Annotated in this window: 100 protein-coding genes and 1 pseudogene (2 of these 101 only partly in view); 40 read left to right on the top strand and 61 right to left on the bottom strand. The window is 61.6% G+C overall.

Going from position 1 to position 115,343, the window contains the following annotated elements; genetic code table 11:
* Window positions 1–799 carry the 3' portion of a metal-dependent hydrolase gene (locus tag M0D65_RS16765; protein ID WP_266253679.1) on the top strand. 104 nt of this gene lie to the left of the window's left edge, so only the last 799 of its 903 coding nucleotides appear in the window; the start codon falls outside the window, past its left edge; the stop codon is at window positions 797–799.
* A gap of 4 nt (window positions 800–803) precedes the next feature.
* On the opposite strand, the gene M0D65_RS16760 is transcribed toward M0D65_RS16765, so the two are convergent.
* A complete protein-coding gene (locus M0D65_RS16760; RefSeq protein WP_266253678.1) occupies window positions 804–1,337 on the bottom strand; it encodes a hypothetical protein in 534 nt (177 codons plus the stop codon).
* A 711-nt stretch (window positions 1,338–2,048) separates the two neighbouring features.
* The gene (locus M0D65_RS16755; RefSeq protein WP_266253677.1) at window positions 2,049–2,978 is read right to left on the bottom strand and encodes a LysR family transcriptional regulator; all 930 of its coding nucleotides are present in this window, start codon (window positions 2,976–2,978) and stop codon (window positions 2,049–2,051) included.
* A gap of 124 nt (window positions 2,979–3,102) precedes the next feature.
* On the opposite strand from M0D65_RS16755, the gene M0D65_RS16750 reads away from it, so the two are divergent.
* Window positions 3,103–4,197 (top strand): tartrate dehydrogenase, encoded by a 1,095-nt coding sequence (locus M0D65_RS16750; protein WP_266253676.1) that lies wholly within the window; start codon window positions 3,103–3,105, stop codon window positions 4,195–4,197.
* 103 nt (window positions 4,198–4,300) lie between these two features.
* Entirely contained in the window at window positions 4,301–5,596 is a 1,296-nt protein-coding gene (locus M0D65_RS16745) for an MFS transporter (RefSeq protein ID WP_266253675.1), read from the top strand.
* A 143-nt stretch (window positions 5,597–5,739) separates the two neighbouring features.
* Here M0D65_RS16745 and M0D65_RS16740 read toward each other — a convergent pair whose 3' ends face one another.
* Window positions 5,740–5,991 carry a hypothetical protein gene (locus M0D65_RS16740; RefSeq protein ID WP_266253674.1) on the bottom strand — a complete coding sequence of 84 codons (252 nt, stop codon included), beginning with the start codon at window positions 5,989–5,991 and terminating at the stop codon, window positions 5,740–5,742.
* Window positions 5,992–6,084: 93 nt separating this feature from the next.
* Here M0D65_RS16740 and M0D65_RS16735 point away from each other — a divergent pair, with 93 nt between their 5' ends.
* Window positions 6,085–6,924 (top strand): helix-turn-helix domain-containing protein, encoded by an 840-nt coding sequence (locus tag M0D65_RS16735; protein WP_266253673.1) that lies wholly within the window; start codon window positions 6,085–6,087, stop codon window positions 6,922–6,924.
* A 71-nt stretch (window positions 6,925–6,995) separates the two neighbouring features.
* Here the strand turns inward: M0D65_RS16735 and M0D65_RS16730 are convergent, their stop codons facing one another.
* From M0D65_RS16730 to M0D65_RS16685, 10 genes are all read right to left on the bottom strand, one after another.
* Window positions 6,996–9,056, bottom strand: a complete 2,061-nt coding sequence (locus M0D65_RS16730; protein WP_266253672.1) for a family 2A encapsulin nanocompartment cargo protein cysteine desulfurase — start codon at window positions 9,054–9,056, stop codon at window positions 6,996–6,998.
* Window positions 9,031–9,963 carry a family 2A encapsulin nanocompartment shell protein gene (locus M0D65_RS16725; protein WP_091015567.1) on the bottom strand — a complete coding sequence of 311 codons (933 nt, stop codon included), beginning with the start codon at window positions 9,961–9,963 and terminating at the stop codon, window positions 9,031–9,033. Before M0D65_RS16725 ends, M0D65_RS16730 begins: the two co-directional genes overlap by 26 nt.
* 95 nt (window positions 9,964–10,058) lie before the next feature.
* Window positions 10,059–10,382 carry a helix-turn-helix domain-containing protein gene (locus M0D65_RS16720; protein WP_266253671.1) on the bottom strand — a complete coding sequence of 108 codons (324 nt, stop codon included), beginning with the start codon at window positions 10,380–10,382 and terminating at the stop codon, window positions 10,059–10,061.
* Window positions 10,379–11,356, bottom strand: coding sequence for a serine O-acetyltransferase EpsC (gene epsC, locus M0D65_RS16715; protein WP_266253670.1), 978 nt, complete (start codon window positions 11,354–11,356; stop codon window positions 10,379–10,381). The genes M0D65_RS16720 and epsC overlap by 4 nt, the downstream gene beginning before the upstream one ends.
* Window positions 11,357–11,392: 36 nt before the next feature.
* Window positions 11,393–11,869 (bottom strand): rhodanese-like domain-containing protein, encoded by a 477-nt coding sequence (locus M0D65_RS16710; protein WP_091015559.1) that lies wholly within the window; start codon window positions 11,867–11,869, stop codon window positions 11,393–11,395.
* 217 nt (window positions 11,870–12,086) lie between these two features.
* On the bottom strand, window positions 12,087–12,290 hold the full coding sequence (locus M0D65_RS16705; RefSeq protein WP_091015557.1) for a cold-shock protein: 204 nt from the start codon (window positions 12,288–12,290) through the stop codon (window positions 12,087–12,089).
* A gap of 196 nt (window positions 12,291–12,486) precedes the next feature.
* A complete protein-coding gene (locus M0D65_RS16700) occupies window positions 12,487–13,254 on the bottom strand; it encodes an ABC transporter permease (protein WP_091015554.1) in 768 nt (255 codons plus the stop codon).
* Window positions 13,251–14,189, bottom strand: coding sequence for an ABC transporter ATP-binding protein (locus M0D65_RS16695; protein ID WP_091015551.1), 939 nt, complete (start codon window positions 14,187–14,189; stop codon window positions 13,251–13,253). Before M0D65_RS16695 ends, M0D65_RS16700 begins: the two co-directional genes overlap by 4 nt.
* Window positions 14,186–15,340: an ABC transporter permease gene (locus M0D65_RS16690; protein WP_245811628.1), complete on the bottom strand. Its 1,155-nt coding sequence runs from the start codon at window positions 15,338–15,340 to the stop codon at window positions 14,186–14,188. Before M0D65_RS16690 ends, M0D65_RS16695 begins: the two co-directional genes overlap by 4 nt.
* 80 nt (window positions 15,341–15,420) lie before the next feature.
* Window positions 15,421–16,338 carry an ABC transporter substrate-binding protein gene (locus M0D65_RS16685; protein WP_091015544.1) on the bottom strand — a complete coding sequence of 306 codons (918 nt, stop codon included), beginning with the start codon at window positions 16,336–16,338 and terminating at the stop codon, window positions 15,421–15,423.
* Between the two features lie 333 nt (window positions 16,339–16,671).
* Between M0D65_RS16685 and M0D65_RS16680 the strand changes: the two genes are divergently transcribed.
* Window positions 16,672–17,778, top strand: a complete 1,107-nt coding sequence (locus M0D65_RS16680) for a porin (RefSeq protein ID WP_091015541.1) — start codon at window positions 16,672–16,674, stop codon at window positions 17,776–17,778.
* Between the two features lie 23 nt (window positions 17,779–17,801).
* On the opposite strand, the gene M0D65_RS16675 is transcribed toward M0D65_RS16680, so the two are convergent.
* Window positions 17,802–18,695, bottom strand: a complete 894-nt coding sequence (locus M0D65_RS16675) for a LysR family transcriptional regulator (protein ID WP_266253669.1) — start codon at window positions 18,693–18,695, stop codon at window positions 17,802–17,804.
* 145 nt (window positions 18,696–18,840) lie between these two features.
* On the opposite strand from M0D65_RS16675, the gene M0D65_RS16670 reads away from it, so the two are divergent.
* The 4 genes from M0D65_RS16670 to M0D65_RS16655 all read left to right on the top strand — a co-directional run bounded on the left by M0D65_RS16670 (window position 18,841) and on the right by M0D65_RS16655 (window position 25,237).
* Window positions 18,841–20,133, top strand: a complete 1,293-nt coding sequence (locus tag M0D65_RS16670) for an MFS transporter (RefSeq protein ID WP_266253668.1) — start codon at window positions 18,841–18,843, stop codon at window positions 20,131–20,133.
* Window positions 20,134–20,164: 31 nt separating this feature from the next.
* Window positions 20,165–21,070 carry an amidohydrolase gene (locus tag M0D65_RS16665; RefSeq protein WP_266253667.1) on the top strand — a complete coding sequence of 302 codons (906 nt, stop codon included), beginning with the start codon at window positions 20,165–20,167 and terminating at the stop codon, window positions 21,068–21,070.
* A 66-nt stretch (window positions 21,071–21,136) separates the two neighbouring features.
* The gene (locus M0D65_RS16660; RefSeq protein WP_266253666.1) at window positions 21,137–22,453 is read left to right on the top strand and encodes an MFS transporter; all 1,317 of its coding nucleotides are present in this window, start codon (window positions 21,137–21,139) and stop codon (window positions 22,451–22,453) included.
* An 831-nt stretch (window positions 22,454–23,284) separates the two neighbouring features.
* On the top strand, window positions 23,285–25,237 hold the full coding sequence (locus M0D65_RS16655) for a protease pro-enzyme activation domain-containing protein (RefSeq protein ID WP_266253665.1): 1,953 nt from the start codon (window positions 23,285–23,287) through the stop codon (window positions 25,235–25,237).
* A 133-nt stretch (window positions 25,238–25,370) separates the two neighbouring features.
* Here the strand turns inward: M0D65_RS16655 and ftrA are convergent, their stop codons facing one another.
* Entirely contained in the window at window positions 25,371–26,333 is a 963-nt protein-coding gene (ftrA, locus tag M0D65_RS16650; protein ID WP_266253664.1) for a transcriptional regulator FtrA, read from the bottom strand.
* A 97-nt stretch (window positions 26,334–26,430) separates the two neighbouring features.
* Between ftrA and M0D65_RS16645 the strand changes: the two genes are divergently transcribed.
* A complete protein-coding gene (locus tag M0D65_RS16645) occupies window positions 26,431–26,847 on the top strand; it encodes a rhodanese-like domain-containing protein (RefSeq protein ID WP_266253663.1) in 417 nt (138 codons plus the stop codon).
* Between the two features lie 40 nt (window positions 26,848–26,887).
* On the opposite strand, the gene dapA is transcribed toward M0D65_RS16645, so the two are convergent.
* Window positions 26,888–27,751, bottom strand: coding sequence for a 4-hydroxy-tetrahydrodipicolinate synthase (gene dapA / locus M0D65_RS16640; protein ID WP_266253662.1), 864 nt, complete (start codon window positions 27,749–27,751; stop codon window positions 26,888–26,890).
* Between the two features lie 358 nt (window positions 27,752–28,109).
* Between dapA and M0D65_RS16635 the strand changes: the two genes are divergently transcribed.
* Window positions 28,110–29,402, top strand: coding sequence for an aspartate carbamoyltransferase (locus M0D65_RS16635; RefSeq protein ID WP_091015522.1), 1,293 nt, complete (start codon window positions 28,110–28,112; stop codon window positions 29,400–29,402).
* 47 nt (window positions 29,403–29,449) lie between these two features.
* Here the strand turns inward: M0D65_RS16635 and M0D65_RS16630 are convergent, their stop codons facing one another.
* Together M0D65_RS16630 and M0D65_RS16625 are read right to left on the bottom strand one after the other, a co-directional pair.
* Window positions 29,450–30,211 (bottom strand): substrate-binding domain-containing protein, encoded by a 762-nt coding sequence (locus M0D65_RS16630; protein ID WP_266253796.1) that lies wholly within the window; start codon window positions 30,209–30,211, stop codon window positions 29,450–29,452.
* A 128-nt stretch (window positions 30,212–30,339) separates the two neighbouring features.
* The gene (locus M0D65_RS16625) at window positions 30,340–31,422 is read right to left on the bottom strand and encodes a zinc-binding dehydrogenase (RefSeq protein WP_266253661.1); all 1,083 of its coding nucleotides are present in this window, start codon (window positions 31,420–31,422) and stop codon (window positions 30,340–30,342) included.
* A 101-nt stretch (window positions 31,423–31,523) separates the two neighbouring features.
* Here M0D65_RS16625 and M0D65_RS16620 point away from each other — a divergent pair, with 101 nt between their 5' ends.
* From M0D65_RS16620 to M0D65_RS16595, 6 genes are all read left to right on the top strand, one after another.
* Window positions 31,524–32,468 carry a LysR family transcriptional regulator gene (locus tag M0D65_RS16620; protein WP_266253660.1) on the top strand — a complete coding sequence of 315 codons (945 nt, stop codon included), beginning with the start codon at window positions 31,524–31,526 and terminating at the stop codon, window positions 32,466–32,468.
* Between the two features lie 203 nt (window positions 32,469–32,671).
* Window positions 32,672–33,424, top strand: a complete 753-nt coding sequence (locus tag M0D65_RS16615; RefSeq protein WP_266253659.1) for a 2Fe-2S iron-sulfur cluster-binding protein — start codon at window positions 32,672–32,674, stop codon at window positions 33,422–33,424.
* Between the two features lie 11 nt (window positions 33,425–33,435).
* Complete coding sequence (locus tag M0D65_RS16610; protein WP_266253658.1) at window positions 33,436–34,437, top strand: xanthine dehydrogenase family protein subunit M; 1,002 nt, start codon at window positions 33,436–33,438, stop codon at window positions 34,435–34,437.
* Window positions 34,434–36,659 carry a xanthine dehydrogenase family protein molybdopterin-binding subunit gene (locus tag M0D65_RS16605; RefSeq protein WP_266253657.1) on the top strand — a complete coding sequence of 742 codons (2,226 nt, stop codon included), beginning with the start codon at window positions 34,434–34,436 and terminating at the stop codon, window positions 36,657–36,659. Before M0D65_RS16610 ends, M0D65_RS16605 begins: the two co-directional genes overlap by 4 nt.
* A gap of 107 nt (window positions 36,660–36,766) precedes the next feature.
* Window positions 36,767–37,369, top strand: a complete 603-nt coding sequence (locus M0D65_RS16600) for an NTP transferase domain-containing protein (protein ID WP_266253656.1) — start codon at window positions 36,767–36,769, stop codon at window positions 37,367–37,369.
* Between the two features lie 34 nt (window positions 37,370–37,403).
* Window positions 37,404–38,120 (top strand): PIG-L family deacetylase, encoded by a 717-nt coding sequence (locus M0D65_RS16595; RefSeq protein ID WP_266253655.1) that lies wholly within the window; start codon window positions 37,404–37,406, stop codon window positions 38,118–38,120.
* Between the two features lie 194 nt (window positions 38,121–38,314).
* Here the strand turns inward: M0D65_RS16595 and M0D65_RS16590 are convergent, their stop codons facing one another.
* From M0D65_RS16590 to aepX, 4 genes are all read right to left on the bottom strand, one after another.
* Window positions 38,315–39,982, bottom strand: coding sequence for a DUF2957 domain-containing protein (locus tag M0D65_RS16590; protein WP_266253654.1), 1,668 nt, complete (start codon window positions 39,980–39,982; stop codon window positions 38,315–38,317).
* A 639-nt stretch (window positions 39,983–40,621) separates the two neighbouring features.
* Complete coding sequence (locus M0D65_RS16585; RefSeq protein ID WP_096725925.1) at window positions 40,622–41,689, bottom strand: 2-aminoethylphosphonate aminotransferase; 1,068 nt, start codon at window positions 41,687–41,689, stop codon at window positions 40,622–40,624.
* Complete coding sequence (aepY, locus tag M0D65_RS16580; protein ID WP_266253653.1) at window positions 41,689–42,912, bottom strand: phosphonopyruvate decarboxylase; 1,224 nt, start codon at window positions 42,910–42,912, stop codon at window positions 41,689–41,691. Before aepY ends, M0D65_RS16585 begins: the two co-directional genes overlap by 1 nt.
* The gene (gene aepX / locus M0D65_RS16575; protein WP_266253652.1) at window positions 42,909–44,612 is read right to left on the bottom strand and encodes a phosphoenolpyruvate mutase; all 1,704 of its coding nucleotides are present in this window, start codon (window positions 44,610–44,612) and stop codon (window positions 42,909–42,911) included. The genes aepY and aepX overlap by 4 nt, the downstream gene beginning before the upstream one ends.
* Window positions 44,613–45,339: 727 nt before the next feature.
* Here aepX and M0D65_RS16570 point away from each other — a divergent pair.
* The 3 genes from M0D65_RS16570 (at window position 45,340) to M0D65_RS16560 (ending at window position 48,327) form a co-directional block, all read left to right on the top strand.
* The gene (locus tag M0D65_RS16570) at window positions 45,340–47,064 is read left to right on the top strand and encodes a penicillin-binding protein 2 (protein WP_266253651.1); all 1,725 of its coding nucleotides are present in this window, start codon (window positions 45,340–45,342) and stop codon (window positions 47,062–47,064) included.
* 203 nt (window positions 47,065–47,267) lie between these two features.
* On the top strand, window positions 47,268–47,528 hold the full coding sequence (locus tag M0D65_RS16565; protein ID WP_091015492.1) for a DUF2866 domain-containing protein: 261 nt from the start codon (window positions 47,268–47,270) through the stop codon (window positions 47,526–47,528).
* A gap of 325 nt (window positions 47,529–47,853) precedes the next feature.
* On the top strand, window positions 47,854–48,327 hold the full coding sequence (locus tag M0D65_RS16560) for a nuclear transport factor 2 family protein (RefSeq protein ID WP_266253650.1): 474 nt from the start codon (window positions 47,854–47,856) through the stop codon (window positions 48,325–48,327).
* Window positions 48,328–48,342: 15 nt separating this feature from the next.
* Here the strand turns inward: M0D65_RS16560 and M0D65_RS16555 are convergent, their stop codons facing one another.
* Window positions 48,343–49,302 (bottom strand): acyltransferase family protein, encoded by a 960-nt coding sequence (locus M0D65_RS16555; protein WP_266253649.1) that lies wholly within the window; start codon window positions 49,300–49,302, stop codon window positions 48,343–48,345.
* Between the two features lie 167 nt (window positions 49,303–49,469).
* Here M0D65_RS16555 and M0D65_RS16550 point away from each other — a divergent pair, with 167 nt between their 5' ends.
* A complete protein-coding gene (locus M0D65_RS16550; protein WP_266253795.1) occupies window positions 49,470–50,381 on the top strand; it encodes a LysR substrate-binding domain-containing protein in 912 nt (303 codons plus the stop codon).
* 13 nt (window positions 50,382–50,394) lie between these two features.
* On the opposite strand, the gene M0D65_RS16545 is transcribed toward M0D65_RS16550, so the two are convergent.
* The 10 genes from M0D65_RS16545 to M0D65_RS16500 form a co-directional block, all read right to left on the bottom strand.
* Complete coding sequence (locus tag M0D65_RS16545; RefSeq protein WP_266253648.1) at window positions 50,395–51,033, bottom strand: 2-hydroxychromene-2-carboxylate isomerase; 639 nt, start codon at window positions 51,031–51,033, stop codon at window positions 50,395–50,397.
* Window positions 51,030–51,872 carry a CmcJ/NvfI family oxidoreductase gene (locus M0D65_RS16540; protein ID WP_266253647.1) on the bottom strand — a complete coding sequence of 281 codons (843 nt, stop codon included), beginning with the start codon at window positions 51,870–51,872 and terminating at the stop codon, window positions 51,030–51,032. The genes M0D65_RS16545 and M0D65_RS16540 overlap by 4 nt, the downstream gene beginning before the upstream one ends.
* 432 nt (window positions 51,873–52,304) lie before the next feature.
* Window positions 52,305–52,706, bottom strand: coding sequence for a cupin domain-containing protein (locus M0D65_RS16535; protein ID WP_266253646.1), 402 nt, complete (start codon window positions 52,704–52,706; stop codon window positions 52,305–52,307).
* Window positions 52,707–52,723: 17 nt separating this feature from the next.
* Entirely contained in the window at window positions 52,724–53,896 is a 1,173-nt protein-coding gene (gene ampC / locus M0D65_RS16530; protein WP_266253645.1) for a class C beta-lactamase, read from the bottom strand.
* Window positions 53,897–54,099: 203 nt separating this feature from the next.
* Entirely contained in the window at window positions 54,100–54,678 is a 579-nt protein-coding gene (locus tag M0D65_RS16525; protein WP_266253644.1) for a hypothetical protein, read from the bottom strand.
* A 44-nt stretch (window positions 54,679–54,722) separates the two neighbouring features.
* The gene (locus tag M0D65_RS16520) at window positions 54,723–57,167 is read right to left on the bottom strand and encodes a fimbrial biogenesis usher protein (RefSeq protein WP_266253643.1); all 2,445 of its coding nucleotides are present in this window, start codon (window positions 57,165–57,167) and stop codon (window positions 54,723–54,725) included.
* 5 nt (window positions 57,168–57,172) lie between these two features.
* Window positions 57,173–57,892 (bottom strand): fimbria/pilus chaperone family protein, encoded by a 720-nt coding sequence (locus tag M0D65_RS16515; protein ID WP_266253642.1) that lies wholly within the window; start codon window positions 57,890–57,892, stop codon window positions 57,173–57,175.
* A 238-nt stretch (window positions 57,893–58,130) separates the two neighbouring features.
* Window positions 58,131–58,814: a DUF1120 domain-containing protein gene (locus M0D65_RS16510; RefSeq protein WP_266253641.1), complete on the bottom strand. Its 684-nt coding sequence runs from the start codon at window positions 58,812–58,814 to the stop codon at window positions 58,131–58,133.
* Between the two features lie 184 nt (window positions 58,815–58,998).
* The gene (locus M0D65_RS16505) at window positions 58,999–59,685 is read right to left on the bottom strand and encodes a DUF1120 domain-containing protein (protein WP_266253640.1); all 687 of its coding nucleotides are present in this window, start codon (window positions 59,683–59,685) and stop codon (window positions 58,999–59,001) included.
* A gap of 225 nt (window positions 59,686–59,910) precedes the next feature.
* Window positions 59,911–60,594, bottom strand: coding sequence for a DUF1120 domain-containing protein (locus M0D65_RS16500; RefSeq protein WP_266253639.1), 684 nt, complete (start codon window positions 60,592–60,594; stop codon window positions 59,911–59,913).
* A 406-nt stretch (window positions 60,595–61,000) separates the two neighbouring features.
* On the opposite strand from M0D65_RS16500, the gene M0D65_RS16495 reads away from it, so the two are divergent.
* Complete coding sequence (locus M0D65_RS16495) at window positions 61,001–61,585, top strand: YigZ family protein (RefSeq protein ID WP_266253638.1); 585 nt, start codon at window positions 61,001–61,003, stop codon at window positions 61,583–61,585.
* A gap of 9 nt (window positions 61,586–61,594) precedes the next feature.
* Here M0D65_RS16495 and M0D65_RS16490 read toward each other — a convergent pair whose 3' ends face one another.
* From M0D65_RS16490 to M0D65_RS16455, 8 genes are all read right to left on the bottom strand, one after another.
* Window positions 61,595–62,536 carry a TauD/TfdA family dioxygenase gene (locus M0D65_RS16490; protein ID WP_266253637.1) on the bottom strand — a complete coding sequence of 314 codons (942 nt, stop codon included), beginning with the start codon at window positions 62,534–62,536 and terminating at the stop codon, window positions 61,595–61,597.
* A gap of 275 nt (window positions 62,537–62,811) precedes the next feature.
* A complete protein-coding gene (locus M0D65_RS16485) occupies window positions 62,812–64,473 on the bottom strand; it encodes a GMC family oxidoreductase (protein ID WP_266253636.1) in 1,662 nt (553 codons plus the stop codon).
* Between the two features lie 9 nt (window positions 64,474–64,482).
* The gene (locus tag M0D65_RS16480; protein WP_266253635.1) at window positions 64,483–65,700 is read right to left on the bottom strand and encodes a mandelate racemase/muconate lactonizing enzyme family protein; all 1,218 of its coding nucleotides are present in this window, start codon (window positions 65,698–65,700) and stop codon (window positions 64,483–64,485) included.
* Window positions 65,697–67,019: a nitrate/nitrite transporter gene (locus tag M0D65_RS16475; RefSeq protein WP_266253794.1), complete on the bottom strand. Its 1,323-nt coding sequence runs from the start codon at window positions 67,017–67,019 to the stop codon at window positions 65,697–65,699. Before M0D65_RS16475 ends, M0D65_RS16480 begins: the two co-directional genes overlap by 4 nt.
* A 146-nt stretch (window positions 67,020–67,165) precedes the next feature.
* Entirely contained in the window at window positions 67,166–68,590 is a 1,425-nt protein-coding gene (aldA, locus tag M0D65_RS16470; RefSeq protein WP_266253634.1) for an aldehyde dehydrogenase, read from the bottom strand.
* A gap of 202 nt (window positions 68,591–68,792) precedes the next feature.
* Window positions 68,793–71,453, bottom strand: coding sequence for a GH92 family glycosyl hydrolase (locus M0D65_RS16465; RefSeq protein WP_266253633.1), 2,661 nt, complete (start codon window positions 71,451–71,453; stop codon window positions 68,793–68,795).
* A gap of 340 nt (window positions 71,454–71,793) precedes the next feature.
* Window positions 71,794–74,745: a GH92 family glycosyl hydrolase gene (locus M0D65_RS16460; protein ID WP_266253632.1), complete on the bottom strand. Its 2,952-nt coding sequence runs from the start codon at window positions 74,743–74,745 to the stop codon at window positions 71,794–71,796.
* A 586-nt stretch (window positions 74,746–75,331) separates the two neighbouring features.
* Window positions 75,332–75,817 carry a GNAT family N-acetyltransferase gene (locus M0D65_RS16455; protein ID WP_091015463.1) on the bottom strand — a complete coding sequence of 162 codons (486 nt, stop codon included), beginning with the start codon at window positions 75,815–75,817 and terminating at the stop codon, window positions 75,332–75,334.
* 318 nt (window positions 75,818–76,135) lie between these two features.
* Between M0D65_RS16455 and M0D65_RS16450 the strand changes: the two genes are divergently transcribed.
* The 3 genes from M0D65_RS16450 (at window position 76,136) to M0D65_RS16440 (ending at window position 78,694) form a co-directional block, all read left to right on the top strand.
* Window positions 76,136–76,798, top strand: a complete 663-nt coding sequence (locus M0D65_RS16450) for a GntR family transcriptional regulator (protein WP_091015905.1) — start codon at window positions 76,136–76,138, stop codon at window positions 76,796–76,798.
* Window positions 76,782–78,050 carry a dicarboxylate/amino acid:cation symporter gene (locus M0D65_RS16445; RefSeq protein WP_266253631.1) on the top strand — a complete coding sequence of 423 codons (1,269 nt, stop codon included), beginning with the start codon at window positions 76,782–76,784 and terminating at the stop codon, window positions 78,048–78,050. The genes M0D65_RS16450 and M0D65_RS16445 overlap by 17 nt, the downstream gene beginning before the upstream one ends.
* Before the next feature lie 107 nt (window positions 78,051–78,157).
* A complete protein-coding gene (locus M0D65_RS16440) occupies window positions 78,158–78,694 on the top strand; it encodes a hypothetical protein (protein WP_266253630.1) in 537 nt (178 codons plus the stop codon).
* 5 nt (window positions 78,695–78,699) lie between these two features.
* On the opposite strand, the gene M0D65_RS16435 is transcribed toward M0D65_RS16440, so the two are convergent.
* Window positions 78,700–79,908, bottom strand: coding sequence for an MFS transporter (locus M0D65_RS16435; RefSeq protein WP_266253629.1), 1,209 nt, complete (start codon window positions 79,906–79,908; stop codon window positions 78,700–78,702).
* A 163-nt stretch (window positions 79,909–80,071) separates the two neighbouring features.
* Between M0D65_RS16435 and M0D65_RS16430 the strand changes: the two genes are divergently transcribed.
* Both M0D65_RS16430 and M0D65_RS16425 read left to right on the top strand, forming a co-directional pair.
* A complete protein-coding gene (locus M0D65_RS16430; RefSeq protein ID WP_266253628.1) occupies window positions 80,072–81,082 on the top strand; it encodes an AraC family transcriptional regulator in 1,011 nt (336 codons plus the stop codon).
* Window positions 81,083–81,118: 36 nt separating this feature from the next.
* Window positions 81,119–82,402, top strand: coding sequence for a cystathionine gamma-synthase family protein (locus M0D65_RS16425; RefSeq protein WP_091015455.1), 1,284 nt, complete (start codon window positions 81,119–81,121; stop codon window positions 82,400–82,402).
* 134 nt (window positions 82,403–82,536) lie between these two features.
* On the opposite strand, the gene M0D65_RS16420 is transcribed toward M0D65_RS16425, so the two are convergent.
* Both M0D65_RS16420 and M0D65_RS16415 read right to left on the bottom strand, forming a co-directional pair.
* Entirely contained in the window at window positions 82,537–83,295 is a 759-nt protein-coding gene (locus tag M0D65_RS16420; RefSeq protein ID WP_266253627.1) for a dimethylarginine dimethylaminohydrolase family protein, read from the bottom strand.
* Window positions 83,296–83,324: 29 nt separating this feature from the next.
* Entirely contained in the window at window positions 83,325–83,756 is a 432-nt protein-coding gene (locus M0D65_RS16415) for an Lrp/AsnC family transcriptional regulator (protein ID WP_091015450.1), read from the bottom strand.
* A 357-nt stretch (window positions 83,757–84,113) separates the two neighbouring features.
* On the opposite strand from M0D65_RS16415, the gene argG reads away from it, so the two are divergent.
* The 4 genes from argG (at window position 84,114) to M0D65_RS16395 (ending at window position 87,847) form a co-directional block, all read left to right on the top strand.
* Window positions 84,114–85,448: an argininosuccinate synthase gene (argG, locus tag M0D65_RS16410; protein ID WP_266253626.1), complete on the top strand. Its 1,335-nt coding sequence runs from the start codon at window positions 84,114–84,116 to the stop codon at window positions 85,446–85,448.
* 37 nt (window positions 85,449–85,485) lie between these two features.
* A complete protein-coding gene (locus M0D65_RS16405; RefSeq protein ID WP_266253793.1) occupies window positions 85,486–86,280 on the top strand; it encodes a hypothetical protein in 795 nt (264 codons plus the stop codon).
* Window positions 86,281–86,342: 62 nt separating this feature from the next.
* On the top strand, window positions 86,343–87,086 hold the full coding sequence (locus tag M0D65_RS16400; RefSeq protein WP_266253625.1) for an SDR family NAD(P)-dependent oxidoreductase: 744 nt from the start codon (window positions 86,343–86,345) through the stop codon (window positions 87,084–87,086).
* A 119-nt stretch (window positions 87,087–87,205) separates the two neighbouring features.
* The gene (locus M0D65_RS16395) at window positions 87,206–87,847 is read left to right on the top strand and encodes a DsbA family oxidoreductase (RefSeq protein ID WP_266253624.1); all 642 of its coding nucleotides are present in this window, start codon (window positions 87,206–87,208) and stop codon (window positions 87,845–87,847) included.
* On the opposite strand, the gene M0D65_RS16390 is transcribed toward M0D65_RS16395, so the two are convergent.
* Entirely contained in the window at window positions 87,819–88,367 is a 549-nt protein-coding gene (locus tag M0D65_RS16390) for a DinB family protein (protein WP_266253623.1), read from the bottom strand. The genes M0D65_RS16395 and M0D65_RS16390 overlap by 29 nt on opposite strands.
* A 565-nt stretch (window positions 88,368–88,932) precedes the next feature.
* Here M0D65_RS16390 and M0D65_RS16385 point away from each other — a divergent pair.
* Entirely contained in the window at window positions 88,933–91,197 is a 2,265-nt protein-coding gene (locus tag M0D65_RS16385) for a hypothetical protein (RefSeq protein ID WP_266253622.1), read from the top strand.
* Window positions 91,198–91,235: 38 nt separating this feature from the next.
* On the opposite strand, the gene M0D65_RS16380 is transcribed toward M0D65_RS16385, so the two are convergent.
* A complete protein-coding gene (locus M0D65_RS16380) occupies window positions 91,236–92,399 on the bottom strand; it encodes a C45 family peptidase (RefSeq protein WP_266253621.1) in 1,164 nt (387 codons plus the stop codon).
* Between the two features lie 130 nt (window positions 92,400–92,529).
* Here M0D65_RS16380 and M0D65_RS16375 point away from each other — a divergent pair, with 130 nt between their 5' ends.
* Window positions 92,530–93,411, top strand: coding sequence for a LysR family transcriptional regulator (locus tag M0D65_RS16375; RefSeq protein ID WP_266253620.1), 882 nt, complete (start codon window positions 92,530–92,532; stop codon window positions 93,409–93,411).
* 3 nt (window positions 93,412–93,414) lie between these two features.
* Here M0D65_RS16375 and M0D65_RS16370 read toward each other — a convergent pair whose 3' ends face one another.
* Entirely contained in the window at window positions 93,415–94,371 is a 957-nt protein-coding gene (locus M0D65_RS16370) for an AraC family transcriptional regulator (protein WP_266253619.1), read from the bottom strand.
* Between the two features lie 138 nt (window positions 94,372–94,509).
* Here M0D65_RS16370 and M0D65_RS16365 point away from each other — a divergent pair, with 138 nt between their 5' ends.
* From M0D65_RS16365 to M0D65_RS16350, 4 genes are read left to right on the top strand one after another with little or no spacing between them, the layout of a single operon-like run.
* Window positions 94,510–95,589, top strand: a complete 1,080-nt coding sequence (locus tag M0D65_RS16365; protein WP_266253618.1) for a zinc-binding dehydrogenase — start codon at window positions 94,510–94,512, stop codon at window positions 95,587–95,589.
* A gap of 4 nt (window positions 95,590–95,593) precedes the next feature.
* Window positions 95,594–95,962, top strand: coding sequence for a VOC family protein (locus M0D65_RS16360; RefSeq protein WP_266253617.1), 369 nt, complete (start codon window positions 95,594–95,596; stop codon window positions 95,960–95,962).
* Between the two features lie 41 nt (window positions 95,963–96,003).
* A complete protein-coding gene (locus M0D65_RS16355) occupies window positions 96,004–96,972 on the top strand; it encodes an oxidoreductase (RefSeq protein WP_266253616.1) in 969 nt (322 codons plus the stop codon).
* 40 nt (window positions 96,973–97,012) lie between these two features.
* Window positions 97,013–97,201, top strand: a complete 189-nt coding sequence (locus M0D65_RS16350; protein WP_266253615.1) for a hypothetical protein — start codon at window positions 97,013–97,015, stop codon at window positions 97,199–97,201.
* Between the two features lie 69 nt (window positions 97,202–97,270).
* Here M0D65_RS16350 and M0D65_RS16345 read toward each other — a convergent pair whose 3' ends face one another.
* The 10 genes and pseudogenes from M0D65_RS16345 to M0D65_RS16300 form a co-directional block, all read right to left on the bottom strand.
* Entirely contained in the window at window positions 97,271–97,849 is a 579-nt protein-coding gene (locus M0D65_RS16345; protein WP_266253792.1) for a GNAT family N-acetyltransferase, read from the bottom strand.
* 107 nt (window positions 97,850–97,956) lie between these two features.
* Window positions 97,957–98,655 (bottom strand): MBL fold metallo-hydrolase, encoded by a 699-nt coding sequence (locus tag M0D65_RS16340; RefSeq protein ID WP_266253614.1) that lies wholly within the window; start codon window positions 98,653–98,655, stop codon window positions 97,957–97,959.
* A gap of 56 nt (window positions 98,656–98,711) precedes the next feature.
* Window positions 98,712–99,848: pseudogene (locus M0D65_RS16335) on the bottom strand (cysteine desulfurase family protein); the annotation flags it as partial.
* 207 nt (window positions 99,849–100,055) lie between these two features.
* On the bottom strand, window positions 100,056–100,784 hold the full coding sequence (locus M0D65_RS16330) for a hypothetical protein (RefSeq protein ID WP_266253613.1): 729 nt from the start codon (window positions 100,782–100,784) through the stop codon (window positions 100,056–100,058).
* Entirely contained in the window at window positions 100,781–100,906 is a 126-nt protein-coding gene (locus M0D65_RS16325; RefSeq protein ID WP_133116979.1) for an entericidin A/B family lipoprotein, read from the bottom strand. The genes M0D65_RS16330 and M0D65_RS16325 overlap by 4 nt, the downstream gene beginning before the upstream one ends.
* A 48-nt stretch (window positions 100,907–100,954) precedes the next feature.
* Complete coding sequence (locus M0D65_RS16320) at window positions 100,955–101,656, bottom strand: AIM24 family protein (protein ID WP_266253612.1); 702 nt, start codon at window positions 101,654–101,656, stop codon at window positions 100,955–100,957.
* Window positions 101,657–102,604 carry a prolyl aminopeptidase gene (gene pip / locus M0D65_RS16315; RefSeq protein ID WP_266253611.1) on the bottom strand — a complete coding sequence of 316 codons (948 nt, stop codon included), beginning with the start codon at window positions 102,602–102,604 and terminating at the stop codon, window positions 101,657–101,659. It abuts the gene before it with no gap.
* Window positions 102,605–102,739: 135 nt separating this feature from the next.
* Window positions 102,740–105,082, bottom strand: a complete 2,343-nt coding sequence (locus tag M0D65_RS16310; RefSeq protein WP_266253610.1) for a cytochrome P450/oxidoreductase — start codon at window positions 105,080–105,082, stop codon at window positions 102,740–102,742.
* Window positions 105,083–105,235: 153 nt separating this feature from the next.
* On the bottom strand, window positions 105,236–105,583 hold the full coding sequence (locus M0D65_RS16305) for a VOC family protein (protein ID WP_266253609.1): 348 nt from the start codon (window positions 105,581–105,583) through the stop codon (window positions 105,236–105,238).
* A gap of 211 nt (window positions 105,584–105,794) precedes the next feature.
* Window positions 105,795–107,207, bottom strand: a complete 1,413-nt coding sequence (locus M0D65_RS16300; RefSeq protein WP_266253608.1) for a mercuric reductase — start codon at window positions 107,205–107,207, stop codon at window positions 105,795–105,797.
* A gap of 169 nt (window positions 107,208–107,376) precedes the next feature.
* On the opposite strand from M0D65_RS16300, the gene M0D65_RS16295 reads away from it, so the two are divergent.
* On the top strand, window positions 107,377–108,336 hold the full coding sequence (locus M0D65_RS16295; protein WP_266253607.1) for an AraC family transcriptional regulator: 960 nt from the start codon (window positions 107,377–107,379) through the stop codon (window positions 108,334–108,336).
* A 12-nt stretch (window positions 108,337–108,348) separates the two neighbouring features.
* On the opposite strand, the gene M0D65_RS16290 is transcribed toward M0D65_RS16295, so the two are convergent.
* Together M0D65_RS16290 and M0D65_RS16285 are read right to left on the bottom strand one after the other, a co-directional pair.
* On the bottom strand, window positions 108,349–109,212 hold the full coding sequence (locus M0D65_RS16290; RefSeq protein WP_266253606.1) for a metal-dependent hydrolase: 864 nt from the start codon (window positions 109,210–109,212) through the stop codon (window positions 108,349–108,351).
* Window positions 109,213–109,238: 26 nt separating this feature from the next.
* Window positions 109,239–110,768, bottom strand: coding sequence for an NAD(P)/FAD-dependent oxidoreductase (locus tag M0D65_RS16285; protein ID WP_266253605.1), 1,530 nt, complete (start codon window positions 110,766–110,768; stop codon window positions 109,239–109,241).
* A gap of 121 nt (window positions 110,769–110,889) precedes the next feature.
* Between M0D65_RS16285 and M0D65_RS16280 the strand changes: the two genes are divergently transcribed.
* Complete coding sequence (locus M0D65_RS16280; protein ID WP_266253604.1) at window positions 110,890–112,155, top strand: CdaR family transcriptional regulator; 1,266 nt, start codon at window positions 110,890–110,892, stop codon at window positions 112,153–112,155.
* Window positions 112,156–112,323: 168 nt separating this feature from the next.
* Entirely contained in the window at window positions 112,324–113,568 is a 1,245-nt protein-coding gene (locus tag M0D65_RS16275; protein ID WP_266253603.1) for a trans-acting enoyl reductase family protein, read from the top strand.
* 49 nt (window positions 113,569–113,617) lie between these two features.
* Here the strand turns inward: M0D65_RS16275 and M0D65_RS16270 are convergent, their stop codons facing one another.
* Both M0D65_RS16270 and M0D65_RS16265 read right to left on the bottom strand, forming a co-directional pair.
* Window positions 113,618–114,949 (bottom strand): RICIN domain-containing protein, encoded by a 1,332-nt coding sequence (locus M0D65_RS16270; RefSeq protein WP_266253602.1) that lies wholly within the window; start codon window positions 114,947–114,949, stop codon window positions 113,618–113,620.
* A 337-nt stretch (window positions 114,950–115,286) separates the two neighbouring features.
* Window positions 115,287–115,343, bottom strand: partial view of a carboxylesterase/lipase family protein gene (locus tag M0D65_RS16265; protein WP_266253601.1) — the end only. The gene runs 1,635 nt beyond the window's last position; 57 of the gene's 1,692 nt are visible here — the last part of the coding sequence; the start codon falls outside the window, past its right edge; its stop codon occupies window positions 115,287–115,289.

The raw sequence follows: 115,343 nt of genomic DNA, 5'->3' as shown, positions 1-115,343 counted from the left end.
CATTATCAACGTGCTGAACCTGCTGTTTCCGGCGGGTGAGCTATGGTTCTGCCGCGTCTACAACAAGACGCTGCCGCTCATCACCGACCCGCGGCTGCGCGAAGATGCAGAAGGTTTCCTGCGCCAGGAGGCCGTACATTCGCGCTCGCACGCCGGCGTGCTCACGCACTACTACAAGGTTCACGGCATCGACACGCAGCCGTTCACCAAAGAACTCGACTGGATGTTCGGCAAAGTGCTCGGTGAAGCACCGCTCGGACTGAAGATCGGCCACACGCGGTTCTGGCTGCGTCAGCAGCTCGGCATCATCGCGGCGCTGGAACACTTCTTCGGTTATCTCGGCAACTGGGTGCTCAACGCCAGGGGGCTAGACGATGCGCACGCCGACCCGACGATGCTCGATCTGCTGCGCTGGCACGGCGCGGAAGAAGTCGAGCACCGCACGGTCGCATTCGATATTTTCCGGCACATGGGCGGCAGCTATCTGGAGCGCTGCTTCCATATGTTTACGACCATCGTGCTGCTGTTGCGCTTCTTGATGCGTGGTGCGCGCTTCATGCACCGGCGCGATCCCGATGCCGGCAAGTACCGCGGTTTTGCCCTTGCATGGCGCGACGGCGCGCGCCGTAACTGTCTGCCGTCATTCTGGAAAATGCTTGCCGCTGCGCTGCGCTATTTCAAACCGGGTTATACGCCGCATCGCGAGGGCTCGACCGAACAGGCACTCGCCTATCTCGCCACCTCGCCGGCGGCACAGGTCGCTGCGCACGGCGGCGCGTGGGTGCGCGACGCTACGTGAGAGGCTACGAGCCGGGCGGATCTTCGCCTTGCTCCGGCGCCGGTGCGGACGGACCCTCGCTTTGCTCCGGCGCAGGCGCCGGTGAACGGCGCGCCCACGGAAAACGCCACTCGCCTACCGCGAGCCGCTTCAAGCGCTTGTGAGCGCCTTCCATCACGTACATCGGCGCAGTGGAGAACTGGCGATCGTAGATCGTAACGAGTCTACCCAGCGCCACGCCGTCGGGCTCGTCGACCTGCCACGGCTCGTCGGTCGAACAACGCTCGACGCAGCGCTCGAGTGCGCCCTGCACCTCGCCGTACAACGTGTCGGGGCCGAACGCGAACCCCGCCTCGCGCAGGAAGTAACTCAGGCAGGCAATCGCAAACAATTCACGGAGCAACGCCCGGTTTCCGTTGCCGCTCCGGCACGCTGCCACCGCAAGGTGATTGCGCAGCGAAAGCTCGCGCGCCGATGCGGCGGTGGGCGGCAGCAACTGGGCTTTGGTCAGCGGTGCGCCCCCGATGCGATACGCGTCCAGCTTCTTTGGTCCATTCATTGCCGGTCGCCCCGAGGTGGGCGGCGACCTTCGCGTGGCGCGCTCATCGTTTGGTTCATTTGTTCATCGACGCGAGTTGATTCACGCATCGTCTCCGTCGGTTACCTTCCGGTCCCTGACATCAATATTAAAAACATCCGGATAATCAACAGCCTGCGGGACATGCCCTCGATAGACAAGTAACGCTGTCAGAAACGAATATCTGTCCGCGCGTTTCAACGAGTCTGTGCGAAATAGTTTCACGAAGTCTTTCCGCGCGTCTTCTGTCCGGCACTCACGTTACCTACCGAAGAAGTGGCGCAATCCCGTTAGCTGACGCGGCTTGCCGCCCGGCCCCCCGATACCGCCAGTATCTGCTTGATCCACCAGGATTCCCCATCGATTGGCGCCATTCCATAGCGTATGGCCGACCTCGATATATCGCTCCGGATTCGGCATGCTCGCCTGCTTACATTTAACATTTTGCAGTTTGAAAGCAGCTGATCCACAGGCCGCCGCCAGTATATAACGCGAGTACATAAATCCTGGCAGTCGGGCCGTGGTTTTTTAAATCCACGAACCCTCTCCATATCTACCCGCCTCCACAACAGGCGTTATCCCCACCGATAAACGATGAGGATGAATAGATTATTAAAGACAGATAACGATTTCACTAAGACATCGCGCGTCGATCTGCACTTATTACTCGACTGTCGATTTTCCGGGTCACAATTACCGGATTAAATCAGACGCAGGTTCGTGCAGCGTATGCACCAGAAAATCGACAAACGCTTTCACGCGCGCGGTCATCTGCAGATGCTGTGGGTACACCGCATAGATATCGGCGCCCGGCGTCCGGTAGTCGGGCAGCACATGCACGAGGCGACCGTCGCGCAGATAGTCTGCGATGTCCCACTCCGCCCGCATCAGGATGCCGTGGCCATCGAGCGCCCACTTCACCGCGATCTCGCCGTCGTTGGTCGTCAGGTTGCCGCGCACCCGCACGGTCTCGGTCTTTTCCGTGGCACCGCGGCCGCTCGTCAGACGCCAGAGGCCATAGCCGTCGTCGCCCTGGCGAATGCCGATGCAGTTGTGCCGCGTTAGCTCATGCGGATTTTTCGGCGGCGTGCGGCCGACGAAATACGCAGGCGCCGCGCACAGCAACCGCCGGTTCGGCGCCACGCGCCGCGCGACCACACGCGCATCGGGCGGCTCGCCGAAACGGATGCACACGTCGAACGCATCCTCGCTCAACGCAGGGGGATCGACGGATAGCTGCAACTGCACGTCGACCTCCGGATAGCGTCGCACGAACTGCGAGATTGCCGGCGCGATATGACTGCGCCCGAAGCCGAGCGTCGCGTTGACTCGCAACAGCCCGCTCGGCGCCGCGCGCGATCCGCTGAGCAGTTGCCCCAGCTCGTCCATGTCGGCGAGGATCCGCCGTGCGCGCGTCACGTACAGCTCGCCTTCGGGCGTGAGACTCATCCGGCGGGTGGTGCGGTTCACGAGCGCGACGCCCGCGCGCGACTCCATCTGCGACAGATGCTTGCTGACCGCCGCGGTGCTCAGGCCAAGTTCGCGCGCAGCGGCCGTCAGACTGCCGCTTGCGGCCAGCACCGAGAAAAAACGCAGATCGTCAGGCTGGATCGAAGAGGCCATTGCAGAGCCCTGATTGCAACACTGATTGTCAACCTGAGGTTAAGGATGGTTTAAGTCTAGCAACGTTCGTCGCGACGTCGCGCGCTCTAGCATGGCCGGACACTCATTAGGAGACGCTCCGCTCATGAAGACCTATCGCATCGCAACCATCCCCGGCGACGGCATCGGCAAGGAAGTCGTGCCGGCCGGACAGCAGGTGCTCGAAGCACTCACCGCGCAAGGCGCGGCGTTTCGCTTCGAATTCGAGCACTTCGACTGGGGCGGCGACTATTACCGTCAGCACGGCGTCATGATGCCGGCCGATGGGCTCGACGCGCTGCGCGGCAAGGACGCAATCCTGTTTGGCTCCGCGGGCGATCCGCAGATTCCCGATCACATCACGTTGTGGGGCCTGCGTCTGAAGATCTGCCAGGGCTTCGATCAATACGCGAACGTGCGCCCGACGCGGATTCTGCCCGGCATCGATGCGCCGCTCAAACGGTGCGGGCCGAACGATCTGGACTGGGTGATCGTGCGCGAAAACTCGGAGGGCGAATATGCCGGTGTCGGCGGCCGTGCGCACCAGGGGCATCCGCTCGAAGTGGCCACCGACGTTTCGATGATGACGCGCGTGGGTGTCGAGCGCATTCTGCGGTTCGCCTTCCGGCTCGCCCAGTCGCGTCCGCGCAAGCTGCTCACCGTAGTGACCAAGAGCAACGCGCAGCGTCACGCGATGGTGATGTGGGATGAGATCGCCGTGCAGGTATCGAAGGAATTTCCGGACGTTACGTGGGACAAGGAACTCGTCGATGCCGCGACCGCGCGCATGGTCAATCGCCCGGCGAGCCTCGACACGCTGGTCGCGACGAACCTGCACGCGGACATTCTCAGCGATCTGGCCGCCGCGCTCGCCGGCAGTCTCGGCATCGCGCCCACTGCGAACCTCGACCCCGAGCGCCGCTATCCGTCGATGTTCGAACCGATCCACGGTTCGGCCTTCGACATCATGGGCCAGGGCCTCGCGAATCCGGTCGGCACGTTCTGGTCGGTCGTGATGATGCTCGAGCATCTCGGCGAAAGCGCTGCTGCGCGCGCAGTGATGTCTGCGATCGAACAGGTCACTGCGAACCCTGCGCTGCACACCCGCGACCTCGGCGGCACGGCAACCACCGCGCAGGTTACGCAGGCGGTCTGCTCGCTGCTTGCCGCTCATCCGGCGCTCGCGTCGCAGGCGGCCTGAGTCGCGCGCAAGCGAAACCGCGCGTACATCGTGCGGCGCGTGCGGATAACACACCTATAAACGCCCGGACGAATCCGTCACGGGCGCATCGATGGAGACGAGCATGACCAACGATCTGCAAACGCAGGTCATCCGCAAGCTGACGCGGCGCATCCTGCCGTTCGTGATGCTGCTTTACTTCGTCAGCTTTCTCGACCGCGTGAACGTCGGCTTCGCGGCCATTACGATGAACCGCGAGCTCGGCCTGACACCGGCGATGTTCGGCCTCGGCGGCGGCATTTTCTTTCTCGGCTATTTTCTGTTCGAGGTGCCGTCGAACCTGATTCTCAACCGCGTCGGCGCGCGCCTGTGGATAGCCCGTGTGATGGTGACCTGGGGGCTGCTCTCGGCCGCTTCGGCGTTCGTGGTCGGGCCGCATTCGTTCTACGCGCTGCGCTTCCTGCTCGGTGTGGCGGAAGCAGGTTTCTTCCCGGGCATCATCCTGTATCTGAGCCAGTGGTTTCCCGCGCGGCAGCGTGCGATGGCCGCTGCGGCATTCATGGCGGCGGCACCGCTGTCTACCGCGATCGGTTCGCCGATCTCCGGCGCGCTGATGCAGATGTCTGCGTTCGGCGGCCTGCACAACTGGCAGTGGCTTTTCATCATCGAGGCGATTCCGGCGGTCGTGCTCGGCATCGCCGTGCTGCGCCTGCTGACCGATTCGCCGGACAAGGCAAAGTGGCTCACGCGTGACGAGAAAGCGTGGCTCATCGCCGTGCTGCGTGAGGAAAGCCTGCAACGGCATGCGCAGCCCGGTCATACCGGCCACGCGCTCGGTGCGCTGCGCGATTCGCGCGTGTGGGTGATGTCGTTGATCTACTTCGGCACGTCCGCGGGGCTCTATACGCTGGGACTGTGGGCGCCGCTCATCATCCGCCAGTTTGGTTTCAGCGCGTTCGGCACGGGCGCGCTGAACGCGATTCCGAGCGTGCTGGCCGTCGTCGCGATGGTGCTGTGGGCGCGCCATTCGGATCGGACCGGCGAGCGTACGTGGCATATCGTCGTGCCTTGCGTGCTCGCTGCCGTCGGTCTGGTCTGGGCCGGCTTTGCGCAGTCGGCCACCGGTGTCGTGCTGGCGCTCGTTGCGGTCAACGTCGGTATCAGCGCGGCGAAAGCACCACTGTGGGCGATGTCGAGCACGTTCATGTCGGGTGCGGGCGCTGCGGCGGGCATTGCGATGATCAACTCGATCGGTAACCTGGGCGGCTTTGCCGGTCCCTTTGCGATCGGCTGGTTGAAGTCTGCGACCGGTGGTTATGCAGCGGGACTCTTTGCTGTGGCCGGGAGTCTCGCTGTCTCCGCGATGCTGACGCTGATGATCGGGCGGCGTGGGTATCGGGTGGCGTCGGCTGTGCATTGAGGGAAGCAGCGCCGCGAACTCTGCCGCGCTGGTCCTCGTGCTCTCGCTCTGCAACGCTACGTGACATGCTCATCGCCACACCGTTGCGTCATGCGACGTGGGCGACACGGCGACGGTGTCTGGCGAGACCAAACGCAGATCATCTACTGCGCGTCGACAAACGCGCGCAGTTCGTTGTCGCGAATCTCGAGCACATCGAACAGCCCCAGCGCACGTAGTGCCGGTAACGCGTCGACGATATCGCGTTGCGCGGTCGCGCGTGCTTCTTCTGTAGCGCTCGCGTCGCGCCAGATCCGCGCATTGGCAAGAAAGGCGCCGACTGTGCCCTTGCGGACCGGCACGCCATTGAATTCGCCCTGGTTGAGGTGATCGGGAAGCAGTTCTTCGGCACGCATCGCGTACTCCTGTGGTGGTTGAGGCTTCCCACTGTAGATTGGCGCACGCGGATCGGCTGCGGTATAAAGGCCATTCGATACGTCATTCGCGCCATGTCCGCTCCCCTGCTCCCTCTTGTTCAACTCGAAGCAACCGACGGCCCACGGATCTACGCGGTCGAGCTGACGGGCGACGACGCTCGCGTGACTACTGCGCATCGTCACGCGCGCGGACAACTGTTCGGCGCGATAAGCGGACTGCTGTCGGTGGGTACCGAGCATAGCCAGTGGGTCGTGCCCGCCACGCATGCGGTGTGGATTCCGCCGGAGCTTGCACACTCGGTGCAATCGCACGGGCCGTTCTCGGGGTGGAGCGTGTACGTCGCAGCGGCTGCGTGCAGGGCGCTGCCGGACGAGCCCTGCACCCTCCCGATGTCGCTCCTGTTGCGCGCCGCGATCAGCCGCGCGGCCACCTGGAACGACGACCCGCTCGACGATGCACAGACACGCATCGCCGGTGTGATCATCGATGAAATCCGTTCGCTACCGCGCGAGCAGTTCGGCCTGCCGATGCCTCGCGACGCGCGGCTCATCCGCATTGCCAATGCGCTTGCGAAAAATCTGGCCGACAACCGCCGCCTCGAAGAATGGGCGCAGTGGGCCGCAATCGCACCACGCACGCTGTCGCGGCGTTTCATCACGGAAACGGGTTTTAGTTTTGCCGAATGGCGGCAGCGCGCACGCCTGATGCGTGCGCTCGAAATGCTGGCTGCTGGCGACGCGGTGACGCGCGTTGCCATCGATCTGGGTTACGACAATGTCAGCGCATTCATCGCGATGTTTCGTCGCGCGCTCGGTGTGACGCCGGCGCGCTATTTCGCGGCTCAAACGTCCGGCGATGAACCTGATGCGATGACCGAAGCGACCCGCAAGAACAATCACGACGCACAATAAAAAAGCGCCGCGCGAACAGACCGAAATCCGTTCGCGCGACGCCTACGCTTCCTGCTTCCCGATACCTGCCGTCAGTAGCGCCGCGAAGCGAGCTTCTTCACCACCGACACCATCCGGTCGACTTCATCGCACGTGTTGTAGAACGCGAGCGAAGGCCGCACGGTCGCTTCAACACCGAAGCGCCGCAGGATAGGTTGCGCACAGTGATGACCCGAGCGCACCGCGATGCCCTCTTCGTTCAACGCGCTGCCAACCTCTTCCGTCTCGTAGCCCTTCAGCACGAACGACAGCACACTCGCCTTGTCGCGCGCGGTGCCGATCAGTCGCACACCTGGCACGGGCGCCAGCACGCTCGTTGCGTATGCAAGCAGATCGTGTTCGTAGCGCGCGATATTTTCGATACCCACGCGCGTCACGTAATCGATTGCCGCACCGAGGCCGACTGCATCCGCGATATTGCCGGTGCCGGCCTCAAAGCGTCCGGGCGGCGGCTGGAACACCGTACGCTCGAACGTCACGTCCGCGATCATGTTGCCGCCGCCTTGCCACGGCGGCATGTCTTCGAGAATCGCGCGCTTGCCGTAGACCACACCGATACCGGTCGGCCCAAACACCTTGTGGCCGGAGAACACGAAGAAGTCCGCATCGATGGCCTGCACATCGACCCGCATATGCGACACCGACTGCGCCCCGTCGACCAGCGCCTTCGCGCCCGCGCGATGCGCGAGTTCGACGATCTCCTTGACCGGCACCACCGTACCGAGCGCATTCGATACCTGCGTCACCGACACGATCTTCGTACGATCGCTAAGCAGACGCCGATATTCTTCGAGCAGCACCTGGCCGGTGTCGTCGACGGGAATCACGCGCAAGGTCGCACCGGTTTGTGCGGCAAGTTGCTGCCACGGCACGATGTTCGCGTGATGCTCGAGATGCGACACGATGATCTCGTCGCCTTCGCCAACGTGCTTCACGCCCCACGTCTTGGCGATCAGGTTGATCGCCTCGGTGGTGCCGCGCACGAAGATGATCTCGTCCGGCGACGACGCGCCGATGAAGCGTTGCACCTTGCTGCGCGCCGCCTCGTAGGCATCCGTCGCGCGACCTGCCAGTGCGTGTGCCGCGCGATGGATGTTGGAGTTCTCGTGGGCGTAGAAGTACGCGAGCCGGTCGATCACCGACTGCGGCTTGTGCGTCGTCGCGGCGTTGTCGAACCACACGAGCTGACGTCCGTTGACGCGCTCCTGCAGGATCGGAAAATCGCGTCGTACGGCGTTGACATCGAACGGCGGATGGCTCGACGGGCCGACAGCCGGAATGGCACCGCCGGCTTTCGTGGGTTGTCCGGAAGCCGGCACCTGCCCCGCATCGTCGATGAAGTAGCGCGAAGCGGTACCGCTCGATGCACCCGCAGAGCCAACGTCGTACGGGAAACGCGATGCGGACAGAGGTTCATCCGCACCGGGCAACCCAAACGATTGCGCCGTCACGCTAGTCCAGCCCGGCACGACGATGTCAGGCGTCGCACCAACCGCGGACCGGTGATCGTTCGAACCGTCGAGAAAGTAATACGGCGATGGAGCCGATGGCGAAGACGGAACAGAGGCCCCACCCGCCGACGGACGCTGCGCCCCCACACCTTCCGGCACGCCCAGCGCAGCACCGCCAAACCGCGGATCGAGCGCAGGCGCCACCGTCACCACGTTATCGGGCAAACCATTCTGCGCAGCGGCATGCGGTGCAAGCGCCGGCGCCCGATGACCGAGCGACAGCACATGAGTCGGCGCAGCAGGCAGCAGGTTCGAGCCCGCCACCTGCCCTTGCGGAATCGCGGCACCAGGCACGCCGGTACCGGCGCCGCCAGGACCCGCGAGCGGCGAGCCGGCCGGCACCGGGTTGCTCGCTTCGGCGAGTACAGGAGCCGCGAGCGGCAACGCGCCCGCCGTACTCGGCACACCACTCACGGCACCGCTGCGCGCCACCGGCAATGCCTCACCAGGCAATGCCGAGAAGAACGCGTTGGCAAGTTGCGCGAGTGCCGACGGATCGGGCAAGCCCGGCGGTGGACCAGCAGGCACATCGAGCGGCAGGGCGCTGTCCATGTGCTTACTTGTAGGTGTCGGTGTAGTCATGGTACTTGCCGATCTCCACGTCATCGAGAACCGCCAGCGCGTCCGGCGAATGCACGGCCAGCGAGCAGTACAGCGAGATCAGATACGACGCGATCGCATGATTGTTGATGCCCATGAAGCGCACCGACAGACCCGGTCCCTGTTCGCCGGCGACGCCCGGCTGGAACAGGCCGACCACGCCCTGGCGCTTGTCGCCCACGCGCAGCAGCAGGATCTTCGTCTTGCCGTCCGCGACCGGCACCTTGTCCGACGGAATCAGCGGGATGCCGCGCCAGGTCAGGAACTGCGAACCGAACAGGCTCGTCGTGGGCGGCGGCACACCGCGGCGCGTGCATTCACGACCGAACGCAGCGATCGCGAGCGGGTGCGTCAGGAAGAATGCCGGCTCTTTCCAGACCTTTGTCAGCAGTTCGTCGAGGTCGTCGGGGGTCGGCGCGCCCGTCAGAGGAAACACGCGCTGTTCTTCGGCGACGTTGGCAAGCAGGCCGTAATCGGGGTTGTTGATCAGCTGGCTTTCCTGCAGCTCCTTGATCGTTTCGATCGTGAGGCGCAGCTGTTCCTTGATCTGGTCGTGCGGGCTGCTATACAGATCGGAGATGCGCGTATGCACATCGAGTACGGTACTCACCGCGTTCAGGAAATACTCGCGCGGTTCTTCTTCGTAAGGAACGAACGTGCGCGGCAGCAGGCTTTCGTCTTCGCGCGCGGTACAGGCCGCGACCACTGCTTCCGGATTCTTCACCTGGTTCAGCCGGTAGATACCCGCTTCGACCGGCAGCCATTGCAGCAGATGGGTGAGCCAGCGCGGCGAAATCGTCGAGAGCTGGGGAACGGTCTTGGTGGCATTGGCTAGTTGCCGTGCTGCGGTATCGCCGAGCGCCGTCAGGCCGCCCACTGTTGCTGTCATGTGTCGCTCCGGGGTCTATAGAAGAAAAACTGGAATGCTTATGAGCAAACGTGATTATGGAAACGGCGCCGCAGCCGCTCAACATGCTATAGACGTCAGGCGGGTACGTTTGGGGAAGTGGGAGTACTCGATGCGGGTGACGCAGTGGCTTTGGCGGAACTTACAGGCACCGCCACTGCGGTCGCGGTTCGCGAAGAATCCAACGATGGCAATGCGCATAACAGCGCCGCGATCGTTGCATCGAGCGCCTGGGCAAGCTTCTCGACGGTAACGATCGACGCGATCACCGAGCCGCGCTCGATCTCGCCGACATACGAACGGTTCAGACCCGCATGCTCGGCCAGTTGCTCCTGCGACCAGCCGCGTGCTTCGCGCAGACGCCGCACCGTGACACCGAGGTCTCGTACGATCATCGTCACGATGTGACTCCGGCTACTGCAGCTGATTGCGGCGCCGGGTTAGCGTGTGCCACACCCGCACCCGCATTCGAATTCGTCGCTTCGTTGCGCGACACCGCCTGAGTGACATGCGAGCCAGGCGCGACATCCTGCGTAAGCCAGACGTTGCCGCCGATCACCGCACCGCGCCCCAGCGTCACGCGCCCAAGTATCGTCGCACCGGCATAGATCACGACGTCATCCTCGACGATCGGATGGCGCGGCAAACCTTTTTCGAGGTGCCCCTGAGCGTCACGCGGAAACCTCTTCGCCCCGAGCGTAACCGCCTGATAAACACGCACCCGTTGCCCGATCACCGAGGTCTCGCCGATCACGACACCGGTGCCGTGATCGATGAAGAAGCTCGCGCCGATCTGCGCCCCCGGATGAATATCGATGCCGGTTTCGCCATGCGCCAGCTCGGCGACGATACGCGCAAGCAACGGCAAACCAAGCCCATATAGCGCATGCGCGAAACGATGATGGATCATCGCCAGCACGCCGGGATAGCACAGCAGCACCTCGTCGACGCTACCTGCCGCGGGGTCGCCGTGAAATGCAGCGAGCACATCGCTGTCGAGCAGCGTGCGGATCTCCGGCAGCTTTGCCGCAAACGCCCTGACAGCCGCGCCGGCTTGCGCTTCGATTTCGTCGGCGGAACGTGGGTGGTGGCGGGTCCGGTAATGCAATTCGAGTCGCGCCTGCGCGAGTAACGCATGCAGCGCGGTATCGAGCGCATGCCCGACATAGAAGTTTTCACTTTCCTGACGCAGATCGGCTGGCCCAAGCCGCATCGGAAACAACACGCCCTTGAGCGTATCGACGATCTCCGCGAGTGCTTCGCGAGCCGGCAATTCGCGCCCGCCCGGCTCGAGCGAGCGCTTCTGTACTTCGCGCCATTGCTGGCGAGCCGTCTGCAGTGCTTCTACGATGTCGTCGATATCGAAAACTGCCACAGCGGCTCCCGGCTGAAAGTGTGTAAGTGAAAAGCGCTAGTCCTGCACCCAGGGCAGCCCGCGAAAGCGCCACCCGTTACTGCCGCCGCGCCGTTGCGCCGCATCGAGTTCGCCTTCAAAGCCTTCCAGAACATTGAAGACCTGGCTGAAACCGCCCTTCGTCGCAGCTTCGGCGGCGAGCGCCGAACGATTGCCGCTACGGCACAGCAGCAGCACGAGCGCATCCTTGCCGGTCTTCGCTTCCAGTTCGCGCACGAAGCGCGGATTGCGTGTCAGGCTCGTGCCCGTCGCCCATGCGACGTGCAGGCTCTCCGGCACATGCCCGACGAATTTCCGTTCTTCCGCGCTGCGCACGTCGACCAGCAGCGCCTTGCCTGCCGACACCAGCGCCCACGCGTCCTGCGGCGCGATGCCGCCTGCATAGGGCAAACCTGCTTCTACCGCAGCCAATCGCGCCGCTTCAAGCACATCGAGTGCCGCGTGCACAGGCCGCTCTTCGACTTCAACCGTCATGACATCTCCTTGCCGAATATCCGCGCGCGTCAGTGCGGCGGGGGCTGGCGAGGCGGTAAAAAACCGTCTATAGCCATCACGAGACACTATGAAATAACCCGGCCGGAAGGCGAACCAATTAATTGTGCTTTCTAAAGAAGCAGCGGTTTGGTCGCCACATGGGCATGCATGGGCATTCGTCAGAAGATAGTGGTTGAAGGCGACAAACGCGTGGCGGTTACACCGGCTTGATGTCGGCGGCCTGCTTGCCCTTCGGGCCTTGTTTCACTTCGAAGCTGACCTTCTGGTTTTCCTGCAGCGACTTGAAGCCGTCCGCGCGGATTTCCGAGAAATGCGCGAACAGATCGTCGCCGCCGTCGTCCGGCGTGATGAAGCCGAATCCTTTTGCATCGTTGAACCACTTCACCGTACCCGTTGCCATCGTCGTTCCTTGCTATGCGAGACCCGTGCGTGTAGACAGAGCGCCGAACCCGCCGGGATCAGTTCGTTCGACGCCGGCTGAACGATACGGGAAGCCCACCGCATCGGGAACAAACGAATTCTTCGATGTTTATCAGCGCGGCTGACAAATCGCGCGCGGCGAGTGAGGTAAGCGAGGAAAGTGAGGTAAGCGCCGTTCAGCGCTCGAGGCGCGGTAACGCGAGCGTCGCGCCCGAGTCGCGTTGTGTGAGCGCACGCGCAACGACGCCGAGCGCGTCGTAGGCAAGCACGGCCAGCAGCCCGACGATCATCCCGCCTTGCAGGATGAACGCCGTGTTCGAGGTTTGCAGACCCGCGATGATCACATCGCCGAGTCCTTTCGCTGCCACCGTCGAACCGAGCGTCGCGGTGCCGAGATTGATCACCACCGACAGACGGATGCCCGACAGGATCACCGGCAGCGCGAGCGGCAGTTCGATCGACAGCAACTGGCGCAGCGGACCCATGCCCATGCCACGTGCGGCTTCGACGGTTGCAGCCGGAATGTCCTTGAGACCGGTAATCGTGCTCTCGAACACCGGCAGCAATCCGTACAGGATCAGCGCAATCAGCGTCGGCTTCACACCGAAACCGACCGCGGGCACCGCGAGCGCCAGCACCGCAACCGGCGGAAAAGTCTGGCCGATATTGACGATGCTGCGCGCAAGCGGCAGAAATTCGGCGCCCGCTTCACGCGTGACGAAGATCCCGGCGAGCAGCGCGATCACGGTCCCCACGAGACTCGCGCCGCCGACCAGCGCAAGATGCGCAAGCGTCAATCCAAGCAGGCTCGAGCGATCGTAGATCACAGGTGCGCCGTTCTCGGCGAGCGGCGCGAAGAGCGGCGCAAACCATTGCGGGCGAACCAGTAACGCGAGCAGTATCGCGAGCGCGAGCAGGCGCGAGGTCCGTGCGACGAGTTTCATCTCGGCCGCCCGGCGCGCGCGAGAATCGACGCGAGCGATACGCGGGTTCGCACGCTGCCGTCGGCCTGTGCTACCGGCAGGCTCTGCGTACCGCGCCACAGCAGTTCCGACAGCGCATCGCGCAGGTTCTGCGTACCGGCGATCGGCGCGCCATCGGCGGTACCGGGTTCGGCGATTTCATCGACCTGGGTCAGCGACAGCAAACGCAGCGGCCGGTCGGTACCGGCCACGAGTTTCTCGACGAAGCCAGGTGCGGGACGTGCGAGCAATTCGGCGGGCGTGGCAGCCTGTAGCACGCGGCCGCCGTCCATCACCACGATGCGATCGCCGAGGAGCAATGCCTCTTCCATATCGTGCGTGACGATCACCACCGTGATGCCGAGTCGCCGCTGCAGCGCGAGCAGATCCTCCTGCGCCTGGCCGCGGATGATCGGATCGAGCGCGCCGAACGGTTCGTCCATCAGCAGGATCGCGGGTTGCGCAGCCAGTGCACGCGCTACACCCACCCGCTGCTGCTGACCGCCGGACAACTGATGCGGAAACTTCGTACCGTACGTATCGGGATCGAGCTTGAAGAGCTCAAGCAGTTCGCGCACGCGTGCGTCGATGCGTGCCGTCTCCCAGCCGAGCAGACGCGGCACGGTCGCGATATTGCGAGCGACGCTCCAGTGCGGAAACAGCCCGTGCCCCTGGATCACATAACCGATGCCGCGCCGCAACTCTTCAGCGGGCACGCCGGACGTATCGCGTCCATCGATGCGGATCGTGCCGCTCGTCGGCGCGATCAACCGGTTGATCATGCGCAGCAGCGTCGACTTGCCGCTGCCCGATGTGCCGACGAGCGCGGTGATCGTGCCGCTGCCGATCACGAGCGAAACGTCGTCGACAGCGACGACATCGCCGAAGCGTCGACTGATCTTGTCGATTTCAATCATGCGCGATGTCCCTTGATGAATTCGGTCGCGGCGTCGAAGACAACGGCCGCGCTCAGTGCAAGCCCGATAGTCGGGGCGGCGCCGAGCAGCACGAGATCGATGGCCGACTGGCCGATGCCCTGAAACACGAAGGTGCCGAAGCCGCCACCGCCGATCAGCGCGGCGACGGTTGCGAGTCCGATGTTCTGAACCAGCACGATGCGCACGCCGGTCAGCACGACCGGCAACGCGAGCGGCAGTTCGACCGAGCGCAGACGCTGACCCGGTGTCATACCCATCGCGACGGCGGCTTCCGCCGTCTGCGGCGGAATCTGCCCGAGACCGACGACGACACTCGCCGTCACCGGCAGCAGCGAATAGAGAAACAGCGCGATCAACGCAGGCGCAACGCCGATACCGCGAATACCGAGTGCGGCGGCAAGCGGCACGTGGGCGGCGAGCAGCCCGAGCGGCACCATCATCAGCCCGTACATCGCGATGCTCGGAATGGTCTGGACAATGTTCAGCACCGGCAATGCGACCGCACGCAGCGCAGGCAGTTTCACGCACGCGATACCAAGCGGCACGCCAAACGCGACAGCCGCCGCAACGGAGCCCACAACCAGCTCGATGTGGCGCGCAGCTTCCTGCCAGAAGTTGTCCGCGTGCACCGCGTATTCCTGCATCACCGACAGGCCGTCCCATCGGCCGCTACCGAACAGCGCAGCGAGCGCGAGCCATGCGAGCGCGAGCACCGCGAGACGCGGTGCGGGACCGGGCGACAGTTTCGCGAGCGCGTCGGTGACCAGCATCGAGAACGCGAACGTGAGGATCCAGAAGCCGCCTGACGGCGACACACGGGCGAGCGGATGTTCGTCGGTGACGAGATGCGCGGGCGCGTATCCGACCAGCAAGGCGAGCCCTGCCAGCAGCGCGATGCCGACCACGAGCCGTAACGCGGCACGGCTACGCAGCAGCGCGAACAACGCGGCAGCCGCGAGCACCGCAACCGCAACCCTCGCCTCGCCGACGCTAAAGGTGTCGAGCAGACTGAGCCCTTTGCCCGACACGATCCGGTTCGCGCGAAACGTGACGAACGGTTCGAACGCGAGCGCTGCGGCGATCAGTATCGCGATCAGCGCACCGACCCGATCGACCTTGTCGACCAGCAGCGTGCCGCCAGTGGTACGTCGCCCGGCAAACGCAAGCGCCTGCGATTTATGCGTCTGCACGTTGCCTCCCGGGCCCGCCATTACTTGACGAAGCCTTTCGCTTTCAGATAGCTCGCCGCCACCGCCGCGGCCGGTTCGCCGTTCACCTGGATACGGCCATTCAGCGTTTGCAGCGTCTTCAGGTCGAGGCTCGCGAACACCGGCTTCAGATACCCGGCGATCTCCGGATGCGCCTTCAGCACCGCCTCGCGGATCAGCGGTGCGGGGGCGTAGACGGGTTGCACATGACGGTTGTCGTCGAGTACCACGAGACCGGCTGCTTCGATCGCGCCGTCCGTGCCGTAGACCATTGCCGCGTTAACCTTGTCGGTCTGTTCGGCGGCCGCCTTGATCGTTGCCGACGTGTCGCCGCCCGACAGCACGAGCAGTTGATCCGGTTTCAGCGTGAAACCGTAGGTCTTCTCGAACGACGGCAACGCGCCCACGCTGTTCACGAATTCAGCCGATGCCGCGAGCTTCACCTGACCGCCCGCCGACACCCATTTGCCAAAGTCGCTAAACGTATGAATATTGTTGGCCTTCGCTACGGTGCCGAGCAGCGCAACCGCCCACGTGTTGTTCGCCGGCGCCGGCGCAAGCCAGACGATGTGATTGGCCGCGTAATCGAGCTTCGCCGCTTCTTCATAACCCTTCGCAGCGTTTTTCCACAGCGGATCGTCGCCCTTGTTGAAGAAGAACGCCGCGTTGCCCGTGTACTCCGGATAGATATCGATCTCGCCGGTCGTGATGGCCTTGCGCACGATCGGCGTAGTGCCTAGGCCGATCTTGTCGGTGACGGCGATGCCGTGCGACTTCAGCACCTGCGCGATCAGATTGCCTAACAGATTGCCTTCGGTATCGATCTTCGATGCGACCGTGACAGTGTCGGCGGCATGCGCCCCGATCGAGGCCAGTAGAAGCAGCGCTGCAACGCCCTTGAGGGTGGGGGTGTATTTCATCGGTACCGTCGCTCCAGCGAGTGGAAGTTTCGTATGGGCAGCCGGTGCCTGCGATGCAGCGACGACCCGGGGACAACGGGCGCGCGCACTGTCCACGCGACAGACAATCGGCTGCAGTAGCTGCGCAGAATAGCGAGGGTGGGATGCGGCGCAAACCAACAAATTCAGATTTCCAAATGGTTGCGGCTGCAAACGGTACCCATCGATCTACCCGGCGTAAAACTAGAAAGCATTTCAGATCTATGTGGTTTGCAAGTCAAATTGGTGCCACGATAATCCGCCGAGGTCAAGAACAACCCTAGAACAACCACAAACAATCACAACGGATTATCGATGAAAAAGACACTCGCCGTCGCGGCCCCGTTCCTCGTTGCCGCATGCGCGGCGCATGCCCAAAGCGCCGTCACACTGTACGGCATCGTGGAGGACGGTGTGGATTTTGCCAGCAATGTCAATGGCAGCCATCTGGTCCAGACGGCCTCGGGCGTCACCGCGGGCAGCCGCTGGGGCGTACGCGGCACCGAAGATCTGGGCGGCGGGCTCAGCACGATCTTTCGCCTCGAAAGCGGCTTCGACATCAATTCGGGGCGCCTCGGCAGCGGCCTCGCGTTTTCGCGTAATGCGTACGTCGGTATCCAGAGCGAACAGGTCGGTACTGTGACGCTCGGGCGTCAGTGGGATTCGATCGTCGACTATGTCGAGCCGTATACGCTGAACGGCAACATCGGCGGCTATTACTTCGCGCACCCGAACGACATGGACAACACCGATAACGGCTTCCCGATATCGAGTGCGATCAAGTACCGCAGCCCGACCATCGCGGGCTTCACGTTCGGCGGACTGTATGCGCCGGGCGGCATCGCCGGCCAGTTCTCGAACAACGCGGTGTACAGCGCGGGCGGCACGTACTCGATCGGTGCGTTCAGCGCGGGGATCGGCTATCTGCGCATCAACGATCCGGAAGTGTCGACCCAGGGCTATCAGAACTACCCGGGGTTCACCAACGCGGTGTACGGCAATTTCCTCGCCAATGCGCGTGCGCAGAAGGTGTTCGGCGTCGGCGCGTCGTACCGTGTCCTGACTTCCCTGCGTCTGCTCGCCGATTTCACGAACACGATCTTCCAGCAGGGCAGCGCCGGTCACGATGCGACGTTCCAGAACTACGAACTGTCGGGAATCTACAACCCGACATCGGCGGTGACGATCGGCGCGGGCTATACGTACACAACCGGCCGCGACCACGCGAGCGACGGCGAGCCGAAATACAGCCAGTTCAACCTCACGGTCGAATACGCGCTATCGAAGCGCACGTCGGTGTACGCGCTGGGCGTGTTCCAGAAAGCAGCCGGCGATGCGACCGTTGCGCAGATCGCCGGGTTCAATCCGTCTTCGAGCCAGAAGCAGGCTGTCGGACGGGTCGGGATTCGTAGTATTTTCTGAGCGGCCTGCACGACGAGCCCTTCTTAATCGAGCCCACGCGGCTCGATCAACCCCGCGAAGCGGTCGGCCAGCGCCGGCCGCGAGCGATGCGGCCAGATCGCGCTCAACTCGAAGCGCGGCAGCGTCGCGCCGTCGCTGACCTCGCACAGCCGCACGCCGTTGAACTGCAGCGTGCGCACCGAATACGGCAGCAACGACACACCGCAGCCCGCGGCTACGCAGGCCAGCACAGTCAGCGAGCGGTTCGCGTCCTGCACGATCTCCGCCTCGTGCCCGGCCTGACGGAACGCGCTCAGGATACCGGCGCGTATCACCGGCAGCTGCTCGTGCGGAAACCACACCAGCCCGTGCGCCGATAGCTCCTGCAACGTGACGCGGCCATCCGGCCCGACCGGAAACGAAGCGGGCAGCACCGCCACGAGACGCTCGCGGGCAATCAGCTTCTCCCGCATCCGGCCGCCTACTGCAACGGGCGTGTGCAGCAGCCCGATATCGATTTCACCGCGCTCGAGCGCACTCACCTGCTCCGCGTTGCTCATTTCGCGCAGTGCGAGAGCAACGTCCGGCACCGCGGCGCGCAACGCCGCCAGCGCGCGCGGCAGCACGTCGAACAGCGCCGCCGATGCAAAACCCACCGTCAACCGTCCGCCGCGCTGCGCACCGATTTCGCGGGCGCGGTGCGAAGCGGCATCGATACGCGCGACGCTCAACCGCACGTCGTCGACGATCGCGAGACCGGCCGGCGTCAACGCCGCTCCGCGCCGCGTGCGCGTGAACAGCTTGACGCCGAGGTCCCGCTCCATGCGGGTCAGCGCCTGGCTCAACGCCGGCTGCGCGACGCCGAGCGTATCGGCTGCGCGCGTCACACTGCCCGCATCGGCGATCGCGAGGAAGTATTTGAGGTTGCGTGTTTCCATGTTCTCTATATACGAAAGACATATGAAAAATGATCTTTCTCATAATACAACGCTATCCCGTGCGTCCCTAGAATGCGGAGACAAGGCGGAGTCGCCGCGGTTCGCCCACAGCGCGAGCCGATAACCAGGAAGGCACGGAGACAGGATGAACTGGTATCGGGATATTTCGACGGCGGAAAAGCGCACGTTATGGGGCTGCTTTGCGGGCTGGGCACTCGATGGTGTCGACACCCAGCTCTTCAGCCTCGTGATTCCGACGCTGCTCGTCACCTGGGGGATCGGCAAGGGTCAGGCGGGGTTGATCGGCGGGGCGACGCTGGTGGCTGGCGCGCTCGGCGGGCTGCTGGCGGGCTGGCTTTCCGATCGCTACGGACGGGTGCGCGCATTGCAGATCACCGTCATCTGGTTTTCGCTGTTCACGTTTCTCAGTGCCTTCGCGCAGAACTTCGAACAGTTACTGGTGTTGAAAGCGCTGCAGGGGCTCGGCTTTGGCGGTGAGTGGACCGCAGGCGCCGTGCTGCTTAGCGAGACGATCCGCGCCCAGCATCGCGGCAAGGCGATGGGTATCGTGCAGAGCGCATGGGGCTTCGGCTGGGCTGGCGCCGTGCTGCTATACACGGTGACGTTCACGTGGATATCGCCCGAGTGGGCATGGCGCGTGCTGTTCGCGATCGGTGCCATGCCCGCGCTGCTCGTGCTGTATGTGCGCCGCTCGATCAAGGAGCCGCCGCGCGCACCCTCAGCGCGTAATCCAGAGCAGGCCCATGCGACCGCGTCGCACATCTTCGACCGCTCGGTGATCCGCACGACGATTGTCGGTGCACTGATCGGCGTCGGTGCGCATGGCGGCTATCACGCGATCACCACGTGGCTGCCGACCTATCTGAAGACCGAGCGACATCTGTCGGTGCTCGGCACCGGCGCGTACCTCACGGTCATGATCACGGCGTTCATCGCCGGGTGTTTCGTCAGTGCGTGGCTACAGGACCGCATCGGCCGACGCAGGAACGTGATCCTGTTCGCCGTATGCTGCGCGGCCACCGTGAACCTGTACACCTTCCTGCCGATGGGCAACACCGCGATGCTGATCCTGAGTTTCCCGCTCGGGCTCTTCGCAGCGGGGATCCCGGCGACGCTCGGTGCGCTCTTCAACGAGCTCTATCCGCAGGGAATACGCGGTACCGGTGTCGGCTTCTGCTACAACTTCGGGCGCATCGTATCGGCGGGATTTCCGGTGCTGGTCGGACACATGGGCAACTCGATGCCGCTCGGTTCGGCGCTCGGCATCGATGCGGGCGTCGCCTATGGACTCGTCGTAGTCGCGGCACTGATGCTGCCAGAAACCAAAGGGCGCAAGCTTGCTGCGGCGGAGCCTGCTGGTTCTGCTGCGTCTACGGCATCGAATGCATCTGCGGCGCCGGTGGCGCGGCGCGTGTGATCCCGGTGTCGATCTCTCTTCCTCTCATGCAATGACCCAGAGTCCCGTTCTTCCCGCGTTTGACGCTGCCCGCTCTGGCGACACCCCGGCCACCGCGGTCGCGCGCTGGTATCGCACGGACCCGGTCTGCATCACCGCCGTCGATACGCACGCGCATGTATTCGTGCGCGGCCTGCCGCTCGCGCCGCAGCGCCGTCACGCCCCCGACTACGATGCGACGCTCGACGACTACGTCGCCCATCTGTGCGCGAACCGCGTCTCACATGCCGTACTGGTACAGCCGAGTTTTCTCGGCACCGACAACAGCTTTCTGCTCGACGTGCTGCGACGTTATCCGCGGCGCTTCCGCGGTGTCGTCGTGGTCGATCCCGAGATCGACCACGAGCAACTCGCGACGCTCGCGCATGCCGGCGTAGTCGGCATCCGGCTGAATCTGCTCGGCCTGCCGCTGCCCGATCTGCGCGATGCGCGCTGGCGGGCGCTGTTCGAACGGATCAACGCGTTTGGCTGGCATGTCGAGGTGCATCGCGAAGCGGCCGATCTGCCGCAGATTGTCGGCGCATTGCTCGACGCGGACTGCACCGTGGTCGTCGATCATTTCGGGCGGCCCGATCCGCTTCTTGCCGCCGACGATCCAGGCCTGCGCTTCCTGCTTGGCACTGCGTCCAGCGGGCGCGTGTGGGTCAAGCTGTCCGCGGCCTATCGCAGTGCCGTCGACACCGACGGTATGCAACACGGACAGCGGCTCGCCGCGCTGCTGCTCGAACACTTCACGCCGACGCGCCTTGTCTGGGGTAGCGACTGGCCGCATACGCAGCACCAGCATCTCGTCGATTACGATGCCACCTGTGCGGCGCTCGCGCAGTGGGTGCCGGAGCGCGAGGCACGCGAAACGATCCTTGTAGATTCGCCGCACCGGCTGTTTCGTTTCGACTAGCGCTCCTGGCAGTAGCAGGAAGATGTGCGGCGCGCCTGCGACATAACAAATCAAGGAGACACGCTCATGGCTAAAGCGCTCGCCGAGGCAATCGCGCCGACCATCGGATCGACCGCTTCGCCGGTTCGAATCCGTTCGATCGTCGGTGGGCTCGCCGGCAATCTGATCGAGTGGTACGACTTTCTCGCGTACAGCATCTTCTCGATCTATTTCGCCCCCGCGTTCTTCCCCAGCGACAAACCCACCGTGCAACTGATGAACACCGCCGCCATCGCCGCGGTCGGCTACATCGCGCGACCGCTGGGCAGCTGGCTGATCGGCCTGTACGCCGACCGGCGCGGCCGCAAATCGGCACTGACGGGCTCGGTGATGGCGATGTGCATCGGCTCGCTGATGATCGCGATCACGCCCGGCTACGCAACGATCGGTGTATTCGCGCCGCTCATGTTGATCGCCGCACGTTTGCTGCAAGGGCTCAGCATGGGCGGCGAGTACGGTACCAGTGCGACCTATCTGAGCGAGATCGCGCCCGCGAACCGGCGCGGCTTCTACCTTGGCTTTCTGCAGGTCAGTGTGGTGGCGGGACAATTGCTCGCGCTCGGGCTGATGCTGCTGATGCAGCACGTGCTGCTCACTGCTGCGCAGATCGAACGCTGGGGCTGGCGCATTCCGTTCGTCGTCGGCGGGGCGCTCGCGCTGTTTGCGCTTTATATGCGCCGCAACGTGGTGGAAACCGAAGCGTTCACGCACGGCACGCAGCAAACCGGCCCATCGGTTGCGCGCGAGATGATGCTGCACTGGCGGCAGATCCTGCTTGCTTTAGGCATCACGGTTGGTGGAACTGTCGCGTTCTACACCTACACGGTGTACATGCAGAAGTTTCTCGTGAATACCGTGGGGCTCGGCAAGGAGACGGCCACGTTCGTATCGGCGGGAGCGCTGCTGCTCTATATGCCGCTGCAGCCGCTGTTCGGCCTTGCATCGGATGTAGTCGGACGGCGACCGGTGCTGATCTGCTTCGGCGTCTGCTGCACGCTGTTTTCGGTGCCGCTCTTCAATGCGCTGAGCCATACGCATAGCGTGACTACGGCGTTCCTGCTGTCGTTCGCGGGGCTCGTGATGCTGAGCGGTTTCACTTCTGTCCATATGCTCGCGAAAACCGAGCTATTTCCGGTGCGCATCCGCGCGCTGGCGGTTGGACTGCCGTATGCACTGACTACCGCGATACTGGGCGGCACCACCGAATTCGTCGCGCTGCGCTTCAAGGCAGACAGCCATGAAGCGTGGTTCTACTGGTATGTGACTGTGTGGGCGGGGATCTCGCTGCTGGTGTATCTGGGGATGCCGGAGACGCGGTTTCGTGCGGTGGGTTCGGTTAGGTAGTGAGCACCTGCGTTTCGTACGCGCCAAATCCATTTGGCGCGCTTTCCTTTTCACCAATCGCTATAACGATTCAGCATAATTTACTTTGCGCTTTCTTATTATTACATAATCGAATTGAACGATTTTTCAAAATTTTTCAAATTTCATCAAAAAAAGTTTGACAGTGGGTTATCTGCCTTATATCTTTTGATCACCCAATTTCCCACCGATCATCTCTCTTGATCAGTCGCCGCATTTTCCGATGGGGTTTTCCCGCAGATAATGCGACGCGCATGGCTGCCGGTCCGGCATTATCTGGCAAAGCTTTTATATTCACCGAATGCTTTCATTCCGACGAAGGTAGCGATAACTCGTTGGCGCTTGATATTTATTTGATGATTGACGATACAAAGCCATTCCATCGATATCATTAATATTATTTTCAGCTATGTAAATATGATTTCCCGATATCTGGAGAGATCACGATTGGCAGCGAGTCGCCTCGCCCACGGCCCCTTTGGAGAATGAGCCAGACATGAACTGACCTGAGTCTCGAAGTTGATCTGCTGATGAGAAATATCCAGCCAGCATGACACTCATTGCAAAAATTGAAATAACCGGTTTCGATTGACGGATGAATCAGCACGCCATTATGTCTTCACACTGCAGTCACCGGATTATCTGAGCTTCACATTTCCCACTACGGAGACGTTCAATGTCACCCTGAACATACCTATCACCTTCCTGAGTTACGCGTGGAAATTCAATGCTTCCAATGACAGTTATCCGGGTCGATTCATAATATCCGTATATAACCGCATCGGTTCGTCGTCACTATTCTGGAGCTTACCAATGAAGAAGGTTACGCACGTCGACAGTACGTTTTCAAAGGGCTTTACCAAAGCACTCCTACCGTTGGCTATCGCTGCGACGCTAATACCCCTGAGCGCGCAGGCCGCGAATACTTCGAATAACTGGGTGGCAACCCGGACCGGCGCTTTCCTGCAGGCCGCGGCGCCATCCGCCACTACGGCTACGCAGTCCGAGGCCCAGAGCACCGCGACGAAAACGGGCGCCTTTACGCTCGGCGCCAGCGCTGCCACCGGAGTCGTGAATGCCCTTGTTACGCCTCTCGAATTAAGCCAGCCACTGCATATCACGGTGGTCCTGAAAAACCGCAATCAGGATCAACTCGACACTTTCCTGCGCGAACTCGCGCAACCGGGCAGCCCGAATTACCGTCAATTTCTGAAGCCGGCACAGTTCAAAGCCCGCTTCGCACCCACCGACGCCCAGGTTCAAGCCGTGGTCGAGCATCTGCGCGCCAACGGTTTTAGCAACATCCAGGTATCGGCGAACAACAAGCTGGTTTCTGCAGAAGGCAATGCAAATAACGCGCAGAGCGGTTTTCATGCGAGCCTGAAGCGCTTTAACTATCGCGGCAAACAGGTCTACGCCAACGACTCGGCAGCGTTGATTCCGGCGTCGCTAGGCTCGACCGTCGACGCCGTGCTCGGCTTGCAGAACGCCGTCGTTCCGCACAAGACGATCCACCGCGTGCTGCCCGGCAGCGCTGTTGCGCGTGAAGCGCACGCCACGACCAACGCCGCCGCATCGCAGGTCGCCCACCAGCCGACCGACTTCGCGACGATCTACGACGCAGCCAGCTTGCCGGCCGCGAGCAACACCACGGTGGGCATCATCACCTGGGGTGACATGACCCAGACCATCTCGGATCTGAACACCTTCACGCAGAACGCCGGACTGCCGACCGTCAATACCTCGACGGTTGCGGGCGGTCAGGGCACGCTCGCCGACGACGGCGACCCGGCCGAATGGGATCTGGATAGCCAGGACATCATCGGGACGTCCGGTGGCGTGCAACAACTGATCTTCTATGCAGCGGTCAACGGCGACAGCCAGGATAGCGGCCTGACCGACGCGACCTTGACGGCGGCCTACAACAAGGCCGTCACCGACAACGTGGCGAAGGTCATCAACGTGTCGCTCGGTCTCGACGAAGCATCGGCGAATTCGGATGGCTCGCTGCAGGCCGACGACTCGGTCTTCCAGCAAGCGGTCGCACAAGGCCAGATTTTCTCGGTGTCCTCGGGTGACGCGGGCGTGTATCAGTGGTCCACTTCGCCGCAGGGCGCGCCGGGCTATATCGGCACGAACGACGGCAGCGGTGTCCAGACCACCATCAACCTGTCGCAATACAGCGTCTCGTCGCCGGCCAGCTCGCCTTATGTCGTAGCCGTGGGCGGCACGACCCTGTCGACGAAGAACACGACGACATGGTCCGGTGAAACGGTGTGGAACGAAGGCACGGCGTTCGCCGACCTCGACTCCAATGGCAACCCGGTCGACGATGCCGTGCGCATCTGGGCCACGGGCGGCGGCGTAAGCCAGTATGAAACGGCGCCGAGCTGGCAAACCACGGCACTGGGTTCGTCGGTGACCAAACGCGTCTTGCCGGACGTCGCGTTCGATGCGGCTTCCGCGACAGGCGCCCTGATCGTCATCGATGGCCAGGCGGGTCAACAGGTGGGCGGTACGAGCCTGGCGTCGCCGATTTTCGTCGGCGGCTGGGCGCGCGTGGAGTCGGCGCACAACAACAGCCTGAGCCTGCCGACGTCCGGCTTCTATCAGACGTTCCCGACCACCACGACGTCGATCCATGACGTGACTTCGGGCAACAACGGCTACGGCGGCAAGGGCTATAACGCCAAGGTCGGCTGGGATGACACCACTGGCTTCGGCAGCCTGGACTTCGGCAAGCTGAGCGCGTCGTATGGCCAGTAAGCAGTAATAACGCCGCACCCGCTAGCCGGGTGCCGGCAATGGTCCGCAGTCTCGAACACCCCTTTTCGAAGGGGTGTTCTGCTTTATGGAGGGATCACCGCTCGACGATTCCACCGCTTTCCGCACACCGCGCTTACGCTGCGCCATCACCGAACTTGCGCCGGTAGGCGCCAGGACTCGTCAATGCAATGCGACGGAAATGCCGGCGCAACGATTCCTCCGAACCGAAGCCCGCCCGCTCGGCAATTCGCGCCATCGGCAGGCGCGCATGCGTTTCCAGCAACTCGCGCGCAATCGCTACGCGCTCGCGCAGCAGCCATTCATACGGCGCCATACCGGTAGCGTCGCGAAACTGGCGTTGCAATGTGCGCGGGCTCATCGCGGCATGCTTTGCCAGCGAATGCAGCGTATGCGGCAACGCCGGGTTCACGCGCACCCAGTCCATCAGTTTGGCGAGGCGCCCGCTGTCGTCGACGGGTAACGGACGTGGGAGGAACTGCGCCTGCCCGCCCTCGCGATGCGGCGGCACGACCAGACGCTGGGCGACGCGATTCGCAATTGCACTGCCGTAGTCGCGGCGCACGAGATGCAACAGCATGTCGATCCCCGCCGCCGATCCCGCCGACGTAATCACCTGCCCTTCATCGACGTACAGCGCGTCGGGCTTCACGTTCAGTTGCGGGTAGCGCTTTTGCAGCTTCTCCGCATAGCGCCAGTGCGTCGTCACCGTCTTGCCGTCGAGCACACCCGCGGCGGCAAGCACGAACACGCCGGAGCAGATCGAGCAGAGCCGCGCGCCGCGTCGATACGCCGCGCGGATCTTGCGCAGCAGCGGCTCGGGAGGCGTTTCATCGGGGTCTCGCCAGCCCGGTACGACGATCGTCGCGGCACGCTCGAGCATGCGCAGCGTATAGGGCGCCGCGACGGTGATACCGCCGGCCGCGCGAATCGGACCGGGCTCGCTCGCGCAGACCGCGAAGCGGTACCACTCGACATCGAGTTCCGGGCGCTCCAGCGCGAACAGTTCGGTCACGCATCCGAATTCGAATGTGCAAAGCCGATCGTAGACAAGGGCAACGACGAGATGACGATCCATGGCGCGATGTTACCGGAGATTGTCGATTACGCCACTGCCGTGCGTTGCGGTTGCGACGCAAAATGATCACTCGAAATCGTTCATCGGAACCCACATCATGTCGACTCTTTCAGCCAATGCCGTCACCGCAATCCCCGCCGCGGAAAGCACCGCCGCCCTCGCCCACTTCCAGACATCGTTGCAATTCGAAACCGACTGCTCCGACGTCGCCGGTGCGCTGTCGTCAGGATCGCCGGGCTTCGTGCTGCTCGACGTGCGCAGTCCTGCGCTCTATGCGCAGGGCCACGTACCGGGCGCAGTGAATCTGCCGCACGGCAAGATCGTCGTATCGAAGCTGCTCGACTATCCGTCCGACACGCTGTTCGTCACGTATTGCGCAGGCCCGCACTGCAACGGCGCGACGCGCGGAGCGATCCGTCTTGCGCAGCTCGGGCGGCCAGTGAAGATCATGTCCGGCGGCGTTACGGGCTGGCTCGACGAGGGCTTTGAACTCGCACGTGCGGCTGGCGGTTGAATGCGTTGCGTTGCCACACGCCAAGGCGAACCGCCGGCGCTCACCCCACCACCAGCTTCTCGAGCCTGCTCTGCAGTTCGTCGGTCGCGCAGGTCATCGGCGCGCGCAACTCGTTGCGCAGCCATCCCTGCGTGGCCAGTGCGGCCTTCACCGGGCTAGGGTTAGGCTCAGCGGTCAGCGCGCGAATCAACGGCGCAAGCGTATGAAAAATCGCGCGCCCTTCGTCGAGCCGCCCGGCTGCAAGCGCGCGATACATCTCGACGAAGCGCTCCGGCCGCAGATGCGCCGACGCCGCAATCGCACCGCTACCGCCGAGACACAACGTGTGAAAAATATCGAGGTCATCGCCGGCCAGCACCTGCAACCGCCCATCGAGAATCAGCGTCAGCGTCGTATCGGCCGAGCCCGCGCAGTCCTTAACGGCTTCGATCCGCGGGTGCGCTGCGAGCGTCAACAACGTTTCGATTTCAAGCCGCACGCCGGTGCGATACGGAATGTCGTACAGCACGAGAGGCTTCGTGCTCAGATCCGCGAGCCCCGCAAAGTAATCGACGAGACCGCGCTGCGCGGGACGAATGTAGTACGGCGCGGACACGAGCACACCGGCCACCGGCAGATCGTTCAGCTGCGCGATGCGTTCGCGCACGCTCGCCTCGTGGTTGCCCGATACGCCGACCAGCACCGGCAACGAGAACGGGCCAGCGGCCGCCAGCACTGTAGCGAGTACGGCGTCCTGCTCGCGCGCATCGAGCGCGGCGGGCTCACCGGTAGTGCCGAGCGCGACGAGACCCGACACGCCTGCATCGGCATACAAACGTACCAGCCGGCGCAACGCCTCGTGATCAACCGCGCCATCGGCAAACGGCGTAACGATGGGAATCCAGATACCCGAAAAGATAGACATGACTTAACCTCGAACGCGACCGTATCAGTTCCGTTCAGCGGTGCGGGGAGGCGATGTCGAGGGGGAGAAAACGCGGGCCTTGACTGGCTGTTCCGTCGCACATCTGACGACGGAACAGCTGGCTCCGGTCAGATGAGCAGCTGTTTTTTTGCTTTGGCGCCCACGGCACCGGTGGCTCCGCACGCGCGCACACGGCCTGCCGTGGCGGCAGGAAGCAGGTTGCGGGAGAGGTGGGGAGCGTTTTGCATGTCGGGCAGTGTACCAGGATTTCGCGTTTGCACGCAAAACGGGCTTGACTTCCCGTCCGGTCGAATTAATATACGCATCGCGTACATAACCACGACCGAGAGGTGCCCGCATGAGCGTCCCGCAACAAGCCTTCCTTCGCGACGCGATGCGCCGCCTGAACATGACCCGCGACGGCTTCGCGACCCGTATCGGCGTGACGCGACGGGCGCTCGACACGTGGCTGCTGCCCGACGACTCGCAGGAATCGCGGGCCATGCCGGAGATCGTCGAGCGCTTCGTGTCGGAAATCGTGGTTCACGGCGAACCTGGCGATAAATATACGCAGAGCGTAGATTCACAGTCGCTGGCGAGCCAGATGCTGTTCGAGGGCAAGCCGCAGTTGCTGTCGGTCGATCAGTTCTCGCGCGACTCGGTCGAGGCGCTGTTTCGCGTCGCGGACATCATGCAGCCGATCGCACGACGCCGAAAAATCTCCCGCGTTCTGGAAGGCGCCGTGCTCGGCAATCTGTTCTTCGAAGCCAGCACGCGAACGCGCGTGAGTTTCGGCGCGGCGTTCTGCCGGCTCGGCGGCTCGGTGTGCGATACGACAGGCTTCACGTTTTCGTCGATGGCCAAGGGCGAGTCGATCTACGACACGAGCCGCGTGATGAGCGGCTACGTCGATGCGCTCGTGATCCGCCATCCGGAACAGGGATCGGTGGCCGAATTCGCGCGCGCGACCAACGTGCCGGTGATCAACGGCGGTGATGGTCCCGGCGAACATCCGAGTCAGGCGCTGCTCGATCTGTACACGATCCAGCGCGAGTTCTCGCGGCTCGGCAAGATCGTCGACGGCTCGCATATCGCGCTGGTCGGCGACCTGAAGTACGGGCGCACCGTGCACTCGCTGGTCAAACTGCTGTCCCTGCATCGCGGCATCAAGTTCACGCTGATTTCGCCGCCGATGCTCGAAATGCCCGCGTACATCGTCGAACACATTTCGCGCAACGATCACGTGATCGAACAGACACACGATCTCACGGCAGGCCTGCGCGGCGCCGACGTCGTGTACGCGACGCGCATCCAGAAAGAGCGCTTCACCGACGAATCGTTCGAAGGCTATACGCCCGACTTCCAGATCAACCAGGCGCTCGTCGACAGCGTGTGCGGCCCGGAAACGCTGATCATGCATCCGCTGCCGCGCGACAGCCGCCCCGGCGCCAACGATCTGAGTACCGACCTGAATCACGATTCGCGTCTCGCGATCTTCCGTCAGACCGACAACGGCATCCCGGTGCGCATGGCGATCTTCGCCGTGCTGCTCGGGGTCGAGAAACTGGTCCAGCATTCGATGCGCGACGCCGCGTGGCGCGCGCCCGCATACCTCGGTCCCGACGATGCCGTGTTTCACGGCATCGACTGACACGACACCGCCGCGTGGTGCTACAGCGGCTACTGCGGCTACTGCGGCTACTGCGCGAGCGGTTCGAGCCCGCTGCGGGTGATCACGGGCGCCGCGGCCGGCGACGCGAGGAAGCGGATCAACGCCTGCGCACCGGCCGGATCCTTGCTGCCAGCGGCAATGCCGGCTGAGAACGTTGTGTATTGCTGCACGTCGTCGGGCAGTTTGCCGACCACCGTCACGCCCTTCACGGGCAGCAGCTCGCTCACCTGCTGAAAGCCGATCTCCGCTTCGCCGCGTGCCACGACGTTGCCGACCGGCTCGGCGGGAATCATCCGGCTCTTGCCCTTTACCTGCGCCTCGATGCCGAGTTTTTTGAACAGCTCGTTGCCCACGTAGACGCCGCTCGCGCTGTCCGAATACGCAATCGATTTCGCCGCAAGCAGCGTCTGCCGCAACGCGTCGTCGGAGTGGATGTCGGGTTGCGGCGCGCCTGCGCGCACGGCGATGCCGATCGGCGAGCGCGCGAAGTCGACCTTGCTACCCGGCACGACCTTGCCGGCCTTGATCAGATCGTCGAGCGCATAGCCCACCATGATCAGCACGTCGGCCGGTTCGCCGCGCGCGAGGCGCACGGGGATTGCGTTTTCGGTCGTGCCCATCGACGGACCCCACGCCGTGGCCAGCGTATCGCCGCTCGCGTGTTCGAACTGCGGGCCGAGCTCGCGGTAGGCCGCCGCAAAACCGCCGGAGATCATCACCTTGACCTCGTCCGCGTGCGCTGCGCCGATCGTGCCGAACCATGCGCAGCAGATTGCGCCGAGCGCCAATGCGCCGAATCGTGTTTGCCGTGTCTTCACCGCTGCTGTCTCCAGTCTGTGTTTTCGTATCGACCCAAGCTGCCGATACGTCGTGCTTCGCGCATCGGCAGCCAGCGGCGATGGTACCCGACACAGCCTCAAGCCCGCAGCGACCCCGCCACGGCCACCGTGCATTGCAGGCCTTGCATGTTGCCCGCCGCATCGATCGCCGATTCGAGCACGGTGAACGGAAACTGTTTCAACTCGACCGCCTCCAGCGATAGTTGCCGCGATTTCACCAGCGCAACCAGCGCCAGATAATCGGCTGCCGTGTACATGAAGTTGCCGATCAGTTCCCAGTTGTTCAGCAGCATCTCGCCATACGGCACCGGCAGATCGACCAGCATGCTGCCCATCAGCACGAGTCGCCCGTTGCGGCGCAGGCTGCGCAACGCGGCGAGCGTCGCGTGCGGGTCGGACGCCTGCCCGACCATATCGAACGCGAGATCCGCGCCGCCACCGGCTGCCGTCCGGATTGCGGCAATGTCTCGCGCGGCATCGCCGCTCAGCACGACCGGCACGACGCGCCCGGCAGTCTTCGCCGCAAGCGCCTGCAGCGGTTCGATGCGGCGGCCCAGCGCCACGACGCGGCTCGCGCCAAGCGCAAGCGCGGCCAGCACCGCTGCCGAACCGAAGTAGCCGGACGCGCCATTCACGACGATCGTTTCACCGGCCTGCAGACGACCGCGCCGCAATCCGCCAAACGGCACCGCAAACTTGCCGAGCGCGGCAAGACGCGCGGAGTCGATGTCATCCAGACCGTCGAGCGCAATCAACGTCGAGGCGGGAAACTCCGCGAATTCGCGCAGCGTGCCGTGCGGAAACTCATCGAGCATCGGTGCGCTGTCCCCGCTGATACCGGTCAGCCCGATCAGCACCTGAGCGGGCTCGCGTACCGTTTCGTTGGCGATCCAGTACGGATTCACCGCGACGCGCTGGCCCGCGCGAAACGCCAGTACGCCATCGCCCACCGCGGCGACGCGCCCCACGCCATTGGTGCCCGGCGTGAACGGTCCGGGCGGAAACGCGTACGGCAGCTTGCCTTCCAGGTACGCCCGCGTGTAGCTCAGGAGCGGCACGGCTTCCATCTGCACCAGTACCGCACCACGGCGCGGCGCGGGCATGTCGACTTCGCGCAGCGCAAGCGGCTGACCGGGTTTATCGAGCATCCAGGCTTTCATCGGAATTCCCCTTCGTGGTTTCGATCGAGACTCAAGACGATTGAACTCTAGAGGCTCGCTACGTATTCTTGAAATCAATTACCCATATAAGACCCATCAACATGATTGATCTGCGCGGTATCGATCTGAACCTGCTGGTGTCGCTCGATGCGCTGTTAGCCGAATCGAATGTGACTCGCGCGGCCGAGCGTCTTCATCTGACGCAGCCCGCGGTCTCGACGCAACTGGCGCGCCTGCGCCAGATCTTCGGCGACCCGCTGCTGATCCCTGCCGAAACCGGCCGCGGCATGACGCGCAGCACGCTCGCGCTCGAACTGATGGAGCCGCTGCACGCGGCGCTGAAGAATCTCGAAGCCGTGGTGCGTCATCAATCCGCTTTCGATCCACACACCGACGCGCGCCGCTTCGTCATCGCCGCCAATGACAACGCGACAGCCGTGCTCGGGCTCGAACTGATGGAGCGCCTGCCGATGCTTGCCGGTCCGGACGTGCGCATCGCGTTCGTCGTCGCCGATCAACCGTCGACAACGGGCCGGCTCGAACGCGGCGAAATCGATCTGCTGCTCGGGTCCGAGCGGATGGTGCCGGCTTCGATGAAGGCCCGCAAACTGTTCGACGACCGCTTCGTCGTCGTGCAACGCAAGGGGCATCCGCGTGGCGCCGCACCGCTCGATCTCGATGCGTACTGTGCGCTGGATCATGTGCTCGTATCGACGAGCGGCGGCAGTTTTCATGGCTTCATGGACGAGCATCTCGAACCGCTCGGACGTTCGCGTCGCGTCGTGCTGTCGGTCCAGCATTTCACGCTGGTGCCCGAACTGCTCGCGCATACCGATTACGTTTCGACCTTGCCCGCGCGCTTTGCCGAACGGCATCGCGAGCGGCTCGATGTGTTCGATCTGCCGTTCGAGGCGCGCGGTTTTACGCTGTTCGCCGCATGGCATCCACGCAATCACGCGGACCCGTCGCTCGTCTGGTTGCGCGACACGCTCGCACAAATTTCCGGCGAATGGCAGCCGGATGGCGCGCAGATGGCGGGCCTGTAATCCATCGCGTTCGGGCCCCGCACGCGCTTTACTTTCCACTTCGTTGAGCGCAACGTTCACGTCTGACGCGCGCCCCACTGCTTCACATCCCCTCCCTGTCGCGCGGCACCGAAATTGCTGATTCGAATCGTTGTGCTGCGGCACATTGAAAGATCGATGCTGCCGCAACCTGCATCGATCTTTCATGGAGCAAGCAGAACGTCATGTCCAGTCATTCCGATCGTCAAAATCCGGGCGACGCGCCCGGCACGTCTTCCGCTGAAACTTCCCCCGTGCCCGCGCAACCGTCGCGACGACGCTTCCTGCAATCGGCGGCGGCTGCTGCTACGGTGGGCGCCGTGCCGTATGCGCACGCGCAGACACAGCCCGCTGCCGAATCGGCCAAGCCGCCAGTGCCGGCACCGGTACCGCCCGTTACGCATTCGCCCGTGCCCGCGCGTGCGGTAACGCTCAAAATCAACGGCCGCGACTACACGCTGCAACTCGAACCGCGTGTCACGCTGCTCGATGCATTGCGCGAATACGCAGGACTGATGGGCACGAAGAAAGGCTGCGACCGCGGACAATGCGGCGCGTGCACGGTCATCGCCGGTGGCCGGCGCATCAATGCGTGCCTCACGCTGGCAGTGATGCACGAAGGCGAAGCGATCACCACGGTGGAAGGACTCGCGCAGGGCGATTCTCTGAGTCCGCTGCAACGTGCGTTCATCTCACACGACGCGTTTCAGTGCGGCTACTGTACGCCCGGTCAGTTGTGTTCGGCGACCGCGCTGCTCGGCGAATTCGCGGCAGGTACCGCGAGCACCGTGACCGCCGATGTGCGCCGACGCCCGCCGCAACTGACCGACGATGAGATTCGCGAGCGCATGAGCGGCAACCTGTGCCGCTGCGGCGCCTATCCGAACATCGTGGCCGCGGTGCGCGCGGTCCACGCCGGCACGACCGGCGACGCGTAAGGAGACCCGACATGGATGCGATCTCCTACGAACGCGCCGGCGATATCGCCGGCGCACTGCGCGCCGCACAGCAGCCCGGTACGGTGTTTATCGGCGGCGGCACGAATCTGCTCGATCTGATGAAGGGCGGCGTGGCGCGCCCTGCAAAACTCGTCGATATCACGCACATTCCGGGGCTCGACACGATCGTGTCGTTGCCCGACGGCGGTTTGCGTATCGGTGCGCTGGTGCGTAACAGCGATGCTGCGAATCATGCATGGGTGCGCGAGCGCTATCCACTGCTGTCGCAGGCGCTGCTGGCAGGCGCATCGGCGCAGTTGCGCAACATGGCCACGGTGGGCGGCAACCTGATGCAACGCACACGCTGCTCGTACTTCTACGACACCGCGTTCACCGAGTGCAACAAGCGGCAACCAGGCAGCGGTTGCGCGGCGCTCGACGGCCACAACCGCATGCACGCAATTCTCGGCGCGAGCCCGCAGTGCATCGCGGTCAATCCCTCCGATATGAGCGTCGCACTCGCCGCGCTCGATGCGAACGTACGCGTGAGCGGTCCGCGCGGCGAACGCGTCGTGCCGTTCGGCGAGTTTCATCGGCTGGCCGGCGAGCATCCCGAGTTCGACACGACGCTGCAACCTGGCGAGTTGATTACCGCCGTCGATCTGCCGCCGCCGCTTTACAGCGAACATACGCACTATCTGAAGGTGCGCGACCGTGCGAGCTATGCGTTTGCGTTGGTGTCGGTGGCGGCGGCGTTGCAGTTCGACGGTGCGACCGTACGCAGCGCGCGCATTGCGCTGGGCGGTGTCGCGCACAAGCCGTGGCGCGCAACGGCCGCGGAACAGCGCCTCGCCGGTCAGCCGCTCAGCGATGCACTGCTTCACGACGCGGCGGCCGTCGCATTGCAGGACGCGCGGGCCCAACGCGAGAACGGCTTCAAGATCGCGCTCGCGCAACGCGCGATCATCCGCGCAGTGAATCAGGCCGCCGGGCGGCAAGGAGGTGCCGCATGAACCCGACTCCCTCGCTGATCGGGCAACCGCTCGATCGTACCGACGGCGTGCTCAAGGTTACCGGCGCAGCCCGCTATGCGGCTGAATTTCCGGAAGCGCGGCTCGCCCACGCGGTCCTTGTGACGAGCACGATTGCACGCGGCACGATCGCATCGATCGATGCTGAGCGCGCGCAGTCGCTACCCGGTGTGCTGCTCGTGATGACCAGCCGCAACGCACCGCGCCTGCCGAACGGCGGTCGCTCCGCCCTCGCCCCTCCTGCTGGACGGCGCCTGTCGCTGCTGCAGGACAACGAGATTCACTACAGCAACGAACCGGTCGCGGTCGTGGTTGCCGATACACTCGAACATGCCGCAGACGCGGCCCGCCAGTTGCATATCGTCTACGCAGGCACGCCGGCCACGCTCGACTTCGCGCAGGCGAAAGCAAACGCCTACGCGCCCGATCGCCCGCAGGGCAGACAAACCGACACGCAGCGCGGCGATCTGGAGGCCGGTCTGCGCGAGGCCGCCGTGCGCATCGATGCGGTGTACACCACGCCGATGGAACACCACAACCCGATGGAGCCGCACGCGACGATGGCGATCTGGGACGGCCCGCACCTCACGCTGTACGACTCGACTCAGGGTGTGAGCGGCGCAAAGCGGGCTGTCGCTGCCACGCTCGGCATTCCCGCCGACAACGTGCACGTGATCTCGCCGTTCGTCGGTGGTGGCTTCGGTTGCAAGGGGTCGTCGTGGTCGCATGTCGCGCTGTGCGCGATGGCGGCGCAGCAGACCGGCCGCGCGGTGCGGCTCGCACTCGAACGTCCGCAGATGTTCGGCCCGGTAGGCGGACGCCCGTTCACCGAGCAACGGATGACGCTCGCCGCACGCGCCGACGGCACGCTCACCGCGATGCGCCACGACAGCTTCTCGAATACATCGATGATCGAAGACTGGACCGAGACCTGCTGCATGGTGACGCGGATGTCGTACGCGGTACCGAACCAGGTGACGACGCATCGCCTCGTGCAGCTGAACGTCGGCACGCCGACCTTCATGCGCGCGCCTGGTGAAACGACCGGCTCGTTTGCGCTCGAATCGGCCATGGACGAACTTGCCTACGCGCTGAAGATGGACCCGCTCGCGCTGCGCCTGAAGAACTATGCAGAGGAAGACCCGCAGGAACACAAACCGTGGTCGAGCAAATCGCTGCGCGAGTGCTACCGGGTCGGTGCGGAGAAGTTCGGCTGGTCGCGTCGCACCGCCGCACCGCGTTCGATGCGTGCCGGCGACACGCTGATCGGCCTCGGCATGGCAACCGCGACGTATCCGGCGAACCGCAACCAGGCGTCGGCGCTCGCGCGCATCCTGCCGGACGGTAGCGCGACGGTCGCATCGGGTACCCAGGATCTCGGCACCGGGACGTACACCGTGATGACCCAGGTCGCCGCCGATGCGCTCGGCTTTGCACCGGCGAACGTGCGCTTCGCGCTCGGCGATTCGTCGCTGCCGCAGGCACCGGGGTCGGGCGGCTCGCAGTCGGTCGCGAGCGTATCGCCGGCGGTGCGCGAAGCGGCCACCCAGGTGCGCAACCAGTTGATCGCACTCGCGCTCGCCGATCCCGCTTCGCCGGTACACGGCTCAGCGCCCGACGACGTAACCGTCGAGAACGGCTGGGTGACGCGCCGCTCGGACCCGACGCGCCGCGATCCGGCCGCGGCGATCATCGCGCGTGCAGGCGGCCAGCCGCTCGAAGCGCAGGCGACCGTCGCACCCGGCGTCGAAAAAGCGCAGTACGCGTTCCACTCGTTCGGTGCGGTGTTTGCCGAAGTGCATGTCGATGCGACGCTCGGGACGATCCGCGTGCCGCGCCTCGTCGGCGTGTACGGCGTCGGGCGGCTGCTCAACGAGAAAACCGCGCACAGCCAGTTGATGGGCGGTCTCGTCTGGGGTATCGGTGCGGCGCTCGAAGAGCAGACTTCGCTGGACCTGCGCTACGGACGTTTCGTCAATGCGAACCTTGCCGAGTACCACGTGCCGGTGAATGCGGACATCGGGACGCTCGACATCGGTTTCATCGATGAAGTCGACCCGCACATCAATTCGCTCGGCGCGAAGGGCATCGGCGAGATCGGGATTACGGGTGTGTCGGCGGCGATTGCCAATGCGGTGTTTCATGCGACCGGTGTGCGGGTGCGCGATTTGCCGGTTACGCTCGACAAGGTGTTGACGTCTTAGGGTACTGACATTCGCGCCGATATTGCACGACGAGGCAGGCGGCTGTGCTTGCCTCGTCGGCACTTGCGCCGCACAATCGGCCTCACTCCCCCTCTTCGGCGCACCCCATGACCTACGTTTCGCTTGCCACCGGCGTGCTGCTCGCCGCCGGCTACGGGTCGCGTTTCGATCCCGACGGCATCCACAACAAGCTGCTGGCGCGTCTGCCCGAAGGTAAATCGGTTGCGCACGAGGCTGCGCATCGTCTGAAACTCATCGTGCCGCGCGTCGTTGCCGTCGTGCGGCCAGGCAGCGACGCGCTCGCGCGCGAACTCAACGATGCGGGCTGCGATGTGGTGTTCTCGGCCGCAGCCGGACGCGGAATGGGCGCCAGTCTCGCGGCGGGCGTCGAAGCCTGCGACGACGCCGAGAGCTGGATCGTCGCGCTTGCCGACATGCCGCGCATTGCGACCACGACGATCGAAGCGGTGGCGAGCGCGCTGGGCGGTGGCGCATCGCTGGTCGCGCCGTTCTATCGCAACCAGCGTGGACATCCGGCCGGCTTTGGCATCGCGCATCGGGCGGCATTGCTCGCGCTCGACGGCGATGCGGGCGCGCGCGCGCTGTTTGCGGCGCACGCGGTGACGCGTGTCGATGTCGACGATCCAGGCATCCTGCGCGATATCGATACGCCTGACGATCTGCGGGATCTGGATAGCGCTCACGCGTAGCGGCACACCAACGCCACCCTCTTTCCACAAGCTCATGAGCGAAACCAGCCCGCGCCTCTTTGTCCTGTCACCTCATTTCGACGACGCCGTATTCAGTTGCGGCGCGTTGCTGGCCACGCATCCGGATGCGGCTGTCTGCACGGTTTTCGCCGCGCCGCCCGAACACGATATGCATACCGAGTGGGACCGCAAGGCCGGTTTTTCTGGGGCGCACGAAGCGATACACGCCCGCACGATCGAAGACAACCGCGCGCTGTCTCTGCTCGATGCGATTCCGGTGCGTATGCCGTTCCGCGACAACCAGTACCTCGATTCGCCGTCGATCAGCAAGCTCGCGGCGGCACTCGAGGAGACCATCTACGGCTCGACTGCGAACACGCTGCTGATGCCGCTCGGTCTGTTTCATCCCGATCACCTGCTCGTCTACCACGCGTGCTGCGAGATCCTGCCGCGGCTCGCGCATCTGTCGTGGTTCGCTTACGAGGACGCGATTCATCGCTGCAATCCGGGGGTTGTGCAAACGCAACTCGACGATCTTGCGCGGCGCGGCATCGTCGCGACGCCAGCACAGCCGGCCGCTACGCATACGATCGATCCCGTACGCCAGGCGGTGATCAAACACGAAGCGGTCGCGGCGTATGAGAGCCAGTTGCGCGGGTTCGGTCCGCATGGCTGCGATGATGTATTCAACGCCGAGCGCTACTGGCAGCTGACGGTCTCGCGCTCAGCGACACGGCGCGCAAGGAAATAGCCGCGGCTGGAGTTCGTCGAATCCAGACAACCGCGCGCCGCATCGCCTACGCTGTCGGACAAGGGCCGCCGTTGCGCGAGCGCCGCCCGCTCCATCCGGACCACGCACGAAAAAAAAGCGCCGGTAACCCCGGCGCTTGCTAACGGAGACCGCTGCGCCTTCCGGCACGCGGTCCCCCGGACCACTGTACGGTGCTACTGCACGAATGCACCGACCGTCAGGAACGGATTCACTGCACTGACGTTAGACGGGCTCTGCGTCGTGAACTGCTGGTTCACGCCGTTCATCAACAGCGCATACACCTGACCGACCTTGATGATTGCGCCGGTGTCGCCAGCCTTGTAAATCGCCGTATTGCCCGACATGAGCGGTGTGGTCGCCGTGACCTTGACGAGGCCTGGTTGCGTCTGCGTGAAGTCCATCGTGAAGTTCGACGAAGTCGTTGCCGAGAACGGGTTCAGCAGGCCGCCAGTGGGCGACTGGAACAACGCGGCTGTCGAGTTCACGCCGGCATTTGTCGATGCGCTGCCATCGATGCAGGCCCCTTCCGACGGGAAGTACGAAACACCGTTAATACCTGGCTCTGCCGTTGAGGACTGGCCACCGTAAGTGACGACACCGCACGCGGACACGCTGTTGGCGCCGACGTACCCGCCGCTCAGATCGCTCGCGGCAAGTTTCGTAGCCGGTGCGAGCAGCGAGATGCCGATCTGGTCATCCAGCACCGAGCCGATCAGGGTTGGACTGACAAACCCTTCGCCGACCCGAATGATGACAGGCGTGATCGTCCCACCTACGTTGCCGACGATCATGATGCCGTGAGCGTTGTTCGTCCCAAGCACATTTGCCGGAGTGACACCTCCACCAATGACCGGATAAACCTGCGTGGCGGCGCCCGGCGGAATGCCGCTTCTAAACACGGTATCGGCTGAGCCGTCTGCGTTGGTCCTGAGCGTCCATGGTGCACCGGTAGAACTGCACGAATACTGCGACGTATCGGGAACGCACGTGCCATCCGCCTTGAACGTTTCGGAAGCCTGGATCGCATCCGGCTGCCACCCGAGCTGAGCGTTCTGCGGCGCGCCCCCCGGGGTTGTGCTGGGTGCAGTCTGGACAACCGAGCCTTCTGGCGTCACACGGAAACCGAGTTCGTTGTAGGTTCCTGCCACCTTCGTGAAATCCGTCACCGTCTGGCTGAAAGCGATGAACGGGAAGGAGTCGAACGTCCGTGGCGGTACTACGCCGAGTTTCGACAATCCGAGATTTATACCAGGGTACGAAATCGTCGCACCCGGGCTCGAACCACCCATGATCCCCATCCCGACAAACAGGAGTGGCGGATCTGCCGGGTTGATCGTGATGCTGTAGGTACCGTCGGCGGTCGTACCGTTTAGCAGCACGATCGCGCAGCGGTTCTGCTCGGCGCTCGGCAGTGCGAGCGGCGTGCCAGTCGAACCGGTTGGCGTATAAACGTCCGGTGTGGTGTACGTACCATTAATCGTCAATCCGGCACGCGTATTGTTGACCTGTCCCGCGGATGTCGGCACTTCCGACTCCACGAACGTCATCTGATACGTCTTCGGGCTCGCCGTCGAATTGAATTTCACCTTGATGTATTCGCCGCTACCCGTGCCGCCGGTGTAGGTCGTCGAATAATCGAGCGAGGTCGGGCAAAGCTGGACATTCGATGGCGGCGAAGTCGGTCCGCCCGACGGTCCGCACGCAGCACCCGAACATTGCGCCACGTTCACTGGCCCGGGGTTCCCCGGGTTATCGCCATTACATGCAACCAGCAGCAATCCTGCCACCGCCATGCCGGCAAGGGTTTTGACGGGAAAACCGTCACGCACGATGCGCGTCATCTTTTGTCTCCTCCGGATTTATCGTTTGAATGATCTAGCTGTTCCCGTCGTATCCGGCCACGATATTCGCTCGAATAAAACCCGAAATTTCGAGGAACGCGCGGCCGCCGGGATCATGCTTTTCTAATTTAAAGCCGTGGAATGCGGCGCTATGAATGTACGCAGGACATTGCCTCGCATTATTGTCTCCCTTGGCCCGATCTTTACATGCAACTCGTCGCAAAACTTAAACCGGTTAAGAAAGAATGTACATAGAGGCGTGCATCCAAACTCCCGCGCGGGCGTGTTCCAGCCTCCATGCTGGCTGGTCGGTTCGTTTCAAACGCACGTCCATGCGGAGTGAATCGCGTAAAAAGATAATGGCGCAGCGCACCAATAAGCGAATGGCATCAAACGCGAGTGGCTTTGCCATGATGCCGGTCGCTGCGATCAAGCGAACGCGGCCAGGAATGGATCGCCGTATTGCGTAGAAGGAAGCGAGGTGGGGTGTTAAACAAACGCTGAGATAGCGCGATGTGTCGGCTGCAACTGCAACAGCAGCGTTGACGAGGTCGCTCCGAAGGTCTCGCCGTCAACGCTTGCCGCCTCGATGCCGTGTTCGACACCGGGCGCTCAATCTGCCCAGCCTGTTCAACGCGCTCAGCGCGAAAGTTCGCTGAAGCCCTGCAACAGCCGGTCGACGTCGGCGGCATGGATGTCGCCCATCGTCGAGATGCGGAACAGTTCCGCCGACAAACCGCCCTGTCCCGCGTAAATCACGAAGCCGCGCGCCTTCAATGCGTCGTGCAGTTGCGGGTACGACACGCCATCCGGCAAACGGTACGCCCGCAACACCACCGACGACTGTTCCGGTGCCAGCGCACTACCGATCCCGCGCGCCGCCAGCCCCGCGCGTGCCTGCTCGGCCAGCGCCGCGTAGCGTGCATGGCGCGCTGTCCAGCCGCCTTCGTCGGCGAGTTCGCGCAGCGCCTCGACAAGCGCGTAGTACGCATGCACCGACGGCGTGAACGGCGTATTACGCTGGTCCTGCAGTCGCGCGAGCCGGCTCAGGTCGAGATAGAACGTGCGGCTCGCCGCTTGAGCCAACGCGTCGCGCCGCACGATCACGAATGCCGCACCCGGCACGCCGTGCAGACACTTGTTCGCCGTCGCCGCCACGGCAGCGATGCTACCGTCGTTGAAATCGATCGCTTCGGCACCGAAGCTGCTGACGCCATCCACCAGCAGTTGCACACCGCGTTCGCGACATACCGCGCCGAGCGTCCGCAGATCGTTCAACCGGCCCGTGGTGGTTTCATGGTGGATCACCGCGACATGCGTGAAGCCGCGATCCGCGTCGAGACGCGCCACGATGCGCGCGAGATCGGGCGCTTCCATCCATTCGTGCTTCACGACTTCGTGCGCGATCCGGTATTGCGCGGCGATGTGAGCAATCCGCTCGCCGTACACACCGTTCTCGACGATCAGCAGCTTGCCGTGCTCGGGCACCAGCGCCGCCACCATGCTTTCGACTGCCGCGGTACCGGAACCCGTCATCAGCACGGCGGACCATTGCGCGGGGTCGAGCCCGTAGACGTTCACGAGACGCTCGCGTGCCTCGTCCTGCAAATCGAAGAACTCGCTCTCGCGATGACACAGATCGGTTTGCAACAGGCTACGGCGCACGCGTTCAGTCAGCGTGACAGGGCCGGGATTCAACAACAGCATCAACGCTCTCCTTGCACAGCGCCGATGTGACGCATCAGGCGCGTCTTCACATCGGGCGGGGTAATGGTGGGACGCGGCAAGCCATCGGGGGTGCCGCGTTTGATCGCGAGGCGGACGAAGCGCGAACCGCGTGCCGATGTCGAGGCTGCCGGTGCTGGCGATGCAACGGTCGCGAGCGTTTCGTCGAGCACCGCGAGATCGTCGGTTTCAACCGCCGACGCATAACCGCACGCCGCAGCCACACCCGCAAACGATACCTGCGGCGAAACCGTCGCCTGGCCGCCGGTGGAATCGTGTGCGCCGTTATCGAGCAACACATGCGTCAGATTCGCCGGACCATAGGCGCCCAGCGTCGCGAATACGCCCATGCGCATCAGCGCCGCACCGTCGCCGTCGAGCGCGACCACCTGCAGATCGGGCCGGGCGAGTGCGAGCCCAAGCGCGAACGGCGTGAGGCAACCCATCGATCCGACCATATAGAGCTGGTTCGGCCGGTCATCGATTGCGTAGAGTTCGCGGCCACAAAAACCGGTCGACGCCAGCACGACTGTCGAGTCGACCGGCGTGTGCGCGATCACGCGTTGCAATGCCTGTTGCCGCGTCGGCAGCGCTTCGGTCGGTACGCCGCGCGTGACGCTACGCGCCGCCGGAGCGGCCTCGCGCGACGCTGCGGGCGCCTGCTTCAGCTCGTATGGCGCGACGCTGCCCTTCTGCATCACAAGTGCATACGGCCGGCCGGTTTCATCCATGTAGGCAATCGCGCGATCGAGCGCGGGACCGATCGCTTCGGCCTCGGTGGGGAAGGTCTCCCACGGAATCTCCATCGTCTCGAGCATCGCCGGTGTGATCGGGCCCATCAACGCGTGTTGCGGTTCGTCCGGTACACCCGGCTGGCCGCGCCACGTGACGATCAGCAATTGCGGCAGACGGAACGTCCACGTCAGCGACGTGAGCGGGCTCACCGCATTGCCGAGCCCCGAGTTCTGCATCATCGTGACACCACGTCGTGTGCGACCCGCTGTGCCACCTTTTACATCGCCGCCGAGTGCAACACCGGCAATCAACGCAACCGCATCGCCCTCGTTCGCCGCCGACACGTAGTGCAACGACGGATCCTGCAACACGTAGTTGATAAACGGCGTCAGGTACGAACACGGCACGCCCGCATACCAGTCGAAGCCGCGCGCGCGCGCCGCCTCGACGAACTGTGCCGCTTCGATCATTGCGCAGCCCCGCGTTGCGCATCGCCGGATGCGAGCGGCGTCTGCGCGTGCGCGAAATCACCGGCGCGACGGAAGTCTTCCAGATCGTTCACACCGCGCCAGTGGCCATGCACGTACTGCACTTCGACCTGCTCGCCCGCATCGATCAGCGCATTGAGCAGCGCCGGAATATCGAGCGAATCGAAATCGGGCCGCTCGCGCAGTTGCGCAAGCACTGCCTTCAGACGTTCGATGCCCGCGCCGCGCACATTCAGAAGTCCGATCCAGCGACCCTGCGGCGCCGTGCCGCTCGCGGCATCGCCCTGCAGTTCGCTCGAGATGCGTTGCAGCAGCACCTTGTTGCCGAACAGACCGCGGTCGTCGGCGGCTGAGCACCATGCGAAGTCGCGCACGCTGCTGTTTTCCGCCTGCGTCAGCGACGAATCGACAACGACGCTGAACTCCGCTTCACTTTCGACCAGATCACGCACGATATAGCTACGGAACAGCAGATCGCCGTACGAAATGACCGTGTCTGTCTGCAGCGTATCGGCGGCGCAGGCGAGCGATGCGAGTTCGCCGGTCTGCGCATGGCGTTCGTTGACGACGAGCTTGATGCCGGCCGTATCGATCGCGTCGGCACGATAACCGCCGACCACCGTGATGTCGTTGACGCCCTGCTTCTTGAAGCCATCGACGAGCCAGCGCAGCAGCGGCTTGCCCGCCACCGGCAGCATGACCTTCGGACGCTCTTCGGTCAGCGCTTCGAGTCCTGCACCGCGGCTCGCCGCGAGCACGATCGCAGCACCGGTCGCACGCGAAGCCGACAGATAGCGGCGCTCGGCTTCCGAATATTCATCGGCATCCTGCAGACGGAAAATTTCGTTGACTGCCGCAATGCGGTCTTCGACGTCGACGAGCGTTTCGTTGTCGTGGATTTCCTTCGCGACAGCCTGCATCGCCGATGCTGCCGAACGGATCAGATGGTTCGCCCAGATCACGACGCTGATGCCGGCCTTGCGGAACACTTCGGTCGGCGTCGAGTAGTACTTGGTCGGCACGATCACGAGCGGACCGCGGCCGGCCCATTCGCGTGCGAACGTGAGGATTTCGTCGGGACGCGACAGCTTGCTGTGGATCAGGATCGCATCGGCACCGGCCTGGCGATACGCCTCGGCGCGACGCAGCGCTTCGTCCATGCCCCAGCCCGCGATCAGCGCTTCGACGCGCGCGACGATCGAGAAATCGTCGTCGGACTGCGAGTCCTTGCCGGCCTTGATCTTGCCGCAGAACTCGTCCATTTCCGCAAGCGGCTGACGCTCGCCGTTGATAAAGCTGTTGGTCTTCGGAAACTGCTTGTCTTCGATACACACGCCTGCGATGCCGCGCTGTTCGAGCTTGCGCACGAGACGTCGTACGTTATTGAAGTTGCCGTAGCCGGTGTCGCCGTCGAGCAAAATGGGCAGGTCGCTTGCGTCGGCCATGAACTCGAGTGTGTCGACCACCTGGGTCCAGCTCGCCTCGTTGTTGTCGCGCACGCCGTACTGCGCGGAGATCGCGAGGCCCGAGCCCCAGATCGCGCGGAACCCGGCTTCTTTAACGATGCGCGCGGACAGGCCGTTGTGCGCTTCCATCATGAATTCGAGCTGGTTGCTGGTGAGCATCTGACGCAGGCGGCTGCTGCGGGAGGCGGTAAGAATGGAGGGGTCTCGTGCGTTCATCTCGTTGTCTACTCCGGGTAGCCGCCTGAGTGGCGGCGGAATGATGTGCTGGCCGCTGTGTGCAGCAGCAGCGCCGTTCTCCGCATTTTCCAACAGGTCTGGAGACGGCCAAAAATCGCGACTATAGCGGAAATGAAACACCGCCGTTGGCAACGTGACATGTTTATGGCAATTGGTGGAAATGCTAGGAGAAATGTGGTGTTTCCGGCCGCGAACGCAGGCCCCGTGCGGGTCTGCGACGAGTTGCATCGTGCGCATCACGTGGCTTTCATTCCGCTTTTTATTTCGCCTGATGTTTTGGTTTTTCGAGTCCGGGAAGAGCGGATCGTGTCGTGTGTTTTTATATCGGCGGTTTATTGCGCGAGCCGAGAAAAACATCGACTACGCGTTACGCGAATAAAAAAGAAGGCGCTCACGGTGAGCGCCTTAAAACACGCCGCGTCGGAGACGACGCTCTTATCGAACGAATCTCCCGCACGGTTTTTACAATCAGACCATTGCAGTGTGACGCGCCGGTTTCGATGTGCGCGTTATCCACATTGAATGTGCTCTCGCGTACCGACACGGCAGTCACGATTTGCCAGTCGCAATTCACGACTCGCGGGCGGAACACTCGGTCCGAATACCTCTTGCGCAAACGCATTATTAATATTACGTTTCGATTACACTTCGTGCCGCACCACTATTCCACGCTGTCGCCGCCCCGTTCCTGCCCTGCACCGCACTTATGACGCACAAGAAAAAACCGCAGTCTCACGATTCGTACGCACCGGTGGCACGCAGCACCCTGCTCGCGGCGCGATTGCCGATGTGGCGTTCGAAGTTCGTCGTGCTGGTTGTCTTCGCGGCATTCGCAGCGCTGCTCGGGCGCGCATTCTGGATTCAGGTGGTGAATCAGGATTTCTACGTCGAACAGGGGCAGAAGCGCTATCAGCGCACCATCGAACTCGACGCGACGCGCGGGCGCATTGTCGACCGGCATGGTGCATTGCTCGCCGTGAGTCTCGCCACCTACGAAATCTGGGCCACACCGAAACTGCTCGACGACAGCACCTATGCGCCGCTCGCGAAGCTGCTCGATCTGCCACTTGCCGAACTGCGGCGACGACTGACCGGCGACAGGAGCTTCGTGCTGCTCAAGCGCCAGGTCGATGCCGAAACCGCCGACCACATCGGCAAGCTCGGATTGGCGGGCATCACGCAGATCGCCGATACCAAACGTTTCTATCCAGAAGGCGAGGCCGCCGCGCACGTGGTCGGCTTCACTGACATCGAGGACCACGGCCAGGAAGGTGTGGAGCTTGCCGCCAACGATCCGTTAAACGGCGTACCCGGACAACGCGAAGTGATCCGCGACCGGCTCGGCCGCGTAGTCTCCGAAACCGGACCGCTCGTCCCCGCCCGCAACGGCGCGACGATTCACCTGACCATCGACCGCCGTATCCAGCAACTCGCGTACGCACAACTGAAGCTCGCAATCGCGAAGCACGACGCGCAAGCGGGCAGCGTCGTCGTACTCGATGCGCGCAACGGAGAAATTCTCGCGCTCGCCAACTATCCGAGTTTCGATCCGAACGACCGCGCACGTCTTACCGGACGTCAATTGCGCAATCGCGCCGTGATCGATACGTTCGAACCCGGTTCGACCATCAAACCGATCGTCGCCGCGCTAGCGATGGACCTCGGTAAAGTACGGCCGCAAACCATCATCGATACGGCGCCTGGGTACTACAAGATCGGGCCCAGTGTGATTCACGACACGTCGAATCACGGCAAGATGACTGTGGCCGAAGCGATTCAGAAATCGAGCAATATCGCACTCGCCAAGCTCGCATTGAACCTGCCCGCCGAAACAATCTGGACGAAGTATCAGGACTACGGACTTGGTCGCGCGCCGGAACTGACCTTTCCTGGCGTCGCCGCGGGCCGCGTGCGTCCGTACCAACGCTGGCGACCGATCGAGCAGGCGACGATGGCCTACGGCTATGGTCTCTCAACCTCGTTGCTGCAGATGGCGCAGGTCTACACCGTGTATGCCGGTGATGGCACGCTGCACCCTGCCCGTCTGCTGCTCGACGATACGAACGACATGCCGCTCTCCGCAGACAGCAGCCGCCGCGTGACGACCCCCGCCACGGCTGCGGCCATCCGCAAGATGCTCGAAATGGCGACCAGCGCAGGCGGGACCGGACGCGCGGCGGAAGTGGCCGGTTATCGCATCGGCGGCAAGACCGGTACGGCACGCAAGCAGATCGGAGCGACCTACGCGAAGAACCGCTATCGCGCGCTTTTCGTCGGTATGGCGCCGATGAGCGATCCGCGTCTCGTCGTCGCGGTGATGATCGACGATCCGGCCGGCAAGGCGTTCTACGGCGGCACGGTAGCAGGCCCGGTGTTCGCGTCCGTGACAGGCGGCGCACTGCAACTGCTCGGTGTGCCACCGGATGCATAGCCGGTTTGCGGTACACATCGGCACATATCTGTACATATCGATACACATCGGTGCCGCGTTTTAAGTCTGGCTTAATTCTTCCCTGCAACCATGCACTCGACATCCCCTGTTGAGCCGCCGGAGTACAGGCGGCACTTTTTTAACTCGAGATGTCGTCGGCGTACCGGACACATCACAGGCATTCCTGCAAAAGGAGTCAAACCATGACCGAAGACGCGGTGTTTACCCATCTGCAGGCCATGTCCGCCAACCTTCATGCACAGCAGATTCATTCGTGCAAGGTGTCGGCACCGCAACAACTCCCCTGGGGCCGCTCATACCGCGTTGTCGAATGGACGCTGAAGCACGATCCCGAGAGCCGGCGCCGTGCAGTGCCCGCCGAATACACCGCGACCGAAATTGCCGAACTCGTCATTTCCCACGTACCGGGACGGCGCTTTTGCCAGCAAACCGAGCAGGCGTAAGTTCCAGCGGCTCGCCCGGCAACCGGGCCGCGCTCAAAGAAAACATTCCCCGGCAAATATAGGCCTTGCTGCGCCGGCGTGTCATCGCTGCCCTCCCGAACACACCGGTAATCCGCGACAAACAGCGCCATCTGTCGCCGCGTTGCAGTTACCGCGAAATCTCTTCTCTCCCCCTGTCAGTTTCCCGATTAAGGCATCGCGTCGATGCAGATCGTCGGGAAGATGGTATTTTCCTCTCGTTGAAATGAGCGGCGCCTCACGGCTTGCGCCCGCTTAGGCAATTTTCACGAGAACGCAGACACCATCAGAAAGGAGACCATGCCTCATGAGTGACACCCACGCCGCATTGATTACCCGCTTCTACGAAGCCTTCCAGAAGCTCGATGCCGAAACGATGGCCGCCTGCTATGCAAGCGACGCTGTTTTCAGCGACCCGGCGTTCGGCGAGTTACGCGGCGCGGAGATCGGCGACATGTGGCGCATGCTCACGCAGCGCGCCCAGGATTTCTCGCTCACGTTCGATCATGTCGTAGCCGATGGACAAACCGGGAGCGCGCACTGGATCGCGCACTACGTGTTCACGCAGAGCGGCAATCGCGTGGTCAACGACATTCAGGCGCGCTTTGTTTTTGCGAACGGTCTTATCGCCGAACATCGCGACAGCTTCGATCTGTGGCGCTGGTCGCGCCAGGCGCTCGGTGCCAAAGGCGCGCTGCTGGGCTGGACACCGTTCGTGCAGAACGCGATCCGCCAGCAGGCCCGCAAGGGGCTCGCCGCGTTTCGTGCGAAACGCGGCTGAACGCCGCGCAAACGCCTACAGCAGCAACTTCAACCGACGATCGAGCGCGATGACCAGCGGGCTGACGAGCAGGCTCAGCCCGATCGCGATCAGGAACAGCACGGTCCCAGTGTGCATCCCCACGAGCCCCATCATTGCGAAGATGAAGTACGGGTGAATGAAATAGATGACGGTGGAGACCTTCGCGTAGAGATCGGTGGTGAGCGTCCCCGCGCGACGCTGCACGAACAGGAAGATGGCCGGACACGCGAGAATCAGCGAGAAGCAGTTGTCGAAGTGATCGCGCACCGGATGGAAGAAGTAGATGAGCGAGCTTTCGACAAAAAGCGCTAACACTCCAAGCACGGTCAGCGCCAGCACCGTCGAATCGGACAGCGCATTCGCCCGCCCCTTCGCAATCAGAAAACCGATCGCATACATCGGAAAGCCGAGCAGCAGGAAGTTGCGGAACAACCAGTAGTTGTTGAACAGCTTGTTTAGATACAGGTGGCTGCTGTCGACGTAGTTGAAGACGTACTGGGCAATGGCGCCGAGCAGGAACAGCAGCACCGCGGCCGTCAGTAGCTTCGCGTCGGACCAGCCGCGCACCCAGTACAGCACCAACCCCGCGCCAAGCGACCCGGCCAGGTACCACAGGTGGTGATAACCGATCACGAGCTTCAGCAGAAACTCGACGTCTTCCTTGATCGATTGCGGATGATGCGGATAGTAGAACGGTAGATACAGCACCATCCAGACCGCATACAGCGACGCCATCCGTTTGGCCCACGGCAACAGCGGCTTGCCCTTTGCGACGATGTTGTAGAAGTAAAAGCCGTTGATGATAAAGAACAGCGGCACAGCGATCCGCAGGAATCCGTTGACGAAAATAAAGCTCAGATAGTCGGAGGTTTCCTTGAATATTTCGGCGTGCAGTGCGACCACCATCGCGGCCAGCGCGATCTTCGCGAAATCGATGCTTGCACTTCGCTGCATAACGCTCCTCCGGCAATTGCGTGAATGACCGGTGATCTTAGCCTGGTAAAAATGACGAAAAAACGATTCTGTCTTGTGCCGGATCGTCGTTTGGGTTGTTTTGCCGTGTTTCGCCGGCTGTGCTTCAATGCTTGCTGTCGACTTCCTTGCAGGCATGCGCCATGGGAATGCCCGTTCCGCTCGTCCATCTATCATCGCTGGATCTGATCCGCGGCTTCGTCGCTGCGGGACGCCGTATGAGCATTACGCTCGCCGCGCAGGATCTCTGCGTAACGCAATCGGCGGTCAGCCGGCAGGTGCATGCGCTCGAACGGCAACTGGGCGTGCGGCTGCTGGTGCGCGGTCATCGGTCTATCGCGTTCACTGTCGAAGGCGAGCGGCTGTTTCGCAGCGCGGACAGCGCGCTGCAGCAACTACAGGATGTGTTCGGCGTTATCCGCCCGGCTGGCGCGGCACGGCCGGTCACGCTCAGTTCGAGCATCGGCTTCACCGGGTTGTGGCTGCTGCCCAGGTTGCGCGCCTTTCAGCAGCAATATCCGGGAGTCGATGTACGCGTCAGCGCGAACAACAGCATCGCCGATCTGCGCCGCGACGATATCGATCTCGCGATCCGCTATACCACGGCTTCGCTTGCACCACGCGGCGCGGTGCGGCTGTTCGGCGAGACGATCGCGCCGGTCGCGCATCCTTCGGTCGGCCTGCGTGCGCTACGTTCGCCGCGCACGCTCACGCGGTTGTCGCTGCTCGAATTCGACGATGCGCAGCACCCGTGGCTGCGCTGGCATGACTGGCTCGCTGCGCGCGACTGGCAGGACGCGAAGCCGCACGGGATGCTGCATTTCAACCAGTACGATCAGGTGATCCACGCCGCGCTCGCGGGACATGGCGTTGCGCTCGGACGGCTCGAACTGATCGGTCCGTTGCTCGACGAAGGCCGGCTCCTGCAGCTTGCGCCGCCACGTCCGGCTGCCGAAACTGCGCATGCCTACTGGTTGATCCACGCGCAGGAACGGACGCGCGATGAAGTTGGACGCGTGGCCGAGTGGATCGTAGAACAGGCACGCGCGCAATTGCAGTAGGTCGACCCACAGGTTATGCGTTCGGCGATGCGCAGAACGCCAGTGCATCGTCGAGACGATCGTTGCCCCAGAACATCTCGTCGCCGACGAAGAACATCGGTGCACCGAAAATACCTTTCGCCTGCGCGCGCTCCGTCTGTCTACGCAAACCGAGCTTGTTCTCGTCGCCCTGTGCGTCGGCCAGAATCTGTGCAGCGGGTAAGCCGAGTTGCGCGAGCACGTCGCCGACATCGTCCGCCGATGCAATGTCGCGGTCCTGCGCGAAGTTACGCAGCGTGATCTGCCGACAGTACTCGCCGATCCACGGTTGCCGCGCACCGACCAGGGCCACCCGCAACGCAAGCAGCGAGTGGCGCGGGAACGCACTCGGCCGAACCCACTGCAAACCGTACTTGCGGCACTCGCGCACCATGTCCTGCCACACATAGGCGCCCTTCTCCTTCTGCGCGACGAACGGCGACGTGTCGTAGCCGAGGGCCTGGAAGATCGGCCCTAGCAGGAACGGCTGCCAGCGCACCGTCACGCCGCGCTGCGCCGCGGCCGCCTCGATGCGCATGATGCTGAGATAGCTATAGTTGCTGGCGAAGTCGAACCAGAAATCGATCGTGGCTGGCTTAGTGGCTCGATTATCGGCCGATGCATCGGTAGTCATCGAATCTCCTCCTCTACGTCGTAGGCAACCAGGCACCGCAGTTCGATGCTTTCGCGTAACGGCGCATCTGCCGGGGTGAACGGATGATCGAACGCGGTGTGCAGCGTGTAGCGGGCCACCCCGCTAATCTGCGCATCGTACTGCTTGAATACCAGCGCTTCATCGCGAGTCATCTGCGAAAACCAGCACCAGCGATGCATCGGCGAATGCAGCGCGGTGTAAATCTCGCCAGTGCGCTGCGGATAGCGTACTTCGCTTTCGACGAGGTCAGCCGCCATCACGCTGCGCGCATCGCAGACTGCCAGCGGTGTATCGAGCACGGTACCGCGAATCGATCGCCAGATATTGACGATACTGTAACGCCGCACGCGTGCGGCTGCACCGGATACACCCTGTGTGTACAGCACGCGTTGCAGTCGGGCGCGGCCCGATGCCTCGGTATAGTCGTTGTGAATGCGTCCATTGGCCGCCGCCAGTCCGTCGGCGCCGCGCCGCCCGAACGTGAGGGCCGCGCGTCCCGCTTCGCGCCGGCGCACCAGATGATCGAAAACCCACGCACGTGACGCGCCTGTTACTGCAAGCGCCAGTTCCATGGCTTCCCGGTAGTAAACGGTCTTCACGACGTCTGCGTCGAGAAAGTCTTTCACCGCGGTGGGTGCGGCGCGCAATTCGAAACCCTCGCGATGAATCGACGGAGGTTGTGCGAAGCTGCGCGCATCCGTGATCGGCATCGGGCGACGCTCATACTCCGCGCTTTCCCAGGGCACGCCGGACGGCGGCTCGTACGCGTAGCTGACTGGGCGCGTCGTTGTTGGCACGAGATAGCTGAGAAATGCCATGACAGGCTGCGTATCAGGACTTGAAGCAGGACCTGAAGCAGAACCTGTAGCAGCAACCGCGGACTGCGGCTCCAATGAGGTGTTCATACCGGCTCCATGCAAGCGGACCGCGGCGGCCGCGCAGCACGATTGCCGTGCGACCCGGTCGGTCGATGCAACCATTGAAGCCGACGGTCGATGCACGCTCAAACGACATTTCGGTGCGGCTCACATGAGCTGGACGCATGCGAAAGCTTCGCGGGCACACCAAAAAGAAAAGCCCCGTGAATCTATCGATCCACGAGGCCGTGACAAGATCGGTGGCAGATGAGGAGTCCGCCTTCGCCCCCAGCCAGGAGCTAGATTCGTCACGCAATGGATTATCCCGGTTGCGCTGTGTTTCGTCATCGCGCAGGTCGACAAAAAACCATTGCGGAATCCGTGGCAATCGAATCAGTGCGGGACCGGAATATTGAAAGGCTTACCCGGTACCCATGCCCACGTAGCGACGACCTTCGCGCCCACAGGTCCGGCTGCCGTCTCGTGAGCGACGTTCGCCGGCATCCGGTAGCTCTCGCCTGCGTGAACGACTGTTGCAGGTTGGCCATCTACCTGTACCGTAAGCTCGCCCTCCAGCACATAGACAACTTCAGGACCGGTCGCCTTGTGCCACGGTTTGACCGCATTCGGTGGGAATTCGGCAATGCCCATGCCCATCTCGCGATCCGTTCCCGGAACCGGGACGCGTTGCAGGACGACCGTGTCTTTCGCAGCCGACATCGCGCCTGCCGCAAAGACCGGCTGCATACCCATCAAGACCGCCGCGACAAGCGAGAAGCAACCAAAGCGCTTCATCGTCACTCCATCTGGATTCAATGTTCGTCGCCAGCGATGGCCGTGAGAATCCGGTATGCCGTGCTCACCCGTTCATCGATGGGGAAGCTCCTGTTTGCGAGGATCACGATTCCCAGTTGCTTCTCCGGGATGAATGCCACATACGCACCGAAACCGTTGGTCGAACCCGTCTTGTTGATCCACACGTCTTCGCGTGGTGCTTGCGGCGGTTTGAATTCGGTAACGGGTGTCACGTTGAAAATCATCGCCGGCGAGTTACCTTCCTGCAAGGTCTTCAGCGCAACCGGATACGCATACTGTTCCCATATCAGGTCTTGCGTCATCACCCCGGCCTTGAAGTAGCCGGTGTGTGTTTGCGTAATCGCGCGCTGCAGTTTCTCGTCCAGCTTCAACTGGTTCATATTGGCTTGCAGGAAACGTGTCATGTCGGCGGCCGAGGTCTTGATGCCATACGCCTCGGTAGACAGCACGCCAGGCGCGACGCGAATCGGCGTGCCGTCTTCTTTATAGCCTTGCGCATAATCGGCCATATGGGCTTGCGGGACGTCGAAGTAGCTGTTCGTCATGCCTAGCGCCGCAAACAGGCGCTGCTCGACCAGAGCGGCGAAACCCTGCTTCATGCTCGTTGCTGTGAGCACGCCGAGCATGCCGATGCTGATATTGGAGTAGGTCCGCTCTGTGCCGGGCGCGTAGGCGGGTTGCCAGGCTTTCAGATACTGCATCAGTTGATCGTTGTTGCTGACGTTATCCGGCACCTGTAACGGCAGGCCACCCGGCGTATGCGTGCCTAGATCGAGGACACGCGCATCGGCGAACCGGCTGCCGCTCAGCAATGGCAGATACTTGCCGACTTTATCCGTCAAGGCGAGCTCGCCATCGACCTGCGCAAGCGAGGTCAGCGCGGCAGTGAATGTCTTGCTGATCGATCCGAGTTCGAACAGGGTGTTCTGTGTGACCGGCTTCCTTGTGTCTAACGAAGCGACGCCATAGCTGTACACGTAGTGCTGTTGCCCGTCGATGATCCCTATCGCCATGCCTGCAATGTTGTTCTTCGCCATGACCGGTCGTACGGCTTCGTCAACCGCCTGTCTGATCTGGTCTTGCTGGTTGCCGGCGGCGTGACTGATGGAGGTAGTCGCGCACAACGTCACGGCAATCGTTACCATGAGGCGGATGACTGTGAGCTTCATTGGCGGGGCTTCCTTTAATCTCTGCGGGTTGGTCGACGGGACTCGGCTGCCCGAGAATATCGGTCCTTTCGGTAGCAAGGACAATCGACGATTATTTGCAGGAGGGTAAAGAAAATATTGTGGTTTGCTACGATGCGCGTTTATCTACCGAGCAGTCTCTGTGACGCGTGAACAGGCATGGATGCGGAACCAGCGAGCGTCACTCAATACGTAGTGAGAACCAGCCTCAAGTTGCCATCGATCCTGGTCTCCGACCTGACCTTCGTCGCTTCGCCGCTGATCTGCGGATCGATTTCGAGCTGGACGCTGAAATGGGTCGTGGGTGCGAGCGATCCGGACGCGTTAACTGGCCCAAAGTTGTCACCCGGCCGGATGGCGACCGATTCTGCCGAAGCGCGTGGCGTTGCTCCGTCCAGCATGGCGAGGCGCGTCTGCTGACCGTCCACGACACCGTTAAACGCCTTGAGTGCGATGCCACCCGATTCTCCGAACCGTGCGCGCCCATCGGCGGAAGTCGGTGCGGTGACGGTGAGGCCAATCGCGACTGGATCGCGACAGTTGACCATTAGCGTAACGAAGCGGGTGCCGAGCCGGACGGTCGCCGGGTTCGTTTCCCTGCCGGTAAGTGCTGCACGTGTCACCTGGCCGTAGTCGATTTCGTTCTGGCTGACGCTCGTAGTGCAGACCGGACTATCTGCGGCATAGGCCGAGGCGCTGAATGCCGCGATCAGTGCGAGACATGCCGCGCGGTACGGCCGACATACAGAGAGTATTGCTGTCATGCTTCACTCCAGATTGAACACTGAGAGATAAATCCGGACCCAGGCTACAGCGCTACGCATGTAGCCGGTGCCGTTTCGTAGTAGCGAGTCAGATCCGGTTTCTCGGGCAGATCGAATTCCAGCCGACACTTGTCGCCCTCCGGAAGATGGACTTGCAGCCCGGATTTCGAGTTGCCGTTTGCCAGGAAGACGACGCCGTTGTCTGCTGCTGCGGTAAGAAAATTATCGTCGGCATCGAGCACAATGGACCCCTTAGGCAATGGAGCTCCGCTCGATAGCTGAGCGGTGAGCAACGCGCGCCGCACCTTGACGACACCAAAGTCGACCTGGCTCACGGCGCCACGGCCGCTATTCAGCATCGTGAAGCCGTTGCGAATGTCGACGTTGCGCGGCAATGTCTTCGTTGCCACTTCGATGCGCGCAGTCTGATAAGCCGGCAACGTCGACACAACGGCGTTGCCCCACCAATCCGTCCATACCGGACCGTAGGGTGTCTGCACCTTTACGCCACCGATACCGTCGAGAGACACGATGCCAAACGTGTCCTGTATCGGGTAAGGCGAAAAAGTAAGGCCCGCTTGATGGAACGCGATGCCGCCGCGCAGACTGCCCGTGTACGAGGTACCCGCGCCATATCGGCCGGCACTCAGGTCAACCTGCGTGTAACGCGGCAGCAGATTCAGACTGCCGTTGAACGTCATTTCATGACTACGCTGATCGCGTTCGGCCGACATCGAGTAGTTCGCGTAGTCGTTGATCTTGTCGCTGCCCGACACGCCATACCTCATTCGATTGTTATTGCGGCTCGCATAGGTGTTGACGCTGCGACTGCCGAACGGGATCGTCGCGTTGACGTAAATCTGATTCCCGGTCGAATACGAACTGCCTACGTCCTGATCTACGTTGAGTGAAACGCTCGCGTGTTTGAAGGTCTTGCCCCATGAACCTGTCAGGCGACGATTGACACTGCCTGCATACATGTTCGACTGTGCATAACCGACTGAGAACCCACCCACCGACCTCGCCGAGAACGTCCCACTGAGCGTGTACTGGTCGCGATAGTTCGACGGACCGAGACTCTGCGCGTCGAATAGCGATTCGTTCAGGTCGCGAAAATTTTTCGTTTGATGCGAGGCCGTGGCCGCGAAGCTGATGGCTTCGCTGATACGGACTGTGGTCGACAGATCGACTTTGGCGCCGCGCGCGTGATTGCGCAGATCATTGGCGACGACGCCGCGGCCGCTGACTGTGGTGTTTGCAAGCGGGACGGAATCGGCACCGACACCGATCGTCTGGTACTGGTTGGCGACGAGTGCGCCAGCGCTCAGGTTGAGATTTTTCCCTATCGCCCAACCACCCGTGCCCGTCACGAGCCATGGCGTCGGCCCGTTGTCGCCGGAGCGGCGGTACATGCGCCCCATCCCAAAGGTATAGCCTTGCGGTGCACCTAGCGTCGCCGCGTTAAGCGACGCCGCTGCTACACGAAAGTGCCGTTGAGAACCGTTCGTTTCGATGACGGTGACATCGAGATCATTCGTGGTGTTCAAAAGCGGGAGGTTGCTCAACGAAAACGGCCCCTGTGGGACGATCGTTACATAGATGAGTGCACCGGCCTGTCGAACTTCGACTCGCGCCTGGGTCTGCGCAATACCCGTGACTACCGCACCGTTGCTCACACTTTCGGCAAGTGCCAGCTCCGGCAGAACCTGCACCCCATAGACACTCGCGCCGGAAAACAGCGAACTGCCGATGTTGACCTGGCCGACCTGGAGTATCGACTTGTAGTCGGCAAACGTCCGTTGGCCATAGGCATACAGGTGCGTGAATTGAGTCTGGTTGCTGCTCATCGACAACAACTGTCGACTGCGTACGATCCAGTCGTCGATATTGAAGCCCGCTTCCGAGGTGAATTGCCCGTAGTGTTCGACGTTGCCCGCGTACTTCGTCTGCGTGGCGAAGACATCGTAATTGAGCATGCCCGCCGTGCCACCCTGTGTGAAGCCTGACGATTGTGTCCGGACGACTGGCGCAAGGGCATCGGTGGGGGTCACGATGTGAATGGCGGCGTCGCCTGGGCGTAGCTCGATCGTCGTGGAGGGATAGGCCTCGCGGTAGTCATAGCAGCCAGGCGGATTGTCAGCGGACAACGCTGATGGAATCTTCAAACCGCCCTGCTTAAGCAGAACGCGATCGAAACACAGTTGTCCGTTCTCGTCGAACTGAACGGGCGCCAACCCTTTTTTATCGCCGTTCACGCTGAGCGCGATCGTCGCTTTCCCAGCGGGAAATCGTGCGGCTTGATTGAAATACAACGCGACGCTCGGATCCAGTCCACGCGCTTTCAGGATGTCACTGTCGAACGATGCGCCCGGCGCGCCTTCGTTCGCTACCGCATACTTCGCGATCACGCTGGCGATCGCGGCGGCAATGGAACGGCGCTTGAGAGGTCCGTACGGACTCCGGTTACGCGCCTGAAAGTCGCGTGTCATGGCGCTTACTGTGCGGGCTGAACGCTGGTTGCTAACTTCGCGTCGTATGTATCGACTTGATAGCCATACACAGTGGCGGGTGAAATACGGACTTGCTCATAACGGTCGGCACTACCGGCGTTCTCGAGCGAAACGGAATGAGATGCACCGGGTAGCACGTACGTGGCAGGCAGCGTCGCATGCGCAGCGCCCGGAAGCAATTGCACGGCTTGCGACAGACGAACCACGTAGGGGCTCGGGTTCTTCACCGTTAGCGTGTCGCCGGTAATGGACCATTGCAGTTGAGTCCACGGCTCGCGCTCGACTGGCACGCCGGCCGGCTGGATGACAACGGGCAGGTTTTGACGAACCGAGAGCTGGACCTTGCTCTTCGTCTTATCGGTCTGCGGGATGCCTTCGAAGATGACGCGCTTGAGGCGCGCGACCTTGAGCGGCTCCGTCGTATTCAGAACAAAGCGGACAAGTTGCGTTTGGCCCGGTTCGATCCGCGCGACGGGCGGGGTCACCACTAGTAATGCCGCGTTGTCTTCGGGAATATCTTCCAGCGTGGTGTAGAGCAGGGTTGGCGTGCTGTCGGTGTTCTTGATCACCATGGTGCCTTCGCCATCGGCTTCGTTTACGATGACCACCGAGGTTTCGGGTGCCACACCGGTCGCGTGGACAGCTGGAGTAATCATGGTCGCCAGTACGAGGCCGGCAATAAGACAGGATTGCGGGATGCGCATGGCGATCTCCGGGAGTTAGACGTAAAGGATGAAAGAGGCGAAGGGCTTGCATTCGCGCTCTTGCCCGCTGCTGGGGGCGGGCAAGAGCAATACATCTGTTCTATTTACTGTTTCGGTATCCGGATGCAGTGATGCGCAGGAGCACTCTTCACACCGTTGGAAGCACCGAAGCTGGCCGCCTGATTGAATGCCGTGCGAGTATCGGCATCAGGCGGATTAGCCGAAAAGAGCAGGAGGGCTACAGATAGACAATCGTGAGCGTGCCCTTGCCGTCAAGTGTGATCGTGTCTTTCACGTTGCCGATATCACCGGACTTGTTGAGGACGGCCTGCACGCCGACTTTGCCCGCAAACAGTTTGCCGGCGACGGGTGTCAACTGACCTGTCGGTGCCCACGAAACGGTACGTATGGAAGCATTGTTAATCATGGCACCGGTGATGCCGGCTACCCACGCACCACCACCGTTCACAAATAGACTCGGGGCGGCGTTGCCATCCACGGTCATACCCGGATTCACGATGCGGACGCCGTACCCACCAATTTTCTTATCGACATTTAACCCTAACCCTGCGAGAGCATGGTTGGCGCCATCGAAGATTCTGGCATCTGTCGAGTTAGAGGTCCGCAGGACTCGCGAATCCAGATTGGAATCCGTAAATTGCAGACCAATCCTGGTAGCGGCATTACAACTGATCGAGAAATCGATCTGCTTCTCGGGCAACACTTTGTAGGTGGTAGCACTCAGTTCGCCCACGAAGATATTGCCGTAATCGAAAACACCTCCATTCGACAGTGTGATGTCGCAGGCGGCCGGCTTGACCGTGGCGGTCACCGCGATGTTGGCGTCCTGTGCGGCATGAACACCCATGCAGGTCGTAACAAGTGTGATTACAACGGCAAGTCTGGAAATATTCTGCTTCATTTGCCCTTCCTCGAAATGAAGAAAGTTACTGACTAGGTACCTGCTCTATCTGCTGTTCCGGTGCCCAATGCCGCAATGTGCGCACGGGGATTCAGCACACCATCGACGGCGCCGAAGCGACCCACCCGGCTAAGCTCCGGGCGGGCATCGGCATAGATCAGACTGACCGAAATGACAAAGAGGATTACAGATACGTGATCGTGAGCGTGCCCTTGCCGTCGAGATTGAACGAATCTGTCGTCGGACCGATGTCACCGGACTTGTTGAGTACCGCCTGCACGCCGATCTTGCCGGCAAACAGCTTGCCTGCGATAGGCGCCACCTGACCTGCCGGCGCCCATGACACAGCCCGCGTACCTGCAGCCGCAATGAGGGTGCCCGCCGGTGACTTGGCCCATGCGCCCGCGCCGTTGTCGCGGCTGACCACGTCGACGGCAGTCTTGTCTACCGTCATGCTGGTGTCGGGGACAACGCGAACGCCATATGCACCAATGTTCTTGCCGGTATTCGTTCCCAGGCCGGCGACCGCGGTGCTCGCGGTGTTGAAGAGGTTAGTGCCACTTGGTGCGGTCGTAAAAACGCGCGAACCCTGCGCCGCATCGCTGAACTGCATGCTGACTTTCATCGGCGCCGTGCAGGCGATCGAGAAATCGATCTGTTTCTCGGGCAGCACTTTGTAGCTATCAGCGCTCAGGTCGGTTGCGACGATATCGCCGTAACTGACAACTCCCCCGTTCGTCAGGGTCAGGTCGCAGGAGCCCGGCAGGATTCTGCCGGTCACCTTGAGGTCCGCGGTCTCTGCGGCGTGGGCACCCATACAGGCCACGGCGATGGTGGTCGTTACGGCAAGTCGGGAGAAAATTTGCTTCATGGATCAGTCCTTGAGAATTGACAGTTGATTTGAATTGCTTGACCACGCATTCGAGCAATTTGCTTCATACCGACCGACCGGGGATCGGGTTATAGCGTGTGGGATTATCCCGATGGCGTTTCGTAAAGCGAATCGGAGTAGTCTGATTTGCACGGTCTGGGGATGACAGGTGGCCAAAAATTCGGCTACCGGCGTTGACCAGACCTACTGAAAAGTCAGAGGGTCCTATAGATAGACAAGCGTGAGCGTGGCCTTGCCGTCAAGTGTGATTTCGTTTGTTAGCGGGCCAATGTCACCCGACTTGTTAACGACTGCCTGCACGCTGAGTTCTCCGGCAAAAACCTTACCGGCTATAGGTGTCGACTGACCCCGACTGGTCCACGCTATATCAGTTGGAACGTCACCTACTATGTTTACAGTTCCCGCCCCTCTCTCCCATGTCGCTCGCCCGCTAGGGCGTCCGAGATGTTCCACTACGACGCCGTCCACCGTCACATCGCGCAATATTGCCGCATATGCACCAATTTTCTTGTCACCATTCAACCCCAGACCCGCAAGGCGAAAATTATTATCTGATCTAAGTAGCTTTACTCCTCCTTCCGATGAAAAAGAAAATATCCGAGAATCTCGTTTTGAATCCGAAAATTGCATCGCGATTTTGGCAGGTGCGTCGCAGTTGATGCTTAATTTAATGTTCCTCTCTTCCAGAACCGTGTAATTGGCGGCATTTAGGTCGCTGGCGATGATGTTGCCGTAGTCGACAACACCCCCATTCGACAGGGTAATGTCGCAGGAGGCGGGCTTGACCCTGCCGTCCACTGTGAGGTTAGCCGTCTCTGCTGCGTGGACGCCCATACAGCCTGCAGCGAGTACAGTCGCGATAGCAAGTCTGGGAAAAATCTGCTTCATGGATAAGTCCTTGAAAATTTAACTAAATTGCTCGACCAGGCCTTCAGGCAATTTGCTTCATACCGACCGACCGGGGATCGGGTTACGGCGGTGGGATTATCCCGATGGCGCCTCGTAAAGCGAATCGGAGTAGTCTGATTTACACGGTCTGGGGATGGAGAGGGGACGCGGAATTCGGACCGACAGGACGTTGGCAAAGCTGACGCAACCGCTCGACATTCGCTCGAACGAGACTGCAGTTTCGAAACCACCATTGCCGGAGCATCGGTTCGGCGAACCAGATCTGTACACTGGATGGCGTTTCCGCTTATGAACTCAATCCGGCTGCCCGATCCAGCAGTGCAACCTCACCGTCAAAGCATCTGCGGATCGAAACCGTACCCACGTTCATTTACCCCACCGCCTCATGACTCACTCAATCGCCACCCCCTGCACACGGGAAATCGAAATCCGCAAGAGCCGCTTTATCGCTCACGCGATTCCCGTCGCCGATCGCGACGCTGCGATGGGCGAGCTGCGGCGTCTGCGCGACGAGCATCCGGCCGCGACGCACGTGTGCTGGGCGTTGCTCGCAGGCGGTCAGTCCGGCATGTCCGACGATGGCGAACCATCCGGCACAGCCGGTCGTCCGATTCTGGAAGTGTTGCGCCATCACGATCTCGACGGCGTACTGGGCGCGGTGATCCGCTACTACGGCGGCGTCAAGCTCGGCGCAGGCGGGCTCGTGCGCGCGTACACCGATGCGATCGCGAGCGCGCTGCAGGACGCAGTGCTGATCGAACGTATCGCTCAGGTTCAGTTGCAGGTGGAAGTTAGCTACGCCGACGAAGCGCGCGTGCGCCGCTGGATCGAACAGGACCAGTACGTGCTACTGCAAGGCACGCATGCGATGAACGTGTGTCTCACGGTCCAGCTACCCGCTACTCAGCTGGAGCGTGCCCGCGACACGCTGCGCGACCTTACGCAAGGCCGCGCGGTGTTTCCTGATTGAGCGTGCGTGCTACGCAGCCTTCGTATCCGTCACAGCAGGATTCGGTTCGCGTCTTAGCGTCACACTGCGCCGCCCATCGACACTCACCGGCACATCGCCGGCAATCGTCACGCGCCGCACCACACGATGCGCATCGCCATAGTCGTTGACGGCATAGTGCTGGGTCGCGCGGTTGTCCCAGATCGCGACGTCGCCGGTCCGCCAGCGCCAGCGCACGACGTTCTCCGGACGCGTCACATAGCCTTGCAGCAGATCGAACAGATGGGCCGACGCACTCGGCGTCACGCCGACGAAGTGCTTGATGAAGTGCCCGAGTATCAGCGTCTTCTCGCCGGTTTCCGGATGCACACGCACCGCCGGATGCTCGGTTTCGTAACGTGTCGACACGAACTGCTCGCGATAACGCTTCGCCGCTTCGACGTCGCGCCCGCGGCTACCGACGCTCGTATGGTTCGCGTAGTCGTATTCGTTGCTGTGCACGGCCCACAACTGGTCGGCCAGCGCCTGCAACGGCGGTGGCAGGTCGAGATAAGCGGTCGCGGTGTTCGCCCACACCGTGTCGCCGCCCACCTCGGGAATCGTCACACCGCGCAGGATCGACGCCTGCGGATAGGCATCGACAAAGGTCACGTCGGTATGCCACGAGTTCGCACGACCACCGCGGTGCGAATCGAGTTCGAGCAGATAGTCGGTACCGTCGATCACCGGCACGGTCGGATGCGACACCGGGTCGCCGAGCCGTTTGGCGAAGGCTTCCTGTTCGGTGTCCGTCAAGTGTGTCTGGTCGCGAAAGAAGATCACCTTGTGACGCAGCAGCGCCGCGCGTACCGCGTCGAGCACGGCAGGTTCGAGCGTGCTCGATAAGCGCACGCCGCGAATTTCGGCGCCGATGCGGCCGGTCACAGGTTGGATGTCGAGTGCGTTCGATGTTGCGAGGCTTAACGTCGTCATGGTGGCTCTCCGGGGTGGGATGGACAGACAGCACGACGCCGTGCGATGTGGGGAAAAGTGGCGTAGCTGTCGATCGAACGATCTAATCAGCGTTCGCCGCCTCCGTAAAAGACTTGTTTTTTCTGTGCTTATGACGCGAGCGAAGTAATGCATTTCAACATACCGCGCCAACGTCGAATACGGTGCGATTGCAGCACGCTACGACAAGATCGCAACGAAAAGGCCGTGCGGAACGAACTGACTCCGCTCGGCCTTTTCGATCAACGTTTCATGCGTCAATGCGCAGTGGCCAGTTCCTGCGCACGCGGCGCTTGCTCCGACTCCGCTACCGCATCTTCAAGTATCATCGCCGCGCCCTTCTCCGCGACCATCATCGTCGGCGCGTTGATGTTGCCCGACGTGATGTTCGGAAACACCGACGCATCGACCACGCGCAGCCCCGTCACACCATGCACGCGCAGCCGCGAATCGACAACCGATGTATCGGGATCGGAGCCCATCGCACACGAACCGCACAGGTGATAGATCGACCCCGACTGCTCGCGGAAATACTGCAGCAGCGCTGCATCGTCGTCGACCTGCGGCCCCGGTGAAATCTCTTCGACCGTGATGCCCTGCAACGCAGGCGTCGCCATGATCCGCCGCACCAGACGGCAACCCTGAATCACTTCGTCGATATCCTTCTGCGTCGAAAGCGCATTGATGCGGATCTTCGCTGCATCCTCGACACGATTCGACGCAATCTCGATCGAACCACGGCTCGTCGGCCGACATGGATTGAACGCCAGCAGGAACCCCGAATACGGCTCCGGTTCGAGGCTGGCCGTGCTGCTTTTCGGAATCCGGTACGACAGCGGATTGAAGTACAGCTGCAAGTTCGGTTGCGCGTCGCGCTCGCTACCGCGAAAGAACCCACCCGACTGGTTCACGCTCATCGCGAGCGGCCCTTTGCGTGTCAACAGATATTGCAGCCCGAGCTTCAGCTTGCCGAGCAACGGGCGCATCTCGTCGTTTAGCGTCTTCACGTTCGCGCGGTAGTAGAAGCTCACACACAGATGGTCCTGCAGATTCTGCCCAACCGCCGGCAACTCGTGCACGAGCGGGACACCGTGACGCGCGAGCAGCGCGCGATCGCCGATGCCGGACAGTTGCAGCAGCTTCGGCGTATCGACCGCACCGGCGGCGAGAATCACCTCGCGGCGCGCGTTGAATCGGCGCGTGCTGCCGTTCTGTTGCACGACGACGCCCGTTGCACGACGTGCATCGTCGAACGGCACCTGGCTTGCCAGTACTTCACGCTCGACGGTGAGGTTCGGGCGGCTCAACGCCGGATGCAGATACTCGAAACTGCTCGACGAACGCTGCCCGTTGCGCGTATTCACGTCGTAAATGCCGGCACCTTCGAAGCGTGCGCCGTTGAAATCGTCGGTACGTGCGTAGCCTGCCTGCTCGCAGCCCTTGAGAAACACGTGGCAGATCGGATGCACGGCGTCCTTCATCGGCGAGATGCGGATCGGGCCGTCTGCGCCGTGAAGCACGGTGTTGCCAAGCGGATGCGATTCGAGCTTGCGGAAATACGGCAGCACGTCGGTAAATGACCACCCTGGGTTGCCCGCCGCCGACCAGTCGTCGAAGTCGTGCGGCTGGCCGCGCACGAAGATCATCGCGTTGATCGAGCCGGAACCGCCCTGCACCTTGCCGCGCGGACAGTAGATCGGACGGTTGTCGAGCGCCGGTTCGGGCTCGCTGTAGTACATCCAGTTGTAGGTCGCGTTGTAGTAGGTCTTCGTGAAGCCAACCGGCACACGAAACCAGAACGAACTGTCCTTGCCGCCCGCTTCGAGCAGCAGCACCGAATGCTCGCCCGATGCCGACAGACGCTCGGCCAGAATGCAACCCGCCGAACCCGCGCCGACGATGATGTAGTCGTAGTCCATCGTATGTCCTTAGCCTTTGGCGGGCGCGAGATCCTTCACATCGGCGGGCTTCGCGGCCATCTGCAGATGCAGACGCTCGCCCGTGTAAGGCGTGTGCTGCCGCACCACGTCCATATTCAACTCGACACCGAGCCCCGGCTCGTTCGACGGAATGATGTAGCCGTCTTCCCAGCGAATCGGTGTCTTCAGAATGTCCGAGTGAAAACCGCCCCACGTACCGATGCTTTCCTGAATCAGGAAATTCGGCGTGCAGGTTGCGAGCTGGATACTCGCCGCCGCGCCGACCGGGCCGTTGTACAGGTGCGGTGCGACCTGTGCGTAGTACACCTCGGCGAGCGCCGCGACCTTCTTCGCTTCGAGCAAGCCACCCACACGTGCCACGTTGAGCTGAATGATCGAGGCTGCCCCTGCTTCGAGCAGCTTGTGGAATTCGTACTTGGTCGTGAGCCGTTCGCCGGCCGAAATTGGAATGCTCGTGTGTTGCGCAACTTGCGCCATCGCAGCTTCCTGGCCCGGCGGCACCGGTTCCTCGAACCACAGCGGGTCGTATTTTTCAAGCCGCTTCGCGAGCCGGATCGCCGACGAAGGCGCCATCTGCCCATGCGTGCCGAACAGCAGGTCCGCCTTGCTGCCCACGGCCTCGCGGATCTTGCCGCAAAAGAGTTCGCACCGATCGAGCACTTCGAGCGACAACTGATGCCCCGAGTAAGCCGTGTATGGACCCGCCGGATCGAACTTCACCGCGGTGAAACCGCGACGGACGTTTTCCGCTGCGCACTCGGCGGCGAGATCGGGATCGTCGTAGTCGTATTCGCCGCGGCTGTTCTTCGGGTACAGGTAGGTGTACGAGCGCAGCCGTTCATTGACCATACCGCCGAGCAACTCATACACGGGCTTGTTCGCAGCCTTGCCGATGATGTCCCAGCACGCCATCTCGAGGCCGCTCACGACACCCATCATCGTCAGATCGGGGCGCTGCGTGAAGCCGCTCGAATACGCCTCGCGCCACAACCGTTCGACGTGATGCGGATCGCGATCGAGCAGATAACGCGCGAATACGTCGTCGATGATGTGCGTCATCGCGCTCGGGTGGAAGGTCGCCGAATAGATTTCGCCGACGCCTTCGATCCCGCAGTCGGTCTTGAGCTTCACGAAGATCCAGTACATGCCGCCCAGATGCGGCGGCGGCACTGCGACGACATGAGTTTCGAGCGAGATCACTTTCATGAGCGAACTTCCTTCCTGTTGAGCATATTGCGTAGTACGAGCCCCGCGCAGCCACCGAGCATCGCGACTGCGGCGACATAGCCGAAGTACATCTGATAGCCGGTCACACCGGGAAACGTTTGAGTCAGATAACCGTTGATAAGCGGCAGGAACACATCGGGCGAATAGCCGATCACCGAGATCAGGCCGATGGCGAGGCCCATCGTTTGCACCGGTACGTTGCAGCGGTCGAGCAGCGACCAGTAGAGACCGCGAATCGCGTAAGTCAGCACGCCGATAAACAGCACTAGGAACACGAGCATCACGTGGCTCTGGATGTGCGGTGCGACGATCAATCCGCACAGCGACAGTCCCGCGAGAAACAGTGCGATGACGAGCACGGTGATCTTCGAATAACGGTCGCCGAGAAAGCCGCCGCCGATGCCGCCGATGGGTCGCATCCACAGCTTGAGCGTCGTGATCGTGCCCGCCATCACCACCGAAAGACCGATGCCGCCTTCATGCAGATACGCGGAAAAACTGTAGGTTGCCCAGAACACCTGATAGCCGCAGAACACGATCGCCGCGACGAGCCACAACTCGGGAATGCGCGCGAGCGTCAGCAGATCGGTGAATACGTTGTTACGCTTCTCTGCGGTTTGCGCGTGCGATGCACGGTTTGCGGCCGAGTTGTCTTTCACCAGCGCCAGCACGACGCCGAGCCCAATGCACAAAAACGCGTACATGTAGACCACCAGCTTGAAACCGTACGCAACCGGTTCGCCTTTCGTCTGCGTCATCCACGCGAACAGCGTGATCGCGATCGTCGCGAGCAACGCTTCGACAAGGCCGCGGCCGCCGTCGAGAAAACCAAAGAAGCGACCCTGTTCGTCGTGTCCCGCAATCGTCGTCACGCGCTTGATCACGGCTGCCCAGAACGTGAGCCCCGTCGTCAGCCCCCAGCCGCTGAAGATCACCATCAACGTGGCAAAACCCGGCGCGCTTGCGTACCAGAGTCCGAGCGCGCCCGTTGCCAGCAGCGAAAAGCAGATCAGCAGACGCGGCGCGATGCGATCGGCAAGCCAGCCGCTCGGCAGATAGCTCAGCAGAAAGATCGTGCCCAGCGACGAGTACAGATAACCGAGTTGACTGTCGGTGATGTGGAACACTTCGAGCATCGTCGGCTGATACACCTGCCGCAGATACAGGATCGGATAGATCGCGCCCGCGGCGATGACCAGCAGCGCGAGCTGCAGGTAGCGTTGGGCTTTCGTATCGCGCGTTTCGTGCGTTTCACGAGCATCGCGAGATGAAGCCGCGTCGCCCGATAACGGCAGCACGGCGGCAGATTTAACGACGGGTCGTACAGACACAGAAGCGCTCCTGAGAGACGCGGGACACGAACGACCATAACTGGCGTCCGTTACGCGGCGTCCCCGATATCGTTGTTATGGTTACGGCGCGCTAATGCGACGCCGCGAAAATTTCAATACTTCATGACCACAAGACGCGTCTGCGTGAATTCGAGCATGCCGTGCTTGCCGTCGTCGCCGCCAAGGCCGGAGCGTTTCCAGCCTGCGTGAAAGCCTTGATACGGATCGGCGGGCGTGCGGTTCACATACAGTTCGCCGGCTTCGATGTCGTTGGCGACTTTCATCGCCGAGCGGTAATGCTCGGTGTAGAGCACCGACGAAAGACCGAACTGGTGATCGTTGGCGAACGCCAGTGCTTCATCGAGCGTGCTGTAGCGGATCACCGGCATGATCGGACCGAAGGTTTCTTCCTGGACGATCTCCATGTCCTGACGGCAGTTCGACAACAGCGTCGGCGGATAGAAGAAGCCCTTGCCGTCGGGCAGCACACCACCCGTCTCGAGCTTCGCACCGGCTGCGACCGCGCGTTCGACCATCGCGTGAATCCCGCGGCGCGATGCGTCGTTGACGAGCGGTCCCATCAACGTCGGGTCTTCGCTGCGGTCGCCGAAGCGCACGTTCTGCATGTGCGCTTTCAGCAGTTCGACGAAACGGTCATGCACGCTCTCGTGCACGTACACGCGCTCGATCGCCGTACAAAGCTGGCCACAGTGGGTAGTCTTCGACGCGACGAGTTCGCGCGCGGCACGCTCGAGGTCTGCATCGGGTTCGATGATTGCCGGTGTCTTGCCGCCGAGTTCCAGCGACGGCTTCGCGATATTCGTCTTGCAGTAGTCGAGTACCTTGCGGCCCGCGACGACGCTGCCCGTCAGCGTGATCATTCCCACTGCCGGATGCGTGCAGACCGCTTCCGCAGTCGCATGGCTCATTGCGAGTATGTTGACGACGCCGGCCGGCAGTTCTGCGCGTGCAACGGCCTTCGCGATTTCGAAAGCGGACGTCGGCGTGTTGTTGCTCGGACGCACGACCACCGTGTTGCCCGCAATTAACGCCGGCGCAATTTTGCGCATCAGCGTGTAGACCGGATAGTTGAACGGGATCAGGGCCGCGACCACACCGATCGGCTCGCGATGCAGCACCAGGTTTTCGTCGGGGGTATCGCTGGGAATCACTTCGCCTTCAATGCGTCGCGCCCATTCAGCGTGATAACGCGTGATCTGGCCGGCGTAGATCGCCTCGTTGGTCGCATCGGCGAGACTCTTGCCGGATTCTGCGGCCAGCGCTGCGCCGATTTCGGGCGCGCATTCGGTCAGTGCATCGGCGAGCTTGTGCAGCCAGACGCCGCGCTCCGCGGACGGCAGCTTGCGCCAGCCTTTCTGTGCGCGTGCTGCGGCGTCGACGGCGGCAACGGCCTCGGCGCGGGACGCACCGGACACCTGCGCGATGGCCGCTTCAGTGGCCGGGTTGTAGACGGTGATGAGTTCGTCGGTAGCCGGATCGATGAACCGGCCATTCACAAAGTTCCGCTCGAGTCGCATGGTTCCTGCCTGTGGGCGTAGCGCGGCGATGCGCATAACCGGCGGCTATGGGAGACATGCAACCGGCGCATGAGCGAAATTGTTCTATGCGGCCGGCGGGCGGGACAAGCGATTAATCTGCGAGGGGAACATGCGAAAAAGGAATGTTAGTCGAGAGGCGTACGTGGCGTGAAGCACCACGTACGCCTCTGTCCTCCCGGCGTTACGGCGCCGGCGTGGCGAGCGGCTGCGTGTAGTCCGCCGCCGGGCCGGACGGCGGCAGCAGCGCGGTACCGCTTGCCCAGTCTGTCGGTGTAGCCGACAGCGTGTAGGTCAACGTGCCGCCGTTTGCAATGTCGGCGAGCGGCAGCCACGAACCCGTCCAGGTCTTGCCGTTCAGTTGCACCGACTTGATATACGGCTTGTTGTTGAGCAGCGCTTCATCGTCGGCTTCGATGCGCAGCTTCTTCGTGCCATCACCGAGCCACACCGTCATGCCCTTGAACTGCGGGGTCGACATTGCGAGTCCTGGCGCGGACGGAATCACCGGGTAGAGCCCGAGCGACGCCCACAGATAAAAGCCCGAAGTTGCACCAAGGTCGTCGTTGCCCGGCAGACCGCCCGGATCGTTATTGAACGTCTGCTTCAGGACGATTGGAATGACGCGTTGCGCCAGTTGCGGCGTGCCGGTCCAGTTGTAGGCCCACGGCGTTTGCAGCGACGGTTCGTTGCCGATATACAGCGTGCTGCCACCTTCCCCGCTGTTCAGCGTCGACCCGCTCGGCAGCGCGCCGCCGTACGGGTTGGTCGCATCGAGCCCGAACAATGCGTTCAGTTGCGCGATCGCTGTCGCATTGCCGCCGAGCTTCGCATTCAAGGCCGTGTAGTCGTGCCGCACCGTCCACAGATAATTCGGCTCGGTCGATTCGTGGAAGCCTCCGTTGTTCGGATCGTTGAACACCCACTGGCCGCTCGAATTCTTCGGCACGAGCGCCGCCGTCACGCCGCCGAAATAGTTCTGGCTCGCCGGAATATTCGCATCGAAGATATTCGCCCAGTTGCCCGCGCGCTTGTGCAGCGCGGTGACATTGCTCGCGTCCTGCGTGTTGCCGAGCGCGGCGAGGAAGTTGCCGATGGACTCGTCGGTGGTCATGAACTCCAGCGTCATCGATCCCGAGTGATTGTTCGGAACGATATCGGTCGCGACGTAGCCGTTCTTCAGATAGAAACTGCCGGCCGCCGGCACCACGCTCGACTTGTCGTTACAGGCGCCCACCGTGTATGTCCCGCCCGGTGTCTTGCCGAACGCCGATTGCAACATGTACTTGCGCGCAGTCGCCGTATCGAACGAACGCGCGCCGAACACATACGCGCCCGCAATTGCGTTCGGCGCATGATCGCCTTCCATCGGCGTGGTGTCGTCGCTGCCGTCCACCCAATGCGGGAACGCGCCACACTGGCTGGCATCGGCGACGAGCGACTGCATCATGTCGCTCACTTCAGATGGGAACAGCAACGCCTGCAACTGCGTCTCCGACCGGTACGTGTCCCACAGCGAGAAGCCGGAGTAATGCGTCTTGTAGGCCGCCGCATTGCCGGGCACCGCGTACTGCGACACGTTTGCCGTTGGCCTGGAGGGTGCCGTGTTGCCCGGTGCCGACAGATTCGCCTGCTGCATGCTGCGGTAATCGCCGTTCACATCGCTATAGACCGTCGGCCCCGTCAACGTGTGATACAGCGCGGTGTAGAACTGCGTCACGTAGTTATTCGCGGTTTGCAGTTGCGCCGAGCTCAGGCCGTCCATCGCGCCGGGCGCGGCGAGATCGAGCTGCACCGTATTGAGCCGATGGTTCCAGATGGCCTGCTGGTTCTGCTGAACGGTGTCGAACGACCAGTTCGGGTTCTCGGTGGTCAGGTTCAACTTTGCGTTGGCTACGCTAACCGACGAAATGCCGACCTTCAACTGAACGACCGTCGGGCTGCCCGCTGCACCCTGCGCGAAGCCGATGTTCGCGACGCCGTTTGCGACCTTCGTTGTCTTCGGGTTGATCGCCGTGTCGAAGAGCATGTAGAAGTACACCGGCTTGTACCAGGTGCCGCCGCAAAACGCCCCGACTACCGTCTGCCCCGATACGACGCCCGTTTGCGCATCGACCGCGATATTGACGAGCTTCGGCGATACGCCGCTCTTCATGCCGTTGCTGATCAACGCGTTGACGACGAGCGATGGGCTCATCGAAGCTGGAAACGTCAGACGTGCCATGCCGGTGCGCGTCGTCGCCGTCAACTCGTTGACGATGCCGTTGCCGGTCTTCACCTTGTAGTAGCCCGGCAGCGCACTTTCGTCGGTGTGCGAGAACGTCAGCGGTCCTCCGCCCGGAATCATCGCCACCGCACCCTGGCCACGACAGCCTGGACCCTGCAGATGCGTGAGGCTAAAGAAGTCGATACTCGAATCCCCGTAGAAATAACCGCCGGAGCCTTCGCCATACGGCGATTGACTGCCCGGTGTGTCCGGCCCGAAGCTCACCATCCCGAACGGGGTTTCCGCTGCGGGGTTGAGGTTGCCGGGATAACCGTAGAGGCCCGTGTCCGGTGTATCGGTGCCGATAAATACGTTGACGAATTTCGTCAGGCCCGCGATGTCGGTGCGCGTGACGGCGGCAGGTGTGTTCGTAGCCGGCGCGGGCTGCGCGCCTGGCGTGCCGGCTGATGGTGTGCCGGCGGATGGCGTCCCCGAACCGCTGCCTGCTCCGCTCGCGACCGGGTTGTTCGTGGGTGTGCCGGGATGCGCGGCGGTCTGGGTCGAACCGATGTCGCCGCCGCAACCGGCGAGCGTGGCCATGCTCGCCATGACTGCGGCGAGTCTTAGTAGATTTTTCATGCGTGTCATCTCCCTTCTTATTGGACGCATCGAGCGATGCGCTAACTACCCCTAACTACCCCGAACTGACAAACGTGAGCGCGCGACAGCGCGCCACGCAGTCAGCGTTGCTGTTCGTCCAGATGGTCTTCCTGAGATGGAAGTGGTCGAACTCTTCGATGCGGTGGATTGCCGCTCTCGTGGCGGCTTTACGACCGAAGGCATTCGAGGCGAATGCCCTGGTCACACCGCTGATGTCTTTGCCCAGTCGGACAGGAAACAGTGCGCGCGTGACGACACATGGCGCGCACTGTTTCGTTTAACCGACCATCGGCCCGGCGGGTCCGAAGTGTTGCCCTGCTCAACTCCCCACTGCGATGCCGAACACATGCAGCTTGCCGGTGCTGGCCGTGCGCGGCAGCGTCACGCTTGCGACCGTCTTGCCTGTGACAAGCGGTATCTTGATCGCAAATAGATACGTCTTTGTGTTGTCCTTCTGACCGTTGCCCTGGTTGCGGTACGACATCGTCAGCGCGGTCTGTGCGCCCGTACTGACGCTGGCCGAGCCACCGTTCAGCGTCCAGTCGTCGAAGGCGAGCGTAAAGGTCGTGGATGTGCCGTCCGAATACGTGACGCGAGCCTGACCGCTGCTGGGTCCGTTATTGGACGAACCCAGCACGACCAGATTGCCGCCCGGCTGCGCACCGCTCAACGTGATCGTCTGACCGAGCGCGACCGCATTGTTCAACCCACCCATGCCCGAGGTCGGGAACGTCGCGCCATCGAAGACGAACGGCTGGCTCGCGTTCCATCCGGCCGCCGCCATCGCATTCGACGAATAGCTGTACAAGCCGCCATCGAAGTCCGCACCGTTGCCGTCCGTGTTGGCACTGCCGTCGGTACCGGCACCGTGATTGTTGAACGCATCAAGCACGTTCTGGGCGACCGGTACGGCAAACGAAGGCGGCGCATCGGATGCAGCACTGCCCCAGTCGGACGCCGACGTGCCCATCGTGAAGTCCATCTTCGCACCGCGGTCCAGCGCGGCGAGCGGCAACCAGCTACTGGTCTGCGCAGTGCCGTTCACCGTCAGGCTCTGCACATAGTTGGAATCGGGGGCGCCGCGCGCAGCGATCCGCAGCGTCCTGCCGTTGCCGAGATGCACGACGATCGACGGGAATTGCGGACTACCGATCGCAAAGCCGCCCACCGCCGGAATCTGCGGATACAGGCCCAGTGCGCCCCAGACATACCAGCCCGACACAGCGCCGAGGTCGTCGTTGCCAGGCAGGCCATCTGGCTTCGTGCTGAACGCCGTGTTCATGATCTGCTGCACGACGTTCTGCGTGCCCGACGGCGAACCCGCCCAGTTGTACATCCACGGCACCTCGAAGGTCGGCTCGTTACCCATGTAGAAATTGGGCAGGCTCATCCCCGCGTTGAGCACCGTGAAGAACGTATTCAGGCGCGACACCACCGCCGTGTTTCCGCCCAGTTGCGAGAACAGCCCCGCTGCATTGAACGGCACCATCCACGTGTATTGCTCGGCGTTCCCTTCGACGTAGTTGTCCGTGCTATTCGGGCTTTCAGGCACCCAGCTACCGTCGCCGTTCCGAGCGGCAAGCAGCGGCGGCGTCAGCGACGTGTTCAGCACGTTCTGCCAGTACGCCGAATGGCTCAGCGCCATCTTCTGGATCGTGGTGTTGCCGAGCGCGCCGGCAAACTGCGACACCGCGAAATTGCTGCTCGTGTACTCGAGATTCGTCGAACCCGCGGCCCACACGCCGTCGCCGGGAACCAGATGGCCGGCACCGAGAAAATCGTTCAGTCCGCCATACGTGGTCATGCCCGGGTTCTGACACGCGGTACCCGGGATGTTCACCATCTTGACCATGTGGGCGAGCGCGCCCTTCTGATCGAAGTTCCTCGCGCCGAACGCGTATGCGCCGGCAACCATCAACGAGCCCGCGTCGCCTGGCATCACGCCGTCCTCGACGTTGTCGTTGACCCAGTGCGGAATCGCGCCGCACTGATCGGCGTCGTTCACGAGCGACTGCACCATGTCGCTGGTTTCATTCGGATGCAGGATCGCTTTCAAAGGAATCAACGAACGATAGATGTCCCAGCCCGAAAAACTCGTGTACTGCGCGGCCTGTCCGTGCGCCACGGTATGCACCGCGTTATCGAAGCCGATGTATTGCCCGTTGACGTCGCTAAAGACGCTCGGTGCCCACGACGCGTGATACAGCGCCGTGTAGAACTTCGTCATAGCATCGGGCGTGCCGCCGGATACCTGAATCGAATTCAACCGCTCGTTCCAGGTCCGGTCGGCGAGCGCCTTGATGCCGTCGAAGTCCCAGCCCGGGTTCTCCTTCAGCAGATTGCGCTTGGCGTTGTCGACGCTCACGTAGGAGATGCCGACCTTCATCAGCACCGTCGATCCCGCATCGAAATTCATCGTCGCGATGCCGTTGCTGAACGACGACGTGCTGTTGAACGGCTTGCTGAACTGCGCGTAGAAATAGACCGGCACGCTGGTGGAATTGCCGCAGAATCCGCCGCCGATCGTGCTGCCAGAGATCGCATTGCTTGCGACCTTGATGATGCTGCCCGAGACCTGCGAGCGCGTGTTGGTTCGCGTGGCGTTGAGCACGAGGATCGACGGTTGCGAAGCCGGATAGGTGAAGCGTCCGAACCCGCTGCGCAAGGTCGCCGTCAGCTCGACCTTAACCTGATTGTCGAGCAGCACCGAATAGGCACCGGCCTGCGCGTGCTCGTTGCTGTGCTGGAAGGTCGAGACCAGCTTCGTGACATCGGTGGTCGGCATGACGGGAAATTCGCCGTCGTTGCCCGAACATCCGGCGCCGCTCATGTGCGTCAGGCTAAAGCCCTGGATGCTGTTGATGTCGTAGTAGTAGCCCGCCGGGGAGCCCGGCTCCGCGCTGTTCGAAGGGGCCGGTGTCGTATTCGTATCGGGTGCCCACTGGACCATGCCGGACGGCAAACCTGCCGCGGGCACAACGCTGCCCGCCTGACCGGCGGGCACGGGGTTCGGCGAATTGCTCGCCAGCGTGCCGATCAGCGGATTGACGTACTGCGTCACCCGCATCATGGAACCGGACGCCGCAAGATTCTCGGCACTATCGGCCGCTGCCGCACCTGCCGAGCCGCCGGCACCCGCCGACGAATTCGCGTTCTGGCGCGCAACCGCTGCTGCATCGACCGGCCCGCTGCCGGGATGGCTGTCGCCACCGCATCCGGCCAGAATGCCTGTTGCAAGCAGAACGAAGATGACCTCGCTGAATCTCTTCACAATCGTCTCCTTACTTTGCGATTATTGTTTAGTAGACATCCTAAACATTATCTTTTCTGACAGCCGGAAAGATGGCGTAAGCGAGTCTAGACGGATTAAATCGTCCGTGTCAACGGCGACTCTTTTACCGTGATTTGTTTATTCAATTTGCTAAACAATTCAGAATTACCGAATTTAGTCAATTCAGTAAACAACGCAATGCGGCGCAGCAATTTTTTGTCACAGTCGCCGGCGCTCGCCGAAGCGCGGGCGCGCCGGAGACTACAACGCTGTAACAGGCCAGAACCGGTGTCTCGATGTCAGCGGCATGACATGCGCAATGCGTAAATCGACACATGCAATTGTCAATTCGAAGAGCACGGCGTGGTGATGAATTGTAAAATACGAGGAATGAAAGCGATGATGAGGCCGGCTGTTTTCCCGTTGAAAGCCGGAAGTAAAGCGTGCATTTCGCCGTAAGCAGATCTGTCTGTTTATCGCAGGAAAAACCCGGTGGTCTTTTTGCCGTGCTCAATCGTCCAGGTACAGCGTTTCCACCGATATTTTTTTGACATTTTTTCAACCTGCCGCAGTCCCGGCAACCCACTCATTCGACGTCCGGCGCAGGTTTGCCCGGCAGCACGTAGTGCATTTCATAGAACAGCACCCCGGCTCTTGACGGTAGCGTGAACGGCGGCGACGACGAAGCAAAACCGATCGAATCGTAGAATCCCAGCGCGCTTTCTCGTGCGGTGCACCAGACCAGTCGTCCGCCTTTATGCTGTGCGTGATCGATACACAGCTTGATCATCAGACGGCCAAGGCCGTATCCCTGCCACTTGGGCTCGACGGCGACCCCTCGCAGGCGCCACGCCGTATCTCCCGGCGAACCTGGAAACGCTTCCTGACATACGGTTGCAACAGCAACGATTGCATCCTGATCGTAGACGGCCAGATGCAGGGTCGACGCCTCATCGTCACCGCGAAAATGGCTAGCCTCTGTATTGCCGTCCAGCAGGATCGTGCTTCGAAGTGGAAAAACCCGTTCTGCGGAAACGGAACGGATTGAGAAAAGCGATCGGTCAAACGACATAACGAGAGTCCCCCTGTCATCAAACAAAATTAACCGAGCTTTTACGAATCAACAACATCATTTATATGATCCGCACATACACATTCGCGCCCGCAAACCCACGCGCAGTATCCTGCGGTATCCAATACGCACACGCTGGTATCGCTAACAATCCTGGCGGATACCCCAACGCTATGCGCCTTAAATCAAGACACGCCCGTTATTCCTGAGACTGCTTTTTTCGGTGAAAATAACGGTTGCACGTTGTCCGCAAGAGCGTAATCATCTCTGCAAATCCTTTTGCCATCCATGTGAAAAACTCCACTGAGATCTCAGATGATGGAAGCGCCACAATCCGATACTCAGGCTGCCTACATCCAGATTCGCTCGCGAATACTCGACGGGCGGCTGGCGCCCGGCGACCCGGTATCGCCCCGAAGCATAGCCGACAACCTGATGCTTGGACACACGCCGGTCCGCTCTGCGATACAGCGCCTGATCGTCGAAGGGCTGGTCGAGGCCATCCCCAAGAAAGGAACCTACGTCACCGCACCGACCACCAACGATCTACGCGAAATTTTCGAGGTGCGCCTGGCTCTCGAGAGCACGGCCGCCTACCTGGCTGCGGCGAACGGCCCAACCGACGGTCTGAACCACGCGATGGAGGAATTGCTGCGGCTGCTCGATCAGCAATCGACCAACGTAATGGCCGAGCAGCGCCACGGCTGGGTATTCCATCAGGAGATGTTCGCCGCGTGCCGAAACGAACGACTGTTCACGACTTACAAGGTTCTGCGGGCGCAGACGGGACCGGCGCTCAACGAACTACAGCACCACGACGCGGCCACGGTGCGGCGCGGAACGCTGGAGCATCTGAATATCTATAAAGCAATCAAGGCGAAAGAGCCGGAAGAAGCACGCCGGCATATGTGGAATCACATCGTCGATGCAACTGATGCACGAATTAATTTAATCCGGACGCAACATGAATCTGCCAAATAATCGAAAAAGAATATCAATGCCGTTACAGATGCTGGCGGGGCTTGGGCTCGGCATCGTCTTTGGACTCTTCGTGCCGGGGATCAGCACGAAGCTCGCGTTTATCTCCACGATTTTCGCGCATGGGATCAAGATGGTCGTCATGCCGCTGATCCTTTTATCCGTCACGCTGGGGACGTTTCGGGCCGGCGTGCAACGCGCGCACCTCGGCAAGACTGCCCTCTGGAGCATCGTGTTTTTCGTGATCATGACGCTGCTGGCGAGCTCGCTGGGACTCGGGCTCAATCTGCTGTTCCGCCCAGGCCTCGGGGCCAGCCTCGCAGAGACTGCCGCAATGCCGGCGAACCTCGCGGGGGGTATCGACTGGACGAAGTTCCTCGTGGATATGGTGCCGGCGAATATCGTCGGTGCGCTGGTCGAAGGTAATGCGTTGCCAGTGCTTGTCTTCGGCGTGTTGCTGGGATCGGCGCTCTCGGTGGTCGAAGATCGCGCGGCACCGCTCGTGGCGGTTCTCGAATCGTTTCTGGCCGCGCTGTTCAAGATGATCGAATGGATCATCGCGCTGTCGCCGTTCGCTGTGTTCGCCAGCATTGCCTGGTTGCTGGCGTCGAAAGGCGTATCCGCGATCACGCCGCTGATCAAACTGCTCGGCATTGCGTATCTCGGCATGGCGGTCCTCGCCATCGTGCTCACGCTGATTCTCAAACTGATCGGCCTGTCGCCGCGCGCGGTCATCAAGCAGGTCAGCGAACCGCTGATCCTCGCGTTCAGCACACGGTCCTCGGAAATCACCTTCCCCGTGCACCTGAAGAGGCTCACGGAAATGGGTGTTCCGCAGTCCGTCGCGTCGACCATCCTGCCGCTTTCGTACATTTTCAATCGCGATGGCGCGGTGCTATATACGGCGCTCGCCGTCGGTTATCTCGCGGACGCCTATCACCTGGTATGGAGCTGGCCGGTGATGTTCACCATCGTCGTGCTGACCATCATCACGATCGACGGTGCGGCCAACGTTCCGTCGGGTGCCATCGTCGCCATCACGGCCATTCTCTCGGCGGTCGGTTTGCCGGCCGAAGCCGTGCTGCTGATTCTCGGCATCGACGCATTCTTCGACATGGGACGTACCGCACTGAACGTGTACGCAAGCACCGTTGCGACTGCGGTTGCCATGCGGATTTCCGGCGAGCCCTACAGCGGGCCTGCTACCGGCGAGCGAACGGCTGGACCGTTGGGCTCGCTGCGTGAAAACACGTAACGGGATGACTTGAGACAGCGCGAGAGCAGAGAAACCAGAGCGGTCGACGCAGGTGTTGCGAACAACCGCATCGACCTAACCACGGATGATTTTTGAGGAGCTACACCATGGCTGCCCGTGTTCTACGGCAAGCTCGAAACCGCGGAGCAACGTCCAGTGCGGCACCGGTCGCGCGTCTGCGGCCCGTGTATAGAGAGCAGACAAACCGCCTGCGGGCTGCGCCGTCGCGCCAGCACAGCAGCACCGCGCTGGCGGACCCCTTCACCAGTCTGATGCGGGCCGAGGGCGCGATCCGTGCGTCGGTCGGCGAGCGCGGCGCCGGGCGAAGCGTATCGCGCCACGGTCTCTCGCCGGCACTGATGCACGAACTGACGACGATCTGGGAACAGGCGCACACGGCCCACGCAAAGGGCGGCGACCCGGTACTGGGCGACGTCGCCGACCAGCTCGCGACGATCATCTGCGATTGCGGCAACGACGCGGTGCCAGGCGATGTCGCCGACCGGATCGCGACGATCATCGGCGATTGCCGCGGCGCGCTTGCGGCTGCATCGGCGCTGCCAGGCACCATGGAGAGGTCGTCGAAAGGCGCGTGCCAGTCAGGCACCACAGACCTCGCCGACGACTTGCAGCAACGTGGCTAGTGAGGTTACCCCCGGTGTGCCGCCGCATTGGCCGGCACACCGGAAAGTATCGCAAGCACGGCTACGACCAGCACTGCGGCACTTCCCATGAACACGCCCTTCGCCCCGCTCACGTCGAACACGACGCCACCCACTGCCGCGCCTATCGAGATCGCCAGCTGAACGGCCGCGACGATCAGGCCACCCGCGCTTTCCGCCTCGTCCGGTACGGTCCGCGTGACCCAGGTGGACCACGCCACCGGCACGCCGCCGAACGCCACGCCCCATAGCGCGATCAACACAGCATCGGCGACCGGCGCACGCCCCAGGCTGACGAGCGCCACACCGATCAATATCATCGCCGCCGGCATCGCAATCAACGTCATTCGCAGGTTGCGTTCGAGCAGCCGGCCAGCCAGCGACGTGCCGACGAAATTCGCCACACCGTAGCCCAGCAGAATCCCTGACAGGCCGTTCACGCCGACGCCCGACACGGTCTCCAGAAAAGGCCGCAGGTAGGTGAAGAACGCGAAGTGTCCGGTGAACACGAGGATCGTGGCGAGCATGCCGAGTCCGACCGTCGGTCGCATCAGCACGTCGATCAGTGTGCGCAGCCGCGTCGCTCCGTTCGGCGCCATCTTCGGTAAGGTGGCGGCCTGCCAGACGAGCGCAAGCACGCCGAGCGCGGCTGCGATCAGAAACACGCTGCGCCAGCCGATCAGGTTGCCGAAGTAACTACCGAGCGGCGCGGCCGCAATCGTCGCAACGGACACGCCGCTGAAGATGATCGACAGCGCCCGCGGCACCATCGCCGGGGGGACGAGCCGCATCGCCGTCGCCGCCGACATGGTCCAGAAACCGCCGAGCGCCACGCCGAGCAGCACGCGTCCGATCAGGATGGCCGGCAGGTTCGTGGCGAAACCGACCACCAGGTTCGACGCGATCAGCAACATCGTGAATGCGAGCAACACGCGCCGCCTGTCGATGCTGCGCGTCAGCGTGGCGGTCAGCAGGCTCGTTACGAGTGCGACGGCCGCGGTCATCGTGACCGCCTGCCCCGCCACGCCCTCGGTCACGCCGAGGCTCGACGCGATCGGCGTCAGCAGGCTGGCGGGCAGAAACTCCGCCGTGACCAGGGCAAAAACGCCGAGCGTCATCGAGAAGACGGCACCCCACGCCGGTTTCTCGCCCTGCTCGACCGATAAGGCCTCCGCGACCTGGATAGTGGTGTCCATGCTTCGTTGCGCTCCGAATACGGGTTTACTCGATGAGGGCACAGTGTAAGGATAAGCGGCAGGACGGTCTATGACATAAAATCCGCTATCCTTGATCTATCGTCCGGACCCGACGCTGTCCACATCACTCGGGGCTTTGAAGATGACTTCGCAGGTGACACATATGCCGCAGCAATCCGATTCCCACGACCTCATCAGCGATCTGCTGCTCGGCATGCGCCTCTTTGGCGTGCGCTACCGGCGCATCCAGGTCGCACGTCCGTTCGGCATCGCCTTCGGTACCGTTCCGGGGAGGGCGCAGTTTCACTTTGTCGGTCGCGGGCCAGTTGTATTGCGCACGGCCAGCGAGACCTACCGGCTCGAAGCCGGCGACGCGCTGCTGCTGCCGCATGGCGCCGCACACGAACTGCTCTCCGCACTGGACGTGCCGAGCCGTGCGATCACTGCGTTCGACACTGCGCCGCTATGCGATTCCGTGACCCAGGTCGACACCGCGAAACACGGTGCCCCCGCGGACACAAGCAAAGGAAAAGACAACGACGCAAGCGAAGCATCCGCCGGCGCCGACGACGCATTGATCTTCAGCGGCTGCATGGAGCTCGATCTGGGCGGCATGCAGCCGCTCGTCGCGGCGATGCCCGAGGTGATGCATGTCGGCACGCTGCTCGAACGCTACCCGGAAATCCGGCCGATGCTCGATGCCATGGAACGCGAATCCTGCGGCGAACGAGCGGGCTTCGCCGGCATCCTCGCGCGGCTTGCGGATGTCATCGCCGCGTTCATCGTGCGCGGCTGGGTCGAATGCGGCTGCGGCGATGCAACGGGCTGGGTGCAGGCCCTGCGCGATCCGCGCCTCGGTCGTGCGATCGTCGCGTTGCATCGCGATCCGGGCCGCAACTGGACAGTCGCGGAACTGGCCTCCGAAATGGGCCACTCGCGCTCCGTTTTCGCCGAGCGTTTTCTGGCTGCAACCGGCATGACGCCGGTGCGCTATCTGACCGAATTACGCATGCGTCTCGCATCGCAATGGATCACTCGCGATCGCGAATCGATCGAAACGGTCGCCTATCGCCTTGGGTACGGTTCGCTCGCAGCTTTTAGCCGCGCCTTCAAGCGCGTCGTGGGACAATCGCCGGGCGCAGTGCGCGCGCAGGATGTAGCGGCGGTCGACTAAAAACGCCGAACCGTACAATCTCAAGTGGAGCCATCAATGGCCTATCGCAACTACCATAAGCGCACGATCGCCGGCCGCGATCTGCATCCCGAGACACAGATGATGTCGTATGGCTACGATCCCTTCCTCTCGGAAGGTTCGGTCAAGCCGCCAGTGTTTCTGACGTCGACGTTCGCGTTCCGTACCGCGGAGGACGGCGCCGACTTCTTCGATATGGTCTCCGGTCGCAAGCCCTCGCCGGAAGGTGAAAGCGCGGGGCTCGTCTACAGCCGTTTCAATCATCCGAATCTGGAAATCGTCGAGGACCGGCTTGCGCTGCTCGACGGCTCCGAATCCGCTGTGGTGACATCGAGCGGCATGTCGGCGATTGCCGCGGTGCTGCTAGCATTTCTGCGCCCAGGCGACTGTGTGGTGCAGTCCGCCCCGCTGTACGGCGGCACCGAAACGCTGATCTCGAAGTTTCTTCCCGAATGGGGCATTACCGCGCAGGTGATCGACGACGGTCTGTCGACGGATGCGATTCGCGACGCACTCGAAGCCGCCGCGAAAAGAGGCCACGTGCGCATGTGCTACATCGAGACGCCGGCCAATCCGACCAACGCGTTGTTCGATCTCGAAGGATTGCGCCGCGAGATCGATGCGTTCGAAACGCGTCACGGTTATCGTCCGCTTTCGGTGTGCGACAACACGATGCTCGGGCCGCTGTATCAGAAGCCGGTCAAGCAAGGCATCGACCTCTGCGTGTATTCGCTGACGAAGTACGTCGGTGGACACAGCGATCTCGTCGCGGGTGGCGTGACAGGCACGCGCGCCCTCGTCACCAAGGTGCGCGGCATTCGCAGCTCGCTCGGCTCGCAACTCGATCCGCACTCGTCGTGGATGATCACGCGTTCAATGGAAACGCTCGTGCTGCGGATGGAAGCCGCTGCGCGTAGCGGCACCGCCGTCGCGCGATGGCTCGCGGACAATCCGCATCGGCCGGTTAAGGTGCTGCACTCGGAACTGAACGATGATCCCGCGTATCAGGCCGTCTATCGACGTCAATGCACGGGACCGGGATCGACGTTTGCGTTTGTGCTCGATGGCGGTCGTGAACAGGCGTTCAGGTTTATCAATGGTCTGACGCTGTTCAAGTCGGCGGTCAGTCTGGGCGGCACCGAATCGCTGATCTGTCATCCGGCGTCGACGACGCACTCGGGCGTGCCGGCTGCGGCGCGCGCCGCCGCGGGGGTGTCCGAGGGATTGATTCGCGTCTCGGTTGGACTCGAGCACCCGGACGATCTGATCGCCGATCTGTCGAATGCGCTGGAGCATTGCTGAGCGTGTGACGGCGCCTCGCCGGCCACGGCCGTGCGAGGCGCCTCGCATCTACACGCTCATGTTCCGATGAGCCCCAATGAGCCCCGATGGTCCGGCAAACGTTCTACGGTTTGGAATCGTTGCGCCGGACCTGGCTAGAACCGCAGCGACAGGCACGTTAATCCGCCATCCATCTTGCGGAATTCGCTCGCGTCGAGCACGTGCAGCGGCATATCGAGCGCAGCGATCTTCTCGTGCACGCGCGGATAACCGGCAGGCGTTAACAACGCACCGTTAACCGGCAGCGTGTTGCACGCATACTCGTCGGCGGTGTCGATCACGATGCGGCGAAAACCATTGAACGCGCGATGCCCCGCCAGCGCCTCGGTCACGAGCAGCACATCGTCGCCAAGATAATTGAGCACCGATTTCAGATGCAGCCCGGCTTCGAGAGGAATCGCTTCGACGGTGTAGCCGTGTGGCGCGACGAGTGCTTCGAACGCGGCGATACCGGCCGCATCGGTGCGACCCGACAGTCCGATGTAAAGACGTTTGTCGACCTGCATCACATCGCCGCCGTCAAGCCGCCCGTCATGCATTGGTAGCAAGCTGCGATGCGCAGCAAGCGGCGTAGCAATCGAATCGATCTCGCCGCGCCGCGCGGGTGCGCCGGGACGCGTGATGACCGCGAATTCCGCGGTGACAACGGCGACGTCCTCGACGAAATGCCCGTCCGGGAATGCATCGAGCGTCGGTAGTTCGATCAGTTCGACACCGAGAGAACGAAACGCGTCGCAGTAGGCCTGGAATTGCGTCAACGTCCTGTCGTAGTCGGGAGCACCCGACTGCGCAGTGGTGAGGCCCGCGCCGCACGATGCAGCGGGACAACGGACGATTGCCTTCGTGAAATGCATCGAAAATCCTCCTGACCGATTCGACAAACTCACGCCTTGTGCGTTGAAAGCAGGATGCTCGTCTCGGTAGTCGCAATCCCATCGATCAAACGAATCGTCCCAAGCACGCGATCGAAGCTCTCCAGCGAATCCGCCTGCAGTTCCGCGACCATGTCCCAACGGCCGTTCGTGCTATGAATCGTCGCGACGTTCGGGTGACCGCGCAGCACCTTGACCACCGACGCAGCCCGATTGCCCTGCACGGCAATCGACATCAGCGCGCGGATCCGGTGGCGCTCCGCGCTCGCCTTCAGCCGCACCGTATAGCCGACGATCACACCGCCCTGTTCGAGTCGCGTCATCCGGTTCTGCACGGTCGCGCGCGCGACCCGCAGTTCCTTCGCAAGCGCGACGACCGGCAGCCGCGCATTGTCGCGCAGCAGCGCGATGAGTTGCCGGTCGATGTCGTCGAGCGCAATCATGTGTGCGTCCTCATGGTGGAGCGAAGCCGGTCGGCACGATGGAGCCCCCGGCATAAGGTGTTTGCAGTACTGGCCGCGTTGATCGCGCCAGCACGAATCGATCATATTGCCGGCGCAATGTAGCATTTTGCTTATTTTATCGACAAAACTGACACTATTGCCGGCTTTTTGCTGGCCAGAATTTTAGAAATAATGCGTCTATCGAGCGGGGCACACGGCCGTGGACAAGTAACAGGCCATCGATAACGGATTCGACAACGACACCGAGATCGCCGAAAATCGTCCATTGAATCAGCCATGTCGAGCCGCCACCTCATCCTTTAGTTCTCGCGTCACCTTCAACCAGGCAATCCTCAGATGACTACTATTCTCGAAAGCCTTCCGCTGCAACAACGCGTGGGCATCGCGTTCTCCGGCGGCCTCGATACCAGCGCGGCGCTGCACTGGATGCGCATCAAAGGCGCCGTTCCCTACGCGTACACGGCCAATCTGGGCCAGCCCGACGAACAGGATTACGACGAGATCCCGCGCAAGGCGATGCAATATGGCGCGGAAAACGCCCGCTTGATCGATTGCCGGGCCCAGCTCGCCGCTGAAGGCATTGCGGCGTTGCAGTCGGGCGCGTTCCATATTTCGACGGCCGGCGTGACCTATTTCAACACGACGCCGATCGGCCGCGCTGTAACGGGCACCATGCTCGTCGCCGCGATGAAGCAGGACGGCGTGAATATCTGGGGCGACGGCAGCACCTACAAAGGCAACGACATCGAGCGGTTTTATCGCTATGGCCTGCTCGTGAACCCGGACCTGAAGATCTACAAACCGTGGCTCGATCAGGCGTTCATCGACGAACTCGGTGGCCGCGCGGAGATGTCCGAATTCATGCACAAGGCAGGATTCGGCTACAAGATGTCCGCAGAAAAAGCCTATTCGACCGACTCCAATCTGCTCGGCGCGACGCACGAAGCGAAGGATCTCGAGAGCCTTGAAAGCGGCATCCAGATCGTCAACCCGATCATGGGCGTGGCGTTCTGGCGCGACGACGTGCAGATCGCCCGCGAACAGGTCACGGTCCGTTTCGACGAAGGCCGGCCGGTCGCACTGAACGGCGTGGAGTTTACGGATGCGGTCGAACTGCTGCTCGAAGCAAACCGGATCGGCGGTCGTCATGGACTCGGCATGAGCGATCAGATCGAGAACCGGATCATCGAAGCGAAGAGCCGAGGCATTTACGAAGCACCGGGGCTCGCACTGCTGTACATCGCGTACGAACGGCTCGTCACGGGCATCCACAACGAAGACACGATCGAGCAGTACCGCGAGAGCGGTCGCCGGCTTGGACGCCTGCTGTACCAGGGCCGCTGGTTCGATCCGCAGGCGATCATGCTGCGCGAAACGGCACAACGCTGGGTCGCCCGTGCGATCACCGGTGAAGTGACGATCGAGCTGCGTCGCGGCAACGACTATTCGATCGTGAACACCCGCTCGCCGAACCTCACCTATCAGCCCGAACGGCTGTCGATGGAAAAGGTAGCGTCGACGTTCTCGCCGCGCGACCGGATCGGGCAGTTGACCATGCGGAATCTGGATATCACCGACACGCGCGACAAGCTTCAGGTCTACGCCAAGGTCGGTTTGCTGACACCGGGTGACACGTCGGCTCTGCCGGAACTGAAGGACGACAGCAAGTAAGCAAGGCAAATAAGCGGAGCCCGCGACGATGACCGGCATGCTTGCGCTCAAGCTCACGCTCGTCCCGCTGTTTCTGCTCATCGTCTCGATGTCGGGTAAGTGGTGGGGGCCGGCCATCGCTGGGTGGCTGGCCGGTCTACCCGTCGTAGCCGGTCCGATTCTTTATCTTCTCGTCCTCGCGCACGGCCCGGTTTTCGGTGCGCGTGCGGCGATACTTTCTCTCTCTGCGATCCTCGCGTCGGAAGCGTTCAACTTCGCTTACGCATGGACGTGCCGTTCGCGTCCGTGGCCGGTTGCGCTCGTTGCCGGTCTCTGCACATGGTTCGTTTGCGCGTTTGCGCTTTCGTTTCTACCGACATCGCCGATATGGGCTGCTGTTGTGGCGTTTGCCGCGGTCTGCTTCGGCCAGTCGTTTTTGCCGCGTAGCACAGCCGTCGCGGCGGGGTCGCCGCTCACACGCTCCGATCTGATCGGCAGAATGGTGGCAGGCGCAACGCTTACGATCGTGGTGACGTCGCTGTCGGGGCGGATGGGCCCCACGTGGAGCGGTTTGTTCGCAGTCTTCCCGCTGCTTGGAACCGTCCTGTCGGTATCGTCACATCGCGCGCACGGGCCCGATTTTGTCGTGTCGTTGTTGCGCGGCATGGTGCTCGGCAGATTTTCGTTTGCCGCGTTCTGTTTGCTTCTGTCGTTCGCGTTGCTGCATCAGCCCACTGTCGTGGCGTTTGCAGAAGCCGCCGCGCTAGCGATGCTGGTGCAATGGAGTAGCAGGAAAATTGCGCTGGCGTGGCGTGCGAACCTCGACAAGCAACGTGGGGTTACGACAGCGTAGTCGTTCAAACCGAACTCACCCGTACGAAGCCGGTCGATCTAAAAACCATCTCTCGCACCGCCATGAAAACTTCGCAGCCCGTTGCGCTTGTCACTGGTTCGACTTCCGGTATCGGCGCTGCGATCGCCCGCCGGCTCTCAATGGATGGATACGCCATCGTCCTGCATTCGCGCAGTTCGGTCGAAACGGGACGCGCGCTCGCCAGCGAACTCGGCTCCGCCACGTACGTGCAAGCCGATCTCGCCGATGACGCGGACCGTGTGAAGTTGATTCGGGAAGCAATTGCCGCATGGGGTCGACTCGATGTGCTGGTGAACAACGCAGGAATCAGCCGCGTTATCCCTCATGCCGATCTCGCTGCGGCCACACCGGACGTGTGGCACGAGTTGCATGAAGTCAACGTGGTCGCGCCGTTTCGTCTGGTAGCGGAAGCGGAAACGGCCTTACGTGAAGCAGCTACACGTGGAAAACCAGGTTGCGTCGTGAACGTCAGCTCGCATGCCGGGGTTCGGCCCAAGGGCGCGTCTATTCCTTACGCAGCGAGCAAGGCCGCGTTAAACCATGTGACCCGTTTGCTTGCTGTGTCGCTTGCACCCGATATCCGCGTGAATGCGGTTGCGCCTGGACTCGTAGATACACCGCTTACTGCTGGCTGGACACAGGCGCAGCAACTCTGGAAAGAGCGCGCGCCGATGCGCCGGGCAGCGAGTCCCGAAGACATCGCGCAGGCGGTGTCGTTGCTGGTCGCCTCGGACTATCTGACGGGCGAGATCCTTCTTTCGGACGGCGGGCTCAATCTCACGTAGCACGCGCATGCGGGACCATCCGGGCGTCACTGCAAGAATCGGCGTTTCGAGCTAACCTGTGCGGAAATTCAGTGCGATGCCAGCCCGGCTGCACTGCACGTTATCCCGTCAGGAAAGCAATGAAACAAACCATCACCATCGATCTCGTCTCCGATGTCGCCTGCCCATGGTGCGCAGTCGGCCTGTCTTCGCTCCAGCTCGCACTATCGCGCCTCGACGAAACAGTCGACGCGCAAATCGCCGTGCATCCGTTCGAACTGAATCCGCAGATGGGACCCGGTGGCGAAGCCATCGTCGACTATCTCGGCAAAAAATATGGACGCACACCGGAACAGATCGCCGAGTCGCAAGCGATGATCCGCGAGCGCGGTGCGAGCGTCGGCTTCGTGTTCGGATCGCGCGATCACGTCTACAACACGTTCGATGCACACCGCCTGATGCATTGGGCCGGCATTCAGGGCAAGCAGGTGCCGCTCAAAATGGCGCTGCTGCGCGCCTATCATTCCGACGGTAAAGACCCGAGCAATCACGAAGTGCTTGTCGAAGCGGCGCAATCGGTAGGGCTCGATGCGGAAGACGCGCGCGGTGTGCTGCAAAGCGGACAGTACGCCGACGAGGTTCGCGCAGAAGAACGCAAATACCAGGAAATGGGTATTCAGTCGGTGCCTGCGTTCATCTTCAACAATCGCTACCTGGTGAGCGGCGGGCAACCGGTGGAAGCGTTCGAGCAGATCATCGAGCGTGTTCTGTCGGAAGCGTAGTGTGCCGTTCGCCCGGCAAAGCACGACGCGCGGGCTCGACTTCGTGCAGATAGCCAGTGAAAGTGTCCCGCGGTGAGGACGTAGTGAGCTGAGTCAAGATTCGGCCGACTTCACCGCGGTGGTATCCGGCATGCGTGACGACATGTCCAAGCATTTCCTCGCGCGACATTCGCCCAGGCGCTCCGTCTGTGAAGCGAAACTCAATCGCTTCGGTGAGTTCCGTCTCGTCCAGACGTTCAACGTACGCGATATACCACTGATCCGTTTCCTTGATCGCACTCGATAAATCGTCCAGTTTCGGCGCCTCGGCCGTACCTGTGTTCGTATAGGCGTGCCGCACGCGCTGAAGATTCGCGACGAAAATCTGATCGACGATGTAGGCGTGATTGAGGATGCTAACCGCCGTGTAGTACTCGTCGTTTGGCGACTTTTCCTCAAGCCTGGCCAGCCCCGCAATCAGCCCTTCGTCGGCCCATGCCTTGTAGCGGAATAGAGAAATCAGAAGCGCTCGTGCACTCATTGTGGCTTTCCAGAATGGTGTGTTGCTTCGGGTTTGATAGAGAGCCTGACGTTAGCAGGCTGTGCGGACTTCCAGACATCGAGAACGACGAATAGGGATCAGCAAAAACCCTAATGTCTTGGTGCGTCGCACTTAAGATAGCGTTCGCGTATGAATTGTTTATTCATACGCGAACTTCAACATCAAAATCCGAGAACTAGCCACACCCCTTTATCGATAAATGTAATGTCGGCGCGATCACGAACAGAGGGAACACCCCATGACTCCAGTCAGTTCAGTGAAGGGCAACGCCCCGCTACGCTCGTCGGCGGTGATGTACAGATTATTTCGAACGGTGGTTGTTGGTATTAGCGTGGTACTGGCAGGTTGTGGAGGCGATGGAGATAGCACAAGTCAGTCGAGAGCCGAACTGGCTGCGCAAAACGCCGCATCGCCGAGCACCTCGAATACCGCGTCGAGGATGCTATATGCGGGTCCATCCGGGTCATCGGGCGACTGTTCGCGAAGCGCCCCTTGCGATCTGAGCGGCGCCCAGTCGGCCGTGAGATCCCGACGGTCTTCTGGTGTGACCGACGTGCAGGTTCAGCTTGCCGATGGCATATACCGGCTCGCGAGCCCGTTGAAATTCGGTCCCGCAGATTCCGGAACGCCTGGTCACCCGGTCGTGTGGAGAGCGATGACCGGTGCGCACCCGGTGATCTCCGGCGCGACGCAGGTCACAGGATGGTCGCAATCGGTTACCAGCGGCATATGGTCGGCGCCCGCGCCAGCCGGTAGCAACTCCCGACAGCTCTACATCAACGGCGCGCCCGCACTCGTGGCACAACAAACGCCCGACCAGCTTGGATTTCTCGGCGGATGGACAGGCTCGGCAACGGGCTACAGCATCGCTAACGACAGCGTGGCCATGACCTGGTTCGCCGGGTTGAATGCAGCGCAGATTGCCAATCTCGAGTTTGTCTTTACGCAGGGCAACGGCGCCTGGACTGAATCGCGCTGCAGGGTAACGAACTATTCGAACGGCACGCTGACCATGGCGCAGCCCTGCTGGACCAATGTCACCAGCCGGGTCTCGTTCGCACAGCCCAGCGGCGGTCTCCCATCGATGAATTCGAGCACGATGCCGTCGTCGATTCAGAATGCCCAGGCCTTGATCCAGCCAGGCCAGTGGTTTCTCGATTCGAGGGCGAATGTCCTTTACTACGAGCCCCTACCCGGGCAGCAGATCGCAGCACTGGATGTGGAGCTTCCTCGCCTGGAGACCCTCGTTCAGGGCGCGGGATCGCTAGCCCACCCCTTGCATGACGTGACGTTTTCCGGCCTGCAGTTTTCCTACGCGACGTGGAACGATCCATCTACCGCGGCCGGATTTGCCGACGTTCAAAGCAATCTGCGGATGACGACCACGGGCGGCAATCAGGGCATGTGCAATTTCTCCAGCCCTGCCGGTTCGTGTCCCTGGGGCGCATTGACGCAGCCGCTGGCCAACGTCAGTTTCAGCGCATCGAATCACATTTCGTTCACCGGGAATCGCTTCATCGATCTTGGAGGCGCGGGCCTCGCGTTCATGTACGGATCGTCGAACAACCTGATCCGCAACAACGAGTTCGCCTCGATTGCTTCGACGGGGATCTTGATGGGCTGCACGTCCGACCCGACTCCCACTCATTCATCGGACGCCGCGGTTATCAAGCAGAACTGCAATCCCGATCTGGCATTGGTGGCAAACGATGTGATCGGTGCAAACGAGATCATGAGGGATAACAAGATCATCGGTAACCTGATTCACAACGTCGGCACCGACTATCCCTCCGCATGCGGCATCACCTTGCTGTTCGGCCGAAAGACCGTTGTCACGCAAAACGAAATTCACGACGTGCCCTACTCGGCCATTACCGCCGGTGTCATCCAGGGGCACGTCGACAATTCTGCTCATCCTGACAACTCGACCAACATCAATGACAGCAATACCCTCAGCGACAATCTGTTGCATGACTACATGGAAGGGCTGACCGACGGAGGCGCGATATATATCGAAGGTCATCAGGCGCAGTATCAGTACAAATCCGATGGCGTGACGATCGACCCGGTAGCCACTCTGGCTCATGGTATGCAGGTGACCGGCAATGTCGCTTACAACAGCAATAACGTCATGAGAACCTACTACGACGATGCCGGTTCGGAGTGGATCAACTGGAAGGGCAATGCTTCCTTTAACTCGATCGGCCCATTCAAATCTGTCCAGGGCGGATGCGAGCCCACAGGGCACTTCTGGATCACCGGGAATTATGTCGATGCGGCGTTGAACGATTACAACACCTGTCCGCCGCTTCCTGTCGATGCCAGCAACGACAGCGGCAACGTCACCATCACCGCCATGTCGGACATTCCCTCAACCTTGCTCGATCATGCGGGACGAAAAAGAATTCGCGACGCCATCACGGAAAGCAGCATCAATGGTCGCATTGGCGATAATTCATCGCAGATCACCTACAGCGGTTCATGGCAAGCGGTCAACAACCGGTCGTCCTTCTATGACTACCTGCATGACCTTCATTACACGATGAACAACAGCGATACGATGACCATGTCGTTTACCGGTACGGCTATCCAGGTCTTCGGTGAGCAATACATCGATCAGGGCAACCTTGGTATCGCTATCGACGGTGGCGCGCAACAAGTCGTGAATACTGTCCCCGCCGATGGCGAGCGACACTCCAACGTAGCTGTTTATACGTCGCCATTGCTGACTCGGGGCCAGCACACCATCACCGTGACCAAGTTGTCGGGTACCTACGCCACCATGAACGGCGTCTATATCGCCCCTTAGGATGTAACGATTCACACTTGGCGAGTGCAGCAGTTCGCTCAGGCACTCCCGGCTGGATGATTCGAATCCTGGTCATCCAGCCGAACCGGCTCCGCCGTCAGGCTATAGCGCGTGAACGTGCGGTTCAGTGCCGGCAGCGGCGCCACGTCCATCTCGCCGAGCGCGGGCTCCATGACGACCATCGCCACCGTTGCAGTCGTCGAATGGCGGGTTCCAGGTCTTGGCGGGCGACACACCGCGAACGGTGTGCCGAATGAATCGAACAGCGCCTGCTTGAGTTCCTCTCGACCGATCAACTCCGACTGATTCAACAGCTTGCGCACGCGCCAGTCGCGATAGTGACTATCCGGTGAATTCTCGCAACCCGTATCGACGAGCTTCGATCGGGCGACCGGACTGACCCAATGATTCGCATGCACGATCAGTTGATCGTCGCCGGGATAGATGGGGAAATGCTCATCGGGCGCGCACTCGAGATCGATGCCAAAGCCCTCCGCCATACCGAGCATCACGTTGTTCGAACAGGACTTCGGTGTCGTTGCCACGATCTTCAACGCGTTCGCGAAAACGGACTGCTCGAGCGCGCTACGACGCAGCAGCGACAACGGAACACCAAGGCTTTCGAAGTCACGTGAAGACTCCAGATAATTGGCGGTGATCGATACCCCGGCGCTGTTGAGTCCGCTGCGCGCGAGGCCGCCCGCTTCGACGAACGTGAGGAAGTCGGGACCGTCGTCGTTATGCACGCGCAGGACAACGCCGGTTTCGACACAGTCGGCGCGCCAGTCCCAGTTCTGCCCGTGAATCAGGCGCCCTGTCGCCGATCGCTCGGGAAGAATCAACGCGCCGGTACATCCATCGCCGCCTTCTTCATTCACCGCAGAGACGCCCTCCGCACGCGCTTTAGCCAACACTTCGGTACGCGCATTGATCATCACGATGTCCGCGAACGGCACACCGGAGCCCTCGGCGATGCCGTGCATTTCGTCGAGATAATGCGCGCCGAATTCACCGATGCTCTTTGCGAACGACAGGATCAACTTGTCTCGAGATGCCGCGCTATAGCCAAGATTTTCAAGCGTACGCCCATACATGTCGGCGCTTTTGCGAATCCGGCCGGCAGCCTGTTTGCCGTACTGGCGACCTCGCTCGAAGGCGCCGCCGGTCACGGAAACAAAGGGAAAAGGAGCGATCGTTTGCATGGTTGTTCGTCACGAAAGGTGTGCCGCAATTCTGAGCTTCCGAAAGCAAAAATAAAAATGCATTTTTGTTTCTGTTTGATAAACCAAAACTTTAGAATTGCCGGCATGACAGGCTACCTGCGAGACGAAGATGAGTGAAATCCGCACACTACGCACCTTTCTCGCGGTCGAGAAATACGGCTCGCTAGCCGCTGCTGCCGATCGCATGGCGTTGACGCAAGCAGCCGTTGGACAACAGATGAGAACGCTCGAAGAGGAATGTCGCCGCCCGCTATTCGACCGGTCACGCCGGATGATCCGGCTCAATGAAGCCGGTCGCGCGCTGGTGGTTCACGCAAGTCGTGTCGTCGCCGCTTACGACTCGCTGATACTCGGCGCCGATACCACCGACAACCTCGCGGGCTCGATTACGGTCGGCGCAACGGGCTCGGCAATGGGATTTCTTTCGAACAATGTGATCGCGTTAAAGGCGCGCTATCCCGAGTTGAATGTGCGTCTGGTGTTCGGAGATTCCGCCGATCTCCTGCGCCGGGTACGTAGCGGCGAGATCGATGGTGCACTGGCTGTCGAGATGGTGCGTGCCGACACGACGTCGGAGCGCTGGACACCGCTCTATGACGAACCACTGGTGCTGCTGGCAAGCGCATTGATCCGGTCCGCCGACGAAGATTCGCTAGCGCTTCTGCAAGCGCAACCGTTCATCCGGTTCGAGCGTCGTTCGCTGACGGGCGCGAATGTGGAGCGTGTACTGCGACGCATGCACGTGAAAACCAACGACGTGCTCGAAGTGAATTCCATCGCGGCGATCATCGAACTGGTTCGGCAGAATGTCGGCGTGTCGATCGTGCCGCAACTCAGGCACGTTCAGTGGTCGAAGGATACGTTGCTCGATGTGCTGCCGCTGCCGGTTCCGGGATGGCGGCGTGTCATTGGCATTCTCGAGGGGCATCGTCAGCCGCATATCACGTCGGTTTTGCGAGGGCAGCTTGTGCAGGCGCTAATTCAGGCTTGAGCTTCAAGCCAAATTGTTTTCGACTGCCTTGTCGCGCTGCCCGCGAGCATCCGCACGAAAGCGCCCTGGGCTCAGTCCTGTCGAACGTTTGAACGCAATGCTGAACGCCGTATCGGACAGGTAACCGATACGCTCCGCAATTTCCGTCAGCGATTCCTCCGAGTGCTTCAACGCGGAGCGCGCAATCGTCATGCGCCATTGCGCGAGATATTCGACGGGCGCACTACCCACCTGACGTCTGAAGCGCTGGGCGAATGCAGTGCGCGACATGCCCACGGCCGATGCGAGGCTATCGACGGTCCAGCGTTCGCCAGGCTTTGCGTGAATCATCGATAGCGCGCCGCCAATCTTCGGATCTGCCAGTGCGCCCAACCAGCCCTCCGGCTGGCGCGTCGAGGCCAGGTACACGCGCAGCACATGAACCAGCACCAAAGCTGCAAGGCTGCTGCGCGCGACATCGGCACCCGCGTGCAGGTCGCTGGTTTCCCATTTCAGCAGATCGAGCACGCTCGCTAACGCGTGTGTGCCGAGATCGGTTGCGCGTAGATGGATCAACGGGGGTAAGTGTCTGAGCAGCAAATCGGTGACGTCGTTTTCGAAGGTGAAGCGCCCGCTCGCAAGACTGACGCTCGCCTCGTCACCCTCACCTTGATAGCGAACCACGCCGTCGCTGCCGCGAATCGATCGGTAGGTCGCCGGCCCGTCGATCGGTTGCCGGCTCAGGACACTCGCGGAGCAGAACGGCTGACCGTCCGTGAGCATGTAGAAATCGCCCTTCTGCAACGCAAGCGGCTCTTTCGAACCCTCGATCCACAGAAAGAAGCGACCTTCAAGCACGCCGCCGAATTTGACGTGCTGGTATGCCGGAAAGCGGAAAGCCCATGCACCCCGGCCCTCGAACCGCGACGACAGCGCGCTGCTGACGCGCAGCATCGAGAGTACGTCTGACAAAGCGTCCATTGTGTACGATCGAATAAGAATAAGGCCGTTTTGATTATAGCCACGATCATCCCGCTGCGCGATCATGGTTGCCAGTCAAACGGCGGCCGATGACCCATTCGCGGTCTGTTGCCGCCTCAATGCAGGCAAGGACACCCCATGAAAGCGTGGCAACTCGAACGTCTGGGCGGCATGCTCAGCCTTGTTGATCGGCCCATTCCCCAACCGCGTACTGGCGGTGTGGTCGTGCGCATCGATGCATCGTCGTTGATGTCGTATATGAAGGATTACGTAGACGGAAAACTACCGATCTATCACGTGCCGGAACGTCCCTTCATTCCCGGCGGCAACGGTGTCGGTTACGTGCACGCGGTCGGTCCCGGTGTGTGGCATCTGAAGCCTGGGCAGCGTGTCGTTTTGTCATCGCATTTCGTCGCCCAGGAAAACATTCAGGACCCCGCGGAGATACTGATCGGCGTGACGGCCAACGGAGCGGATGCGCATCGTATGCAGGCGGACTGGCCCGACGGAACGCTCGCTGAATACGCTTTGTTTCCGGCAAGCGCAGTGACACCCGCCGACGATCTTCCCCAGTTGAATGCCGTGCAGCTCGCCATGACGATGCGCTGCATCGTGCCGTTCGGCGGATTGTTGCGCGGGCGACTCATGGCCGGCGAAACGCTCGTGATCTCCGGTGCCACCGGCGCGTACGGCACCGCTGCCGTTATGGTCGCGCTGGCAATGGGTGCGGCACGGGTCGTCGCGGTTGGGCGCAATGCCGCTGCGTTGCAAGCGCTCGGCGAACTGGCTCCTGGCCGCGTTAAAACGGTCGCCGCGACCGGCGACAGCACCACCGATACCGACGCCATTCGCGCCGCATGCGGCAGCCGCGCGCATCTCGCCTTCGATATGGTCGGCAACGCGAGCGATCCCAACATGACGCTCTGCGCACTACGCAGCCTGATGAAAGGCGGCCGGCTCGTGCTGATGGGCAGCATGACCGTGCCGTTGCCCGTGCCCTACACGGAGCTGATGCTCAATGGCTGGGAGATTCTCGGTCAGTTCATGTACCCGCGCGATGCGTATCGGCGGTTGCTCGATCTGCTTCGTAGCGGTCTGCTCGATATGAACCTGCTGCGTTCACGCGTCTATCCGCTCAGCGCATTGCCGGAGGCGATGGCGGTGGCAGCTCATGCGAGCAATTTCGAATGCGTCGTCATCGATCATCACGAGGAGTAAATCCATGCGGATTTTGCACAAGACTCTGCGTATTTACGTGAAGCCGGAAGGACTCGAACGCACCGTCGCGTTCTACGAGGCGATTCAGGCACAACCGTGCGAACGACGCATCCGGCTCGACTCGATCGGCATCGAGGTCGCGGTGATAGGTGGCGTCATTGTGCTGGCCGGCACTGCGGAAGCACTGGCATCGGTACGTGAGCCGCAGGCCGCGTTTATCGTCGATTCGCTCGACGAGTTCATGTCGCAGTTGCGTGCTCTCGGTGCGGAAATTTTGCATGAAACGCGTGCTGCGCCAGGCGGCCGGAATTTTACCGCGCGACATCCGGACGGGCTCGTCGTCGAGTATTACCAGGCGGACCAGCCGCTCTAACTGCGGCGGCAATATACGCACCTCAACTTCAGGAGAACCAGATGGCAGCCAGACAAACACCGCTTCACTCCGGGTTCGGTTCGACCAGCACCGCCGCGCAGGTGATCGACGGTATCGATTTGCGCGGCAAGACAGCGGTAGTCACCGGCGGCTACTCGGGTATCGGACTCGAGACGACACGTGTACTCGCCCAAGCTGGCGCCACGGTGATCGTTCCCGCACGGGCACTGGACAAAGCACGAGCAGCGTTAAAAGACATCACACATACCGAGGTCGAGCGGATCGATCTGCTCGATCCGGCTTCGATCGATGCGTTCGCAGAAAAGTTTGTCGCAAGCGGACGTTCGCTCGATCTGCTCGTCAACAACGCCGGCATCATGGCCGTGCCGCTGACACGCGATGCGCGAGGCTATGAGTCCCAGTTCGCCGCGAATCATCTGGGGCATTTTCAGCTTACGGCGCGACTCTGGCCTGCGCTGATCCGCTTGGGCCATGCACGTGTCGTAACGTTGTCGTCCGGTGCACACCGACGTGCCGCATTCGATTTCGACGATCCAAATTTCGAACGCCGTGATTACGACAAGTGGATCGCGTATGCGCAGTCCAAAACCGCTGGCGTGCTGTTCACCGTGGCACTCGACCGCCGTGGCGAGCCGCATGGTGTTCGAGCGTTTGCGGTACACCCTGGCCGGATCGAGACCGATCTGCAGCGGTTCATCACGATGCAGGAACTTCAGGTGCTCGGGTATCGCAACAAGGATGGCGAAATACCCGAAGAACAGCGCCGGTTGTACAAGACTGTGCCGCAGGGTGCGGCGACGACGGTGTGGTGTGCGACGAGCCCTGCGCTCGATGGAATCGGAGGTGTCTATTGCGAGAACGCGGACATTGCGGCGGCTGTGCCCGCGGATCACGCAGCGATGGACGGCGTGCTGCCGTGGGCAATCGATCAAGTCATGGCCGAGCAGTTGTGGGCGCTCAGTGAAGCGCTGACGGGTGTCGAGTTGTGATGTGAAGACAACAGAAGACCGACTGCAGATTTGCGACCTCATGACAGGCTGGATCCATCGGGACATGGGCGAGTGGGAGTTGCTGCGTACGCTCTTTCAATATGCGCCACTCGCGTGTCTGCTGGAAAAGAGCGGTTTTCCTGTCGGGCGTGTTTTTGCGACTCGCGGTAGCGAACTTGAACGCACGATGAAGGCCGACGCGCAGGGATGGCTTGTTGCCGAACGGTAAGGGATCCAGAGCTGGTGGCTAGTGTTGAAAACCGTTAGCCATGCTTCGCGCGACCTTTGCGAGGAATTCTTACGCCTCGCGAGGGCCACTGGCCTTGCGAGACTGATAATCCCTCGCAAGCAGCCCATACAGTTCGCTATCTGAAACTTCGTCACCGACTAACCAGCGCTCGCGCAACAGGCCTTCGTGGAGAAAACCGAGCCGTTCGAGCAGCCCTGCCGAAGCGGTATTGCGGGGATCGATATCCGCTTCTATCCTGCGCAAACCCGCTTGGCCGAACGCGTGCTCGAGCACCGCGGAAGCTGCCTCGGTCATATACCCGCCTCGCCAATGTTTGCGTCGCAGGCTAAAGCCTATCTCCGCGCGCCGGCATTGCTCGTCGACGTGAAAGAGATCGCAAGTGCCGATTGCTTCGCCGGTTGCCCGCAGTTCGAGCACGCAAACCAGATCCTGGCCGCTAGCGGATACCTTCAATTTGCGCTCGATACGATCCGTTGCCTGATCCAGATGCGTCATCGCCGGAAATGCGAAGTAGCGCATCGCCTCTGCATCCGACCAGATGGCAAACATTGCCTGCACGTCCTCGTGGCAGAGCGGCCGCAGAACAAGGCGTGGAGTGGTCAGCGTGATGGGCTCGAAGAATGGCATGAGGGAGCAGGAACCGGAAGTAGATCGGGGTATTTGAACATGCGAGTCCTCAACGGACAACTGCATGTATCGGGCTAGGCGGTAACAGCGATGTCGAGACCGACCGCTTAATCGCGCCGCCCACACCGCAGATTCGCCGGAATGGCGACATCCATCATCTTCGGATCGGCGAGATTCAGGCCGTTCATGATCTCGACGTACTCGGCCCTGGATTTTCCCGCTATACGTGGGTTCGCCACCTTCTCTTCGCCGATGCTCGTCGACGTTCGCCCTCGATAGTCATGAGCGGGATAGACGACCGTAATGTCCGGCAGCGTAAAAAGCTTGTTGACGATCGAATCCCACGATTGCCCGGCGTCGCCACCCTGAAAATCCGTGCGCCCCGTCCCGCCGATCAGAAGCACATCCCCTGTGAACACCGCCGCCGGCGCATCGGGGTTCAACACGAAGCTAAACGACTCGTCCGTGTGACCGGGTGTGTAGAGCGCACGCAATTGAATCCCATCCGCGCGCAAAACCTCCCCTTCGCTGACACGTCGCGACACACACTCTGCTTTAGATCGCTCACCCATGATCGTGCAGCAACGCGTCGCATCGCGAAGATCGCCGAGCGCGGTTATGTGGTCGGCATGCGTATGCGTGTCGATCGCATGAACGAGGCGCAGATCCAGACGCTCGATGATGCCCAGATACGCATGCAGATGCTCTTTGACGGGATCGATGATGAGCGCTTCGCCTCCTGCACGGGAGGCGAGCACATAGGTGTAGGTGCTTGAGGCGGAATCGAAGAATTGATGAAACAGCATGTCCGACGTAGTGCTCAAACCGATGGAAAAGCAGACACACCGGCGGCTTCCGGCATGCATTGCTCGACGACCTGCCGGATGCTGGCGATGGCCCAGTCGACGTCTTCCTCTGTGCTAAAGCGGCCCAGGCTGAAGCGGATCGTTCTGGACGATGCCTGATCGCTCAGTCCGATTGCGTTCAAAACATGCGACGGCGTTCCGGCCGCGGAGTTGCAGGCCGAAGTCGACGAAACGGCAAGATCGCTAGCGAGCATAAATGGGAAGAAGCCAGAGTGGTCGATGGTCAGGCTTAGCGTATGCGGAATGCGAAGCGTGTTCCGCGCATTGTGTCGAACGCCGTCCAGCGACAATACACCAGCCAGCAGACGTTCGCTGAGCCTCGCGATTCGCTGCGTATCCGCGTCCATCTCTGCTTTAGCGATTGCACACGCTGTTCCCATCGCGACAATCTGGTGTGTCGCCAGCGTGCCTGAACGTAAGCCGCGCTCGTGCCCGCCGCCGTGCATCTGCGGCGCGATCCGTTGCGCCGCCGCCGAACTCACGTACAACGCGCCGATTCCTTTAGGCCCATATACCTTGTGTGCGGAAATCGACATCAGGTCGATGCCGAGCGCTTTGACATCGATGGGCGTTTTGCCCAGCGCCTGGGCAGCGTCGACGTGCAGCAATGCGCCGGCTGCATGCACGATCGGGGCGATGGCAGCGATGTCCGTCAGCGTGCCGATTTCGTTGTTGACCAGCATCAGCGAGACGATGCCTGTATCTGGTCGCATCGCGCCGGCTACCGCCTCGACGGTGATGGCGCCGTGCTGATCCGGATCGACGTAGCTCACCGCCCATCCCCGGCTCTCGAGGCTGGCCACGGTATCGAGAATGGCCTTGTGTTCCAGACGACTCGTGACGATATGTCCCGGGCGCGCCGCCGAATCGGCGAAGCCTTTCAGCGCGAGATTATTCGACTCCGTTGCACCCGAGGTCCACACGATCTCATCGGGTCGCGCACCGATCGCACCCGCAACTTCCGCTCGCGCAGCCTCGACGAGGTTGCGTGCCCGCATGCCCGCCTGGTGGGAAGTCGAAGCCGGATTGGCAAAGGCGCCGTCGATACCGAGGCACTCGACCATCGAAGCAATCACTCGGGGATCGGCGGGCGTGGTGGCGGCGTAGTCGAAGTAATGCAGGTGGGTGCTCATCGTCGGTTTGTAGAGGTCGCTGGAGCGTTAAATTGTACGGAAGCACACGTAGAAAAACGTCCCAAAGAAATCCACGAATTCGTCGATTTGCAGAACACGGACGATATAAAATGGCGTACCGGTAGATTTATTTTCTACCAATGCGGTGCCATTCGAATTGCGAACGTACCCTAAGCAGTTTCCGCCTACAGCCGTTGCTTCGCCGGATTATTGCCGGGGAGCAATCCCGACGCCATCGGGTTTCAGTCGATCGGACCTGACCCAACCGGTTACTGGGCCGTTCGATTTTGCGTTCAGATAGCCGACCGCGGTGAAGTTTCCGTACTCGGAATAGGCATCCACTGTCTCACCTTCGAGGATGAAGACACCGCTCATTCTGCATGACACGTCGGGAGCCGAATAGAACTGAAGGCGACCGGCTCCTGTCACCAATCTGCCCGCCTCGTTACCGGGAATCAGCACGCCCTTCTTTGATGCGAAGCCGCTCAGCTTTTCACAGGACGAAGGGTCTCGATTCGCGCCCGCCATGCATTTCGACACGAAATCGCGGAATCTGCTCGCGTCTACGCTCAACACATCTGGACGATCGGGATTCCGTGTTACGTCATAGACTCGCAGTTTCGCGACATCCAGATTCACCCAGCCGATGGTGAGTTCCCGGTTCGGGTTCTCCGGGCTGTTTGCTGGCACAAAGAGTTGGACGCTGTACAGGGGTTTCGACGCATCTGCGTTCTTGTATGTCACTTCCGGCAACTCGACCTGGATATCCGTCTTTGGAAATGCGGTATCCCTGAGCGCCGGGACAATCAGGGCGCGCAGTTCCTGCCGGCATGAATACGTCGACGCATGGCATTGGGCCGACCACACCTCGAGCACGGCGATCGCGAGGCGGCAGCACGCCGACCACCACCCCGCCACCTTACCGCCCGCGATCAAAGCGCCTTCTGAACCGTACGAGCCGAGTTCGAAATATCCTGCCCCGCACCGGCCACCGTATTGCAGCCAGTCAAAAGAATCGAAGCACCCACCGCCAGCAGCATGACAAAACGTACCAACATACCTACCTCCCGTTTGCAAAGTTAAATGATAGCGAGCCTCGGTTTTCCTTACCGGTCGCTCGTCGAGTTATTCACGTACATCGACTGGATGCCGACGCGACCCGGGCCCGTGAACCGGTTCACGATGAAGTTGAAGCCCGCTGCGAAAAGACCGCTCGACAGTCTGTCCACCGCAGTATCCATCTTCACGCCCGGATCCTTGTAAAGCCAGCCACCGGGCTCCACATCGATCGTCTCGCCGGCGGCCAGCACTTTCTCGAAGACGTTTCCGTATCCGTGCAACCAGAGCACGCCGTCCTCGCGATGCCCGCGAAACTTGTCGATGAAAAAACCAGTCTGGCCGAGGAACATATTGGTGATGCCGCGCACGCGCTCGAACGTGTATTCGACACTTTCGGTCGCGGCAAGAAACTGATGCTCACGCACATGAAGCTCTTCGCCCGCGCGCAGATGAATCGGCACAACGTGGCCGGCACCGTCGCGGCTGAACGCGATAACACCATCGCCGCTTGCTTCGGTAACGAACACCTGCATGCCGGCCAGCATGCGTTTCACCGCGCCCTTGAGCGGCTTGATGCTAATGCGAACGTTCGAGTTTTTCCAGAGCAGGATGTGATGCTCGAAGTAAACCGGCGTGTTCGAGACATCAACCGACAACACCGGCACCAGTTCACCACCGATGTGGTAAGTCACGCCCCCGAAGGTTTCGTCGGTTGCAGCGGTGGGCAAGAGCCGGGGCAGCTGATTCATTTATCGACCTGTCGATGAGTTTGCGAAACCGTCCGTCGCCGCGATCAGCGCGCGCAGAATGCCGGGCTCGTTGAAAGCATGACCGGCGTCCGGAATCAGCTCGAATTTCGCGCTGGGCCACGCACGCGACAAATCCCACGCAGTGCGCGCCGGCGTCGCCACGTCGTAACGGCCTTGAATGATCACCCCGGGAATATTCGCGAGGCGATGGGCGTCACGCAGCAGTTGCCCTTCCTCCACAAACCCCTGATGAACAAAATAGTGATTCTCGATCCGGGCGAACGCAATAGCGAATTCCTCGTCGCCGAAATGCTCCTTCAATTCAGGGCTCGGCAACAGCGTCAGGGTGCGCCCTTCCCATAAACTCCACGCGCGAGCCGCCTGGCGCTTCACGGCTTCATCGTCGCCGGTCAGGCGGCGGCGATAGGCGGCCATCATGTCTCCCCGCTCGGCAACCGGAATCGGCGCGAGATATTCCTCCCAGAGATCGGGGAACAACCATGACGCACCGTCCTGGTAGTACCAGAGCAACTCGGCGCGCCGCAGCGTGAAGATGCCGCGTACCACCAGTTCGCTCACGCGTTCCGGGTGGGTTTCGGCATAGGCAAGCGCCAGCGAGCTACCCCACGAGCCACCAAAAACCAGCCATTTCTCGACGCCTGTCAGCTCACGCAGCCGTTCGATATCGGCTACCAGATGCCAGGTCGTATTGTTCTCGAGGCTCGCGTACGGCGTAGAACGACCGCAGCCACGCTGGTCGAACAGCATGATCTTGTAGCGCGCCGGATCGAACAGCCGCCGATGGTCCTCGCTACATCCGCCGCCTGGGCCGCCGTGGAGAAAAATCGCCGGCTTGCCGTTAGGGTTGCCGCACAACTCCCAATACACGCGATGTCCATCGCCGGTGTCGAGGAAACCGTGTTCGTAGGGTTCAATAGGTGGGTACAAGAGTTTTTCCTTAATTCGCGAAGACTTCCTGCAAGGTGCGCAACGTATGGCGATACGGGGGAGAACTTTACCACCGGGGACGAACGCAGAGTCCGTCAGCTCAATTCGCCCGACTAGGGTGACGTGTGCCCGGCATCAAAGCTCCAGCGTAAGCCTCGTGCCCTGCGCGCGCGAGCAGCAGGCCATCATTCGCGTATTCGACTGCCGTTCGGTTTTCGTCAGCACGACGTCGCGATGATCGACTTCGCCGGCCAGAACGCGCACCTCGCACGAGCCGCACAATCCTTCCTCGCAATCGCTCTGTACGTCGACATTCGCCTGTCGCAGCGCGGCGAGCAATGTTTGATCGGCAGCTACGGTCACGACGAGCCCTGAGTCCTTGAGTTCCACTTCGAACGCGTGCTCGCGGTCCGGATCGAGTGTGCCGATCGACGAGACGAAATGCTCGATTTTTAGCGTGTCGTCGGGCCAGTTCGTGGCTATTTGCTCCAGTGCATCGAGCATATTCGCCGGACCGCATGCATATACCTGAGTTGCAGCGTCGACCTGTAGCGCGCTGAAATCGTTACGCGTGTCTTCATCGGACACATACACACGCAGGCGATCCCCATGTAGCGCGGAGAGCTCGTCGAGCAGCACCATCGATGCACGCGTACGTCCGCTGAAATGCACTTCGTAGTCGATACCCAGTTCTTTCGCGCGCCGTGCCATTGCGCTGATCGGCGTAATGCCGATACCGCCGGCAACCAGAACCACCCGCCTCGCGGTTTCGTCGAGTCGAAAGTGATTGCGAGGACCGCGTATGTGCAGCAAAACGCCCGGCTTGACGGTGTCGTGCAGCCATACCGAGCCGCCGCGACTATCGTGCTCTTTAAGCACCGCGATTTCGAACGTCTCCGTTTCAGCCGGATCGCCGCACAGCGAATATTGCCGCGAGATGCCGGTATCGCCGCACTCGACGTCGATATGCGAGCCCGGCGTCCAGCGAGGTAGCGGCCGACCGTCGCGCGACGCAAGCTTGACGCGCACGATGTCGGCTCCGGCGTAGATGACGGACGTTACGACGACAGGACGGCTGATTGCATGTGCGGAAGGCTCGCCGATACGCACCGCCGTGCGCGGTCGCAGCACCGATAGATCGTTTCGCTCGGGGTTCAGCGCCGGGTCCCATTCGACCAGCAGATGCTCGGGGCCGCGAAACGACGTATTGGGCACGTAGCTAAAGCGCTGTTCGGCAAGACGCATGTGCGGCAACCGGCGTGTGAACGCCTCAAGGAAAATCTGCATCTCCATGCGGGCGAGGTTTTTCCCCATGCACTGATGCGAGCCATAGCCGAACGTCAGATGGTCGCTGGCGTTCTCGCGACGGATATCGAACAGATCGGCGCCGGCGAACTGACGTTCGTCGCGATTCGCCGACGACGTGACGATCAGCAGTTTCGATCCTGCAGGAATCTCGATGCCGGAGATCACGACATCGCGGATCGCAAGACGTCGCCATGCAGCGATCGAGCCGTTGTGCCGCAGACACTCTTCGACCGCGTTCGGTATCAGACGTGGATCGTCGCAGATATCGCGCCATGCCTGTGGGTGCTGAAGCAGCAGCTTCAGCGCGTTCGCCGTGGCATTCGCGGTGGTCTCGTGCGCGGCCACGATGCCGGCCATCATCATCGAATGCAGATACGAATCCGTCACCACCTCGGGCAGTTCCTTCTGCTTGCGGATGCCGTATTGCATCCAGCCGTGCCCGTTCGGATTGCTCCGCATCTTCTCGAGGACATTTCCAGCAAACTGCCAGAATTTGCCCACAGCCTGCGCGACTTCAACCTGCTCTTCGGGCTTGGGCCGTCCCCACGTATTGACCGTGTGCGCAATCGAATACTTGCGCAACGTGTCCATGTCTTCTTCCGGCACACCCAGAAAATGCAGCGCGACGGTAAGCGGGACTTCCCACAGTATCTGATCGACGAGATCGGCTTTGCCGTCGTTGATGAAACGGTCGACGTACTGGCGTACCAGTCGGCGCACCATCGGCTTGTGATGCACGAGCGCCTCGGGTGTGAACGGCTCCATCAGTGCGCGACGACGCGGCATATGGGCCGGCTCGTCCTCGTTGACGAGCGTTCGGCTCATTGCATAGCCGTATGAGGCGAGCACTTCGTTTGCCTCGGGTCCGGTCGGTGTGATTTTTTCGAGCGCGATCGACGGACTGAACGTGATGTTGTCGCGAAAGATCGCCTTGATGTCGTCGAAGCGCGTGACGACCCAATAGCCGAGCTTGGGACTGTAGAAAACCGGTTGCTGTTCGCGTGCCCAGCGGACGTATTCGGGTGGGTCTTGCTGGTAGGCGTCTTCGAATGGATTGAATTCGGCGGCGCGGTGGTTGATCGGGCAGCCGTCTGATGTTGACGGCGGGCTGCCTGTATTGTCATGGAACGGACACGACGCCGTACGGTTCGGATTGATAGCGTCGCTCATCCGATGTCTCCTGATTGCCCCTTATTTGCGTCAGTATCATACGCCAACGACGATGCACGCATTCGTGCTAGCCGCACACACGAGCGAGCATGCGCGCACTGAGATCTGCACCGACACACTCGTGTAGAACCGCCATATGACGGCCAACGGCAATCAGCCAGCCACTGGCCGTTTCGCCGACAACACCATCGGCACACCACCGGCACCCGTCACCACCGCACGCACCTCATGAGGTCCTTCATGCGGCGGGCTAAGCAACTGGCCCCCGCCTTCGATGATGGAAGCGACCGCTGCGTTGATATCGTCGACGCGAACCACCAGAGAAATCGAATCGACTATCCGTTCCTCTCCCGACACCAGCGCCAGCATCTGACCACCCGCATCGAGCGCGCAATAGCGATCGCCGTCGCGTATCTTCACCACACAACCCAGGTTGCCGGTTAGAAACTCGACGGCTGACCCCATGTCGTCCACAGGCACCAGCAAGGAGTGAATTTTCATCGTGGGAAGTTCCCTGGTAAGTTTTCGGTCAGGCAGGCAGGCATCCGGCCCTGACGATGCTTATCGGATCATCGACGTAACCGACGTCAATACTCCCACAAATACTGCATCTGAATCTCGTCACCCACGTACGATTCCCGGTGCACGTTCGCCAGTCACATCGACGTCGGCACCGGGACACACTCGCGCAAGCTGAAGATAACGAAGAGCCCTATGCCGCAGCCCGAGCCGGCACATTCCCGAGCAACGGCCCAAGCCCTTCGGCATAAGTCAGATGCGAAATCACCGCATCGCGCAGCTTTTGATAAGGCAGGCCAGACAATATCGCCGTCTGCATCGCGGCCAATACCTCGCCCGCTTCTGCGCCTATCATCGTGAAGCCCAGAATACGGTCATCATCTGCACCGACGAGTACCTTCATGAAGCCCTGTGACTCATCGGTTGCAAGCGTTCGTAGCACGTTCTTCATGGGCAACTTTGCGACACGGACCGCGATGCCCTTCTGCTGCGCTTCGCGTTCGCTTAAGCCCACGTGCGCCAGCGGCGGCTCGGTGAACATCGTGTATGGAATCAACCGGTCGGTGGTACTGCGATTTCCGCCCACCATGTTGTCGCGCACGATCCTGAAGTCATCGACCGATACGTGCGTGAACTGCGGACTGCCCGCCGCTTCGCCGATCGCCCAGACACCGGCTGTGGACGCTTGCAGCCGTTCGTTCACGCGAATATAGCCGCGCTCATTCAGCTTGATACCGGCCTCTTCCAGCCCGATCCCAGTCGTATTCGGAACACGCCCCACCGCAACGAGCAGATCACTGCCTTCGATCACCCGTTCGCCGGAATCGGTGCGCAACGCAACACGCACACCCGCTCCCGAACGCCCTTCCACCTTCAACGTTTCGGCATTCAGGATCACGTCGATATCTTCGCCACGCAGAATGCCTAGCATCTCTGCGGAAACATCATCGTCCTCACGCATCATCAGTCGCTCGTTGCGCTCGATTATCGTCACGCGGCTACCGAAGCGGCGATAGGTCTGCGCCATCTCGATGCCGATGTATCCGCCACCCAGCACGACCAGATGCGCCGGCACGTAGTCCAGTTCCAAAGATCCGATATGCGTGAGCGGCTCGGCTGCGCGCAGCCCCGGGAAATCGGGAATCGCCGCGTGCGTGCCGACATTGATCACGACCTGGTCGCCGCTCACCGTGCGCTTGCCGCCACCGTTCAGTTCGATTTCGATCGTCTTCGGTCCGACAAACTTGCCGCTACCCATGATCAATTCCGCGCCACTTGCCGCGTACGCGTTCAGGTGCGCGGTGACTTCGCGCTCGACCATGTCGCGCTTGCGCTCGCGGACCTTCGCCATATCGACGGTGACCGGGCCGGTCACCACGGCGCCGAAGTCGGCGGCATGTCGCGTCACATGCGCTACGCGTGCGCTCCAGATCTCGTTCTTGCTCGGCAGACACGCGACGGCCGGGCATGAGCCGCCCACCCACTGACGCTCTACGACAGCCACGCGCTGCCCCAAGCGACCGAGATGCCATGCGAGCAGTTTGCCGCCCTGGCCGCTGCCAAGAATCACGGTGTCGAAATGTTCAACTTCGGGGGTGTGGCTCATGATGGAACTCCTTCAAGGGTCGGTTTAAGAGCCTCCACTGTAGATTCCCTTGGCGATATTTTCGATGCTATAAATTGTCATTTATATGCTCAAACGTATCATTGCGCGTTAAAATCCCGGTTCTTGCCGTACCGGTGTGCGCCGCCGATAAACCTCGTCATCCGATCGCATGGACCTGCTAAGCCGACTGCTTTCATTGATACCCGTCACGGGGCGACTCGAGCTGCGCTGTCTCTTCGGTGCGCCGTGGAAAATCGATCAGGCTGTCTCGGGTGTGCGCGAAATCCCGTACCACGTTCTGTTGTCGGGGCACGCCGTTCTCGAAGACATGAACGGTCCATCGGAACAGCTAACGGCCGGCGACATCATCCTGTTTCCGGCCGGCAACGCGCATCTGATTCATGACGGTAGCGGCGCAACAGCGGGGCCGGAATCCAGCAGTCCGAAAGCATCGTTGACCGTGATTGAAAACGACGGAGCCGGCGAGAGAGCGGATTTTCTCTGCGGGCGCTTCCTGCTTGGCGCGGTTCCGGACAGGCTGTTGCGCGATCACCTGCCGGGCCGTCTGGTCGTGCATAGCGCATTGCCTGAGCGAGGCACGGACATCGACGACCCGGCACGGTCCATGGCCCGCACCCGGTTGAGACGTCTGATTGAGTTGATGCATGAAGAAGCCAACGATCCAGGCGCGGGCAGCGAGATGTTCGTCAATCATCTGTCGGCGGCGCTGTTCGCACTCACGTTGCGTTTCGCTACGGAAGGTGCCCAGCCGCCCCATGGTCTGCTTGCGCTCTCGCGGAAACCTCGCTTGCAACCGGCCATTACGGCGATGTTCGAAACACCGGCTGAACCCTGGACGCTCGATCAGTTGTCGACGCTCTGCCATATGTCGCGGGCGACATTCATCCGGCAGTTTCAGGAAGCCATCGGTCGCTCTGCCGCCGATGTCCTCACCGAAGTTCGCATGACCATTGCAGGCCGCATGCTGTTGCATGCGGACACGCCTGTTGCGGAGGTCGGCGAGTCGGTGGGTTATCAATCGGTTGCCGCGTTTCAACGTGTGTTCAAGCGGCATGTCGGGGTATCGCCGGCGCGTTGGCGCGCTTCGGGTGGGAATCTCCAGACGTGATACCGCCGCGTATCAAACCGCTTGCGCCAGAAGCGCCTGACACGCCTTGTGCGGACTTTCACTACGCTGATATTCCGCGAGCCAGATCGGATAGCTCTGCATGACCGGGATATCGGTGGGATGAAATCCAGGCCGGAAGTACGCGGCAATTTTCGTGTTGTAGCTGGAAAACACGCCTTTTGGACCGTACATCCAGTTCAGATTTTTCAGCATCATCCACTTGCGCGCAGGCCAGCTAAAACCATCGGCCTTAAGCATGCGATCGGAGTTCTTGAAAAGCAGCCGGTTTGATTTCCGCACAGCGATGATCATCGCCGCGCAGCGACGGAAATAGCCGATACTCGTGACCGATTTCATCACGTTGAATACCACCGATTTGTGCTCCATTTCTTCGATGGCGTGCCATGCAAGCAACGCCTGCATACGCGGATCGGCACCTTCCATGATCATCTTGCGGCCGAAGAATGCCTCTGCCATCAGCGACGTCATATGCTCGAAGGCCGCTGTCAGCGCCACGTTGAAGTCCGGAGACCAACGACGGGTATAGCCGTCCAGAATGGTCTTCTGGACCGCGAGCATTTCGTCGACCGGCATCCCCTGCTTCTTCAGGACGTTGTTGAACGTCGTGTGAGCCATGCCGTGCTGGCCTTCCTGACGCGTGAAATCCTTGATCTCCTGCGCGAGCACCGGGTCTTTGACCCGCTCGCGGAAGTAGCGAACGCTCGAAATGAAGTAGCGCTCGCCGTCCGGGAAGGCCAGTTGCAATCCATCTAGCAGGCGCGTCCTGAACGGATTGTTGTCGAACCAGAAGCGCGGGATAGTCTCGTCCAGACCGAAGTCCAGGTCCGAACGAGGAACGATCGGGGGAGTGTTCATTGCTATGGTATTCATTGCTGTAGTACTCATTTCGCGCCTCCTGCAACGCGACGAACCGGTGACGCGCCCTGCGACGCAGACAGAGGCGCGGGCGCGAAGGCAAGCGCCTTGTCGGCAACCGCTCCTTTGCGAAGAAGCTTCACGTCCTGGAAGTAATCCATCGACATAACCCACGGCGCACCGGGCCCCTGACGCGGCAACCGGTCCAGAGCCCGCTGCACATAGCCGGCGCCGAAGTCCAGCAACGGGCGGGTTGGCAAGCCCTCGGGCGCTACGGGTTGGCAGCTCGCATAGCCGTTCTTATCCATATACGTGAGCAGGCGGCAGAAGTGCTCGCACACCAGTCCAACCTTGAGCGTCCACGAGGCATTCGTATAACCGATCGCAAACGCGAAGTTCGGAATACCGGAAAGCATCAAGCCCTTGTAGGCGACGGCCTTGCTGAGATCGATCGGCTCTCCGTCTTTTGCCAGCGAAATACCGCCGAAGAGCTGAACATTCAGACCAGTTGCCGTGACGACGATATCGGCATTCAGTTCGCGTCCGGACTTCAGACGTATGCCCGTTTCGGTAAACGTATCGATGTGGTCGGTGACGACCGATGCCTTGCCTTTCCTCAGCGCCCTGAACATGTCGCCGTCAGGCACCGCGCATACGCGCTGGTCCCAGGGGTTATAGGGCGGATTGAAATGCTCGTCGACCGGATAGCCTTCGGGCAGGCTCTTCCGGTTCGCGTAGCGGATCAGTTTGCGGGCAGCCTGCGGATAACGTTTGCAAAAGCGCCAGATAGCACGCGACAGACTGATGTTCTTGCGACGGATCAAGGCGTGCGCAAGCTCGCTGGGCAGGATCCGGTGCAGTGCGTTCCCCAGAGTATCGCGCGACGGCAAACTGAGTACGTACGTCGGCGTGCGTTGCAGCATCGTGACGTGCGCGGCCTTCGGTGCAATCGCGGGAATGAGTGTCATCGCTGTGGCACCGCTACCGATCACCACCACGTTCTTGCCCGAGTAGTCGAGATCTTCGGGCCAGTGCTGCGGATGGATTACCTGCCCCTTGAAACGCTCCAGACCTTCGAACCTGGGCGTAAAACCTTCTTCATACCGGTAGTAGCCGCCGGCACAGAAGAACCATCGGCAGGTCATCGTTCTGCGCGCACCGGTGGCTACGGCTTCCACGATCACTTCCCACTGCGCCTCGGCACTTCGCCAGTTCGCGGAGATCACCCGTTGGCCGTAGCGAATGTGTCGCTCGACGTCGCCTTCGCGTGCCGCTTCGCGCAGGTACTCGAGGATCGATGCGGCATCCGCGATGGACTTTTCATTGGTCCATGGTTTGAACGCGTAGCCAAAGGTGTACAGATCCGAATCCGAGCGAATGCCGGGGTAGCGAAACAGACTCCAGGTGCCACCCAGCTCGCTGCGCGTTTCCAGAATCTGATAGCGCTTGCCGGGGTGCGCGTCGCTCAGATAGCGAGCCATGCCGATGCCGGAAATGCCGGCGCCGACGATCAGCACCTCGACGTGATCGGTGGGCAGGATGGAATGGACGGTCATGAAGTCTCCTCGACAGGGCTGCAACCCAATTGCAACTGGGGACATGTTATTGACTACCTCGGTCCCATCCTAGGGTTAAAATGCACCGACATTGAGCCCGTATGGTGCTAAACAACCCAAAATGCCCACCTTCCCTGTGTTCTCCGACACGACGTGGCCGGCTCCCTCGCCACAGGTTTGCGAGCTTTTGCGCCGCGGCGCCGAAATCGCGCTGGCGTTGCCGCCGGAATCGATGAAAGAACTGGATGCGGCGCGAAGCCCGGAATTCGCGGGGCAATCGGTGGCGGAAGATCCGGTCATGTTCGCTTCCGCGCGGCGTATCTATCGCGCCGGCGTCGTGCACTGGGCGTCGGCGAACATCCTGCATCCGGGCCAGCCCGTGCCGCCCTACATCACGCCCGACATGGAGCACAATGCGCGCGAGCTGGCCCGGCGCGGCATGGCCGCACTCATGATGAGTTCCGCCAGAGCGGTACAAACCGTTGCGTGGCGGCTCTGGATGCAGATCGCCTTCCAGTTGACCCGCGACCCATCGTTACTCGAAGAACTGCTCGATGTCTCCGCACGTTCGATTAGCGCATTCATCGACGCCAACATGCTGGCGATGAGTGCCGTGATCCAGGAAGAACGCGAGGCGCGGCAGCGCGACAGCCACGTCGAACGACGCGAACTGGTGACCCTGATCCTCGAAAACGGCCAGGTCAGTGCGTCGACAGCCAGCAACCGGTTGGGCTATCCATTGGAGCAGGCGCACTACGGCGCCCTGATCTGGAGCGAGGCCGCGGCGCCGGAATTGCATCGACTGGAAGAAGCGGCAAAGGCACTGGCAACCAGTCTGTCCGCGCCGCAACCGCTCATCATCCTGGCCGGTCCGGCAACGCTGTGGGTGTGGTGCTCCGGGGCAACGCGCGTGGACAGGCCGTACCTCGAGGCGACACTGCGCACATTGCCGGAAGTGCGCATTGCGATGGGATCGTCGGGGCGCGGCATCGATGGATTTCGTCGCTCACATCTCGAAGCGCTCACGGTGCAGCGAGTGCTCGGCAGATTGAACGCGCCGGCTGCCGTGGTCGGCATCGAGCAGATCCGTCTCGTGGCCTTGATGACGCAGGACACCAAGGGCGCACGCTATTTCATCAGCCAGACGCTGGGGGAACTGGCCAACGCATCGCCGACGTTGCAACGATCGTTGCGCGCATTTCTGCAACACGGTTGCAATGTGACGGCAACGGCGGACGCCCTGCATACGCATCGCAACACATTGCTGCGACGGCTTGAGCGTGCGGAGGCGTTGCTGCCTCGTCCGCTTGCCGATCAACGGCTCGATGTGGGCGCGGCACTCGAAGTGCTGGCGTGGACGCGGCCGGAGGCGGATGGCGCGGAGTGACGATGCGGTTGTCATATGGGCGCTGGCAGAAAGAACTGACTTGCCCCTCTACCCGGGCGCTTGACCTTAAGGTCGTCTTTAATCTTAAAGTGCTGGCTGACGTCTGCTAGTTGGCAGACCCCAGGTGCCACCGATACCCCTAACAAACTCGCACTCAAGGACCCCTCCATGACCGCCCGTGACTATGACCTCGTCGTGTTTGGCGCCACGAGTTTCGTTGGCCAGATTTTGACCCGGTACCTGTCCGAATACCTGTCGAGCGGAACGGAGACCTTGCGCTGGGCGATTGCGGGCCGCTCCGAAAGCAAGCTCAAGAGCGTGCGGGATTCGCTGGGCGCGGCGGGCCAGTCCCTGCCGATCATCGTCGCCGACGCAGCCGACGAAGCCCAGTTGCAAGCGATGTGCGCACGAACGCGGGTCGTGGTGTCCACCGTCGGCCCTTACGCGTTGTACGGTGAACCGCTGGTCAAGGTCTGTGCGCAAAGCGGCACGGACTACTGCGATCTCACCGGCGAAACGCCATGGATCAGGAAGATGGTCGACAGGTATGAGCCCGCAGCGCGGCAATCGGGAGCACGTATCGTCCATTGCTGCGGCTTCGACTCGGTGCCGTCGGATATGGGCGTGTACTTCCTGCAGCAACAGGCAAAACAACAGTGGGGCGTACCGGCTACTCACGTGAAGATGCGCATCAAGACGTTGAAGGGAGGCGCGTCGGGGGGCACGGTGGCGAGCATGCTCAACGTCGTTCAGGAAGCCGTGGCCAACCCCGCTTTGCGCAAGGAACTGCTTAATCCCTATTCGCTGTGCCCTAAAGATCACGGCTTCACGGCGCGCCAACACTACGTGAAATCCGCGGAATTCGATGCCGACTACAACGCATGGATTGCACCGTTCGTCATGGCGGCCATCAACGAGCGTGTCGTTCATCGCTCGAATGCACTTGCGGATAAGGCGTACGGTAGCCAGTTCACGTATGACGAAGCCATCATGACAGGCACCGGCATCAAAGGCCGCTTGTCCGCTCTCGCGGTGGTGGCCGGCCTCGGTGCGTTCATGCTGGGCGCGGTCGTCAAGCCGATACGCATCGCGATGGAACGCTTCCTGTTGCCGAAGCCCGGTGAAGGCCCTAGCCCCGAAGCGCAACTGGCCGGCCGCTACGATTTACGTTTCTTCGGCCGCACCGACGATGGACGGACGTTACGCGTGAAAGTGACCGGCGACCGCGATCCCGGTTATGGCTCCACCGGCAAGATGCTTGGTCAGGCAGCCATCGGTCTCGCACTCGATTACGCCACGGACGATGTCAAGGTCGGGCGACCCGGCGGTTTCTGGACACCTGCCACGATGTTCGACGAGCGCTTCATCGAGCGGCTGGTTCAACACGCCGGGTTGCGTTTCGAGCTGGCGTGAGCTTAGGTGCCGGCCGCTCAGCGCTAGCCGGCCCCCCTCCTTCATCGGTCTAAGGCTGTTGCGTCAGGATGAAAGACTGCGCCGCGGTACCGTTGCAGGTGTACTGCTGCAACTGCACGCCATTGGCCGTGGAAGCCGATGGCACATCGAGGCAAAGACCACTGTTGCGCGCAACGAACTTGTAGGTCCCGTTGCCGTTCGACACCGGCATCCATTGCTGATTCGTGCCGCCACCGGAACCCCATAGCTGGATCAGCGCGCCACTCGCCGTAGCCGAAGGGCCGCCTGTGACATCCCACACCAGTGCCGCATTGCGGTTCGTTATCGTGTAGTAACCGCTATCGGTAGGCGTGAGTTGCCATTCCTGGTTGTATTGACTCCCGCCGCAACTCCATTGCTGAGCGATGGTGCCGTTGGCAGTACCCCAACTCGCCGCATCGACACAGGCACCGCTATTCTGGTTGCTGACCGTGTACCAGGCGCTGCTGTCGATCGTGCTGCCTGGCTGGTACACCCGCACATAGTCGACCAGTATCGTGCCGGTACTCGGCGTACTGCCATCCGTCGTGCCCGGAAACCCACCACCGCCGATCGCAAAGTTCAGCAGCAGATAGAAAGGCTGATTGAAAACCCATTGCGTGCCAGCAGGAATATTCGACGGCGTGATCGTGAAGTACGGCTGCTCTGGGTTGTCGCGATAGAACTGCATCATGTTTTGTGTCCAGATCACACCGTACGTGTGATAGCTGGCGTCGTCCACGCGCCCACCATTTGGGAACGTGAACTGGCTACCGATGCCGTTGGCTCCCGAATAGCCCGGCCCATGAACCGTCGAAGACGTTTTGTTCGGACCGTAGCTTTGTACCCACTCCATGATGTCCTGCTCGCCCGATGCAGGCCAGCCAACCGAGCCGATATTGTTGCCGAGCATCCAGAACGCCGGCCAGAAACCGTCCGCCACCTGAAGTTTCATACGCGCCTCGATGCGTCCGTACTGGAATGCTTCTTTTCCAGAGGTATTCATGCGGCCCGAGGTCCAGGTGCCACCGTTGTTAATCGCCTTGATGATCAGATTGCCGCTGCCGTCCTGGTAGATGTTGGAACTATTCGGATCGCATGGTGCGGTTCTCGAGTAAGGCGAACAATATGTTTCCAGCTCGCCATTGCCCCAACCGCCACCGCCCGTGTCATAGGTCCATTTGGTGGAGTCAGGTGCGGCGCCGGCTGCGCCGTTGAATTCGTCGCTCCACTGAATGGTCCATGTTTGCGCATGAAGTGGCGCGCTGGTGGCAATCAGTAATGCAAGGGTCGATGAAACGGTGTAAAGCGCACGCATTGCACTGAAGCGCTTGCTGGATGGGGTGTTATTCAAGTCGGCCACGGAACGTCTCCTGTTTGAAGTCGCGAACACGGCATCTTTTCATTTTTCTTTCGCTTGCTCGTCCCATCACGCGCCCGAATTGCAGCGACGACCACGCGGGTCGTTGCTGCAATTCGGATTACTACTTTTTGTGGCCATTCTCTCGATGCCATACGCATGCGGCATAACCATCCGCACGCCTTCGTCAGCGTCGATAGACAACGTGAATGGCCTTGGGCGCGAAGAGACTGGTTGTCACTTTACCCCGCTCGATCTGGCACAGGGATGCATGACACATGATTTGCGAGTTTTTTCGATGCTCTACCAGCCGTCGCTCCAGATCAACCGAACGCCTCTGTCATTGCGCGGTGATGCGTAGTTGTGTCGGCGACGCGTCCATCACCACCTTGGCCGG

The organism is Paraburkholderia sp. CHISQ3 (genome assembly GCF_030464945.1).
Taxonomy (GTDB): Bacteria; Pseudomonadota; Gammaproteobacteria; order Burkholderiales; family Burkholderiaceae; genus Paraburkholderia; species Paraburkholderia megapolitana.
This window is presented reverse-complemented; position numbering and strand designations above follow the sequence as displayed.

Coding starts and splice junctions, on each gene's coding strand:
- M0D65_RS16350 (WP_266253615.1), top strand. CDS start 97,013: ATGACAGGCTGGATCCATCGGGACATGGGCGAGTGGGAGTTGCTGCGT.
- M0D65_RS16310 (WP_266253610.1), bottom strand. CDS start 105,082: ATGAGCGACGCTATCAATCCGAACCGTACGGCGTCGTGTCCGTTCCAT.
- M0D65_RS16755 (WP_266253677.1), bottom strand. CDS start 2,978: ATGGCCTCTTCGATCCAGCCTGACGATCTGCGTTTTTTCTCGGTGCTG.
- M0D65_RS16380 (WP_266253621.1), bottom strand. CDS start 92,399: ATGCAAACGATCGCTCCTTTTCCCTTTGTTTCCGTGACCGGCGGCGCC.
- M0D65_RS16595 (WP_266253655.1), top strand. CDS start 37,404: ATGAGCGAAACCAGCCCGCGCCTCTTTGTCCTGTCACCTCATTTCGAC.
- M0D65_RS16505 (WP_266253640.1), bottom strand. CDS start 59,685: ATGAAGCAAATTTTCTCCCGACTTGCCGTAACGACCACCATCGCCGTG.
- M0D65_RS16430 (WP_266253628.1), top strand. CDS start 80,072: ATGCCGCAGCAATCCGATTCCCACGACCTCATCAGCGATCTGCTGCTC.
- M0D65_RS16745 (WP_266253675.1), top strand. CDS start 4,301: ATGACCAACGATCTGCAAACGCAGGTCATCCGCAAGCTGACGCGGCGC.
- M0D65_RS16615 (WP_266253659.1), top strand. CDS start 32,672: ATGTCCAGTCATTCCGATCGTCAAAATCCGGGCGACGCGCCCGGCACG.
- M0D65_RS16705 (WP_091015557.1), bottom strand. CDS start 12,290: ATGGCAACGGGTACGGTGAAGTGGTTCAACGATGCAAAAGGATTCGGC.
- M0D65_RS16570 (WP_266253651.1), top strand. CDS start 45,340: ATGACGCACAAGAAAAAACCGCAGTCTCACGATTCGTACGCACCGGTG.
- M0D65_RS16275 (WP_266253603.1), top strand. CDS start 112,324: ATGACCGCCCGTGACTATGACCTCGTCGTGTTTGGCGCCACGAGTTTC.
- M0D65_RS16490 (WP_266253637.1), bottom strand. CDS start 62,536: ATGACGACGTTAAGCCTCGCAACATCGAACGCACTCGACATCCAACCT.
- M0D65_RS16635 (WP_091015522.1), top strand. CDS start 28,110: ATGAGCGTCCCGCAACAAGCCTTCCTTCGCGACGCGATGCGCCGCCTG.
- M0D65_RS16345 (WP_266253792.1), bottom strand. CDS start 97,849: ATGCCATTCTTCGAGCCCATCACGCTGACCACTCCACGCCTTGTTCTG.
- M0D65_RS16525 (WP_266253644.1), bottom strand. CDS start 54,678: ATGACAGCAATACTCTCTGTATGTCGGCCGTACCGCGCGGCATGTCTC.
- M0D65_RS16590 (WP_266253654.1), bottom strand. CDS start 39,982: ATGACGCGCATCGTGCGTGACGGTTTTCCCGTCAAAACCCTTGCCGGC.
- M0D65_RS16295 (WP_266253607.1), top strand. CDS start 107,377: ATGGACCTGCTAAGCCGACTGCTTTCATTGATACCCGTCACGGGGCGA.
- M0D65_RS16495 (WP_266253638.1), top strand. CDS start 61,001: ATGACTCACTCAATCGCCACCCCCTGCACACGGGAAATCGAAATCCGC.
- argG (WP_266253626.1), top strand. CDS start 84,114: ATGACTACTATTCTCGAAAGCCTTCCGCTGCAACAACGCGTGGGCATC.
- M0D65_RS16710 (WP_091015559.1), bottom strand. CDS start 11,869: ATGACGGTTGAAGTCGAAGAGCGGCCTGTGCACGCGGCACTCGATGTG.
- M0D65_RS16500 (WP_266253639.1), bottom strand. CDS start 60,594: ATGAAGCAGATTTTTCCCAGACTTGCTATCGCGACTGTACTCGCTGCA.
- M0D65_RS16280 (WP_266253604.1), top strand. CDS start 110,890: ATGCCCACCTTCCCTGTGTTCTCCGACACGACGTGGCCGGCTCCCTCG.
- M0D65_RS16730 (WP_266253672.1), bottom strand. CDS start 9,056: ATGACTACACCGACACCTACAAGTAAGCACATGGACAGCGCCCTGCCG.
- M0D65_RS16725 (WP_091015567.1), bottom strand. CDS start 9,963: ATGACAGCAACAGTGGGCGGCCTGACGGCGCTCGGCGATACCGCAGCA.
- M0D65_RS16555 (WP_266253649.1), bottom strand. CDS start 49,302: ATGCAGCGAAGTGCAAGCATCGATTTCGCGAAGATCGCGCTGGCCGCG.
- M0D65_RS16645 (WP_266253663.1), top strand. CDS start 26,431: ATGTCGACTCTTTCAGCCAATGCCGTCACCGCAATCCCCGCCGCGGAA.
- M0D65_RS16660 (WP_266253666.1), top strand. CDS start 21,137: ATGGCTAAAGCGCTCGCCGAGGCAATCGCGCCGACCATCGGATCGACC.
- M0D65_RS16445 (WP_266253631.1), top strand. CDS start 76,782: ATGAATCTGCCAAATAATCGAAAAAGAATATCAATGCCGTTACAGATG.
- M0D65_RS16760 (WP_266253678.1), bottom strand. CDS start 1,337: ATGAATGGACCAAAGAAGCTGGACGCGTATCGCATCGGGGGCGCACCG.
- M0D65_RS16400 (WP_266253625.1), top strand. CDS start 86,343: ATGAAAACTTCGCAGCCCGTTGCGCTTGTCACTGGTTCGACTTCCGGT.
- M0D65_RS16520 (WP_266253643.1), bottom strand. CDS start 57,167: ATGACACGCGACTTTCAGGCGCGTAACCGGAGTCCGTACGGACCTCTC.
- M0D65_RS16535 (WP_266253646.1), bottom strand. CDS start 52,706: ATGAAGCGCTTTGGTTGCTTCTCGCTTGTCGCGGCGGTCTTGATGGGT.
- M0D65_RS16480 (WP_266253635.1), bottom strand. CDS start 65,700: ATGAAAGTGATCTCGCTCGAAACTCATGTCGTCGCAGTGCCGCCGCCG.
- M0D65_RS16655 (WP_266253665.1), top strand. CDS start 23,285: ATGAAGAAGGTTACGCACGTCGACAGTACGTTTTCAAAGGGCTTTACC.
- M0D65_RS16685 (WP_091015544.1), bottom strand. CDS start 16,338: ATGAAATACACCCCCACCCTCAAGGGCGTTGCAGCGCTGCTTCTACTG.
- M0D65_RS16465 (WP_266253633.1), bottom strand. CDS start 71,453: ATGAAAAATCTACTAAGACTCGCCGCAGTCATGGCGAGCATGGCCACG.
- M0D65_RS16620 (WP_266253660.1), top strand. CDS start 31,524: ATGATTGATCTGCGCGGTATCGATCTGAACCTGCTGGTGTCGCTCGAT.
- M0D65_RS16440 (WP_266253630.1), top strand. CDS start 78,158: ATGGCTGCCCGTGTTCTACGGCAAGCTCGAAACCGCGGAGCAACGTCC.
- aepY (WP_266253653.1), bottom strand. CDS start 42,912: ATGATCGAAGCGGCACAGTTCGTCGAGGCGGCGCGCGCGCGCGGCTTC.
- M0D65_RS16390 (WP_266253623.1), bottom strand. CDS start 88,367: ATGAGTGCACGAGCGCTTCTGATTTCTCTATTCCGCTACAAGGCATGG.
- M0D65_RS16365 (WP_266253618.1), top strand. CDS start 94,510: ATGAAAGCGTGGCAACTCGAACGTCTGGGCGGCATGCTCAGCCTTGTT.
- M0D65_RS16545 (WP_266253648.1), bottom strand. CDS start 51,033: ATGACTACCGATGCATCGGCCGATAATCGAGCCACTAAGCCAGCCACG.
- M0D65_RS16510 (WP_266253641.1), bottom strand. CDS start 58,814: ATGAAGCAGAATATTTCCAGACTTGCCGTTGTAATCACACTTGTTACG.
- M0D65_RS16670 (WP_266253668.1), top strand. CDS start 18,841: ATGAACTGGTATCGGGATATTTCGACGGCGGAAAAGCGCACGTTATGG.
- M0D65_RS16740 (WP_266253674.1), bottom strand. CDS start 5,991: ATGCGTGCCGAAGAACTGCTTCCCGATCACCTCAACCAGGGCGAATTC.
- M0D65_RS16325 (WP_133116979.1), bottom strand. CDS start 100,906: ATGTTGGTACGTTTTGTCATGCTGCTGGCGGTGGGTGCTTCGATTCTT.
- M0D65_RS16625 (WP_266253661.1), bottom strand. CDS start 31,422: ATGAAAGCCTGGATGCTCGATAAACCCGGTCAGCCGCTTGCGCTGCGC.
- ampC (WP_266253645.1), bottom strand. CDS start 53,896: ATGAAGCTCACAGTCATCCGCCTCATGGTAACGATTGCCGTGACGTTG.
- M0D65_RS16610 (WP_266253658.1), top strand. CDS start 33,436: ATGGATGCGATCTCCTACGAACGCGCCGGCGATATCGCCGGCGCACTG.
- M0D65_RS16680 (WP_091015541.1), top strand. CDS start 16,672: ATGAAAAAGACACTCGCCGTCGCGGCCCCGTTCCTCGTTGCCGCATGC.
- M0D65_RS16300 (WP_266253608.1), bottom strand. CDS start 107,207: ATGAGCCACACCCCCGAAGTTGAACATTTCGACACCGTGATTCTTGGC.
- dapA (WP_266253662.1), bottom strand. CDS start 27,751: ATGTCTATCTTTTCGGGTATCTGGATTCCCATCGTTACGCCGTTTGCC.
- M0D65_RS16565 (WP_091015492.1), top strand. CDS start 47,268: ATGACCGAAGACGCGGTGTTTACCCATCTGCAGGCCATGTCCGCCAAC.
- M0D65_RS16540 (WP_266253647.1), bottom strand. CDS start 51,872: ATGGCATTTCTCAGCTATCTCGTGCCAACAACGACGCGCCCAGTCAGC.
- M0D65_RS16585 (WP_096725925.1), bottom strand. CDS start 41,689: ATGCTGTTGTTGAATCCCGGCCCTGTCACGCTGACTGAACGCGTGCGC.
- M0D65_RS16285 (WP_266253605.1), bottom strand. CDS start 110,768: ATGACCGTCCATTCCATCCTGCCCACCGATCACGTCGAGGTGCTGATC.
- M0D65_RS16700 (WP_091015554.1), bottom strand. CDS start 13,254: ATGAAACTCGTCGCACGGACCTCGCGCCTGCTCGCGCTCGCGATACTG.
- M0D65_RS16415 (WP_091015450.1), bottom strand. CDS start 83,756: ATGATTGCGCTCGACGACATCGACCGGCAACTCATCGCGCTGCTGCGC.
- M0D65_RS16435 (WP_266253629.1), bottom strand. CDS start 79,908: ATGGACACCACTATCCAGGTCGCGGAGGCCTTATCGGTCGAGCAGGGC.
- M0D65_RS16485 (WP_266253636.1), bottom strand. CDS start 64,473: ATGGACTACGACTACATCATCGTCGGCGCGGGTTCGGCGGGTTGCATT.
- M0D65_RS16370 (WP_266253619.1), bottom strand. CDS start 94,371: ATGGACGCTTTGTCAGACGTACTCTCGATGCTGCGCGTCAGCAGCGCG.
- M0D65_RS16665 (WP_266253667.1), top strand. CDS start 20,165: ATGACCCAGAGTCCCGTTCTTCCCGCGTTTGACGCTGCCCGCTCTGGC.
- ftrA (WP_266253664.1), bottom strand. CDS start 26,333: ATGGATCGTCATCTCGTCGTTGCCCTTGTCTACGATCGGCTTTGCACA.
- aepX (WP_266253652.1), bottom strand. CDS start 44,612: ATGAACGCACGAGACCCCTCCATTCTTACCGCCTCCCGCAGCAGCCGC.
- M0D65_RS16675 (WP_266253669.1), bottom strand. CDS start 18,695: ATGGAAACACGCAACCTCAAATACTTCCTCGCGATCGCCGATGCGGGC.
- M0D65_RS16420 (WP_266253627.1), bottom strand. CDS start 83,295: ATGCATTTCACGAAGGCAATCGTCCGTTGTCCCGCTGCATCGTGCGGC.
- M0D65_RS16600 (WP_266253656.1), top strand. CDS start 36,767: ATGACCTACGTTTCGCTTGCCACCGGCGTGCTGCTCGCCGCCGGCTAC.
- M0D65_RS16750 (WP_266253676.1), top strand. CDS start 3,103: ATGAAGACCTATCGCATCGCAACCATCCCCGGCGACGGCATCGGCAAG.
- M0D65_RS16320 (WP_266253612.1), bottom strand. CDS start 101,656: ATGAATCAGCTGCCCCGGCTCTTGCCCACCGCTGCAACCGACGAAACC.
- M0D65_RS16375 (WP_266253620.1), top strand. CDS start 92,530: ATGAGTGAAATCCGCACACTACGCACCTTTCTCGCGGTCGAGAAATAC.
- M0D65_RS16515 (WP_266253642.1), bottom strand. CDS start 57,892: ATGCGCATCCCGCAATCCTGTCTTATTGCCGGCCTCGTACTGGCGACC.
- M0D65_RS16450 (WP_091015905.1), top strand. CDS start 76,136: ATGGAAGCGCCACAATCCGATACTCAGGCTGCCTACATCCAGATTCGC.
- M0D65_RS16355 (WP_266253616.1), top strand. CDS start 96,004: ATGGCAGCCAGACAAACACCGCTTCACTCCGGGTTCGGTTCGACCAGC.
- M0D65_RS16425 (WP_091015455.1), top strand. CDS start 81,119: ATGGCCTATCGCAACTACCATAAGCGCACGATCGCCGGCCGCGATCTG.
- M0D65_RS16305 (WP_266253609.1), bottom strand. CDS start 105,583: ATGAAAATTCACTCCTTGCTGGTGCCTGTGGACGACATGGGGTCAGCC.
- M0D65_RS16290 (WP_266253606.1), bottom strand. CDS start 109,212: ATGAACACTCCCCCGATCGTTCCTCGTTCGGACCTGGACTTCGGTCTG.
- M0D65_RS16360 (WP_266253617.1), top strand. CDS start 95,594: ATGCGGATTTTGCACAAGACTCTGCGTATTTACGTGAAGCCGGAAGGA.
- aldA (WP_266253634.1), bottom strand. CDS start 68,590: ATGCGACTCGAGCGGAACTTTGTGAATGGCCGGTTCATCGATCCGGCT.
- M0D65_RS16455 (WP_091015463.1), bottom strand. CDS start 75,817: ATGTCGTTTGACCGATCGCTTTTCTCAATCCGTTCCGTTTCCGCAGAA.
- M0D65_RS16735 (WP_266253673.1), top strand. CDS start 6,085: ATGTCCGCTCCCCTGCTCCCTCTTGTTCAACTCGAAGCAACCGACGGC.
- M0D65_RS16550 (WP_266253795.1), top strand. CDS start 49,470: ATGCCCGTTCCGCTCGTCCATCTATCATCGCTGGATCTGATCCGCGGC.
- M0D65_RS16340 (WP_266253614.1), bottom strand. CDS start 98,655: ATGCTGTTTCATCAATTCTTCGATTCCGCCTCAAGCACCTACACCTAT.
- M0D65_RS16560 (WP_266253650.1), top strand. CDS start 47,854: ATGAGTGACACCCACGCCGCATTGATTACCCGCTTCTACGAAGCCTTC.
- M0D65_RS16405 (WP_266253793.1), top strand. CDS start 85,486: ATGCTTGCGCTCAAGCTCACGCTCGTCCCGCTGTTTCTGCTCATCGTC.
- M0D65_RS16695 (WP_091015551.1), bottom strand. CDS start 14,189: ATGATTGAAATCGACAAGATCAGTCGACGCTTCGGCGATGTCGTCGCT.
- M0D65_RS16395 (WP_266253624.1), top strand. CDS start 87,206: ATGAAACAAACCATCACCATCGATCTCGTCTCCGATGTCGCCTGCCCA.
- M0D65_RS16605 (WP_266253657.1), top strand. CDS start 34,434: ATGAACCCGACTCCCTCGCTGATCGGGCAACCGCTCGATCGTACCGAC.